Genomic DNA, 112017 nt, shown 5'->3' on the forward strand with positions numbered 1-112017 from the left:
CGCCCCGGCTGTGCGGGGCGACGGCGGTGGTCTGCATGGCCGCTAGATATCGAAAAAGACGGTTTCGTTCTCGCCCTGCAGATAAATGTCGAAACGATAGACCACTTCCGCACCGCGAACTTCGCGCTCAGCGATTAAGGTTTTGCGTCTCACCTCCCACTCGATGAGATTCAGCACCGGGTCGCTGGCGTTGGCCTCGTGCTCATCGGCGAAATACATCCGCGTATTGAGGCCAATATTGATCCCCCGGGCCACCACCCACAGATTGACGTGCGGCGCCATCAGACGGCCATCGCGGCCAACCACCGCGCCGGGCTTGATGGTTTCAAAGCGCCAGACGCCGGAGGTGAAGTCAGAGCAGGTGCGCCCCCAGCCGCGAAAGCCCGGGTCGACCGCCTTCTGCTGCTGACGATCGTCAGGATGGTTATAGCGTCCCGCGGCGTTGGCCTGCCAGATCTCCAGCAGCACATCGCGGACCGGGGTTCCGGAGCCGTCGATAACCCGGCCTTCAATGGTGATCCGTTCCCCGACGGTATCGGCGGTGGTGAGAACCGGACCAAAATTTTTCTCAAAAATATGGAAACCCGCGGCGTCCGGCGCCAGACCAATATGAACATAGGGTCCCGCGGTCTGCGAGGCGGTTTCAGGCAGATACTCTTTCATCGGGCGGCCCCCTGAGTGCGATTTTCAAACAGCGTGGCGCGATGGCCGCGCAGAACAAGGTCGAAGCGGTAGGCCAGACAATCCAGCGGCACGGCGGCGTGCATGTCCAGCTCGGCGATCAGGGTGCGCACGGCGTCGTCATTATTAATGGTTCTGACGATCGGGCACTGCTTGATCAGCGGGTCGCCTTCGAAATACATCTGGGTGATCAGGCGCTGGGCCCAGGCGTCGCCCGAGAGCGAGAAATGAATATGCGCCGGACGCCAGTCGCTGGCCTGGTTGCGCCAGGGGTAGGGGCCGGGCTTGATGGTGCGAAAACAGTAATAGCCGTTCTCGTCGGTCAGCACCCGGCCGCAGCCGCCGAAGTTCGGGTCAATCGGCGCCAGATACTGATCTTTTTTATGTCGATAGCGGCCGCCGGCATTGGCCTGCCAGACTTCCACCAGGGTGTTTTTCATCGGTCGGCCGAAGCCATCCCGCACGTAGCCGTGCACAATGATCCGCTCGCCAATCGGCAGGCCATCTTTGGCATAGTTAAGGATAAGGTCATTATCCAGCGGACCCAGGTCGTCGCGGCTAAACACCGGGCCGGTGATCTCCGACAGCGAGTTCTGCAGGGAGATCAGAGCGTTTTTCGGGGAGCGCAGGACGCTGGTTTTATAGCCCAGGGCGTAAGCGGGCGGGTGACTACTGTAATCGCGATGGATAACCTCGCGCGGGGACCATTTATCGTTCATCGGGTACTCCGTATAGAGGGTAGAGGGGCATGTTGTTGTAATGTCGCCAGAAACAGTGTGTGTAAATGTATTGTTAATTTAAAGTGAAATTACCGGGTGTTTTTCATAACCATCGGTTATGTTCTGCGCTATGCCCGTGACCGGAAGCAGGTTATCGCCATCACAGTTTGTAAATTCTTCCCCCCGCCGGGAGGCAGCTTTCCTACACTCCAGGAAGTATTCACTGGAGGTAACACATCATGGCGAACACCATCACGGCTGATGAGATTCGGGAGCACTTTTCGCAGGCCATGTCGGCCATGTACCAGCAGGAAGTTCCGCAGTACGGGACGCTGCTGGAGCTGGTGGCTGACGTCAACCTGGCGGTACTGGAAAATAATCCGAAGCTGCATGAACAACTGGCCAACGCCGACGAGCTGGCGCGTCTGAACGTTGAGCGCCACGGGGCGATCCGCGTGGGCACAGCGGAGGAACTGGCGACGCTGCGTCGCATGTTTGCCATTATGGGGATGTATCCCGTCAGCTATTACGATCTCTCGCAGGCCGGCGTGCCGGTTCACTCCACAGCGTTTCGTCCTGTCGACGATGCCGCGCTGGCGCGCAATCCGTTTCGGGTTTTTACCTCGCTGCTGCGTCTGGAGCTGATCGAAAACCGCGCTCTGCGCGAGCGGGCCGAGGCGATCCTCGCCCGGCGCAACATATTCACTCCCCGCTGCCTGGCGCTGATCGCCCGGCACGAGGCCGAAGGGGCCTTCACCCCAGCGGAAGCCCGCGAGTTTGTGCAGGAGGCGCTGGAGACCTTCCGCTGGCACCGGCATGCCACCGTCGATGAGGAGACCTACCACGCGCTGCATCGCGAGCATCGCCTGATTGCCGATGTGGTCTGCTTCCCGGGATGCCATATCAACCACCTCACGCCGCGGACGCTGGATATTGACCGCGCGCAGGCCCTGATGCCGGAGTGCGGTATTGAGCCAAAGGCCCTGATCGAAGGTCCGCCGCGCCGGGAGGTACCGATCCTCCTGCGGCAGACCAGCTTCAAGGCGCTTGAGGAGCCGGTGATGTTCGCCGGCGAACACCGCGGCACCCACAGCGCCCGCTTTGGCGAAATTGAGCAGCGCGGCGTGGCGCTGACGCCGAAAGGGCGCGCGCTGTACGACCGGCTGCTGCAGGCGGCAGGGACCGGCAAAGACAATCTCAGCCACCAGCTGCATCTGCAGGAGGTGTTCCGCGAATTTCCCGACAGCGAATTTCTGCTGCGTCAGCAGGGGCTGGCCTGGTTTCGCTACCGCCTGACGCCGGCTGGCGAGGCCCATCGCCAGGCGTTTCGCCCGGGCGACGATCCCCAGCCGCTGATCGAGCGCGGATGGGTGGTGGCCCAGCCCATCGTCTATGAGGATTTTTTACCGGTCAGCGCGGCGGGCATTTTTCAGTCCAATCTGGGTAACGAAACCCAGGCGCGCAGCCACGGGAATGCCAGCCGCGAAGCCTTTGAGGCGGCGCTGGGCTGCCCGGTGCAGGATGAGTTTGAACTGTACCGGCAGGCGGAGGAGCGCAGCAAACGACGTTGCGGTCTGCTGTAAAATCAGTACCCTGCTGGCATCAGCCTTACAGGGAGCAGGTTATGCAACATCCGTCGAAACCGTTGGCGAAAACCCGGCAGGGCACGCTGGCCGGGAGCGCAGAGCAGGGGATCCATATCTGGCGCGGCATTCCGTACGCCGCGCCGCCCGTGGGGCCGCTGCGCTGGCGCGCGCCGCAGCCTCCCGCCCGCTGGCATGGCGTGCGTCAGGCCGACGCCTTTTCCGCCGCCAGCTGGCAGGACATTGACTACTGCCGCGAACTTGGCGGCGGGGATCCCGGCCGCTTCAGCGAAGACTGTCTCTATCTCAACGTCTGGGCCCCCGCCAGCGCAGCGCAGCCGCTGCCGGTGATGGTCTGGCTGCACGGCGGCGGGTTTACCATCGGCGCCGGCAGCCTGCCGCCTTACGATGGCCTGGCGCTGGCCAGCCGCGACGTGGTGGTGGTGACGGTCAACTACCGACTGGGCCATCTTGGCTTTTTCGCCCATCCGGCACTGGAGGAAGAGGCGGGCGAGCGTCTGTATAACTTCGCGCTGCTCGACCAGATCGCCGCCCTGCAGTGGGTCCAGGAGAATATTCACGCCTTCGGCGGCGACGCCGCAAACGTTACGCTGTTTGGCGAATCCGCCGGGGCGCGCAGCGTGCTGTCGCTGATGGCCTCGCCGAAAGCGAAAGGGTTGTTCCATAAAGCGATTATTCAGAGCGGGTATACCTTACCCGACCTGCCGCGAGAAAAGGCGCTGGAGAAAGGCCGCCTGCTGGCGGAACGCTTCGCCTTGCCGCAGGCCAGCGCCGAACAACTGCGGGCGATCCCGGCGGAGGCCTTCTGGTCGCTAACCGCCCCGCTGAATATCGGGCCAGCGCCCATCGCCGGCGATGTGGTGCTTCCGCAGCCGATGCTGGAGACCTTTTTTGCCGGGCGCCAGCATCCGATGCCGGTGATGATCGGATCCAACAGCGATGAAGCCAGCGTGATGGCGGTGTTTGGCGTCGATATCGCCGGGCAGATCCAGAAGCTGCGCCGCGAGCGCCGTCTGGGGCTGGGACTGATCAAACTCCTCTATCCCGGCGTCAAGGGGGATGAAGCGCTGGGGCGGGAAGTCTGTCGGGATATGGCGTTTACCACCCTCGGCTATGTGGTGATGCAGGCCCAGCAGCGCGTGGGCCAGCCATGCTGGCGGTACTGGTTCGATTATGTGGCGGAAGCGGAGCATGATGTCTATCCGCACGGCGCCTGGCACGGCAACGAGGTGCCCTACGTGTTTGATAACCTGCGGCTCACCGACCCGGTGCGGCAATATGCCAGTAAAGCGGATCTGGCCTTCGCCGCTCAGGTCGCTGACTACTGGGCCCAGTTTGCCCGCGTCGCCAGCGGCGAGCAGGTGCTTGCCGGCGCGGTGCGTTGGCCGGCGTGCGTGCGCGGACGGGATCGTCTGCTGCGCATTGGCCTGCATAAGCGTGCCGGATTTAAAGTGGAGAATCGCTTTATGCGCGCCCGGCTGGCGCTGTTTCGCCGGGTGATGAAGCATCACGTGACCCTCGAATAAAGGGGATGGGTCGCGGCTCAGCGGGGCGCGGCCCTGCTGCAGGCCGCGGGCGGCTAAGAAACGCCCCGGCGACGATACAGGATGAGTGCTGTCCGCTTTGTTTGCAGGCGGGCCCTGGGCTGGATATAGCGCTCTCCCTCCGCCGGTGATGAAAAAACAGCCTGTTCTGGTAGACAGGGCTTTTTTACCGTTTTTCTGCGGGCAACAATTGGATTATTAATCGTTTTTGTCTAGAGTGGGCGGAAATTATCACGCAGCGTGATGACGCGTTGCGAATCAATTCACCCGTGCAGAAGGACGCTTTCTCAGGCATGAACCGCAGACGTTTTCTTAAATCTTCCATGGCTGTTGCCGCCGTATGCGGAACGTCAGGAGTCGCTTCCTTATTCAGTCAGGCCGCGTTTGCTGAAGACGCGGGCATTGCCGACGGGCAGACACGTCGTTTTGATTATGCCGTGCTGCAGGCGATGGCCCACGATCTGGCGCGCCAGCCGTGGGGCGGCGCCCCGCGCGATCTGCCGCCGACGCTGGCCAATCTCACCCCGCAGGCTTATAACAGCATCCAGTATGACGCCAACCACTCGCTGTGGAACAATATTGAAGAACGCAAACTGGATATCCAGTTTTTCCACGTCGGGATGGGGTTCCGTCGCCGCGTGCGCATGTTCTCTTTAGACGCCGCCACCCAGCAGGCGCGCGAGATCCACTTCCGGCCGGAGCTGTTCAAGTACAATGACGCCGGGGTGGATACCCGCCAGCTGGAAGGGCAGTCCGACCTCGGCTTCGCCGGGTTCCGGGTATTTAAAGCGCCTGAGCTGGCGCGCCGGGATATCGTGGCGTTTCTCGGCGCCAGCTATTTCCGCGCGGTAGACAGTACCTACCAGTACGGCCTCTCGGCCCGTGGGCTGGCGGTGGATACCTTTACCGATACCCCGGAAGAGTTCCCCGATTTCACCTCTTTCTGGTTCGAAACGGTCAAAGGGGACGCCACGGTATTCACCGTTTACGCTCTGCTGGACAGCCCGAGCATCACTGGCGCCTACAAGTTCACCATCCACTGCCAGGATACCCAGGTCATTATGGACGTGGAGAACCATCTCTACGCCCGCAAGGATATCAAACAGCTGGGTATCGCGCCGATGACCAGCATGTTCAGCTGCGGCAACAACGAGCGTCGGATGTGCGATACCATCCACCCGCAGATCCACGACTCCGATCGGCTGTCGATGTGGCTGGGCAACGGCGAATGGGTCTGCCGGCCGCTGAACAACCCGCAGAAGCTGCAGTTCAACGCCTTCCAGGACAAGAACCCGCGCGGTTTTGGTCTGCTGCAGCTGGACCGCGATTTCTCCCACTACCAGGACGTGATGGGTTGGTATAACAAGCGTCCCAGCCTGTGGGTGGAGCCGCGTAACCAGTGGGGCAAAGGGGCGGTCAGCCTGATGGAGATCCCGACCACCGGTGAAACGCTGGATAACATCGTCTGCTTCTGGCAGCCGGAAAAGGCGGTGAAGGCGGGCGACGAACTGGACTTCCGCTACCGCCTCTACTGGAGCGCGCAGCCGCCGGTGAGCACCCCGCTGGCGCGTGTGCTCGCCACCCGCACCGGGATGGGGGGCTTCCCGGAGGGATGGGCGCCGGGGGAACACTACCCGGACAAGTGGGCGCGTCGTTTTGCCATCGACTTTGTCGGCGGCGATCTGAAAGCGGCCGCGCCGCGCGGTATTGAACCGGTGATCACCCTCTCCAGCGGCGAAGCGAAGCAGATTGAGATCCTCTACGTCGAGCCGTTCGATGGCTACCGGATCCTGTTCGACTGGTATCCGACCTCCGACTCGACCGACCCGGTGGAGATGCGTCTGTTCCTGCGCTGTCAGGGCGAAGCCATCAGCGAAACCTGGCTCTATCAGTACTTCCCGCCGGCGCCGGATAAACGTAACTACGTCGACGACCGGATCATGAAATAACCCCGTCACAGCCGTGGCCCCCAGGCACCCCCTGCGGGCCCGTAGAGAGCCCCATGACCACAGACATTCCAGCAGTACCTGAGTCGATCCCGGTGACCGAGGGACTGACGCTTACCGCCATTGATGAGCGTTACGTCAGCGACCTGCACCAGCTGGTGGTGAAAAACCAGCGCTGGCTACAGCAGTCGCTTAGCTGGGCCGGAGAGGTGCGCAGCGAAGAGGAGACCCGCCGCCATGTGCAGGGTAACGTGATGCTGCACCAGCGGGATTACGCCAAAATGTTTTTGCTGTTTCTCGATAAGCGGCCGATTGGCGTTCTGTCGTTCAACCAGATCGAGCCGCAGAATAAGACGGCCTATATTGGCTATTGGATCGATGAAGATTGCCAGGGGCAAGGGTATCTGTCCCGTTCCCTGCAGGCCTTTATCCACTATTATGCCCGCAGCGGGCTGGTGCGCCGGTTTGTGATCAAATGTCGGGTGGCGAATACCCGCAGCAACCAGGTGGCGTTGCGTAACGGGTTTGTTCTGGAAGGCTGTCTCCGCCAGGCCGAGTATCTGAACGGCAGCTATGACGATCAGAATATCTACGCCCGCATTATTGACCGCGACGAGGCGCTACAGGGCGCCTAACAGCGGCGTTCGGGTGATCTGCTGCTGGCCGTCGAGGGTCTTCGGGCCGCGCAGGTGAATGGCTTCTCCTTCCCGCGCGGCGATCTGCACCTCGTCCCCAAGCGTGACCTGGTGCTCAACGATCACATCGCCGACGATGACAGCCCGACCCTGGATCAGCACGTCGTCGTCAAGCAGAATCGGTCCACCGCGCAGCTGCGCCTCGCCGCCCACCATCGCCCGGTGCTTTAGCAGACAGTTACCTTCAATCACCGCATTCTCCGCAACCTGGGAACTGTAGCGCACAGTGGGAATGGCATCCTCGCCGCGACCCGCGATCAGACGGGCATGCCCGTAAATCCGCGCGTTATCGCACACCCAAACGTCATTCTCCTCGTTTCCCTCAAGCCTGGCGTGGTCAAAGACTTCCGCCCGATGTTCGACAAAAGCGTGCTCGACGTAGGCCTCGCCATAGATCTGCGCCTGATGGAGAATGCGCGACGCGCTGACGGTGGCTCGCTGATAAATCTGCAGCACTTTGTCGCGGTCGGCGGTCAGCCCGCGGGCGGCAATCACCTGACAGTGGGGCAGAAGACGCGCCTCGTCGGCGAGGCGACAGTCACCGCGCACCGTACTCAGGCTAATCGTGACGTTGTCACCAATCTGCGCGTGATGGCTGATCTGCGAGGCGTGAATGGATGCCCGTCCGCTGATGATAGCCCCATGGCTGACCTCGCAGGGGCCATGGAGTCGGGCATCGTCGAGGATGCGCGCCCCGGCGAAGACTACGCTGTTGGCATCGTAGATCCAGCACTCTCCCAGCTGGCTGAGAGCGCTTTCCTCCTCCACCCAGCCGCCTTCGCTGCCCGCTTTGACGTCAGCGAAATCGATAAGCGCCACGATCTGGCGCAGGGTGACGCACTGTTTGCCATCCTCTCCCTGGTAACAATACTGCCGGGTCTGTTCGCTGAGACGGTATTTACGCATTCCCGATCCTCATTACTTATGGTTAACATAAACATAGCAAAGATCGCCGTAGCGCGTGGGATAAGGTTCCTTTAGAATGCAACTTCAAATTAAATTGATATCATCAATAAAATGAACAAAACGCATACGTCGCGGCAGGTGCTGAACCTGCCGGCGGGTTACTTTGGCATGGTGCTCGGCACCATCGGGATGGGCTTTGCCTGGCGTTACGCCAGCACCCTCTGGCCGGTCAGCCGCAGCATTGGTGATGGGCTGGTGACGCTGGCGATGGCGATGTGGGTCCTGCTCAGCATGGCGTTTATCAGCCGGGCGATCCGCTTTCCGGCGAGTGTGCTGCAGGAGATGCGACATCCGGTCAGCAGCAGCTTCGTCAGCCTGTTTCCCGCCACCACCTTGCTGGTATCGATTGGTCTGGTACCCTGGTGCCGGCCGCTGGCCATCGGGCTGTTTGTGCCGGGCGTGGCGCTGCAGCTCGCCTATGCCGCCTGGCAAAGCGGCGGCCTGTGGCGGGGAAACCATCCTCGCGAGGCCACTACGCCGGGGCTGTATCTGCCCACGGTGGCGAATAATTTTATCAGCGCGATGGCCTGCGGCGCGCTGGGGTTTACCGACGCCGGACTGGTGTTCCTTGGCGCCGGAGTCTTCTCCTGGCTGAGCCTTGAGCCGGCTATCCTCCATCGTCTGCGCAGCGCAGGCGAACTGCCGACCGCGCTGCGCACGTCGTTGGGGATCCAGCTGGCGCCTGCGCTGGTGGCCTGCAGCGCCTGGCTCAGCGTCAACGGCGGGGAGGCTGATACCTTTGCTAAGCTGCTGTTTGGCTACGGTCTGCTGCAGCTGCTGTTTATGCTGCGTCTGATGCCCTGGTATCTTCGCCAGCCGTTCAATGCTTCTTTCTGGAGCTTCTCGTTCGGTATTTCCGCACTGGCCACTACCGGCCTGCATCTGGGCCAGGCGAAGGCGGATGGCTTTTTTCATCATCTGGCGCTGCCGCTCTTTATTTTTAGCAATCTGGTCATCGGCCTGCTGCTGCTGCGCACAGGGCTGCTGCTGGTCAGCGGGAAACTGTTGCTACAGGTTGACCGGGAAACACTCCTGAATAAGAAGGAAGGATCATGACAACGCGTGACGCGGACTATTTTAGTGAAAAATATGGCCTGACCCGTACCCACTCCGAGGTGCTGCATGCCGCGACGATGGTGCCGCCGGGGCGGGCGCTGGATCTGGGCTGCGGCAACGGACGTAACAGCCTTTATCTGGCGGCGAACGGCTTCACGGTGACGGCGTGGGATAAAAATGCGATGAGCATCAATAATCTGGAGACTATTCGCGCCGCCGAAGGGCTGGATAATCTGCAGACCGCGGTGAAAGACCTCAACAGCCTGACCTTTGACGGCGAGTATGATCTGATCCTCTCCACCGTGGTGATGATGTTTCTTGAGGCCGGCGCTATCCCGGGTCTTATCGCCAATATGCAGCGTTGCACCGCCGCCGGGGGCTATAACCTGATTGTCGCGGCGATGGACACCGAGGACTATCCCTGCACCGTCGGCTTCCCGTTTGCTTTTAAACCCGATGAACTTCGGGAGTACTACCGGGGCTGGGAATTACTGAAATACAATGAGGACGTCGGTGAGCTGCATCGGACCGACGCCAGCGGCAACCGGATCAAACTGCGCTTCGCCACGCTGCTGGCGCGCAAGCCCGCATAATCCTCAGCGGCGCGTGAAATGGCTGAGATTGACCGCGCCGCCTTGCGCTAATACCCATCGGATAAAGCAGCGCGAAAAGCCTCGCTGAACAGAGGGTTAAAGGCGACCTGTTCACCTATTAAGTAATTATTTAATAACGTAATGTTGATCCCATCAATATTTGTATATCTTCCTTGACGAAGCCCTCATTTTGTCACAAAACTACTGGGTCTTATCTGCTATAACGTCTGCCGAAAAAACTGCATTTACAGGGATCTCTTTATGCGTACTCGCGTGTTATTTAAAGTCGCCGCTCTGGCGGGGATGTTAGCGTTGACGGGCTGTGCGTCCAAACTGGCGCAGCCGAATCAGTATTCGGGCTTTTTAAAAGATTATTCCAACCTGAAAGAAGCCACCACGGCCTCCGGCAAGTCGGAGCTGCGCTGGATCGACCCAAACTACAATCCGGCTAAGTACGATAATGTCGTCTACCATCCGGTAACGTACTATCCGGTACCGAAGCCGACGACCCAGGTCGGTGAAAAGGCGTTGCAGGATATTCTTAATTACACCAACAAACAGCTCAAACAGGCCATTTCCGAGCGTAAACCGCTGGCTACCACCGCCGGCAAGCGTAGCCTTATTTTCCGCGGGGCGATCACCGGGGTGGACTCCAGCAAAGAAGGGCTGCAGTTCTATGAAGTGGTTCCGGTCGCGATGATTGTTGCCGGTACTCAGGCCGCCACCGGCCATCGTACGATGGACACCGACCTCTATTTTGAAGCCGAACTGATTGACGCCAGCACCAACAAGCCGGTGATCAAAGTGGTTCGTAAAGGGGAAGGAAAAACCCTGGCCAATGAAAACACGCCGCTGACCATCGAAACCATGAAGCAGGTGATCGATGATATGGCGGTCGACGCCGTCAAATTCGACCCTTCCCAGCGGTAATCTCGCCAGCGCCGTCTGCCGACGGCGCTGTTTTATCTTCCGCCGTTTCAGGCCAGCTTTCGGCGCAGCAGCAGCTGTTCCGGTTTGGCAAACATCACCAGATTACCCAACAGGATCAGCGCCAGTCCGATAACGGCGTTGCTGTGCCATACATAGCCTTCATAGACGGTGGAGATGGACAGGGCGACCAGCGGAAACAGCAGCGTACTGTAGGCGGCTTTGCTGGCGCCGATGCGTCCCACAAGGGTGAAATAGGCGCCGAAGGCGACAACTGAGCCGAACAGTGCCAGGTAAAGCAGGGCGCCAAGATAGCTGACGGTCCACTCCGGCATAAAATTATCCCCGCGGAGGAGTGCGATGGCGCCCATCACCAGCGTGCCGTACAGCATCGCCCAGCTGTTGGTGGTCAGCGTCTCCAGCCCCCGCCGCTGGTGACGAATACTGAACATATTGCCCAGCGAAAAGCCGTAAGTGCCCAGCGCGCTCAGACCGATCCCCCACAGTAGCGAAGCGTTCAGCCCGTTGGCCAGCAGGTCATCCCAGAACAGGGTGACGATACCGGCCAGACCGAGCGCGGCGGCAGCCCAGAAGCGTCCCGGCGGCTGCTGACGGAAGAAAAGAAAGCTGTTGATGGCGTTAAACAGCACCGCCATGGAAAAGATCACCGATTCCAGACCGGTGTTGATCCAGGCGGCGGCGGTATAAAAGCACCAGAAATTGAAGCAGAAGACGCAGCAGCCCTGCAGCAGGCAGCAGAGATGGTCCTTCGCGCCCAGCGGCCGCAGACGTCGCGTGACGAGCAGAATCGCCAGCATCGTGACGCTGGCCACGGCGAAACGCCAGAAAATCGATACCGGCGCCGCCACCGGCCCCTGCTGTAAAAAAATCGCAATCCACGTCGTTCCCCAGATAACGACAACGAGTGCATAAAGTAATGCGTTCACCCTGATTCTCCTCTGCCTGTTGAAGGGAGGAGTATGCCGCCTGCCGCAACCTGCGGCTTTCACCCGCTTGTTGTCGGCTTGCAAATTCTTGCGCTTATTTGTCTTTCGCCGGCGGTGAGGACTGGAAACCGCGTCGCAGTCTCCCTAGACTAGAGTTTTTCCAGACAGGACAGATGCGTGAAGGCGATGGGTTACGGGACGTTTGAAACATTACGGCGACAGAACGCGGTGCTGAAGGGCACCGTGGAGCTGAATTCCGGTATTCAACTGGCCGCCTGGTATAACAACTGCGATACCGTAACGGTACGCAGCGATCATCATACCTTAAGCCTGTACGTCGCCGATGGTTATGAAAGCTATCAAAAGACGCCGCACGGCTGGAAGAATGGCGGCGGCCCGGATCGCTTTTGCCTGATGCCGAAAGGCGATGAAAGCGTCTGGGATATCCGCGGCGATCTGTCGTTTGTCCATCTCTATTGTACCGATGCGCATCTGCGCCGCGTCGGGGAGGAGGTGTGGGATCGCAGCCCGGCGAACTTCACCCTGCAGGAGAAAACCTTTGCCAGCGATGACAAAATCACCACCGTGTATCGTCAGTTTTTGCTGGCTAATGACTGGCGACAGCCGGCGAACCAGCTGACCCTTAGCGCCGCCAGCAGTTTATTGCTCACCCATCTGATCCAGCACTATTCCACCGTGCAGTGGCGCTTGCCCTCGGTCACCGGGGGACTGGCGCCGGGGGTGAAGCGTCACGTGCTGGCCTGGATCGACGCTCACCTCGATCAGCCATTGACCCTGGCCGACCTGGCGCAGCAGGCGGGATTGAGTGAATTTCATTTTGCCCGTATGTTCCGCCAGTCGCTGAATATGGCTCCGCATCAATATGTGATGCAGCAGCGAATGGCGAAGGCGCAAAACCTGATCTGCCACAGCGCGCTGCCGCTCACCGAGATCGCTCTGGCCTGCGGTTTCAGCTCCGCCAGCCATTTCAGCCATCGGGTCAAAGCCGCCACCGGCCTGACGCCGACCCAGCTACGGGCGGCGCAGCGCGGATAGCACGCCGTAGCTCACTCCGCCGAGCACCACGCCCCAGAATGCGGAGCCAATTCCCGCCAGCGTCACGCCGCTGGCGGTGATCAGAAAGGTCAGCACCGCCGCGTCGCGCTCACTGGCCTGATGTACCGCCTGAAACAGACTACCGCCGATGGTGCCGAGCAACGCCAGGCCGGCCAGCATCTGGATCCACGCTGGCGGCAGGGCCGACATCAGCGCGGTGATCGATCCCCCGAACAGACCGGCCAGCAGATAAAAACCGCCTGCGGCCATGGCCGCCAGCCAACGCTGCTGCGGATCCGGGTGCGCCTCCGGGCTCTGGCAGATGGCGGCGGTGATCGCCGCAATACAGATCGAGTAGACCCCAAACGGCGCGAGTAGCAGCGCCAGCCCCCCGCAGACAACGATCAGCGCGGAGACCGGTACGGCATAGCCTGATGCCTGCAGGGTAGCGAATCCGGGCGCGTTCTGTGAGGCCATGGTCACGAGGAAGAAGGGCAGGCCGACGCTGAGCAGCAGCGCCGGGGTAAACTGCGGGGCGATCCATTCCGGCGCCACAAACGCCAGCGGCACAGCGGCGCTGGCCACCTCCCCGGAGGCCGCGGCAATCAGCGCCCCGGCAACCAGCGCGGCGACCACGGCGAAGCGGGGCCACAGCGCCTTACACAGAAGCCAGGCGGCGAGCATGCCGCCGCACAGCAGCAGATGATCCTGGAAGCCGGCGAAGGCCTGCAAACCGAAACGCAGCAGAATGCCGGCCAGCATCGCGGCGGCCAGCGAATGGGGAATGATTTTCATCAGCCGGGCAAACAGGCCGGTGACGCCGCAGAGGACGATCAGCGCATTGGCGAAGATAAATACCCCCACCGCCTCAGGGAGGGTCACCCCCTGCAGGCCGCTGACCAGCAGGGCGGCGCCCGGCGTTGACCAGGCGGTGAGCACCGGCACTTTTCGCCAGCCGCTCAGCGCGAGGGTGCTGACGCCCATGGCGAGGCCCAGGGCCGTCATCCAGCCGGCGATCTGCCCGGGCGTGGCACCGGCGGCAGCGGCAGCCTGCCAGATGATGGCGGCAGAGCTGGCGTAGCCCACCAGCACGGCGACGAAGCCGGCGAACAGGGTGGGAAGCGGAACGGTAAACGAGCGCATAGTTTTCTCTTGTGCGTTATAACGTCCGATTACTCTATCATTGTGCGTTTTAGCGCACAAGGTTCCTGCGTGGTGAGGGCTGCGCACCGCGGCTCTTGTCGCAAACGGCCCGCGATGCCGCTAATCGCCCTGTTGAATCAGGCAAATGGAGGTATACTCTGGGCTGAAAAATCAGGAGGTAGGATGAATATTGCGCAACATCTGGCGGCCACCCTCAAAAATCTGCGTCAGCAGCGCGGCTGGAGCCTGTCGCGTCTGGCGGAAGAGACCGGGGTGTCGAAAGCCATGCTCGGGCAGATTGAGCGGAATGAATCGAGTCCGACGGTCGCGACACTGTGGAAGATTGCCACCGGGCTGAACGTGCCGTTTTCGGCGTTTATCGTTCCGGATGACGGCGCGGCGCCCTCCGCGTTTGACCCGCAGCAGCAGGCGATGGTGGTGACCCCGGTCTTCCCGTGGGACCCGGAGTTGCGCTTTGATCATTTCTCGATAACCCTTGCTCCCGGGGCGCTGAGCGAATCGACACCGCATGAGCAAGGGGTGATTGAGCATGTTGTCGTGATTAGCGGTACCCTGGATCTCTGCTTACAGGGGGAGTGGCACTCGCTGCAGGCGGGTGAGGGTCGGCGCTTCGCCGGCGATGCGGCGCATGCCTACCGGAACAGCGGCGCCCAGGCGGCTCATTTCCATTCGCTTATCCACTATCCAAAAGAAAAAACCGCGGGCGAACCCGCGGCCAGACAAGATGACTGATGATAACCACTCACAACGTGACGAGGAAAATCCGGAATACGTGATGACAGTACTCTGTACGGTGATTTGAGGGAAATATCTTTTCCTTCAATACTTTGCTGAAAACTGAAAATTCGTCGTCGCGCGACGGCGGAAAAGGTTTTCGTCTGCGCCCGGTTCTGACTACAATAGCCGCCATTTCGACCCCCTTATACTGGATAACAACACGCGTATGCGCCTGCACAATCATCGTCTTGAACTTCTTAGTCCTGCCCGCGACGCCGGTATCGCTCGCGAAGCGATCCTTCACGGCGCCGACGCCGTTTATATCGGTGGACCTGGCTTTGGCGCCCGCCACAACGCCAGCAACAGCCTGAGCGACATCGCCGGTCTGGTGCCTTTCGCCCATCGCTTTGGCGCCAAGGTCTTTGTGACGCTGAACACCATTCTGCATGACGATGAGCTGGAGCCGGCACAGCGGCTGATTACCGATCTCTACGACGCGGGCGTCGATGCGCTGATTGTCCAGGATATGGGGATCATGGAGCTGGACCTGCCGCCGATCGAGCTGCACGCCAGCACCCAGTGCGACATCCGCAGCGTGGAGAAAGCAAAGTTTCTCTCAGACGCCGGTTTCAGCCAGATCGTGCTGGCGCGCGAGCTGAACCTCAGTCAGATCAAAGCCATTTACGATAATACTGACGCCACCATCGAATTCTTTATCCATGGCGCGCTGTGCGTGGCCTATTCCGGCCAGTGCTACATTTCCCACGCCCAGACCGGACGCAGCGCCAACCGCGGCGACTGCTCGCAGGCCTGCCGCCTGCCGTATACCCTGAAGGACGATCAGGGGCGAGTGGTGGCCTATGAAAAACATCTCCTGTCGATGAAAGACAACGACCAGACCGCCAACCTGGCGGCGCTGATCGATGCCGGGGTGCGCTCCTTCAAAATCGAAGGCCGTTACAAAGACATGAGCTACGTGAAAAACATCACCGCTCACTACCGCCAGATGCTGGACGCCATTATTGAAGACCGCGGCGATCTCGCGCGCGCCTCGGCAGGGCGCACCGAGCATTTCTTTATCCCGTCCACCGATAAAACCTTCCACCGCGGCAGCACCGATTACTTCGTTAATGCCCGTAAAGGCGATATCGGCGCCTTTGATTCGCCAAAATTTATCGGACTGCCGGTGGGCGAAGTGCTGAAGGTGGGTAAAGACCATCTCGACGTCGAGGTCAGCGAACCGTTAACCAACGGCGATGGCCTTAACGTGATGATTAAGCGTGAAGTGGTGGGCTTCCGCGCCAATACCGTGGAAAAAACCGGCGAAAATCGCTATCGGGTGTGGCCGAACGAGATGCCTGCGGATTTGCACAAAGTGCGCCCGCATCAGGCGCTCAACCGCAACCTTGATCACAACTGGCAGCAGGCGCTGCTGAAGACCTCCAGCGAACGCCGCATCGCCGTAGACGTCACCCTAAGCGGCTGGCAGGAGCAGCTGGTTCTCACCATGACCTGTGAAGATGGCGTCAGCGTGACCCACACCCTTGACGGGGAGTTCGCCGAAGCTAACCAGGCGGAGAAAGCGCTGGCCAATCTGCGTGACGGTGTCACAAAACTGGGGCAAACCATTTACTATGCGCGCGAGGTGCAGGTCAATCTGCCGCCGCTGTTTGTGCCCAACAGCCTGCTCAACCAGCTGCGGCGTGAAACGGCCGAAATGCTGGATGACGCGCGGCTCAACGCCTGGCAGCGCGGCACCCGTAAGCCGGTCTCTGTGCCGCCGCCGGTCTACCCGGAGACCCATCTCTCCTTCCTCGCCAACGTCTATAACCACAAGGCGCGGGCGTTCTACCAGCGCTATGGCGTGCAGCTGATTGACGCCGCCTATGAAGCCCACGAAGAGAAGGGCGATGTGCCGGTGATGATCACTAAACATTGCCTGCGCTTTGCCTTCAATCTCTGTCCGAAACAGGCGAAAGGCTCCATCAAGAGCTGGAAAGCCACGCCGATGCAGCTGATCCATGGCGATGAAGTGCTGACCCTGAAGTTTGACTGCCGTCCGTGCGAAATGCACGTGGTCGGCAAGATCAAAAACCATATCCTCAAAATGCCGCACCCGGGTAGCATCGTGGCCTCCGTCAGCCCGGACGAGCTGATGAAGACCCTGCCGAAGCGCAAAGGGGCCTGATCCGCGGCGACGCTACTGGCTGTGTGATGCCCGCGGTTTGCGGGCGTCCTGCCAGCGGTGATGCTCGCGCAGGTCGGCGGCGTTCTCTTCGCACCGGCTGCGAAGCTCATCGCTATCCGCCTCGTGCAGCAGCTGCTGCTCGAGGCTCTGTACCGGAAAGTAATCGTGCCCCTGACGGTGGGCCAGCAGATGCCCGGAAAAAAGCGCGCACAGCAACAGCAGGGCGCTCATGCTTCTCCTCAACATACCTTTTCTCTGTGAATCCATGGCGTGGGCTTACTATGCCAGGCGCTGTGCAGGTTTTTTTCCCGGTTTATCAAAGAAGGGCAAGGGTTTGTCAATGTCTGCTGAAAGAGGGTGAAAAAAGCCTGGCGCAGAAGGCCAGGCGGGAGGGATTACGCTTTTGGCGGCAGTGGTTTCCCGCTGTGCTCACCGCCTTTTGGCGGCTGCTTACCACCATGCTGCGGTTGTTTGCTGTCTCGTTGCGACTGCTTGCCGTTGTGTTGCGCTTGCTTACCGTCGTGCTGGCCGTTTTTCGCCGCCGATTTACCCTGATGCTGCGTGCTTTTTTCTGGCGGCGGCGGGTTGTCGGCAGCGAAAGCCCATGACGATATTCCCAGCGTCATCGCGGCAGACAGTAAAGCTAACTTCTTCATAGCAATATCCTTTCTTCTGACGTGTCCGCGTATTTCAGCAGGTAAAAGTGAAGACAAGATGGAGAGCTCCGGATCCCGATTTCTCTGCATCCTGGTTCAAACTTTAAGACCTGCGGCGGTCATCAGCAGGCGAAACAGCAGGCTGATGGCGGCCAGCGTCAGCACGCTGCCTCCCCACAGCGCGATCAGCCACAGCAGACGTTTGGACCAGACGGTTTTCATCAATGATAACCCTCCCCTGGCTGGACTTTGCCGCGGAACACGTAATAGCTCCAGCAGGTATAGCCAAGAATAACCGGAATAATCAGCAGCGCGCCCACCAGCATAAAGCCCTGGCTTTGCGGCGGGGCGGCGGCCTGCCATAAGGTAATCGATGGCGGAATAATATGCGGCCAGATGCTGATCCCCAGGCCGCTAAAGCCGAGAAACACCAGGCCCAGCGTTAGGGTGAAAGGCGAGACATGGCGGTCGTGCAGAGGCAGTGTGCGCCACAGCCAGGCGCTAATCAGGAGCACCAGCAGCGGCACCGGCAGCAGGAAATAGAGATTCGGCAGGCTGAACCAGCGGGCGGCGATCGCCGGGTGCGCCAGCGGCGTCCACAGGCTGATGACGGCAAACACCGCCAGCAGGGCAACCAGCAACTGTCGCGACGCGCTGCGCATCCGCTGCTGCAGCGCGCCTTCGCTCTTCATCACCAGCCAGGTGGCGCCGAGCAGCGCATAGGCCACGCACAGTCCGAGTCCGCAAAACAGGCTGAACGGGGTCAGCCAGTCAAACATGCCGCCGCTGAAGGCGCGACCGCTGACGGTAAAACCGTCGATCACCGCTCCGACCACCACGCCCTGGCTGAAGGTCGCCAGCAGGGAACCGCCAAAGAAGGCGCGGTCCCAGAATGGCCGGTGCGACGGCGTGGCCTGGAAACGAAATTCAAAGGCCACGCCGCGAAAGATCAGGCCGATCAGCATCAGGGTCAGGGGGATCGACAGGGCGTCGATTATCACCGCGTAGGCGAGGGGAAAGGCGCCAAACAGACCGGCGCCGCCCAGCACCAGCCAGGTCTCATTGCCATCCCATACCGGGGCGACGCTGTTCACCATCACGTCGCGCTCTGTGCTGCCCCGGACCGTGCCGAACAGCATGCCAATGCCCAGATCAAAGCCGTCCATGACGATGTACATCAGCGTGGCAAAGACGATAATCACGAACCAGATCACCGATAATTCGATACCCATTAGCGGGACTCCTTCTGCAGATAACCTTCAGTAGCGGCGGACAGCGGGCGGGCTGGCGTACCGGTTGTCGCGGGTTGCACCTCCTGCGGCCCCTTGCGGATCAGGCGCAGCATGTAGCTGTAGCCGACCCCGAAGACGGCGCTGTAAACCACAATAAAGGTCAACAAACTGACCGACATATGCAGATCGCCGTGGGCGGAAACCGCCTCGGCGGTGCGCTGAACGCCATACACCACCCATGGCTGGCGGCCCACTTCGGTGGTCACCCAGCCGGCGAGAATCGCAATCAGTCCTGAGGGGCCCATCCACAGGGCAAAGCGCAGAAACGGCCGCGAGTGGTACAGCCGGTCGCCGCGGCGCAGCCACAGGGCCAGCGCCCCGAGCAGCAGCATCAGCATGCCGAGACCAGCCATCAGGCGAAATGACCAGAACACCACGGTGGAGTTTGGCCGATCCTCAGGGGCGAACTCCTTCAGCGCCGGCACCTGTTTATCCAGGCTGTGGGTGAGGATCAGACTGCCCAGCGCCGGGATCTCAAGCCCGTAGCGGGTGCGCTCCTGCTCCATATCTGGCCAGCCAAACAATAGTAACGGCGTCGGCTCGCCGGGCGGGTTTTCCCAGTGGCCCTCAATGGCGGCGATTTTTGCCGGCTGGTGTTTCAGGGTGTTCAGGCCATGCATATCGCCGATCAGCGCCTGGACCGGCGCGACCAGCAGCGTCATCCATAGCGCCATGGAGAACATCTTGCGGATCGCTGGCGACTGATTGCCGCGCAGCAGATGCCAGGCCGCCGAGGCGCCGACGAACAGCGCGCTGCTGAGAAATGCCGCCACCGTCATGTGCAGCAAGCGGTAGGGGAACGACGGGTTAAAGATCACCGCCAGCCAGTCGACGGGCACCACCTGGCCATCGACGATCTCAAACCCCTGCGGGGTCTGCATCCAGCTGTTGGAAGCGAGGATCCAGAAGGTTGAGATGATCGTCCCCAGCGCCACCATGCAGGTGGCGAAAAAGTGCAGCCCCGGCCCCACGCGGTTCCAGCCGAAGAGCATGACCCCGAGAAAACCGGCTTCCAGAAAGAACGCCGTCAGGACTTCATAGGTCAGCAGGGGGCCGGTGATGCTGCCCGCGAACTGCGAAAAACCGCTCCAGTTAGTGCCGAACTGATAGGCCATCACCAGCCCGGACACCACTCCCATACCGAAGTTGACAGCGAAGATCTTCGACCAGAAATGGTACAGCGAGCGCCAGGTGGGATTTTTGCTTTTCAGCCACAGGCCTTCGAGAACCGCCAGGTAGCTTGCCAGGCCAATGGTGATGGCGGGAAAGATAATATGAAACGAGACCGTAAAGGCGAATTGAATTCGCGCCAGATGGAATGCATCAAGACCGAACATGCAGGACTCCACAACAAAATTGATTCAGCGCAATTTTAGGCAGGGTGGCGGCAAGGGGGGCAGAGGCAGTCGGTTCATTTTTTATCATAACAGTTGGCGGCTGTTATGATCTTTTTGCCGGTCTCCGGGGACCGCCAACATGGAAATCCCCCAGGGGAACAGCGTCATTTTTAACGCTGAAAGCAAAGCCAGATTGTTGGCCAGGAAAATATTAATAATCTATTTCACTGTATTGTCGTAGTCTTACGGATCAGCTTAGACCTGTAGCTGCCCGGGAAAGCGCGGTCGTTTAATTTTTGTGAGCAATATCCTCTGATTACGACAGATATAGCATTTTATTATCTGTTCTTTATTAATGAATTTAACGTCTACACACGTTTGTTAGTATGAGAATCAGTAAAAAGGATGAGGCAGTTAATTATGAATTAAATAATTTTAAATTGTCGTGTTTAGCCGTGCTTTGTATTTTATTCTCAGGATATCAATAAAAGGGAATGGTCATGTCAGAAAAAGGATTACATAGCTTATGTATTACCATCGGTATCATGTTCATTTTTTGGTTATGCATCATATCGTTTTTTTGGACAATTTTCTCGTGAACCTTTCCTGCGGGCGTTCTGTGTGACCTGGTTGCGCTGTTTTACATAACAGTTACTTAAAAGTGTTAATTTATAACAACTGATATATGATAAAGGGAGGTTGCAGCAAGGAAAGAGTGACAATGAAAAAGTATCAACAGCTGGCGCAGCAGCTGACCGACCAGATCGCGCTTGGCGTCTGGTTGCCGGGCGATCGGCTCCCCTCGCTGCGCGAGCAGGTGGTCAGCAGCGGCATGAGCTTTATGACCGTCAGCCATGCCTATCAGCTACTGGAAAGCCAGGGGCGCATCGTCGCCCGACCGCAGTCGGGATATTACGTCGCTCCTCAGCCGGTGAAGCTTCGTCAGCCGGCGCCGCCTGCTCAGGTGACCCGCGATGAAGCGGTCGATATCAATACTTACATCTTTGAGGTGCTCCAGGCCAGCCGCCAGGCGTCAATGCTGCCCTTTGCCTCGGCCTTCCCGGACCCGCGTCTCTTCCCACTCCAGCAGCTTAACCGTTCGCTGGCGCAGGTGAGTAAAACCGCCACCGCCATGAGCGTGATTGAGAACCTGCCGCCGGGCAACGCGGAGCTACGGCACGCCATTGCCCGGCGCTATGCCCTGCAGGGGATGAACATCTCGCCCGACGAGATCGTCATTACCGCCGGAGCGCTGGAGGCGCTAAACCTCAGCCTGCAGGCGGTGACCGAGCCCGGCGACTGGGTGGTGGTGGAAAATCCCTGTTTCTACGGAGCCCTGCAGGCGCTGGAGAGGCTGCGTCTGAAGGCGCTGTCGGTGGCCACCGACGTCAAAGAGGGCATTGACCTGACGGCGCTGGAGGCGGCCCTGCAAAACTATCCGGTCAAGGCCTGCTGGCTGATGACCAACGGCCAGAACCCGCTCGGCTTCACCCTCAGCGCCGAAAAAAAAGCAGCGCTGGTGGCGCTGCTGGCGCGCTATGACGTGATGCTGATTGAAGATGATGTTTACAGCGAACTCTACTTTGGCCGCGAGAAGCCGTTGCCGGCGAAGTTCTGGGATCAACAGGATATGACGCTGCACTGCAGTTCGTTTTCAAAATGTCTGGTGCCCGGCTTTCGCATCGGCTGGGTGGCGGCCGGGAAACAGGCGCGGCGGATCCAGCAGCTGCAGCTGATGAGTACGCTCTCCACCAGCTCGCCGATGCAGTTAGCCCTGGTGGATTACCTGTCGACCAAACGCTATGACGCCCATCTGCGCCGTCTCCGTCGCCAGCTGGCGGAACGTAAACAGCTGGCCTGGCAGGCGCTGCTGCGCCATCTGCCGCCGGAGGTCACCATCCATCACAGCGACAGCGGCTATTTTCTGTGGATCGAACTACCGGAAGGGGCCGACGCCAGCGTGCTAAGCGCCAGGGCGCTGGCGTCGCACATCAGCATCGCCCCGGGAAAAATGTTCTCCACCACCGCCAGCTGGACCTCGTTTTTCCGCTTTAATACCGCCTGGGGCTGGGGAGAACGCGAAGAGCAGGGGGTGAAGCGCCTGGGCGAGCTAATTCGTGAGCAGCTTTCCTGATCGCTTTGACTATTTTTCGCCGCGATAAACAATCGCTAAAAATAAACGAAGATGGATTTTTATCGAGGCCGGTCATTATTTTACCGGCGCTCACCATAGGAAATACGCATACCCCTCCTTTTTCTCTAACTCGTTGTCTATAATCCATAAAGTCAGTCTTGTGTTGGCGATTTTTGCGTAATGCGTCCCGGGTCACAACCTGAATAAATTCCCCCGAGGGCGTTAATCCGCTGACTACCCTTATTTCAGGAGATATTTTTACGGCACGGCTGCCGCTAATTCCCTTGTGACAGGAGTAACACCTGATGAGCAAAAAATTGGCCCGTTGCAGCCTTTATGTGCTGGGGATGGCCTGCCTGACCGTCCAGGCGGCTGAGCCACTCACCTCGCTGGATAAACCGGAAGGGCGGCTGGATATTATTGCCTGGCCGGGGTATATCGAACGCGGTCAGACCGACAAGCAGTACGACTGGGTCAGCCAGTTTGAAAAGGAGACCGGCTGTCAGGTTAATGTGAAAACTGCCGCCACCTCTGACGAAATGGTTAGCCTGATGGCCAAGGGCGGCTACGATCTGGTGACTGCCTCGGGCGATGCTTCGCTGCGTCTGATCATGGGCAAACGCGTTCAACCGATTAACACAGCGCTGATTGCCGGGTGGCACACTCTCGACCCGCGCATTGCGCAAGGGGCATGGTTTAACGTCGGGGGCAAAGTTTACGGCACGCCGTATCAGTGGGGACCGAATCTGCTGATGTACAACACCCGCGTATTCCCGACGCCGCCGGACAGCTGGAGCGTGGTCTTCGTGAAGCAGGATCTTCCGGATGGCAAAACCAATCAGGGGCGGGTGCAGGCCTATGATGGCCCGATCTATATCGCCGACGCTGCGCTGTTTGTCAAAGCCACCCAACCGCAGCTGGGGATCGAAGATCCCTATCAACTGACCGAAACCCAGTACAACGCGGTGCTGAAGGTGCTGCGTGACCAGCAACCGCTGATCCACCGCTACTGGCATGACGCCACCGTGCAGATGAACGACTTCAAAAACGAAGGGGTGGCCGCCTCCAGCTCGTGGCCCTATCAGGCCAACGGCCTGAAGGCGGAAGGCCAGCCTGTCGCTACCGTATTTCCGAAGGAGGGGGTGACCGGCTGGGCGGATACCACCATGCTGCACAGCGAGGCGAAGCACCCGGTCTGCGCTTATAAATGGATGAACTGGTCGCTCACGCCGAAGGTGCAGGGCGATGTAGCGGCCTGGTTCGGCTCGCTGCCGGTGGTGCCTGGGGGCTGTAAAGCCAGCGCGCTGCTCGGAGAGAAGGGCTGTGAGACCAACGGCTATGACCAGTTTGCCCGCATCCACTTCTGGAAAACGCCGGTTGCCGAGGGGGGGAAATACGTTCCCTACAGCCGCTGGACGCAGGACTACATTGCGATAATGGGCGGCCGCTAAGGATCGGAGGCAAACAATGACGTACGCGGTCGAGTTTCAGAATGTATCGCGCCTGTATGGCGATGTGCGGGCGGTGGACGGGGTCAGCATTGGCATCCGCGACGGCGAGTTTTTCTCCATGCTGGGACCTTCGGGCTCGGGGAAAACTACCTGCCTGCGGCTGATTGCCGGTTTTGAGCAGCTCTCCGGCGGCACCATCCGGATCTTCGGTCAGCCGGCCAGCGAGCTGCCGCCCTGGCAGCGGGACGTCAATACCGTGTTCCAGGACTATGCGCTGTTTCCCCATATGTCGATCCTCGACAATGTCGCTTACGGCCTGATGGTCAAAGGCGTGGCGAAGAAAGCGCGCCATGCCCGCGCCCAGGAGGCGCTGGAGAAGGTGGCCCTCGGTTTTGCGCACCATCGCAAGCCCTCCCAGCTATCTGGCGGTCAGCGGCAGCGGGTCGCCATCGCCCGGGCGCTAGTGAACCAGCCGCGGGTGCTGCTGCTCGACGAGCCGCTGGGCGCCCTGGATTTGAAGCTGCGCGAGCAGATGCAGGTGGAGCTGAAAAAGCTGCAGCAGTCGCTGGGGATCACCTTCATCTTCGTTACCCACGACCAGAGCGAAGCGCTGTCGATGTCCGATCGCGTGGCGGTGTTTAACAACGGGCGCATTGAGCAGGTGGATGCCCCGCAGGATCTTTATCTGCATCCGAAGACCGCCTTTGTCGCCGGTTTTGTCGGCACCGCCAACGTCTTTGAGGCCGAGGCGGCCCGGCGGCTCTGCGGCCTGGCGGGCTGCTGGTCGCTGCGCCCGGAACATGTTCGCCTGCAGGGCGGCGGCGAAGTGCAGGTGCAGGGCGTGGTGCAGGCGGTACAGTATCAGGGAGCGGCAACGCGGATCGAGCTCCGGCTGGCGGATGGCGACAAGCTGCTGGTCAGTCAGGCCAATATCGACGGCGCGGCGGCGGCGAGCGTTCCGCGAACCGGGCAAACGGTGCAGGCGTCATGGTCGCGCGCGGCGATGACCCCGCTGGAAAGCGGAGGCTGAGATGACCATGGCGATTGTTACTGCGCAGGCCGGACGCGTATCGGGGATCTTCTGGCGCCGGCCGGCGCTGGGCCTGTTTTTGCTGCTGCTTGGGCCGTTGATGTGGTTTGGCATCGTCTATCTGGGATCGCTGCTGACCCTGTTGTGGCAGAGTATCTATACTTTTGACGACTTCACCATGTCGGTGACCAGCGACTTCACGCTGGCCAATCTGCAGGCGCTGTTCAACCCTGCCAACTACGACATTATCGTTCGCACCCTGGTCATGGCGCTGTGCGTGACGCTGGCCAGTGCTCTGCTGGCGCTGCCGATGGCCTGGTATATGGCGCGCTACACCAGCGGCAAAATGAAGGCCTTCTTTTATATCGCGGTCATGTTGCCGATGTGGGCCAGCTATATCGTCAAAGCCTACGCGTGGGTGCTGCTGTTAGCCAAAGATGGCGTGGCGCAGTGGTTTCTCGGCCATCTCGGGCTGGAAGGGGCGCTGAACGCTCTGCTGACCGTCCCGGCGGTGGGCGGCAACACCTTATCCACCTCCGGACTCGGACGCTTCCTGGTCTTCGTCTACATCTGGCTGCCTTTTATGATCCTGCCGGTGCAGGCGGCGCTGGAGCGTATCCCGGGCTCATTGCTGCAGGCCTCGGCCGATCTTGGCGCCGCCCCGCGGCAGACCTTCCGCTACGTGGTCCTGCCGCTGGCTATTCCCGGGATTGCCGCCGGGTCGATCTTCACCTTTTCGCTGACGCTGGGCGATTTTATCGTGCCGCAGCTGGTTGGCCCGCCGGGGTACTTTATCGGCAATATGGTTTACTCGCAGCAGGGGGCGATCGGCAATATGCCGATGGCGGCGGCGTTTACCCTCGTGCCGATCGTGCTGATTGCCCTTTATCTGGCGTTCGTGAAACGTCTGGGAGCCTTCGATGCACTCTGAACGCGCACCCTGGTATCTGAAACTGGCGACATGGGGCGGGGTGGTTTTTCTCCACTTTCCGCTGCTGATCATCGCCATCTATGCTTTTAATACGGAAGATGCCGCCTTCAGTTTTCCGCCGCAGGGGCTGACGCTGCGCTGGTTCAGCGAGGCGGCAGGGCGCAGCGATATTCTGGAGGCAGTGACGTTGTCACTTAAAATTGCCGCCCTGTCGACGGCCATTGCCTTAGTGCTTGGCACGCTTGCTGCAGGAGCCCTGTGGCGGAGCACCTTTTTTGGTAAGAACGCGGTGTCGCTACTGCTGCTGCTGCCCATCGCCCTGCCGGGGATTATTACCGGCCTGGCGCTCCTGACCGCCTTTAAAGCGGTCGGCCTTGAGCCTGGTCTGCTGACCATCGTGGTGGGGCACGCGACCTTCTGCGTGGTGGTGGTGTTTAACAACGTCATCGCCCGCTTCCGCCGGACCTCCTGGAGCCTGGTGGAGGCCTCGATGGATTTGGGGGCGACCGGCTGGCAGACCTTTCGCTACGTGGTGCTGCCCAATCTGGGATCGGCGCTGCTGGCGGGCGGGATGCTGGCATTCGCCCTGTCATTTGATGAAATCATCGTCACGACTTTTACCGCGGGGCATGAGCGAACTTTGCCGCTGTGGTTACTGAATCAGCTGGGGCGGCCGCGAGATGTGCCCGTCACCAACGTTGTCGCGCTGTTGGTGATGCTGGTAACAACGATACCAATCTTAGGGGCCTGGTGGCTCACCCGCGACGGCGATAACGTCGCCGGAAACGGGAAATAAAACCATGAAACAGGATAATGCTATGCAACACAACCTCTTGATAAACGGTAAGTTAGTGGCAGGTGAAGGCGAGAAGGTGCCGGTATACAACCCTGCGACCGGCGATGTGATCCTGGAGATTGCCGAAGCGACAGCGGCCCAGGTGGATGCCGCCGTTGAGGCGGCGGATCGGGCGTTCGACGCCTGGAGCCAGACGACGCCGAAAACGCGCGCGGAATGTCTGCTGAAGCTGGCGGATGCCATCGCGGCGCAGGCGGAGACCCTGGCGCAGCTGGAGTCGCTGAACTGCGGCAAGCCGCTGCACTGCGTGCTTAACGATGAGATGCCGGCCATTGCGGACGTTTTCCGCTTTTTCGCCGGCGCCGCCCGCTGCCTGCCGGGAATGGCGGCCGGAGAGTATCTGGAAGGGCATACCTCGATGATCCGTCGCGACCCGGTGGGCGTGGTGGCCTCCATCGCGCCGTGGAACTATCCCCTGATGATGGCGGCCTGGAAGCTGGGCCCGGCGCTGGCGGCCGGCAACTGCGTGGTGATAAAACCCTCCGAGATCACCCCGCTGACGGCGCTGAAACTGGCAGAGCTGGCAAAAGATATTTTCCCGGAAGGGGTGGTCAACGTACTGTTCGGCCGCGGCAAAACGGTGGGCGATCCGCTGACCGCCCACGCGAAGGTGCGAATGGTTTCCCTGACCGGGTCGATTGCCACCGGCGCGCATATCATCGGCCATACCGCCTCGTCGATTAAACGTACCCATATGGAGCTGGGCGGTAAGGCGCCGGTCATCGTCTTTGACGACGCGGATATCGATGCGGTGGTGGATGGCGTTCGGACCTTCGGGTTTTACAACGCCGGCCAGGACTGTACGGCCGCCTGCCGGATCTACGCCCAACAGGGTATTTATGAGCAGCTGGTGGAGAAGCTCGGGGCGGCGGTGGCCAGCCTGAAAATGGGGGCGCCGGAGGATGCCGCCACCGAGCTGGGACCGCTGAGCTCGCTGGCCCATCTTGAGCGCGTTAGCGCCGCGGTGGAAGCCGCCAAGGCGCTACCGCATATTAAAGTGGTGACCGGCGGCAATCGGGCGGACGGCGCCGGCTATTATTTCCAGCCGACGCTGCTCGCCGGCGCCCGGCAGGAAGACGCCATCGTGCAGCGCGAAGTGTTTGGCCCGGTGGTCAGCGTGACGCCTTTCAGCGATGAAGCGCAGGCCCTGAGCTGGGCCAATGACTCCCAGTATGGTCTGGCTTCTTCGGTGTGGACGAAAGATGTTGGCCGCGCCCACCGGCTCAGCGCCAGGCTGCAGTACGGCTGCACCTGGGTCAATACCCACTTTATGCTGGTGAGTGAAATGCCGCATGGCGGCCAGAAGCTGTCGGGCTATGGGAAAGACATGTCGATGTACGGCCTTGAGGATTACACCGTGGTCCGCCATGTGATGGTTAAACATGGCTAACGGATTGACCCATAAGCGGCAACGAATGATTACGCAATGGGTGTGTTAGTTCGCTAATAGTCACGATGGCAAAAATGGTTAAAACTCGCGGCGGGGAATGTGAGATTATTCTGATACCCCTTCAAGAGCTAAGCCATCGTGAGTGCCGGAGATAAGCGCCGGATGGGGTTCGCCAGTCACCCTGGGCGCGTCGCGCCCGGCGGGTGAGGCGGCAACGTCGCGGTTTGCGACCCAATACCGGCCCCTGCCTGATGGCAGGGGCTTTTTTTATGTCTGCACTAAGCCTGGAAGAGGAGTATGCCAGCGATGCTGGCGCAGGAAGGAAATCGCGTTAACCGCGTTCAGCGCTTGGTTTTTTTGCTCGGCAAGCTGGCGCTGCGACGGTCCCGTATATAGGAAATAATATTATACACCGCCGCGACCAGCAGGATCAGCGCGATGACCAGGGTGATGATTCCGGACATATCCACCTCGAAATATAAAAGCGCACAGCGCTAAAAACATTACCAATAGTTATGAATGTAAGTATTCTCTGAAGAGAAGGCAAATGATATTTGTTGTCATTTAGCGCTATTGGGGGCCCTCGCCAGCGAGGCCTGACATGAAAAGGTTAAGTTACAACGGCTTGTAGCCGCCTTTTATCTTATTAAGATCCAGCGCCTGCGCGGTATATCGCATTTTCGGCCAACGCGCGATAATCTTTTGGTTTGCGATTGGCGAAATATTATCTTTATCAGACGAATCAGATTGCGCTGAACAGAAACTATTTCACGACGATAAATAAGGCTTTTATATTTACGGTTAACGGGTAATATTTATTCGCAATATTTAATAACCGGCGCGTCAATCCGCCATACGCGCCAGCGCGGTGGCGCACGCTCCCGGGTTTGACTTTCCGCCGCCGCTCATGCGATCATTTCACGCATATTCGGTTTTAACGTTGATGTCGCTGTGAAAATTTTTGCTTTTATTCTGCTGGCTGTCGGCACCGTGGCGCTGAGCTATGGTAACGCGCCGGCAAAACGTATTCAGGGCTGTGAGAGCGCGGGAGTGGGGCAGGCCGTTTGCGCCGCCGCCGAATGGGATAGTGAGAAAGTGAATGTTTTGCCTCATTATAACCCTGCGCTAAACAAGGTTATTATCGCAGGCCACTCAGCCCGTATTGTTTATGACCCTAATATAGGCGCGAGCCTCCGCAGGTAAAAAAGCAGCCCAGAGGGCTGCTTTTTTAGGTTTCGTTGCTGAGTAAAATGATTAAAACCAGCCAAATCTCACCGACAGCAGGCTGATAAGCGCGAACGCGGCGCAGACATTAATCATAACGACGGTCTTGCTGGAGACATCCATAACGCCACCTTAATGAGTAAGTCCCTAAAGGTATAGTACGGCGGGCGCGGTTGCGCTATCGGATTAAGACGAATCGGGCTTTGTTCTGAATATTCAGCCCAATTCTGAATTTGTTATACAGGTATCTCTGAATCACGACGTCATGGCAGATAATTATCCCACCATGGAACGCTCCTCAGGGAAGGAAAACGAAGAATGACGTTATATCAAAAAATGTTGGTGTTTTACGCCATTATGGGCGTGATCTGCGCCGTAATTAGCTGGTTTTTAACCAAAGAGAGCCGGGTGATCCGCCTGCTGGCGGCCCTGTTGATCGGCGCCACCTGGCCGTTCAGCTTCCCGATGGCGCTCCTCGTCTCGCTGTTTTAACGCTCCGGCGGCGGACGACAGAAAAGGGTGGCGGTATGGATAAGATTACTGTATAAAAACACAGTAACTTTATCATGGAGGCAAACAGGTGAACGGTTTCTTTTCGTCCGTCGCAGGCGCCACATTGCGTTGGCTCGATCTTCCGGGAGAGGGGCTTCCGCTGGTGTTTATCCACGGCCTCGGCTGCGCGTCATCTTACGACTACCCCCGCGTCGCCAGCGCCCCCGCGCTCAACGGGCGGCGCAAATTACTTATCGATCTACCGGGCTTCGGCTACAGCGATAAACCGCATGACTTTAGTTACAACATACATGTACAAGCGCAAGCGGTGGAGCAAGTCCTCGACCACCTGCGCCTGCAGCGCTTCGCGCTGTACGGGCATAGCATGGGGGGAAGCATCGCCATCGAAGCGGCAGGGTTGCTGGCGGAGCGGGTGACGACGCTGCTGGTTTCTGAACCCAACCTGTTCGCCGGAGGCGGCGAGTACAGCAGGCGCATAGCGGCGCAGTCAGAGGCGGCCTTTATCGCCGAAGGTTACGCCAGGATGCTGGCGGAAGAGCGCTCGCCCTGGGCCGGCTGTTTGCAAAACAGCGCCCCCTGGGCCGTCTGGCGAGCCGCCAGCAGCCTGATACACGGCAGCGACACCCCCTGGTTTACTCAGCTCTGCCAGCTGCGCTGTCAGAAGATGCTGATCGTCGGCGAGCAGTCGCTCCCTTATGCGGATATCGAACGGGTAGAGGCGCAAGGGATCCCGGTCGGGATTGTGCCCCACGCGGGGCACTCGATGGCGTGGGAAAACCCGGAAGGGCTGGCGCAGCTTATCGCCAGCCACGGCTAAGGGGGGGACGGCGTCAGAATGGCAGTTCGCGAGGCTGGGTCTGGAGCGTTATCCAGCGCAGCTCGGTAAATTCCGCAATCCCGGCCCGACCGCCGAACCGGCCATAGCCGGAGGCTTTGCAGCCGCCAAACGGCATTTGCGCTTCATCATGAACAGTTGGACCATTGATATGGCAGATGCCGGTTTGCAGACGTTGCGCCAGGTTCCACGCTCTGGCGCTGTCGCGGCTGTAGACCGCAGCGGAAAGGCCATAGTCGCTGTCATTGGCTACCGCCAGCGCCTCTTCATCGTTATTAACGCGAATAATCGCTTTTACCGGGCCGAAGGACTCTTCGTTCCACAGCCGCATCTCGCGGGTGACGCCGTCCAGCAAGGTAGGCGCCATGTGGGTATCGCTGGCTTTGCCGCCGGTCAGCAGGCGGGCGCCTTTGGCTAAGGCATCGTCGATTAACGCGTTGCAGCGGGTGGCGGTGTTCATGTCGACCACCGGGCCGGTCAGGCTGGCGGGGAGAGAAGCGGCGCGCCTGGTCAGCAGAGGGATAAAGCGCTCCGCCACGGCGTTGTCGACAATAATGCGCTCGGTGGACATGCAGATCTGTCCGGCGTTGGCGAAGGCGCCAAAAATGGCGCCCGCCGCCGCCTGCTCAATGTCGGCATCGTCGAGGACCAGCAGCGGCGCTTTGCCACCGAGCTCCAGCACCGCCGGTTTCAGATACTGCCCGCAGGTGCGGGCGATAATCCGCCCCACCGGCGTGGAGCCGGTAAAGTTGACGCGCCGCACCGCCGGATGGGCGATCAGCGACTCCACCAGCGCCGGCGCGTCTTGAGGCGCGCAGGTAAGATAGTTCACCACGCCCGGCGGGAAGCCCGCCGCGTCGAGGGCGTCGATAATCAATCCTTGTGTAGCCGGAGAGAGCTCAGCGCCCTTGAGGATCACCGTGTTGCCGCAGGCCAGCGGCGTCGCCAGCGCCCGGGTGGCAAGGATCAGCGGCGCGTTCCACGGCGCCATGCCCAGCACCACGCCGGCACCCTGGCGGACCCCCATCGCCAGATTGCCCGGCACGTTGGATGGAATGATCTGCCCTTCGATCTGGGTGGTCAGCGCCGCCGCTTCGCGCAGGATATCGGCCGCCAGATGGACGTTAAATCCCGCCCAGTGGGCGGTGGCGCCGGTCTCCGCCGCCATGGCGGCGATAAATTTAGCTTCCCGCAGCAGCATATGTTCCGCCGCGTCGAGCAGTAAGCGTCGCCGTTCCGCCGGGGATGTATCGCGCCACTGCGGGAAGGCGCTGGCCGCGGCCTCGACGCAGCGTTTACCGTCGGCGAGGCTGGCGGCAGCGGCAACCGAGGCGATGTCGTCGTGGGCAGGGTGGCGCCGGGTAAAGGTCCGATGGTCTTCGGCATCGTGCCACTGGCCGGCAATGTACAGATTGCAGGTGATTGTCATGGAGGTAACCTCTTATTCTGCGGTTCCTCCAGTGTACCGGTCGCGGCTGGCGGCGGGCGTGAGCGGGGCGGTTATCGCACATTTTTTTGCCGGAATTGTGCGTAGCTCACAACATCCCAACCGTACCTGGCGTAAAAAGCAGCGCGACGCCGTTTAAACCAGCAAATTCAGCGCGATTGGCATAAGGTGATAGCCATTGATTATTTGCCGGGGGCCAGGGGCTGTGCTGTTATTACGGTTCTTATAATCAATAATCAGGACTTATAACCATGTCTACAGGGAAAACCACGCTGGCGCTGCTGCTGAGCGCGCTGCTGCCGGCCAGCGCCGCATGGGCCGCGGGCAATGACACGCTGGTCTATTGCTCAGAGGCCTCCCCGGAGTCCTTCAACCCGCAGATCGCCAGCTCCGGCCCGTCGTTCGTCGCCAGCTCGCAGGTGCTGTATAACCGCCTGGTCACCTTTGACCCGGTGAAGAACACGCCGATCCCGTCGCTGGCCACCGAGTGGCACGTCTCTGAAGATGGCAAAACCTGGACCTTCACGCTGCGTCAGGGAGTGAAGTTCAACAGCAATAAATTCTTCAAACCGACCCGCGATTTTAACGCCGACGACGTCCTGTTTTCGGTACTGCGCCAGATGGATCCTCAGCATCCTTATCACAAGGTGTCGCAGGGGAACTATGAGTACTTCCACGACGTGGGCCTCGATAAGCTGATTAAGTCGGTGAAAAAGGTCGATGACTATCACGTCCAGTTTGTGCTCAATCAGCCGAACGCGGCGTTTCTTGCCGACTGGGGAATGGACTTCGCCTCTATTCTGTCGGCGGAATATGGCGAGGCGATGCTGAAGAAAGGAACGCCAGAAAACGTCGATAACTGGCCTGTCGGCACCGGACCCTATGCTCTGCAGCAGTATAAAGTGGATTCGCAAATCCGCTATATCGCCAATCCCCACTACTGGGAAGGCGAGGTGCCGACGAAGCACCTGATCTTCTCCATCACGCCGAACGTCGAGACCCGGCTGGCTAAACTGCAGACTAACGAGTGCCAGATTATTCCGGCGCCTTCGCCGGTACAGTTCCCGGTGATCAAGGGCAATAACGATCTGACGCTGCACGCCGTCGAGGCGCTGAACGTCGGCTATCTGGCGTTCAACACCGAGAAGAAACCGTTTGATAATGTGCTGGTGCGCCAGGCGTTAAACTACGCCACCGACAAACAGGCCATCGTCAGGGCGGTGTTCCTCGATTCCGGTACGGTGGCGAAGTCGCCGATCCCATCCACCATGCTCGGGTATAAAAAAGACCTCCCGGACTACGACTACGATCCGCAGAAAGCGAAGGCGCTGCTCAAACAGGCGGGTCTGGAGCAAGGGGCGGAAGTGACCCTGTGGTCGATGCCGGTTCAGCGTCCCTACAACCCGAACTCAAAACGCATTGCTGAAATGATCCAAAACGACTGGGCGAAAGTCGGGGTGAAAGCGAAGATCGTCAGCTATGAGTGGGGCGAATACCTGGCCGGCATGCGTAAAGGCGAACACGACAGCGCCCTGTACGGCTGGATGTCAGACAATGGCGACCCGGACAACTTTGCCGGCACGCTGCTCAGCTGTGATAATATCCAGACCGGCTCTAATGCCGCCCGCTGGTGCGATAAGTCGTATGACGCGCTGGTGAAGAAAGCCCTGCTGGTGAGCGATCCGCAGGCGCGCGCCAAACTCTACGAACAGGCGCAAGAGATCTTTTACCAGCAGGCGCCGTGGATCACCCTGGCGACCGGCAAGACCTTCTATGCCACCCGCAGCAACGTCAGCGGCTACACTGTGAGCATGATGGGGAGCGATTTTTCCAAAGCGAAGCTGAATTAAGTGAAAGGAGAACAGAATGGCACATCTGGATGAGGTCATCGTTAAAGTCGATGACATCCTTGCCGAGGGCGTTATCGCGCATATGAATGAGCTGCTGATCGCCCTGAGCGATGACGCGCAGCTCAGTCGTGAGGAACGCTATACTCAGCAGCAGCGCCTGCGCACCGCCATCGCTCACCATGGGCGACAGCATCAGGAAGAGCAGGACGCGCGCCGCGAGCAGTTGACCAAAGGCGGCGCGATCCTCTGAACAGTCGCTCAGAACTGGCGTCTGGCCACCAGCCAGGCGCCCACCACCAGCATCACCGCGCCGCATAATGGCCCGATCAGCGCCCGCAGCGGTACGCCGTGGGCGCGAATTAAATCCATGATCAACCCGCCGACCAGCTGGCTGGCCACCAGTACCGCGATGGTGGTGGCTGCGCCCACGGTCTGATAGCCGCTGATGCTGGCGAAGACGAAAAAGGATCCCAGCATGCCGGGGATCAGCGTCCACCACTTCACGTTCAGGGCCAGCTCATGAAAGCCGGCGACACCCTGGCGCAGCAGCAACAAGGTCACGAAAATAACGATACCTACCAGCGAATTGAGCAGCATGGCGATGAGGATCGTCGACACCGACTGGGTGATGCGCACCATCAGGGTGTTCTGCACCACCAGGCCTACGCCGGCGGCCACCAGAAAGGCGAGGGTAAGCGACCCATTCATGCCTGGCCGTCCGGGTCCTGGCGCGCATCAAGCTGCAGCTGCATAAAGGTCAGATCCAGCCAGCGACCAAATTTGGTTCCCACCTGCGGCATCTGCCCGGTGGTGATAAAGCCCAGCGTTTCATGCAGGTGCAGCGAGGCGTGGTTCTGCGACTCGATCCCGGCGACCATCACATGTTTATTCAGCCGACGCGCTTCGGTGATCAAGGCGACCAGAAGTTTGCGGCCCAGGCCTTTCCCCTGGTGCTCGGGGTGAACGTACACCGAATGCTCCACGGTGTGGCGAAAGCCGTCAAACGCGCGCCAGTCGCCAAAGGAGGAATAACCGGTGATGACGCCGTTTTCCTCGCTCACCAGAACCGGAAAGCCTGCCAGCTGGCGGGCTTCAAACCATGCGATGCGGTTGTCGGTATCCACGGTTTTGTCATTCCAGATAGCGGCGGTATGCACGACGGCGTGGTTATAGATCTCGGCGATCGCCGCGCAATCGTCTTTAATGGCAGGGCGGATGGACATAGCAAACCTCAGTTTTTCGTACACTATAGTAGTACGATATTATTACAATAATGAACACCACGCTGTCATCCGTTTTCAGCAAATTTTTTCCTGATGGGCCAGGGGTTACGCGGCACGACGAGCGGTTGTGTAATGCCTGTGCGCACACTATAGTGTTACGTTATGAACACTATAGAAGACAACCTCAATCAGCGTATCAGCGCGCGCATCCGCATCGAGCGCGAATCCCGTGGCTGGTCGCTGAACGACCTGGCCGAACGGGCCGGCGCCTCGCGGGCGATGATCCATAAAATCGAGCGCGGCGAAAGCAGCCCGACGGCGTCGATGCTGGGCCGCCTTTCCGGCGCCTTCGGCATCAGTATGTCGACCCTGATCGCCAGGGCGGAAATGCAGGAAGGCAAGCTGCTGCGTTTTGCCAGCCAGCCGGTATGGCACGACCCGCAAAGCCACTATCTCCGCCGCCACGTTTCGCCGCGCAGCGATCTGCCCATTGACCTGGTGCAGATCGAGCTGCCGCCCGGCAGCGATGTGCCGATGCCGGCTTCGTCCTATGCGCTGGCCCGCCAGCTGATCTGGCTGCAGCGGGGCGAGCTGGTGTTCCTGGAAGGGAATACCCGCCACGAGATGCAGACCGGGGACTGTCTGGAGCTCGGCCCACCGAACGACTGCCGCTTTATCAATGAATCCGCAGAGACCTGCGTCTATCTGGTGGTGCGCCTTAATCAGTCGCCATCCGGCTCTTAATGATAAAGCGCATTGCGCATAAAGCAGCTAGCCTCAGTACTGTCTGCTAACAAGAGGAGTTTGCTATGTCAGAACAACCGCAACGCCATCGCCGCTGGGTACTGGCTTCCCGTCCCCATGGTGAACCGACGGCAGAGCATTTCCGCCTGGAAGAGCGTGAGGTGCCGACGCCGGGGCCGGGTCAGGTTCTGCTGCGTACCGTTTATTTATCGCTGGATCCCTATATGCGCGGGCGGATGAGCGACGCGCCGTCCTATTCACCGCCGGTGGCCATCGGCGCGGTGATGGTGGGCGGGACCGTGAGTCGCGTCGTGACCTCGCAGCATGATGATTTTCAACCCGGCGACTGGGTGCTGGGCTACAGCGGCTGGCAGGATTATGAGCTTTCCGACGGCAGCGGGCTGGTGAAGCTGGGGGACAACCCGCAGCACCCGTCCTGGTCGCTGGGGGTGCTGGGGATGCCGGGCTTCACCGCCTACATGGGATTACTGGACATTGGCCAGCCGAAGCCGGGTGACACGCTGGTGGTCGCTGCAGCCACCGGGCCGGTGGGCGCTACGGTCGGACAGATCGGCAAAATTAAGGGCTGCCGTACCGTCGGCGTCGCCGGCGGCGCGGAGAAATGTCGCTATGCGGTTGACACCTTAGGCTTTGATGTCTGCCTTGACCATCGCGCGGCGGACTTTGCCGAACAGCTGGCCCAGGCCTGCCCGCAGGGCATTGACGTCTACTACGAAAACGTCGGCGGCAAGGTTTTTGACGCGGTGCTGCCGCTGCTCAACACCGCGGCGCGGGTTCCGGTCTGCGGACTGGTGAGCGGCTATAACGCCACCGGTCTGCCGGACGGGCCGGACCGTCTGCCGCTGCTGATGGCGACCATCCTCAAGAAACGCATTCGGATGCAGGGCTTTATTATCGGCCAGGATTATGGGCATCGGATCGCGGAATTCCAGCAGCAGATGGGGCGCTGGGTGCAGGAGGGTAAAATTAAATATCGCGAACAGCTGATCGACGGTCTGGAGCAGGCGCCGCAGGCGCTGATCGGCCTGTTGAAAGGTGAAAACTTTGGTAAGGTGGTGATCCGCGTGTCGGCGGACGACTAATACGCCGGGTATAGCCTGAACGCGCCTCTCTCCCGGCCGGGAAGAGAGGCGCTGCATCAATATCAGGCGTAAAAGGCTAACCGCTGGGCGAGCAGATCGACAAAGGCTTCGCGGTCCACATCCAGCATCAGGGTGGTATTGGGCGGATTGCCGGTCAGATGGTAGTAATCGACCACCGTCATCCCCTGGGTATATTTGCCTTCCGTTTCCACGCCGACCCAGCGCTCGATAGTGGTAAAGAGCTCCGGCTTGAGGAGCCAGGCGATGGTGCAGGGGTCGTGGAGCGGCGCGCCGTCGAAGCCCCACTTTTCGTCCTTGTGGTAGGCCATAAAGAAGTCGAGCAGTTCGGCGACGATGGTTGATACCGGATTGCCAATCTGGCGGAATCGCTCAATATCCGCAGGAAGGATCTGCGCCCGGTGGGTGACATCCAGGCCTGCCATCACCACCGGGATCCCAGACTGAAAGACCATCTCCGCCGCCTGCGGATCGACGTAGATATTAAACTCCGCCGCCGGCTGCCAGTTGCCCAGCCCCATAGCGCCCCCCATGATCACGATGCGGGCGATCTTCGCGTGCAGCTCAGGATGGCTGGCGAGCAGCAACGCCACGTTCGTCTGCGGCCCGGTGGCTACCAGCGTCACCGGCTCCTGACTTTCGCGCAGCACCCTGGCCATCAGCTCGACGGCGGTGCAGTTTTGCGGCGCAAAGGCCGGCTCCGGCAAGTTCGGGCCATCCAGTCCGCTTTCCCCGTGCACGTTATCGGCAATGATCAGATCGCGCATTAACGGCTTCCACGCGCCGCCGGCGACCGGAATATCCGCGCGGTTCAGCAGGGTCAGCATACGCAGCACGTTGCGCAGAGTCTTCTCCGGGGTCTGGTTGCCTGCGGAGGCGGTGACGGCTTTCACCTCCAGCTCCGGCGAGGCGAGGGCGAGGACCAGGGCGATCGCGTCATCATGTCCCGGATCGCAATCAATCATTATCGGCAGTGCCATAGCAGCTCCTTGTTGGCGTTGTTCTGTGACCAGACTAACGCTGTGGCGCGAGGCAGACGAGAAAGTGTGCAGAATAGTGTGATGGCTAGCACGGTTGCAGGGGCAATCGCGCGGTGAGTCGCGGCGGTCCTGCATCATCATGCCTCGCCTTGCGATGGCGCAAGCTAGCGTCCGGCGCGGCGCGATAGAATAAAAATCGCTAATCCTTACGGATATTAATGGTTTGCTTTTCGGCGAGCGGATTCTTATCCTTAAGAAAACTCAAGAGGTTATGACGATGAAAGATGTAGTAGATAAATGCAGCACCAAAGGCTGCGCCATTGATGTCGGGACAATTATTGATAACGAGGACTGCGTCTACCGGGCTGAGAAGTTATTCCCGAGCCGCGAGGAAGCGGAGTCAACCGTAGCCGCCGTTCGCGAGCGTGCCGCCGCGGCGGCGCCGGCCAGTGAACCACCGCAGGTTGACTACACGCTCGCCGCCGCCGGCGACGAGGTGAAACTCGATCTGTCCATCGCCTTCTCCTGCCAGGCGGAAAAGATCATTTTCGAATTGTCCCTGAGAAACCTGCTTTAATCAGCGTCCCGGGCGCCAGCGCCTGAGGGTAACGCCTTCGCCCGCCGGTCCGCGGGCGAAGCCGGGCGTTACTCGAAGCGCCAGGCGAGGTTCAGCCCGATACCGTAGTTGCGTCCCGGCGCGGGCTCGTAGTAGCGTCCGTTGGACTCGTTAACGATGACGGACCCGACGTATTCGCGGTCGAACAGGTTGTCGACCCGGCCGAACAGATCCATATCCATCCTGCCATAGCTCCACTTATAGCCGGTCGTCAGGCCGACCACCGTCCAGGAAGGGGCTTTGGCGGTGTTTTCGTCATTCGCCATGATGTCGCTCATGTAGCGAATATCGCTCCCGGCGTACCAGCCCTGCTCCGGCTGATAGCCGAAGGAGGCGTAACCCATATTGCGCGCGATCCCCGGAATACGGTTGCCGTTGCAGCTGGCGTCGCCGCAGACGTTGGTGCGATAGGTCGCGTCAAGCCAGGTCCAGGCCGCCTTCAGGCGCCAGCTCTCGCCAAACTGCTGATCCAGTCCCAGCTCCATCCCCTGACGACGGGTCTTGCCGGCGTTTTTATAGCTGGTGCGTCCGCCGCTGCTGCTGTCGACCACGATCTCATTATCGGTATCGGTCTGGAACAGGGCGGCGGTGAGCAACCCATTGCCGATCCGCGTTTTGCTGCCGATCTCCACCGTGTCGTTGGTGGAGGGCTTCAGGCCGAAGTTGAGACCGCTCTGGTTATCGGCGCGGTATGACAGCTCGTTAATGGTCGGCGTCTCGAAGCCGCGGCCAGCGGAGAGGTAAACGTTCCAGGCGTCGGTCAGGGCATACTTCAGCGAGCCTGCGGGCAGCCATTTGTGATAGCTGGCATCGCCGCTGTCGTCGCCATTGCCTGGGGTGATGTAGTAATCATTCGAATCGAACCATACCGAGCTGTAGCGCACCCCGGCATCGAGCGAAAGTTTGTCGGTGAGCTGCCACTGGGTTTGCAGGTAAGGGTCGACGTTCCACATCAGGTTACGTTCGTTACGGCGTAGCGCGCCCTGTTCGCCATACTGCGGCGCGCCGTTGACCATCACAAAGTTTTCATAGCCCTTGCGGCGCTCGCTCATGTTCTCGTAGTCAAGACCGGCGGTCAGGGTGACCGGCACCAGCAGCTCGCCGCGATGGGTCAGCCGGGTATCGATCCCCTGGTAGTGGCGGGTGAGGTCGATCACCCCGCCGGCATGGCTCGGCTTCAGCTGCGGCGCGCGCGGGATCGACTGGTACTGGGTGGTTTCGCGTTCCCCGGCGTACATCATGACGCTGAGATCGTCCTGGTCGCTCAGCTGGCGCTCGTAGCGCAGGCCAGCCTGGGTCTGCCGGGTATCCTTGCGGGTATTATACTGGTCGCCGCGCGGCGACTGGCGCGGGTTATCGCGCCATTCATCGGCGGTTAAGCCGCCGGCGTCATTGGCTTTGATATCAACGCTGTTCAGCAGCAGCGTCAGCTTACTGACGTCGTTGATGCGCACCCCCAGCCGGGCGTTGGCCAGATTTTTGCGCGCGCCGCTGTGATCGCGATAGCCATGGGTGGTGAAGCGGTTAGTCGACACCGTGTAATCCACATCGCCTGCGTGGCTGCCGTCGCCAACGGCGCCGGTGGCTTTCATCCCATAGTGCCAGGTGCCGAAGCTGCCATAGTAACTGCTGGCTTCCACGGTGGGCGGCTGGGTGCCGGTCTGGCTGGTGACATTGATCACCCCGCCGGACGAGTTACCGTAGAGGGCAGAGAAGGGGCCGCGCAGCACCTCCAGGGTGTCGACGCTACCGATATCGATATTGGAGGTCTGCCCCTGGCCGTCGGGCATGGTCGCCGGGATGCCGTCCACATAGATGCGCAGCCCGCGCACGCCGTAGGTAGAGCGGGAGCCAAAGCCGCGAATCGACAGCTGCAGATCCTGGGCATAGTTTTGTCGGTTCTGCACCTGCAGGCCCGGCACGGCGCCCAGCGATTCAGAGAGGTTGACGCGCGGCGCGGCCTGGCGCATCTCATCGCCATTGACCACGCTGACGGCGGCGGGGGTATCCAGTTCAGAAACAGTGGTTGGCGCAGCGGTCACCACCATGGTTTGTTCATCGGCGGCCTGGGCGGCGGCGATGAGCGGCAGCAGCAGGGCCGGCAGGGCCGCGTGTCGCACGGATAGGATTTTCATCGATAGTACTCGGGAGACGAACCAAATGGAACATATGTATATATGTTACCCCGTTTGTAAAATATTTGAAAATTATTAACTGCCGTTGGTTAACGGATAGTGCTCCAGGCTGACGAATTTACCGGGCAACAACAATTAGCGCTCCACTTTGAGATGATTAATGATTACTATTCGCATTCAAAATAAGGCAGAGCCATGACTTTGCCGCCGGAAGCGATGTCGGGTCAGCACATACAGGTTCATCAAAGGGAGTCGTCATGTCATTACGTCAGTTTGCCGCGCCGCGTCTGCGCCATTCACTGTTATTCACTTCTCTGCTGCTGGCAGGCAGCTTTAGCGCCCACGCCGCGGAAGAGATGCTGCGCAAGGCCGTCGGGAAAGGGGCCTACGAAATGGCCTACAGCCAGCAGGAGAACGCGCTGTGGGTCGCCACTTCGCAAAGTCGTTCGCTGGACAAAGGGGGGATTGTTTATCGTCTTGACCCCACCACCCTCGACGTGACGCAGATTATTCACAACGATCTGAAGCCGTTTGGCGCCGCTATCAACCATGCCACCGGTACGCTGTGGTTTGGTAATACCGTCGACAGCACCGTCACCGCCATTGACGCCAAAACCGGCGCAGTGAAGGGGCGACTGGTGCTGGACGAGCGTCAGCGCAGTGAAACCGTGCGCCCGCTGCAGCCGCGCGAGCTGGCGGTCAATGAGCAGACCAACACTATCTACATTACCGGTCTGGGCAAAGAGAGCGTGATTTGGGTGGTGGATGGCGCTACCCTGAAGCTGAAAACGACGATTACCGGCACCGGGGCGATGGCCACCGGCCTGGCGATTGATCCGCAGGCGAAACGCCTTTATACCACCAATGCCGACGGCGAACTGCTGACCATCGACAGCGAGAGCAACACCATTGTGTCGCGCAAAAAATTGCTGGATGACGGCAAGGCGCATTTCTACCTCAACCTCAGCCTCGATACCGCTGGTCACCGCGCCTTTATTACCGACAGCAAGCAGCCGGAAGTGCTGGTGGTCGATACCCGCGACGGCAAAGTGCTGGAGAAAATCACCGCGCCGGAATCGCTGGCGGTGCTGTTTAACCCCACCCGCAACGAAGCCTATGTGACGCACCGTAAGGCGGGGGAAGTGAGCGTTATCGACGGCAAGAGCTATAAGGTGGTGAAGACCTTTAAAACGCCGACCCATCCCAACAGCCTGGCGCTCTCTGATGACGGCAAAACGCTGTACGTCAGCGTGAAACAAGCATCCAGCCGTGAGAAAGAGGCCACGGCGCCGGACGACGTGATCCGCATCGCCCTGTAAGGTCCCGGGCGCGACGACCATCGCTACCGGTGGTTGCGCCCGGCATCTCACCCTCTGTTACAAACGCGTATTGGCCTGATAAACCTGAAGGTTATACACTTATCGCTTTCCCGCCTCGCGCGGGCAGTGGTAATCAGTGGAGATAAAATGAAAAAACCATTCATGGTGATTTGCGCCGGCGCGATGCTGGCGCTGCTGGCAGGCTGTTCGTCCAACTACGTTATGACCACCAAAAGCGGTCAGACGATCGTCACCCACGGCAAGCCGCAGCTGGATAAAGAAACGGGGATGACCAGCTATATCGATGAGTCTGGTAATAAGCGGGAAATTAACAGCAGCGACGTGTCGCAGCTGGTTGAGGATAACTAAGTCCTGACCTCCCGGTTTGCCCGCGATGGACAAACCGGGAGTCCTGCCATTTACTGCTTGAGCGTCGGCGCTGTGCTGTGAATCGCATGCACGCGTTTACGCACGCCAAACCAGCCCGCCACCAGCAGCACCGCCAGCAACGGGATGGAGCCAATGGTATAGGTGCCGTTCGGATAATCGAAGGCCATCAGCACCAGTACGCTAAACAGGAACAGCAGCGTCAGCCAGGAGGTGAACGGCGCCCCTGGCATTCTGAAGCTCACCTGAGCCGCTTTTCCTTCCTTAATCGCTTTGCGCAGACGCATCTGACACACCACGATGAAGCCCCAGGACGCAATGATCCCCAGCGAAGCGATGTTGAGGACGATCTCAAACACCTGCGACGGCACCAGATAGTTGAGGAACACCCCGACCACGTACACCGCCAGCGTCGCCAGGATCCCGGCGTAAGGGACGTGGTGACGGCTCATCTTCGACATGAACTTCGGCGCGGAGCCCCCCATCGACATAGAGCGCAGAATACGCCCGGTGCTGTAGAGGCCAGAGTTGAGGCTGGAGAGGGCGGCGGTTAACACCACGATGTTCATCACGCTGCCGATATACGGTACGCCCAGTTTTGAGAAGAAGGTAACGAACGGGCTCTGTCCCGCCTGGTAGGCGTTCCACGGCAGCAGCAGTACCAGCAGCACCACCGATCCGACGTAGAACAGGCCGATACGCCAGATCACGCTGTTGATGGCCTTCGGCACCATCGTCTCCGGATCCTTACACTCACCGGCCGCGGTGCCCACCAGTTCAATGGAGGCGAAGGCGAAGACCACGCCCTGCACCAGCACCAGCGCCGGCAGAAGGCCGTGCGGGAAGAAGCCGCCGTTATCGGTGATCAGGTGGAAGCCGGTGGCATTACCGTCCAGCGGCTTACCGGAGCCGAGGAAAATGGTGCCAACCACGAGAAACGCGACGATCGCCAGCACTTTGACCAGCGCGAACCAGAACTCCATCTCGGCGAACCACTTCACGCCGATCATGTTCATGGTGCCGACGATGGCCAGCGCGCCGAGGGCGAAGACCCACTGCGGCACATCGCCAAACGCGCCCCAGTAGTGCATATACAGCGCCACGGCGGTGATATCGACGATCCCGGTCATGGCCCAGTTAACGAAGTACATCCAGCCGGCCACGTAGGCGGCCTTTTCGCCGAGGAATTCCCTGGCATAGGAGACGAAGCTGCCGCTCGAGGGGCGGTGGAGAACCAGTTCGCCGAGGGCGCGAAGAATAAAGAAAGAGAAGATGCCGCAGACCAGATAGACCAGTGCGAGCGCTGGCCCTGCCATTTGTAAACGTGCCCCGGCGCCGAGGAACAAACCGGTACCGATGGCGCCGCCGATGGCGATCATCTGTACCTGACGGTTGCCCATCGCTTTGTGATAACCCGCTTCATGTGAGTTGAGCCAGTGGCGTTTTGCAGCATGGTGCTCCGCTGCAGTGTCGTGTTTCGTATTCATTGATGTATCAGTTTCCTGTCAATGCCCATGTTTGCAGCCGGCGTGGAGGACGGCTGGCACATTATGCTGGCTTTCTCATCATTCTGACGTAGGAGATAAGCTCAGACATGGCGCTGAATCCTACACGTAACCTAATAGTTACGCACCTAAAACATTTACCGATAGCATTTGACAGATTTATCAATGAGATCAGCGTCGCAGAGTTTCCCGCAACAGAATGAAAGCGCTGGTATGCTGGCGTTGACTGGGGTAAGCGCGAGGTTGTCAGGGGACGGCGGGGGGGCAGTTCGCTGCTTTTGCATCCGTTATCCACGGGCGATGGCCACCTGCTCGCCGGGTCGCAGCCCGGCGTTTAACCGGTCATCCACGACCATTTTTTAGCCATTATCATCAGTGATTTTGATGTTAATATCCGGTTATTCCAGCATAAATGGCTTCAGCGTTGGTCACGGCGCCGCGCAGGCGGAGGAAGCGTGATGCCTGCAGGGGAGCAGAATGAACAGAGCAGTTAACTCTTATTGTTTAATTCATTCTGCCGGGGCAGGTATTGTAAGATGGAAAAACATACCCGTAGCGCCAGGCGACCTACACAATGACCCCCTTGCACTTTCATAAATATCACGGACTGGGTAATGATTACCTGGTATGCCATCGCGCCGTTGCCGACCAGCTGAGCAACGAGCATATTCGAATTCTGTGCCATCGCCACTATGGCGTCGGTTCTGATGGTCTCCTGATCGACAGCGGCGATCGAACCCACCCCACGCTGCGTATTATCAATCCGGACGGCTCCGAGGCGGAGAAAAGCGGGAATGGGCTACGGATCTATGCGCGCTATCTGTTTGATATCGGTCGTGTCGGGCATGAGCCCTTTTTAGTGCACACGGCGGGCGGAGACGTCTATTGCACCGTGGAGCGTGATTTTCATCAGATTAGCGTCGACATGGGGCGGGCGAATTTCAATCCGGCGGCGTTACCCGCCCTGGTGAATTTGCCCGAGGCGGTGAATTATCCCTTGCCGCTGGCGGATGAAACCCTGTCCGTCGTACTGGTATCTATGGGCAATCCCCACTGCGTTGTTCTCGTGGATAAGCTCGACCTGGAACAGGTTCATCGCTTAGGGCCGCAAATTGAACATCATCCTTTGTTCCCCAAACGCTGCAATGTGCAGTTCGTGGAGGTTGTCGATCGCCATACGCTGAAGATTGGTATCTGGGAGCGGGGCGCCGGGTTTACGATGGCCTCCGGGAGCAGCAGCTGCGCGGCGGCCAGCGCCATGCGCCGGTTAGCGAAGGTGGACGATCGGGTGGAGGTCAACATGCCAGGCGGCCAGCTGCGCATCACCTTCGGCGCGGATTTTCAGGTACTTATGCGAGGCCCGGTGCATAAGATCGCCAGCCTGACGCTGGATAAAGACTGCTTTGTCGGCGGCGGCGCTATCTCCACTGGCGCGGCATGACAGGTGGGGCGATCAGCCGGAAATTTTTTGCCTTTTGCTTGCTGTCGTAAGCGGCTGTACATACTGCCTTTTCCCATCCGGGCAAAGGCGACAAACAACGGAAATGGCTACCAGGGAGAAACAGAGATGAACATCAACGTGGTCGGCACCAGCGGCTCAGGCAAATCCACCCTGGCTCGTCGCCTGGCGCACAGGCTGGGGCTGCCGTGCATCGAACTGGATCGCCTGTACTGGCGGCCGAACTGGCAGGGTGCGCCGGATGAGGCGTTTTTCGCCGCCATTGCCGCCGCGACGGCCACCCCGGGCTGGGTATTGGATGGCAACTACAATCGCAGCCGCGGGGTCAAATGGCGCGAGGTGGATCTGGTGATCTGGCTGGATTATGGCCTCTGGCGCACGCTGCGCCAGGCGGTGTGGCGGGCCGCGAGCCGGGCGTGGCGCCGTCAGGAGCTGTGGCCGGGCACCGGCAACCGCGAGAGTTTCCGCCGTTCGTTCTGCAGCCGGGAATCCATCATCCTCTGGACGCTGAAAACCTGGCGGCAGAATCGCCGACGCTATCTGGCCGATATGCAGGATCCGCAATATCGTCATATTCGCTTCGTCCGGCTGCGCAGTCCGCGGCAGGCCGAGGCGCTGCTCCGCGAGCTGGAAGCGCAGCGGTCAGGCGGGCATATCTAATTTTCAGCAGTACACATGTGAATTAATTGTTTCTCAATAGTTAGCAGAGATTTTAATAATGCAGGCACGTACTTTCATATGAGCCTGCGAAATGTCTTATCGAATCAGTATCCTGGATAAAAGTCCGCTTGCCGCCGGGGAAACCGCCGCGCAGGCGCTGGCGCGTACATTAACGCTGGCGCAACACGCCGAAGCCTGGGGCTATCACCGCTTCTGGGTCGCCGAACATCACAATACCGATCAGCTGGCGAGCCCCTCGCCGGAGCTGGTTATCGCCTGGCTGCTGGGCCACACCCGGCGGATCCGCCTCGGGTCCGGCGGCGTCATGCTCCAGCACTATAGCCCCTATAAGGTTGCGGAAAACTTCAACCTGCTGGCCGCCCTCGCGCCGGGCCGCATCGATCTCGGGGTCGGCAAGGCGCCTGGTGGCCTGCCGCTCTCCACCCGCGCGCTGCAGCAGGGCCTGCATCAGGAAGAGAAAGGCGCCTTTGCCGACCAGCTGGCGCAGCTGGATAACTGGCTGTCGCTGACTGAGCCCGGAGGGGAAGAGAGTCTGCGCGCCACGCCGATCCCGCCGCGCCGGGCAGACGGTTTTCTGCTCGGCGCCAGCCTGGAGAGTGCTGAACTGGCGGCCCGCCTTGACTGGAACTTTGTCTTTGCCGCCCATCTCAATGGCGACAGCGCGCTGCGCCGCACGGTGCTCAACCGCTGGCGCGAGCTGAGCCCGCGCGAGGCGATTGTCGCCGTGCAGGTGGTGGTCGCCGACGATCCCGCTACCGCCGCCGCGCTGGCGCAGCAGGTGGAGGTCTGGGGCGTTGAGCTGGAGAACGGCCAGCGGGTGACCGTCGGCAGTGAGGCGCAGGCCGTTGCTTTTGCCCGCCAGGCCGGCAGCCGTCCCACCCGTATCGCCCGCCGCGAATCTTCGCTGATATCGGGTACCCCCGAAGAGGTGAAAGCCCGGCTGGACGCGCTGCAGGCGGAAGATCAGCTGGATGAACTCATCATTGATACCCCCATTAGCGACGGGCCTGCGCGCCTGCGCTCCCTGCGCCTGCTGGCGCAGGCTCACTACGGCAAGGCGGTGCTGAATGTCCTTTGAACAACAACTGATTAGCTGGCGGCGCGAGCTGCACCAGAACCCGGAGCTCTCCCTGCAGGAGGTGGCCACCACTGCGCGGATCCGCGACTGGCTGCAAAGCGGCGGGTTGACCCTGCTGCCTTACGATCTGAAAACCGGGCTGGTGGCCGAAGTCGGCAGCGGCGACAAGGTGATAGCCCTGCGGGCGGATATCGACGCGTTGCCCATCGAGGAGGCGACCGGTCTGCCTTACCGCTCGCAGAATCAAGGGGTGATGCATGCCTGCGGGCACGATATTCACACCAGCGTAATGCTGGGAGCGGCGCTGCTGCTGAAGGATCGGGAAGCGGAACTCCCGGGGCGGGTGCGGATCCTGTTCCAGCCGGCGGAGGAAAATTTTGGCGGGGCGAAAACCCTGATCCGCGCCGGGGCGCTGGAGGAGGTGTCGGCGATCTTTGGCATGCACAATGAGCCCGGCCTGCCGGTGGGTGAATTTGCCACCCGCGGCGGCGCGTTCTACGCCAACGTCGACCGCTTCGTCTTCAAAGTGACCGGAAAGGGCGCGCATGCCGCCCGCCCCCACGAAGGCAAGGATGCGATCCTGCTGGCCAGCCAGCTGGTGACGGTGCTGCAGAGCGTGGCCAGCCGGGAAGTGAACACCCTCGACTCGGTGGTGCTCAGCGTGACGCGGATCCAGGGAGGCAATACCTGGAACGTGCTGCCGGAGAGCGTCGAGCTGGAGGGGACGCTGCGCACCCACAGCAGTGAAGTGCAGCAGCGGGTCAAGGCCCGGGTCAGCGAGATTGCGGCCGGTTTCGCCAGCGCCTTTGGCGCGCAGATTGACGTCTTCTGGTATGCCGGCCCGACGGCGCTGGTCAATGACGCCCGCTGGGCCGACTTCGCCAGCGAGGTAGCGGCCCAGGCCGGGTACCGCACCCACCACGCCGATCTGCATCTCGGTGGTGAAGATTTTGCGGTCTATCTTCAGCATATTCCCGGGGCGTTCGTCAGTATCGGCAGCGCCAGCGAATATGGTCTGCACCATCCGGCATTTAATCCGGACGAACGGCTTATTGCACCCGCAGCGCACTATTTCGCCCGTCTGGCGGAGCAGGCATTACAACACATTTAATGGATGACAGGGGAAGGGGTAGCTATGTCTGAAAATCGACAATTGCGTCTGGGGACGATATTACATGGCGCATCGGGAAATATGTCCGCCTGGCGTCATCCGGCGGCGCAAGCGGACGCCAGTATTAATTTTGATTTTGTTACAGAGACGGCGTTAAAAGCGGAAGCGGGAAAACTGGATTTTATTTTTGTCGCCGACGGTTTATATATTAATGAAAAATCGATTCCCCATTTTTTAAATCGCTTCGAACCTTTAACGGTGCTTTCCGCGCTGGCCGCGGTCACCCGGCGGCTGGGGCTGGTGGGGACCTTATCCACTTCGTACAGCGAGCCGTTTACTACCGCCCGCCAGTTCGCCAGCCTCGACCATTTAAGCCAGGGGCGGGCGGGCTGGAACGTGGTCACTTCGCCGCTGGAAGGATCAGCGAAAAACTTCTCCCGGGCCCAGCATCCGGATCATGCGCTGCGCTATCGCATTGCCGATGAATATCTGCAGGTGGTGAAAGGCTTGTGGGATTCGTGGGAAGAAGATGCCTTTGTGCGTAATAAAGCGACCGGTCAGTTCTTTGACAAAAATAAGCTGCATACGCTCGATCATCACGGCGATTTCTTTAAAGTGGCCGGGCCGCTGAATATTTCCCGCACGCCGCAGGGACGACCGATTATTTTCCAGGCTGGCGCGTCGGACGACGGCAAAAAATTAGCCGCACGCCACGCCGATGCCATTTTTACCCATCAGGAATCGCTGGCCGAGGCGCAGGCATTTTATCAGGACGTGAAAAGCCAGCTGACGGCCTGGCAGCGCACTCCGGATCAGCTGCATATTTTCCAGGGCGTCAGCGTCATTGTCGGCGATGACGCCGAAGACGCGGAGCGCCAGTACCAGACCACCGCGGCGCTGGTCTCCATCGAGGATGCGCTGAACTATCTGGGGCGGTATTTCGAACACCATGATTTTTCGCAATATCCGCTTGATGAACCGTTCCCGGATATTGGCGACCTCGGGCAAAACAGCTTCCGCAGTACCACCGACGAGATTAAACGTCACGCCCGCGAGCGCGGATTAACCCTGCGCCAGGTGGCCCTGGAGGCAGCGAGCCCGCGTCCGCGCTTTACCGGCACCGCCAGCGATGTCGCCGACGGGCTGCAACTGTGGTTCGAACAGCGCGCGGCGGACGGCTTCATTATTCAGGGCGGCACGCCGGAAACCTTTCCGCGCTTTGTGGATGAGGTGGTGCCTCTGTTACAGGCGCGCGGCCTGTTCCGTCGCGACTATCCGGGCACCACCCTGCGGGAAAGTCTGGGACTGGCGCTACCCGCTAATCAATTCCAAAAATAAGAAAAGAGAATCACGCTATGCAGAAAACAACACTCTTGCTGGCCGTCGCGTTGGCATTTAGCGCCTCGTCGTGGGCACAGGACGTCAAGATCAATGGCACCGGGGTAAGCCTTGAGGCCAACAAAACGCCCATTCACACAGCGAAAAACCCGCAGGCCATTGCCCTGTTGCCGAAAGATCTGCATCTGGCGGTGCCGGGGAAATTCACCGTCGCGGTGGCAGCCCTGAACTCACCGCCGCTGACGGTCTTCGCCGCTGACAACAAAACCCTGCTCGGCAGCGAGACGGATATCGCCCGGCTGGTGGCGGAGAGTCTCGGGCTGGAGGTGAACGTGGTTCCTACTTCATGGGAAGACTGGCCGCTGGGCGTCACCTCCGGCAAATATGATGCCGCGATCAGCAATATTACCGTCACCAAAGCGCGGAAAGAGAAGTTCGATTTCGCCACCTACCGTAAAGATTCGCTGGGCTTCTACGTCAAAAGCAGCAGTCCGCTGAACAAAATTGACAAGGCGGAGGACATTGCCGGGCTGAAGATTATCGTCGGCTCCGGTACCAACCAGGAGGCGATCCTGCTGGCGTGGAACGCGGAGAACGTCAAAAAAGGGCTGAAGCCGTTTACCCCGGTCTACACCAAGGATGATGCAGCCCAGACTCTGGCGCTGCAGACCGGACGAGCCGATGCCTTTTTCGGCCCCAATGTGATTGGCGCGTGGAAGGCGGCGCTGACCGGCAAAACCAAACTGGTGGGCAGCGTTGACGGCGGCTGGCCGAAAGCGGCGCATATCGCGGTGACGCTGAAAAAAGACAGCGGGCTGGTGAATGCCGTCCAGGCGGCGCTGAACGGCGCTATCGCCAGCGGGGACTACGCCAAAGTGCTTAACCGCTGGGGAGAGGGGGTGGAAAGCATTCCGCAATCGGAGATCAACCCGCCCGGACTGGGCGACTGACAGGAGGCGCGATGAGCGAAGCATTCCGCGATATTTCTCCGGACGCACCGGAGCTGCAGCCGATTATTAGCGGGCTGTTTGCCGAATACGCCGCCCGCTACGGTGACTATTTTTCCCGCGATGCGGAAGTGGAGTTGAGCGAGTGGTATTTGCCGCCGCAGGGGCTGTTTATCGTCCTTGAGCGTGAGGGCGAAATTATCGCCACCGGCGCTTATAAGCCGAAGGATCGCCACACCGCAGAGATCAAACGTATCTGGACGCACCGCCGTCTGCGCCAGCAGGGGCTGGCGGCGAAAGTGGTTCAGGAGCTGGAGCGGCGGGCGGTGCTGGCCGGGTACAGCCATATCTACCTGACCACCGGCTTTCGTCAGCCGGAGGCGGTCAAGCTCTATCTCAGCCAGGGGTATGAGGCGCAGTTCGACCTCGCGCGAGACCCCGAAGAGTACAGTCAGCCGCCCTACGATGGCCGACTGCGGTTCACTAAAGCGCTGGCGGTGAGCGCCTTCAGCCACAGCGCCTGAGGAGGCATGATGCATTCATCTGAAACGATCAAAGTGGTGCCGGCGCGCTATCCGCTGCGGGTAGTCGGGGCCCTGGTGGCCCTGCTGGTGCTGGCGGTAGTGATCCAGTCGGTGGCCTTTAACCCGCGCTGGGAGTGGGGCGTCTTCGCCCGCTGGTTCTTCGACCCGGTGATCCTCGAAGGGCTGGGGCAAACCCTGCTTCTGACCTTGCTCGGCACGGTACTGAGCGTGATCTTCGGCGGCCTGCTGGCGCTGGCCCGCTTGTCCTCTTCATGGCTGCTCAGCAGCCTCGCCTGGGGCTATATCTGGCTGTTTCGCTCGCTGCCGCTGATTGTCGTGCTGATCATTCTCTACAACTTCTCCTATCTCTACGACACCCTGTCGCTGGGGATCCCGTTTACCGACGTCACCTGGGCCAGCTACCAGACGATAAACGTGCTGGGGCAATTCTCCACGGCGGTGGTGGGCCTGACCCTGGTGCAGAGCGCCTATACCGCGGAGATTATTCGCGGCGGGTTCCTCGGCGTTGACCACGGGCAGTATGAAGCCGCCGCCGCGCTGGGGCTACCCGCCTGGCGACGCACGCTGCGCATTATTCTGCCGCAGGCGCTGCGCACCATCCTGCCATCCGGCTTCAATGAGATCATCAGTCTGGCGAAAGGAACGGCGATGGTGTACGTCCTGGCGATGCCGGAGCTGTTCTACACCATCCAGATGATCTACAACCGTACCCAGGAGGTGATCCCGCTGTTGATGGTCGGCGCCGCCTGGTATCTGGTGATCACCAGCGTCCTCTCCGCCATTCAGTACCTGGTGGAACGTGGCCTGGCGCGCAGTGAGCGCCGCTCGGCGGTGAACAGCGCCCGCGGCAGCCGTCTGAATCAACCCGCACGTCAACCACAGCCCCAGGAGGCCGTCCATGCCCAGCTCTCGTAATGGCCATATCTCTATCACCGGGGTCAGCAAATACTATGGCCGCCACAAGGCGCTGGACGATGTGTCGCTGGAGATACCTCCGGGCACGGTGACGGTGATCCTCGGCCCTTCCGGTTCGGGCAAGTCCACGCTGTTGCGCACCATTAATCACCTTGAGCGCGTCGATGAGGGGTTTATTCAGATTGATGGCGACTACATTGGCTATCGCCGCAAAGGCGACAAGCTGTATGAGATGAAAGAGAAGGAGATCCTCCGCCAGCGGATCAACGTCGGCTACGTGTTCCAGAACTTTAACCTGTTTCCGCACCTGACGGTGCTGGAGAACCTGATAGAGGCGCCGATCGCCCACAGGCAGGTCACGCGCAAAGAAGCCATTGCCCGTGCCTGGGAGCTGCTGGACGTCGTCGGACTGCGCAATAAAGCCGACGCCTGGTCGCGACATCTCTCCGGCGGCCAGCAGCAGCGTATCGCCATAGCCCGGGCGCTGGCGCTGGACCCGCGGGTGATCCTGTTTGATGAGCCCACCTCGGCGCTGGATCCGGAGCTGGTGGGCGAGGTGCTGGATGTGATCAAGAAGCTGGCGCGCTCTGGCACCACGCTGGTGGTGGTCACCCACGAGGTTGGCTTTGCCCGCGAGGTGGCCGACCAGGTGGTGTTTATGGTCGACGGCAGGATCGTCGAGCAGGGCAGCAGCGACGAGGTGCTCAACCACCCGCAGCATCCGCGTACCCGGCAGTTTTTATCCAGGGTGCTGCCGTCATGAACAGAGCGATAGCGACCCTTGTATTCAGCGCCCTGGCGCTGGACGCTCACGCGGCGCTGGATCTGCGCGCCAATGAGCAGCCATTGCCGGTCACCCGCGACCCGCAGGCGATAGCGAAAATTCCGCCGGGCTACCGTTTCGTGGAGCCGGGGACGCTGACGGTGGCAATCTCAGCGCTCAATTCGCCACCGCTGGCGCTGCTGGCCAGCGACAACCGCACGCGGATCGGCAGCGACCCGGATATAGCCCGCCTGCTGGCAGGGAGCCTTGGCCTGAAGCTCAGGCTGGTGCCCACCGCGTGGGAGGACTGGCCGCTGGGCATCGCCGCCGGCCGCTATGACGTGGCGCTGATTAATATTGCGGTAACCGAGAAGCGCAAAGAGAAGTTCGATTTCGCCACCTATCGGGTGGACTCTCTGGCCTTCTCGGTGAAATCCACCAGCGACATCGCCGCGGTGCATGGACCTGCGGACCTTGCCGGGCGCAAAGTGATCGTTGGGTCCGGCACCAATCAGGAGCGGATCCTGCTGGGCTGGAATGAGGACAACCGGGCCGCCGGGCGGCCGCCGGCCCAGCCGGTCTACCTGACCGATGATGCCTCCGGCAACCTCTATATCCAGTCCGGGCGGGCGGATATTTTTTTCGGTCCGCAGTCGGTGGCCGCCTATAAAGCGGCCCTTAACGGCCAGACCCGGGTGGTAGGCCTGGGGCCGAAAAAAGCGTGGGTGGCGACGACCACTAAAAAAGGCAACGGTCTGGTCTTTGCCCTGCAGGCCGCCCTCGACGGGGCGATCGCCCGCGGTGAATATCAACAGGTGCTGGCGCGCTGGGGAGAGCAGGGCGAAGCGGTGGCGCAGTCGGTAGTCAACCCGCCGGGGATCACCTACTAACCGCCAGGGCCAGGGTATGCCGGGTAGGTGTGCGGCAATTTTCTGCCTACACTTAGGCTTTACCCTGGAGGCAGACCATGATTACCGTATATGGCGTGCCGGGATGGGGCTCGACGATTAGCGAGCTGATGCTCTCCCTGGCCGATATTCCCTACGAGGTGGTTGACGTCGAGGGCTTTGACCAGCCCGGCCCGGCGCGCGAGCGCCTGCGGCAGATTAACCCGCTGTGCCAGGTGCCCACCCTGACGCTGGCCGACGGCAGCATCATGACCGAAACCGCCGCCATCGCGCTGATGATCCTCGACCAGCGCCCCGATCTGGCCCCCGCGCCGGGGACGCCGCAGCGTCAGCAGTTTCAGCGTCTGCTGATCTGGCTGGTGGCGAATGTCTATCCCACCTTTACCTATGCCGACTACCCGGAACGCTGGGCGCCCGCCGCGGCGGAGCAGCTGGTGGAGAATTGTCGCCAGTACCGGAACAACCTCTATCTCTGGTTCGAACAGCAGCTGGTCGCCGGGCCATGGGCGCTGGGCGCGTCGGTTACCCTCCTGGACTGCTATATCGCGGCGATGTATAGCTGGGGGCCCAGGCAGGCGTGGTTTAACGCCCACACGCCCAAATTTGCCGCCGTCGCCCTGGCGGTCTATCAGCGACCGGAGCTGGCCGCGGCGCTACGACGTAACAAGCTGATTTAACGCACGCGATGTCAACCGCAACCGCCATTCTGTGGTAGCGTTATGGCCTTCACAACAAGGAGTCTTTGCTATGCCGCATGTTGATATTAAATGCTTTCCCCGTGAACTGACTGACGAACAAAAAACCGCGCTGGCCGCCGACATTACCGAGGTGCTGATCCGCCATCTGAACAGTAAAGAGGGCGCGGTCAGCGTCGCGCTCACTCAGGTTGAGCCGGACGCGTGGCAGGCGGTGTGGGACAGCGAGATCGCCCCGCAGATGGCGCAGTTGATTAAGAAGCCGGGTTATAGCATGTAACCCGGCGCCCCGGAGGCGATGCTGCGCATCTGTCCAACGGACAAGGTGCTTTGCGCCGCCTCCGGCAGGGGCTTCTCCGGCTACGCACTGAGAGAAACATCATGTTCATCTATCCTAAGCGCCAGAGAGCCAACTGAGGTGTATATGAAAGACGAATTGTTTGCCGATCTGCTGGCGAGTGCAGAAGAAATGGTCAGGATCGAGAAAGGTCAACAAATGCCGAAGGAGCAGCACGTTCATAGCTTCAGCGAAATTGACGTGAAAGCGATACGTGAAGCCACAGGTTTAAAACAGCAGGACTTTGCAGCGGCCGTTGGCGTTAAGTAACAGCGTGTATTTAAATCAACCCGTCCAGGCGTTTGCCCCGGACGGGCTACTTTATTAAAACCAAATCTCTGTCTGCACGCCAAAGTTCCAGTTTCCTCCGGCGGTAAAGCCTTTACTGCCGAAATCATCGTTGATCGCATAGCGATCCAGGTCTTTATCCCAGTTCATCCACGTGACAAAGAAACGGATCTCCGGCCTCGCTTTGATATCAAACACATCGCCCACTTTGAACGTCGGGGCGAAGGTCAGCTTGTAAAAATCGCCGCTCACCGCCTGGTATTGATACACGTTGTCATTATAGCGATAGGTTCGGCCGTTGGGATTCAGGTCCATATATTGCCAGGACGCTTCGTATAGCAGGGCGAAGTTGCGGGTGATCCCTTGGGAAACCCGCAGGTTAAAGGTTGCCCAATCGTAGCGGTCGCCATCGCGGTAGCGATCTTCGCTATGCTGGGCGATAACCGATGGTGCAAGCTGCCAGTTTTTCCCCAACGGCAAAATGCCGTAGGACGCAAAACGCAGGGACTTAGCGTTCTCGGTAAGATCGCCATCGCTACCGGGCTGGCGCGCCTCGGCGCCCAGCCCGCCGCCGTACTGCAGGGCGCTCTCAGATACGCCCGGCGCGAGGCCATAGAATTGCTGTTTGTCGTGATATGCCAGCATCGCGTAGTAGCCGTTTTTCGCCGTATTATCGCTGCGCAGAGCGTAACTGCCGGTGGTCGAGGTATTATCTTTCAGATCATCATTGCCCTGGGCGGTCATCGCCGTGGTCATCAGCTGCCAGTTGTTCCAGAAGTGGTTGGCGGTGAACATCAGGTTCTGTATATCGTTATCCTGGTAGTTATCGCTACCCAGATCGCCGAAGTTACGCGCATAGACCGAGTAATCGCCGCGCAGCGTATCCCCCCACTTCACGTCATTGATCCCGCCGCCGGTACCGCCGAGGAACATAATATCGCTATCGGTAAAGTGGATATCGAAATTATCGCGGTCGAAACGCTTGCCCGCCCAGATGGACGCGCTCCTGAACGGCCCGGAAAAATCGGCAAAATTGCCCATCTCGACGTACAGCTGACGCACGTTCAGGTGGTGGCTGTCGTTATCCTGTACCCATGGATCCGGGTTGGTTGCCCCGTCGGCAAGCATGGTTTTAAAGTGCGCCCATGACCCGTCGCTGAAGGTCATTTTTTTGCCGAAGCTGAGCTCCACGTAGTTATCTTTCTCGTTGCCGAGACGGCCAACGTGGGCATCGCCGTTGAGCGAACTGGCCGGGGAGATACCCGGCCCGCCGCGCGCGCCTTTACCATGACTGTCAACCAGCATCCCGGAGCGCGCGTAGGCGTTGAACTCGAAGCCATCGCTGAGGCTGCTTTTCGCCAGCTGTTTGTCAGCAGCCTGCTGCTTTTGCTCGGTCGCTGCGGTGCGCTGACTGAGGGTCTGCACCTGCTTTTCCGCTGCCGCCGCGCGTTGTTCCGCGGCGCTGGTGCGCAGCTCCGCCTGCTGCGCCCGACGTTTGGCCTCTCCGGCCTCCTGCTCCGCATGATTAAGCCGGGCCTCCAGCTGCGCTAGCCGTTGTTCGACGGTGAGCGGGGCCGCACTCGCGCCGTAAGCCGAAAAAAGGGCGCAGCAAACCGCTGCGCTAATCAAAGAGATACGCATATCAATCCTTATTTTTTCAGAGGTATGTAGGGGGTGCTGCGCCTTACAGGGCGTGGTTTTCTCCAGCAACGGACGATGGGTTCGACGGCGCACGGCGTCCAGCGTCAAGGTCGGCGCGGATCTGCTCGTACTGATCGTCGAGTCGGTAGAAGCGACCAATCCACAGCATTGAGGCGACAATCAGCAGCGCCGGGATATAGAGGTAGCAGGCTTTTATCGCCAGCATCGCGCCGTCGCTTTGCGTCTGATTAGCGATATAACCGCCGGATGAGAGCAGGACCCCGGTAATGGCTCCCGCGCCCGCCATAGCCACCTTGCCAAGAAAGCCGTTGATGGAGGTTAAAATGCCGGCGGTATTGATGCCGGTTTTCCATACTCCGTAATCCACCGGATCGGCTTGCATAGAGAAGTAAATTGCCGTGCGCTGTCCGGCGCCAAGCGAGAGTACGACCGCTCCGGCAACCAGACCCCAGCTGTTAACGCCTGCCGCCATCATCATGACCATGCCGACCAGGTTGATCGCGCTGGCGACCAGGTAGACGTGGCGCTTTTTCATCCGGCTGGCGAGCAGCGGAACGGTGAGGGTACCCAGCAGAGGAACGAAGGTGGAGATCCCGGCGACGATCGCCGTGAGATCGTTATTACCGACGTAATAATGGAAGAAGTAGACCAGCGCCCCGGTCTGGAAGAAAAACGCGCCCCACATCAGGAAAATATTGATGGCGAAGACGAACCATGGTTGGTTGGCGCGCAGGCTGACCCAGGCGCGTTTTAAGGTCATGCGCTCCTGAGTAATGCTGATATTTTCCTTAACGTTCCGGAAGCTCACCAGCAGAAAAAAGGTGGCAATAACGCCGAAAACCACCGCAGTATAGAAGAAGCCGTGCTCCTGATTGCCTTTCCCCAGCGCGCCAACCAGCGGCAGCGTGGCGACCGCGACAATAGTCGCGCCGAGCGAGCCGAGCAGAATACGTACCGCCGACAGCGTCGTGCGCTCCCGCGAGTCGTTCGTCAGAAACGGCAGCATGGCGCAGAATGGAATATTAACGAGGGTATAGAGAAACGACAGGCACAGATAGGTGACAAAAGCGTAGATCAGCTTACCGGTGGTGCCGAAATCAGGCACGTAAAAGGCCAGAATACACAGCAGTCCGAAGGGGATCGCGCCAATCAGCAGATACGGACGGCAGCGCCCCCAGCGGGTGGCGGTATTGTCGATAACCAGCCCCATTAGCACGTCGGCAACGCCGTCCACCAGGCGCGTCACGAGGAACATCAGGCCTACGTAATAAGCGGGCAGGCCCATCACGTCGGTGTAAAAGAACATCAGATAAAGAGAGATCATCTGCCACACAAGGTTGCAGGAGAGGTCGGCGATGCCATAGCCAAGGCGCTGCCGCCAAAGGGTAAAGGTTGTTTCTGCCATAAAAGTAAACTCGCTTATCGTTGTTGTTAAAGTCCGTACTGGCGAATAAACCAGGCCGGGGTGCAGCTCCACGCATGGCAATAACTGTTTATCAGCTTGCTGCCATAAGGGGAAAAATCAGGATGCGCCGGGTCGAAGATTTCCCAGAAGGTATCGGCGCCGTAGTCGACCATTGCTCCCCAGTAGGCTTTGATCTGCGCAATAGCGTCGTCGCGCAGCCCGCACTGCAGAAGAGCGGCAATATAGTGGTGACGCAGGTATGGCGTGTTCATGGCGATCGCGGGGGGATTTTGCTCCAGATTATGCATGATCTCCCGGCGCTGCTGAGGAGTACCGACTTCCGCCAGTACCAGCCAGATTTGCGATGCCCATGAGACCTGCCGCTGCCCGCCGCTGATGTAGAAGCCTTGCTGCTCGTCCCATAAGACATCGAGGGCCGCAGCTTTAAGCTGCTGTAAACGCTGGCGATAGCGGACGGCCAGCTCAGGTTCGAAACGCTCCGCCAGCCAGACGGCGCGTTGCAGGCAGTAAATCAGCACGCCCTGCGCTGCAGCCTGTTTATTCAGCGATGCCTGCCAGTCGATAAACACCCACCAGTCGTCGCTATCGCGCACAACCCCGGAGGCGTCGCAGCGTTTTAACGCCAGTTCAATCTGACGACGGGCCGTGGGCCACAGCTCGCGGGCCGTAGCAATATCCTCCGCGCTTTGCAGATAGTTGTAGAGAACGTCAACAAAAAACAGAGAATAATCAAAAAGAAAGGTATCGTCAGCAATGACATCCGGCTGCACGAACACGTTGGCCGATACCATACCGTCCTCACGAGTATGCCCGGCGAAAAGGTACAGGCAGCGGCGTACTAAATCGTGACGGGCGAAGGTCACATCGTTCACCAGCGCCTGCAAACGTAAATCGCCGAGCCACAGGCGGCGGTCGCGTTTGGGGCCATCCTCAAACACCTCCTGCATGCAGTTTTGCAGAGTCAGAACGGCAACGCTGTCGATGGCCTTGAGCTGCGGGTCGGCGGTTGTCGCTGCCGGGCATGCGCCGCTGGCGGAGGTAACGGCATTCACCTGAATCTGGTTGAACTGCAGACGAAACTTGCGCGACACGGCTTTGACCTCCACCTTCAGATAGCGGAAGCAGTAGCGGCGCGGCAGATCAACTTCGGCCGGCAGGACATCAAGCCACAGATCCTGCTGCTGCAGCCAGCTGCTGCTTAGCCAGCCCTGGTAATCGCTGAACGGCTCACACACTTCGCTCAGCGTTTCGCCGAAGGTGAACTGCAGATGGGCCGGAGCGTCCGGTGGGCTCCCGACGCTCTGACAGAGAAAATGCAGGTAGCCAACAAAGTGGCTGCCAAAATCAATAATGACGCTATCGCCGCTGCTCAGCTCGCGCTGGTAAAACGCGGCCGGGGAACTTACCGGTTCGGCGCGCCAGCCAAACAGCGCCGTGGCGTCGGCGTGGGCTTCCACCACGGCGATCGGCGGGTACGCCTGGCGGCGTAGCGCGGGCCGGAGCGTCTCGGCGGTGCGTAGAAAATCCGGGTGGCGGGTCATCGAGACCTGAGAATTATGCTGAATTGCCTGTGACATACTGCGTCCTCTGTATTTATTTGTCCGCAGCATAAGATGCCGGCCCCGGGGGCAACCACTCTGGCAATGCCAATGCATTTGCCAGATTGGCACTGATAATGAGATGGGCGGGTTGCCGATCACAATTCCAAAAATCTTGCTCGTGGCGGTCGGGAAAATGCATTATCTTGCCTCTGCGCCGTATGCCGTTTTGGACTTTATAGATGATGATGTTGACCGTTGAGTATTATTTCACCCATCCGCAGGATAAGCTGGGCATGTACGCCAGCGATCCGGAAGATAATAGCCATGAACATAGTCATGAATTTGCTGAGCTGGTGATCGTTGAGGAAGGGCACGGTTTACATGTTATTAATGGCAGACCACTATATATTCAACAGGGCGACGTTTTTTACGTTCAGCCGGGTGACGTTCATTATTATGATGAGCTAGGGACGCTTAAGTTAATTAATGTGCTGATTAACCCGTTGGTAGGGTTTCATTATTTACAGCCTCTCGATACTTTATTACAGACTTTCTCTGCGCAGAATGCGTCCTGCTACGGTTGGCTGGCGCCGGACACCCGCCATATCTGCAAGGAACTGGTGGATAAGATATTTTCTGCCGAGCTGCGGCAGGGGCAAAATATTGCCCTGCGCGAAGCCGCGTTTTTCCAGCTGGTGACGACGATTCTGCATGCCGAAACCGAAGCCGAATATAGCACCACTAAATATAAGCTGCATAAATTGCTGACCTGGCTACAGGAGCACTGTTTTGAAGATCATAACTGGCAGCAGCTGGCGGAGAAATTCCATCTGACCACGCGTACCGCTTTTCGCCATATTAAAGAGGCGACGGGATTGACGCCGGATAATTATTTAAAGCGTCTACGATTAGTTTCGGCGCGCGTCAAATTACGCGAGACCGATATGACGATTACCGAAGTGGCTTATCTATGCGGCTTTGCCAACAGTAATCACTTTACCACTTTATATAAAAAGGTTTTTGGCCTGACTCCCAGCGAAGACCGGCGGCGTTTGCTGCGCTAGTACACCTCCCGGAGGCGATGCTGCGCATCTGTTTGGGCTACGCGTTCTCAGCGGTCTGCGGCCCGGTAGCCCGGGCAGGCGCTGCGCGCCGCCCCCGGGAGAGACGCGCAGGGTGGTGAAGAATTGCCCCGGAGGCGAGGAGAGCTACTCTTCCGGAGTATTGGCCCGCACGTGGCGGCCGCTGGCGACAAAATTGCCGGTCCCCAGATGATGCAGGGTATTGATCTTATCGTCATCGAACTGCCAGCGTCCGGTAACAAACGCGCGCTCATCGGCGGCGGCGGAAACCACTTCGCCAAACAGCGTATCGTACTGCTCCTGGGCCGCCGTCGCCGGCAGCAGGCGGCACTCCATCCATGCCAGACACTTCTCCTCGATCAGCGGCAGCCCCAGTTCCGGGCCGCTCACCACCGGAATTCCGTAAGCATTGAATTTGTCTTCATCGCGGCCGCTGACGCTGCCGACCGCGTAGGTCCAGCTGGCGGCGGCCACGCCGGGAACCACGATGCCGAAGGTGCCGTTGCGCTCGATGATTTCCCGCGTCCAGGTGCTTTTATCCACCACGATAGCCACCCGCGGCGGGGCGAATTCCACCGGCATCGACCAGGCGGCGGCCATGACGTTGCGCCGGTCGGACGCCGCGTCGTAGCTGGTGATCAAAATGGTCGGGCCGTGGTTGAGCAGGCGGCTGGCATACTGCAGTTCCACGTGGCGAAAGCGGCTCATAGGCGTTCCTTGAGTAATGGGTCGGTTGGCAGGTAACACGTTAAGCCGCAATGAAAATGTAATCAATACGTCATCTCGTCTGACTATAGTCGCCAGCACAAAGTCCCAAAGAGGATCACAATATGTTGGCTCCCCTGATGTTATCCCAGGTGAGCGCGCCCCGTCGGATGTCGACCGCCGGGCAGGGGTTGCTTTCCCGCAAGGGAGGGCGACAATGCGCGCGCTGACCCCTATCACTCTGCAGGCGGTCTCATTCGCCTTCGCAGAGCCCCCCATTCTCGATGACTTCTCGCTGCATATCGAACCCGGCAGCATTGTGGCGCTGCTGGGCCCGTCCGGCTGCGGCAAAAGCACCTTGCTGCGCCTTCTGGCCGGGCTGAGCGTGCCGGCCAGCGGTGAAATTCGCTTTGGCGATCGGCTGGTCGCCCGCGCAGGATGGGGATTGCCCCCGGAACAGCGCGATATCGGCATGGTTTTCCAGGATTACGCCCTCTGGCCGCATATGAGCGTGGCGCAGAACGTCGCCTTTCCGCTGCGCATGCGCGGCGTTGCCCGCGCCGAACGCGACCTCCGGGTGAGCGAGGCGCTGGCGCGGGTGGGCCTCGACGGCTTTGCGGAACGTAAACCTTCAGGCCTTTCCGGCGGCCAGCAGCAGCGGGTGGCGCTGGCGCGGGCGATCGTCGCCGCGCCGCGGGTGCTGCTGTTTGATGAGCCGCTCTCCAACCTGGACAGCGAACTGCGCGAATCGCTGTGTGGCGAAATGAGCCGCCTGCTGCGACAGCTCGGCACCACCGCCGTGTATGTCACCCACGACCGCCGTGAAGCCGACCTGTTAGCCGATCGGATCGTCCATTTATCCGCGGGCCGCGTGGCCGCTGTCCGCGCCGTTACGCCAACCTCAGGGGAAGTTGCATGAACACCGTTATGACCGTTAAGAAAGGAGTGGTACTCGCGATGGCTCTCTCCGCCATGATGCTCTCCAGCGCCCATGCGCTGACCGTTTACACCGCCGGCCCCGGCTCGCTGGCGAAAAGCCTGGCCAGTGGTTTTGAACAACAGACCGGGGTGAAGGTGACCGTTTTTCAGGCTACCACCGGCAAAGTGATGGCCCGTCTGGAGGCCGAGCAGGCCAACCCGCAGGCGGATGTGCTGATCTCCGCTTCATGGGATACCGCGGAGGATCTGCACAACCGGGGCTGGTTGCTGCCTTTTCACAGCGCCAACGCCGACAAGGTACCGGCTAATCTGAAATCGGCGGACTATATCGCCCAGGGAGTCTCGGCGCTTGGCATCGTCTGGAACAGCAAAAGCGGCACTCCGGAGCCGAAAGAGTGGCGCGACCTCACCCAGCCGGCGTTTAAAGACAAGGTGACCACGCCCGACCCGTCGCTCTCCGGCGCGTCGCTGGATCTGTTGATTGGCCTGCAAAACAGCATGGGCGACCAGGCCTGGCAGCTGTTTGACGATCTGAAAAAGAACGGCATGGTGGTCAGCGGCCCCAACGCCCAGGCGGTGACGCCGGTGATGCAGGGGGCGAAAGCGGCGGTGTTCGGCGCGGTGGATTATGTATCCTACGGCAATATTCAGCAGGGCGAGTCGCTGAAGGTGATTTTCCCGGCCAGCGGGACGGTGATCGCCCCGCGCCCGATGATGATCCTCAAAACCAGCCAGCATGCCGATGAGGCCAAAGCCTTTATCGATTACGTGCTGTCGCCGGAAGGTCAGGCGCGGGTCGCCGACGCCTGGCTGATGCCCGCTCGCCGCGATGTGGCCGCCAAACGCCCGCTGCTGGACGCGCTGAAGGTCTTGCCCACCAGCGGCGAGGGGAGTAGCGAGCGTAGCGCCGTCCTCAGCCGCTTCAGTCAGCTGTATGCCCACTAATTGACACGGTTCTCCGGCGCTGGCCGCCGGAGAACGCTTCGTTTCAGGAACCGCTGTGAAACAAAAATTCCTTTCCGGCGTGACGCTTGCCGCCCTGACGCTGCTGGTCGCGTTACCGCTGTTGTTTATTCTGCTGCAGGCGATTTTCCCCCATTTTAGCGCCGGTTCGCTCCATGACGCCTTTGGCGGCGTCTGGCCGCTGCTGGCCGACCCCCAGCTGCCGTCGATGCTCGGCGGTACGCTGTGGATTGCCGGCGGCGTGGCGCTGGCCAGCGTGATGATCGGCCTGCCGCTCGGTATTCTGCGCGGTATGTTTTCGTTGCCGCTGCCCCGGCTGTGGGACCTGCTGTTTTTGATCCCCTTTCTGACGCCGCCCTATATCTCGGCGCTCTCGTGGATGCTGGCTCTGCAAAGCCAGGGCTATCTGCAGCAGCTGACCGGCTGGCAGCTAAACGATCTGCTGTTCAGCCGCAGCGGGATCGTGCTGGTGATGACCTTTAATATTTTTCCGGTGGTTTACTTTGCCATCTCCCGCAGCCTGCTGGCGAGCGGGCAACGGCTGGCGATGGTCGCCCGGGTCCATGGCGCCAGCGCCTGGCGCGCCTTCTGGCACGTGACGCTGCCGATGCTCTCCCCGGCGCTGGCGGCGGGGATGCTGCTGGCGTTTACTCTCGCCATCGAGGAGTTTGGCGTCCCGGCGGCGCTGGGCAGTCGGGCGGGAGTAGTGATGCTGACGGTGGGCATTGAGAAAAAGCTGGCCGACTGGCCGGTGGATCTCACCGGCGCTGCGCTGCTGTCGCTGCTGCTGATGGCGGTGGCGTTGTTCGCCTGGTGGCTGCAAACGCGGCTGGTGGGGGAGAAGGAGGTCACCAGCGTCACCGGTAAACCGGGAGAAAACCGCGGAGCGTCGCTGGGCTGGATGACGCTGCCTGCGCTGCTGGTGATGGCGGCCGTCGGCGGCCTGGCGGTCGGGGTCCCCGCCGTCTCGATGATGCTCACCAGCCTGATGGGCACCCTCTCGGGCGGGGTGAGCCTGGAGAATGTCACGCTGCGTCACTTCGCGGCGCTGTTCGACCAGCAGGGCGATGCCCTGTCGGCCCTCGGCGTCAGCCTGTCGCTGGCGTTAGGTTCGGCGCTGATCGTCGGCGCGCTGGGGCTGCTGGCCGCCTGGCTGGTAATGGTGCAGAAGATCAAAGGGCGCGGGGTGGTGGATGCGCTGTCGCTGATGCCGGCGGCGCTGCCCGGCGTGGTGGTGGGGGTGGGATTGATCCTGCTGTGGAATCAGCCCTTCTGGCCGCGCTCGCCCTACAACACGCTGTGGATGCTGCTGCTCTCCTATTGCTGCCTGCTGCTGCCCTGGCCAGTGCGCTATGTCGGCAGCGCGCTGCGCCAGCTGGGCCCGAACCTTGAGCCCGCCGCCCGGGTGCACGGCGCGTCGCCGCTGCGGGCGCTGCGGTTGATTGTCCTGCCGCTGGTCTTTCCGGCGCTGCTGGCGGCGATGCTGATGGTGTTTGCGGTGGCGTCCCGGGAGCTGGTGACCTCGCTGCTGCTGTCCCCCGCCGGCACGCAGACCGTGGCGGTGTTTATCTGGCGCCAGTTTGAACAAGGATCCGTTGGTCAGGGCATGGCGATGGCCAGCCTGACGCTGTTGACCGGTCTGGTCCTGATGCTGACGGCGCTGGCGCTGATGCAGCGCAGCACGCGCGGTTAACGGCAAGCGCACAAAAAAGAGGGTCGGCGCGGAAAAATAGGCTATAAATGTCGGACACCTACAGCTGGAGACCCTGATGAGTCCCTTTTTACGCGCCTATTTTTCCCGTCTGGGCTGGACGGGCGAGCCTGATGTTTCCATTGATACCTTGCGCCAACTGCATCTGCAGCATAACAGCGCCATCCCCTTTGAAAACCTCGACGTCCTGCTGCCGCGCGAGATCCATCTTGACGACCTGGCGCTGGAAGAGAAGCTGATCGCCGGCCGCCGCGGGGGGTATTGTTTTGAACAAAATGGCCTGCTGGAGCGCGCGCTGCGCGAAATAGGCTTTAACGTTCGCAGCCTGCTTGGCCGGGTGGTGCTGGCCAATCCGCCGCAGATGCCGCCGCGCACTCACCGTTTATTGCTGGTGGAAGTGGCGGGCGAGCGCTGGGTAGCCGACGTTGGCTTCGGCGGCCAGACGCTGACCGCGCCGATCAAGCTGCTGGCCGATATCCCGCAGCAGACGCCGCACGGCAGCTATCGTCTGGTGCATGAAGGGGATGAGTGGACGCTGCAGTTCAACCATCACGAACACTGGCAGTCGATGTACCATTTCGATTTAGGCCGCCAGTATGCGTCTGATTATGTGATGGGTAACTTCTGGTCGGCGCACTGGCCGCAGTCACACTTCCGTCACCACCTGCTGATGTGCCGTCATCTGCCTGACGGCGGCAAAATGACCCTCACCAATTTCCACTTTACCCACTGGGAGAATAACCACGTGGTGGAGAAGGTCGATTTTGCCGATGTCTCCGCGCTGTACGAAGGGCTGCAGACCCGCTTCGGCCTCGGCGTGGACGATCCTAAACATGGCTTCAGCGAAGCGGCGCTGGCGGCGGTAATGGCGGCGTTCGATACCCATCCGGAAGCCGGGAAGTAAATCTCCTCATGCCCGGCGGCGCTGCGCTTGCGCGGGCCTACGGAGTATGAGCCTGTGAGAGCGCCCTTTAGGCCGGATAAGGCGACAGCCGCCACCCGGCGAAATTACAGGTACCGCGCCTGATATCTTGCCCGGCGGCGCTGCGCTTGCGCGGGCCTACGGGGTATGAGCTCTGTGAGAGGGCCCTGTAGGCCGGGTAAGGCGACAGCCGCCGCCCGGCATAACGGCTGGAGCCGGGTCGATAACTACCCGGACTCGCGCGAAGGCCGCGTCCGGGCTACCGGTTAGGATGAATGATAACAGCCGCCAGCGCTCAGCGTCGGGAGCGCACCACCTGGTAGCGGCGGGTGAAATACTCCACCGGCGCGCTCCAGACGTGAACCAGACGGGTGAACGGGAAGATCAGGAAGATGGTCATCCCCAGCACCAGGTGGACGCGGTAAATCCAGGCCACGCCGTCCAGATGCGCCGAGGCGCCGCCGTGGAAGGTGACCACCGCCTGCGCCCAGTCCACCAGCTTGAGCATTTCGCTGCCGTCCGGATGCTGGGCGGAGAAGGGGATCGTCGTCAGCCCCAGCGCGCACTGAATCAGCAAAATGCACAGGATCAGAATATCTGCCGTGGTGGAGGTGGCGCGAATGCGCGGGTTGGTCAGGCGGCGCGCCAGCAGACCGATGCCGCCCACCAGGGTGAGCACCCCGCACACGCCGCCGAGGATCATTGCCATCAGCTGCTTCTGCGACATCGGCAGGAACCACGAGTAGACCCAGTGCGGGGTCAGCATGCCAAAGAGATGGCCGAAAAAAATGCCGAGAATGCCGATATGAAACAAGTTCGACCATAGCACCATCCCGCGTTTATCCAGCATCTGGCTGGATGACGCGCGCCAGGTATACTGCCCATAGTCGTAGCGTAGCCAGCTGCCGAGCAGAAACACGGCGCCGCAAAGGTAAGGGTAGATATCGTAAAAGAAGACGTTCAGATACTGGATCATTTCGGGCCTCCGGCGCGGATGTCGACGTACAGCGGCGCCACATCCTGGCTAAAGCGTCGTTGATAAGCTTGCATAGGCGAGCTGTCGCAAGCGGTCGCATTATCTTCAATAAACTTCACCTGCTCTTCTTCCCACACTTCGTCCAGCGCCTGACAGGTATCGTCGCGCTTTTCTCCAGCTACCTGTTTGGTGACACTGTCACTGGTGAGCGGGCTTTTTGCCAGTTCCAGCAGGGCGTCAAACAGTTGATAATACGAGCATTCTCGTTGCTTCAGGCGGCCGCCGATCAGCGCCAGAATCGGCGCGATATTCTGCAGCCCTTCGCGGGCGTCGGCGAGGGGTAAAATACTGAGATACTCCAGATACAGCGGCAGATAGTCGGGCAGTTCACGGCAATCGATCAGCAGACCTGCCTGCTGATACTGATTCATCAGGTCCACCATCGCCTGGCCACGGTCGCGGGACTCAGCATGCACATGTTCAAACAGCAGCAGCGAGGTGGCGCGCCCTCGCTCGAACACCTCGCACCAGTCGGCCTGGCGATCCAACAGCGGCGCCGCCAGCAGCTCCCCGACAAAGGGCGTCAGGGAAGGGATATCGGCGCTGACCAGCGCCAGGGCTTCGTCGCGGTTCTCCCACAGCACCTCGTCGGGATACTCCAGCAGCAGACCGAGCACTTTCAGGATCCGCATCACTCTCCCTCCCCATGCTTACGCACGCCGCTGACGTCGATGGCGTCAATCCGCCGGCTGTTAAACAGGTTGAATTTCGTATCTGACCCGTGGCAGCCGTCGCCGAAGGTAAAGCCGCAGCCGTTGCGTTCCGGGAAGGCATCCTCCGCCAGTTCGCGATGGCTGGTGGGGATCACGAAGCGGTCTTCGTAGTTGGCGATCGCCAGATAGCGATACATCTCTTCGACCTGCTCAACGCTGAGTCCCACCTCTTCAATTGCCCGGGTATCGGTCACGCCCTCAACGGTTTGCGAGCGCTTGTAGTGGCGCATCGCCATCATTCGTTTCAGCGCGCGCAATACCGGCCCGGTATCCCCGGCGCTCAACAGGTTCGCCAGGTACTGGACCGGAATGCGCAGGCTCTCAACCGCCGGCAGGATGGCGCCGTTGTTCGGCAGGCCGCCGGCGTCGGCAACCGACTGGATCGGCGACAGGGGCGGCACATACCAGACCATCGGCAGGGTGCGATACTCCGGATGCAGCGGCAGGGCCAGTTTCCAGTCCATCGCCAGCTTATAGACCGGCGATTTCTGCGCCGCCTCAATGACATTGTGGGGGATGCCTTGTTTTAACGCTTCCTCGATGACCGCCGGATCGTTTGGATTAAGGAACACCTCGCACTGGCGCTCATAGAGGTCGGTTTCATGCTCGGCGCTGGCAGCCTCTTCGATACGGTCGGCGTCATACAGCAAGACGCCGAGATAGCGGATGCGCCCGACGCAGGTTTCGGAGCACACCGTTGGCTGCCCGGACTCAATGCGCGGATAGCAGAAGATGCATTTTTCCGACTTACCGCTCTTCCAGTTAAAGTAGATTTTTTTATATGGACAGCCGCTGATGCACATCCGCCAGCCGCGGCATTTGTCCTGGTCTATCAGCACGATGCCATCTTCCTCACGCTTGTAGATGGCGCCGCTCGGGCAGGTGGCCACGCAGCTCGGGTTGAGGCAGTGCTCGCACAGGCGCGGGAGGTACATCATAAAGGTGTTTTCGAACTGGCCGTACATCTCTTTCTGCATGGCTTCGAAGTTACGGTCGCGGGCGCGTTTCTCGAACTCACCGCCGAGCAGTTCCTCCCAGTTCGGGCCCCAGTCAATTTTATCCATCCGCTCGCCGCTGATCAGCGAGCGTGGGCGGGCGGTAGGCAGATATTTTCCCTCCGGCGCGTTGTGCAGATGCTGGTAATCGTAGGTGAAAGGTTCGTAGTAATCGTCAATCGCCGGCAGCACCGGGTTGGCGAATATCTTCGACAGCACGCTAACCCGATTGCCGAGGCGGGGCGTCAGTTTACCGCTGATGCCGCGGATCCAGCCGCCTTGCCACTGCTCCTGGTCTTCCCAGTTTTTTGGGTAGCCAATGCCCGGTTTGGTTTCCACATTATTGAACCACGCGTACTCCATGCCCTCCCGGCTGCTCCAGACGTTTTTACAGGTGACCGAGCAGGTGTGACAGCCGATGCATTTGTCCAGATTCAGCACCATTCCAACCTGAGAACGGATTTTCATTTTTTCGCCTCCTGTACCTGATCGCGGCCTTCGTCATCCAGCCAGGCAATATTTTTCATTTTGCGGATCATGATGAACTCGTCGCGGTTGGAGCCGACGGTGCCGTAGTAGTTAAAGCCATAGGCCAGCTGGGCGTAGCCGCCGATCATGTGCGTCGGCTTCGGGCAAACGCGGGTGACGGAGTTATGAATGCCGCCGCGGCGGCCGGTCACTTCCGAACCCGGGATATTCATAATCCGCTCCTGAGCGTGATACATCATGGTCATCCCCGGCGGCACGCGCTGGCTCACCACCGCCCGGGCGGTGAGGGCGCCGTTGGCGTTGAACGCTTCAATCCAGTCGTTATCTTCAATGCCCAGCTCTCTGGCGTCAGTTTCACTGAGCCAGACGATCGGCCCGCCGCGCGACAGCGTCAGCATCAGCAGGTTTTCGCTGTATGTGGAGTGGATCCCCCATTTCTGGTGCGGGGTCAGGAAGTTCAGCGCTTTCTCCGGAAAACCGTTCGGCGGCACGGCCTTCATCTGGCTGACGCTGCGGGTATCAATGGGCGGGCGATAAGCCACCAGGCTTTCGCCAAAAGCCCGCATCCACGGATGGTCCTGATACAGCTGTTGCCGCCCGGAGAGGGTGCGCCACGGGATCAGTTCGTGCACGTTGGTATAACCGGCGTTGTAGGAGACGTGCTCGCTTTCCAGTCCGGACCACGTTGGGCTGGAGATGATCTTGCGCGGCTGCGCCTGAATATCGCGGAAGCGGATCTTCTCATCCTCTTTATTCAGCGCCAGATGAGTGTGGTCGCGACCGGTAAATTCTCCCAGCGCCTGCCAGGCTTTCACCGCCACCTGGCCGTTGGTTTCCGGCGCGAGGCTGAGAATAACTTCGGAGGCGTCAATGGCGCTGTCGATCCGCGGCCGGCCTTTGGCCGGACCGTCCTGCTTGAGGTAGTTAAGCTTGCCGAGGAAATCGACTTCGCTTTGCGTATTCCACGAGATGCCTTTCCCGCCATTGCCAAGCTTATCGAGCAGCGGCCCGAGAGAGGTGAAGCGTTCCCAGGTGGCGGGATAGTCGCGCTCCACCAGGGCAATCGACGGAGCGGTTTTCCCGGGGATCAGATCGCATTCGCCCTTGCGCCAGTCAAGCACCTCGAACGGCTGCGCCAGCTCAGCCGGAGAGTCATGCTGCAGCGGGACCAGCACCACGTCGGTCTCTTTCCCGAGATGGCCGACGCAGACCTGCGAGAAGGATTTGGCGATATCTTTGTAAATCTCCCAGTCGCTCTTTGCCTCCCACGCCGGGTCGACGGCGGCGGAAAGCGGGTGGATAAACGGATGCATATCCGAGGTGTTCATATCGTCTTTTTCGTACCAGGTGGCGGTCGGTAGAACAATATCGGAAAAGAGACAGGTACTGGACATGCGGAAATCCAGCGTCACCAGCAGGTCGAGTTTGCCCTCGATAGCCGCCGTCTGCCACTCGACCTCCTCAGGTTTCACCTCATCGCTGGCGCCCAGTTCATCCCCCTGAATACCGCTGTCGGTCCCGAGCAGGTATTTCAACATGTACTCATGCCCCTTACCGGACGATCCCAGCAGGTTAGAGCGCCAGATAAACAGGTTCCGCGGATGGTTTTTGCCGCTGTCCGGCTGCTCGGCGGCAAAGCGGATCTCGCCGGATTTTAGCGACCGCACCGTGAACTCCGAGGGCGATAGCCCGGCGGCCTCGGCCTGCTGCTTGATGGTCAGCGGGTTGACGTTGAGCTGTGGTGCAGAAGGCAACCAGCCCATCCGTTCCGCGCGGACGTTGAAGTCGATAAGGCTGCCGCTAAATTTGCTGGCGTCGGCCAGCGGCGACAACAGCTCCTGCGCGGTCAGTTTTTCATAGCGCCACTGGCTGGCGTGATTGTAGAAATAGGAGGTGCTGTTCATTTGCCGCGGCGGGCGGTTCCAGTCCAGCGCGAACGCCAGCGGCAGCCAGCCAGTCTGTGGGCGCAGCTTCTCCTGACCAACATAGTGCGACCAACCGCCGCCGCTCTGGCCGACGCAGCCGCAGAACACCAGCAGGTTAATCATCCCCCGGTAGTTCATATCCATGTGGTACCAGTGGTTTACCCCGGCGCCGAGGATAATCATCGAACGGCCATGGGTTTTATGCGCCGTATCGGCGAACTCGCGGGCGATTTGTTCGATATGCTGGCGCGGCACGCCGGTGATCTGCTCCGCCCACGCCGGGGTATAGGCTTTAACCTCGGCGAAATCTTTCGCCGCATTGACATCATCAAGCCCTCGGTCCAGGCCGTAGTTAGCCAGAATCAGGTCATATACGCTGACCACCAGGCCGCTTTCGCCACTGGCCAGCGTCAGCTGTTTCACCGGGAGCGGATGAAGGGTTACCGGTGCCTGCGGCACGCTGCGGAAATGCGGGTTTTCATTGCCGCCGAAGTAGGGGAAGGCGACTGACGCCACGCTGTCGCGAATATCCAGCAGAGACAGCGTGAGCTCCACCGTTTTGCCGTCAGCCAGCGGTTCGAGATTCCATTTCCCTTTTTCGCCCCAGCGAAAGCCGATGGAACCGTTTGGCGCCACCAGTTCGCCGTCGGCGGTGCAGGCGACGGTTTTCCATTCCGGGTTATTCGTTTCGCCCAGTCCATCCAGCAGGTCGGAGGCGCGCAGCATGCGGCCTGGCACATAGCTGCCATCGTCGCGCGGCTCAAGCATCACCAGCATCGGCATGTCGGTATAGGTGCGGCAGTAGTTAAGAAAGTAATCGCTCGGGTTATCAAGGTGGAAGGCTTTGAGGATGACGTGGCCCATGGCCATCGCCAGCGCGCTGTCGGTACCTTGCTTCGGCGCCAGCCAGTGGTCGCACAGTTTGGCCACTTCCGAATAGTCCGGGGTGATGGCGATGGTTTTGGTGCCTTTGTAGCGTACTTCGGTGAAGAAGTGGGCATCCGGGGTCCGGGTCTGCGGCACGTTGGAGCCCCAGGCGATAATGTAGCTGGCGTTGTACCAGTCGGCGGATTCCGGCACGTCGGTCTGCTCGCCCCAGGTCATTGGCGAGGCCGGGGGCAGATCGCAGTACCAGTCGTAGAAGCTGAGGCAGGTGCCGCCGATAAGGGATAAATAGCGGGTACCCGCCGCGTAGGAGACCATCGACATCGCCGGGATCGGCGAGAACCCGGCGACACGGTCCGGGCCGTAGTGTTTGATGGTCCAGACGTTGGCGGCGGCGATGAGCTGATTCAGCTCTTTCCAGCTGGAGCGGACAAAGCCGCCTTTGCCGCGCGCCGCTTTATAGCTGGTGGTTTTGGCCGGATCCTGCATGATGCTATCCCAGGCCTGCACCGGGTCGGGAAACTGCGCCAGTGCTTCGCGCCACAACGCAATCAGCCGTTTACGCGCCAGCGGGTACTTCAGACGGTTGGCGCTATAGAGATACCAGGAGTAGCTGGCGCCTCGCGGGCAGCCGCGTGGTTCATGGTTCGGCAGATCCGGGCGGGTACGCGGATAATCGGTCTGCTGGGTTTCCCAGGTCACCAGACCGTTTTTGACATAAATTTTCCAGCTGCAGGAGCCGGTGCAATTCACGCCGTGGGTGGAGCGGACAATTTTGTCGAACTGCCAGCGTTGACGGTAGCTGTCTTCCCAGTCACGGTTGTTGTTGTAGACCTGACCGTGGCCGTTGGCAAAGGTTTCGCCTTTCTGCTTAAAGTAGCGAAAGCGATCCAGTAGTTTACTCATGACATTTCTCCTGCTCCGATAAAGTCCGGCATCGTGCCACCCGGCCGGATGAGCGAACGAACGCGTACGTCGGATAAGGCGGAAGCCGCCATCCGGCAGATAAATCGTTATGGTTAAGCGGGTTTACGTCGGCCGTAGACCAGCCAGGTCACCAATACGCAAACCACGTAAAAAACGAAGAAGACCTTCATCGCCCCGACCGGCGAACCGGTCATCGCCAGCGAGGTGCCGAAGGCTTTCGGGATAAAGAAGCCGCCGATGGCGCCAATTGCCGAGATAAAGCCCAGCGCGGCAGCGGTATCGGTTACGGCTTCATGCTGCGCTTCTTCTTCGCTGCCGCCGCGCTGCCTCACGCTCTCGATGGTGAGCTGACGGAAGATGACGGCGATCATCTGGAAGGTGGAGCCGCTGCCGAGCCCGGCGGTTAAGAACAGCCCCATAAACACCACGTAGAAGGCGAGGAAACTACCGGATCCGCTGCCCGGCAGGGTGAGGAACAGCAGACCGGTAAAGAGCGCCATCAGCACGAAATTGACCAGCGTCACCCGCACACCGCCCAGACGGTCGGAGATGATCCCGCCGAACGAGCGCGCCAGCGCGCCAATAAACGGTCCAAAGAAAGCCAGCTTGAGAATGTCGACCGCAGGAAACTGGGTTTTCGCCAGCATGGCGAAGCCGGCGGAGAAGCCGATAAATGAGCCGAAAGTCGCCAGATAGAGCAGGCTCAACAGCCACATATGCGGGCGCTTGAGTACGGGAAGCTGATCGCGAATCGAGGCCTTCGAACTGGCGATATCATTCATACCGAACCAAGCGGCAGCGGTGGCAAGCAGCAGGAGGGGTACCCAGACGAGCGCCGCATTACTCAGGGCCATGGTCGAGCCATCGGGCTGGGTGACGCCATGGACGCCGAGGAAGGTGAAGATCGGCAGGAAGATCACCGCCGGGGCGACCATCTGCATCACGCTGACCCCGAGATTGCCCAGGCCGCCGTTGACCCCCAGCGCGCTGCCCTGTTTGGCTTTGGGAAAAAAGAAACTGATATTTCCCATACTGGAAGCAAAATTAGCCCCGGCAAAACCGCACAGCAGCGCAATAACAATAAATACCCAGAATGGAGTAACGCTATTCTGGATCGCCACGCCTAACCAAATACAAGGCACAATTAGGATCACTGTACTTAATACGGTCCAGTAGCGCCCGCCGAAGAGGGGTACCATAAAGGAGTAGGGGACCCGTAATATCGCGCCGGAAAGTGAAGGAAGTGCGGTTAATAAAAAAAGCTGGTCGGTAGTGAAATGAAAACCGACCTTATTAAGGTTGACCGCCACGGCGCTGAATAACATCCATACGCAGAAGGCAAGTAGTAAGCAGGTGACTGATATCCAGAGGTTTCTTCTCGCAATGGCCTGACCCTTGTTTTCCCAGAAGGCCTTATTTTCTGGCCGCCAGTTTTTCAAAAGGTAATGATTATCTTTCTCATTTTGTACCGACATATTGCCCTCTAATTGCCCGGAATGGAGTAAATAAATAAGGTCAACAGCTGAATACAAGGTGACGGTGAATAACCCTTAATTGGCGTTATCTAAAAAGCGTAGATAAAAAAAACGTGCTGTCGGAGAGCACGTGGAGAGCGTAGCGGGATTAATTGTTACTAAATGTAAAATTTAACTAAAATAACTCCAGCGTAATCATCTTATTGACGTAACGGCTAAACGCCGTCTCGTCCAGGGTTTGGGTGCCGAGGGCGTAAATCCCGTCGAGGCCGCACACCAGGGCGATAAAACGCCAGGCGATATCCACCGGCGGCTCGCTCGAGTGAAACTCTCCGCAGGCGAGACCCTGTTCCACGATCGCCACGGTCTCGGCATGCCACATGGTCATGGTCAGCAGGTAGGCCGCTTTGATGTCCGGGTCGCTGTCGGCCAGCACCTGGCCTTCCCGCCACAGGCGGATATAGGGTTCCAGCCGGCCATCCTCGCTGCCGATCATCGAGAATAACCGCTCGCGCCAGCTGGCATCCTCCGCCACCAGCGGCATGTCGAGCATCTCGCGGATAAGACGGATGAACACCTGGGACTTCAGCTCGCCAATGGAGGCGAAGTGGTGGTGCAGTTGTCCGGCGGCCACCTGCGCTTCGCGGGCGATCTGCCGGACGGTCATGGCGCTGAAGCCGCCGCGCAGCGCCAGACGCATGGCGGCCTGCATAATTCCTTCCCGTCGCTCATCCCGCTGTAAATAGTGCATAGAACCCCGCTGATATCTGGCTTTGGCCGAGTGTAACAAAAAGTTGGACATGTGTTCAACAATCCGGCAGGATCGCCATCCTGGACATGTGTCCAAGTTCTAACATTGAGGTACACGCTATGTCACGGCAATGGATGACGCTGATGGCGATTTTGCTGGTTTATATTCCGGTGGCGATTGACGCCACGGTGTTGCATGTGGCCGCGCCGACCCTCAGCGTCGCGCTGGGCAGCAGCGGTAATGAGCTGTTGTGGATCATTGATATCTATTCATTGGTGATGGCCGGGATGGTGCTGCCGATGGGCGCCCTTGGCGATAAAATCGGCTTTAAACGTCTGCTGCTGCTCGGCAGCGCTATTTTTGGCGTCGCCTCGCTGTGCGCCGCGCTGTCGCCGACCGCCCTGACGCTGATTGCCTCCCGCGCCCTGCTGGCGGTGGGGGCGGCGATGATCGTTCCGGCGACGCTTGCCGGGATCCGCAGCACCTTCGCCGAGGCCAGCCAGCGCAATATGGCGCTGGGGCTGTGGGCGGCGGTGGGCTCCGGCGGCGCGGCCTTTGGCCCGCTGGTGGGCGGCATGCTGCTGGAGCATTTCTACTGGGGATCGGTGTTCCTGATCAACGTGCCGATTGTGCTGGTGGTTATCGCCATTAACGCGAAAGTGGTGCCGCGCCAGCCCGCGCGCCGCGACCAGCCGCTGAACCTGCTGCAGGCGCTCATTTTGATTGCGGCGATCCTGATGCTGGTGTTTAGCGCCAAATCGGCCCTCAAGGGCCAGCTGGCGCTGTGGCTCACCGCGCTGGTGGCGATCGGCGGGGCGGCGATGCTGACCTGGTTTATCCGCAAACAGCTGTCGGCGGCCCGGCCGATGGTGGATATGCGCCTGTTCACCCATCGTATAATTTTAAGCGGGGTGATGATGGCGATGACGGCCCTGATTACCCTGGTGGGTTTTGAGCTGCTGATGGCGCAGGAGCTGCAGTTTGTGCATCAGAAAACGCCGTTCGAGGCGGGGATGTTTATGCTGCCGGTGATGGTGGCCAGCGGCTTTAGCGGGCCGATTGCCGGGATGCTGGTGTCGAAGCTCGGACTGCGCGAGGTGGCTACCGGCGGGATGTTGCTGAGCGCCTTCAGCTTTCTGGGCCTGGCGCTGACCGATTTCAGCACTCAACACTGGCTGGCCTGGGGGCTGATGACGCTGCTGGGCTTTAGCGTCGCCAGCGCGCTGCTGGCCTCCAGCTCCGCCATTATGGCGGCGGCGCCGAAGGAGAAAGCGGCGGCGGCCGGGGCGATCGAAACCATGGCCTATGAGCTGGGCGCCGGCCTCGGCATTGCGCTGTTCGGCCTGATCCTCACCCGCAGCTACAGCGCCACCATTGTGCTACCGTCCGGGCTGAATGAGACGATGGCGCAGCAGGCTTCGTCATCGATCGGCGAGGCGGTCAGCCTGACCCAGGCGCTGCCCGCCGGGGTGGCGGAGGCGCTAATGGCGGCGGCCAAGGCGGCCTTTACCCAGGCGCACAGCCTGGTGCTGGCGACAGCGGGGGTCATGCTGCTGCTGCTGGCCGCCGGGATCTGGCGCAGCCTCGCCACGGCGACGAAGCCGCCGTCGGCGCTATAGCTGTAGCGACAGGTCCATCGCCGCGCGGCGTAGCGGGGCGAGGGCCTTCTCTTTTAACGCCGCGGCGCTGACCGTCGCGGCCGGCACCCCGACATTCAGCGCGGCCACCACCTGGCCATGACGCGACAGCACCGGCACCGCCAGCGAGCACAGGCCCACCTCTATCTGGCGGTCGGCGAGGGCATAGCCCTGCATGCGCACCCGATCAATCTCCGCGCGTAGCCCGGCCATATCGCACAGGGTGTGTGGGGTGTAGCGAATGAGCACGGCGCGTGACAGTGTCACCTCCAGCTGCTCCTCCGGCAGCGCGCTTAGCAATACCCGACCCATCGACGTCGCCCACGCCGGCAGACGGCTGCCGCGTCCGAGATCGACGCTCAGTAAATTATTCACCGCGGCGCGGGCGATATAGAGCACGTTATCCCCATCGAGCGTCGCCGCCGAACAGGATTCGCCGAGGGCTTTGCCGAGGCTATCCAGCGCCGTTTGCGCCACTTTCGCCAGCGGGGTGCCGGCGAGATAGGCATGGCCCACCGCCAGCACCCGGGGCAACAGCTCATAATGGCGGCCATCCGGGCTATGGACCATGCCCAGCGCGGCGAGGGTATACAGGCAGCGGCGTACCGCCGCGCGGGAAATTTGCGTTTTCTGGCTTAACTGGGAAATGGTCAGCCGCTGACGCTGCGGGGTAAAGGCGTTAAGCACCTCCAGCCCGCGAGCCAGAGACAGCATAAAGTTGGGATCGTGCTCGGCCTGCCTGGCGCTTAGGGTGGTGGGGGTATGGTCACGCATGGATTCCCTCTCCGTTGCATTGCAAAGCTCACGGGGCATCACTATACCGTGCGCAAACCGCACCGTCCTGAATTGTGCCGGTTTTACCACCGCGATCACATTATTAACCGCCTTTTAACAAACGTGCCGATAATCGCACAACATTTCGATTATCGCCGTTGACCACCCGCCAGACCGAACCCTATTGTCAATGGCACAGCCCTCCCCGTTATGGAAGTGGGTACAAAAAGTTATACATCTCATCAGGAAGCGAAAATGACTGCCACCGTAGAAGGTATTGAGAGCTGGATTGTGGATGTCCCAACCATCCGGCCACATAAATTGTCGATGACCACCATGGGATGTCAGACGCTGGTGATCGTGCGCCTTACTCGCTCCGACGGCATCTGCGGCATTGGCGAGGCCACCACCATCGGCGGCTTGAGCTATGGCGTCGAGAGCCCGGAGGCTATCTCGTCGGCGATAACGCATTACCTGACGCCGCTGCTGCTGGGGCAACCGGCCGATAACCTGAATGCGCTGACCGCCCGCATGAACAGCGCCATTAAAGGCAACACCTTTGCGAAGTCCGCCATTGAAACCGCGCTGTTGGATGCGCAGGGCAAAGCGCTGGGCCTGCCGGTGTCGGCGCTGCTCGGCGGCGCGCTGCAAACGTCCTTGCCGGTGCTGTGGACGTTAGCCAGCGGCGATACCGCAAAAGATATTGCCGAAGGGGAAAAATTGTTAGCAGAGGGCCGCCATCGGGCATTCAAGCTGAAAATTGGCGCCCGCGAATTAGCTACCGACCTGCGCCATACCCGCGCCATTGTGGAAGCGTTAGGGGATCGCGCCAGCATCCGCGTCGACGTCAACCAGGCCTGGGACGCGGCGACCGGCGCGAAAGGCTGCCGCGAGCTGGCGGCGATGGGCGTCGACCTCATCGAACAGCCGGTCAGCGCCCACGACAACGCGGCGCTGGTGCGGTTGAGCCAGCATATTGAAACCGCGATCCTCGCCGACGAAGCGGTAGCCACCGCTTACGATGGCTATCAACTGGCGCAGCAGGGCTTTACCGGCGCTTACGCGCTGAAAATAGCCAAGGCCGGCGGACCGAATAGCGTACTGGCGCTGGCCCGCGTCGCCCAGGCGGCGGGGATTGGCCTGTATGGCGGCACCATGCTGGAGGGGACCGTGGGGACTGTCGCCTCGCTGCATGCCTGGTCGACGCTGCCGCTGCAGTGGGGCACCGAGATGTTCGGCCCGCTGTTGCTGAAAGACGATATCGTCCGCGTACCGCTCTCCTTTGCCGACGGCGAGGTGGTGCTCCCGCAAACCCCGGGTCTTGGCGTCGAGCTGGATGAAGACAAACTGCGTTTTTACACCCGCCAGGCGTAGCGGGTAACAGGAGAAACACATGCTATTTAAAGTGGAGATGACCGTGAATATTCCGCTTGGTTTTCCCGTCGCCGAAGCGGAGGAAATAAAGCAACGCGAAAAAGCCTATTCACAACAATTACAGCGGGAAGGCAAGTGGCGACATATCTGGCGCGTCGCCGGTCTATACGCCAATGTCAGTATTTTCGATGTCAACGATGCCGAAGAGTTACATCAAATATTAATGGGATTACCGCTGTATCCTTTTATGGATATTCGCGTCGAGGCGCTGTGCCGTCATCCCTCGTCTGTTCGTGACGACGATAGCTAATAATAATAACACCTGACCTCATGCCGGGGTGACCCGGAAAATACCCTACAACGATAAGAGAGAATAATGATGAGTAATGCTTTCGTACAACAAGAAGCCGTGCAGAAATTATTACGTGAAGGCGCGGGTTTACATGTCCCTGGCGGTAACGAACGTTTTAAAGCCATTATTCACCGTCTGCTGGAGAATATCTGTACGCTGATCGACGACTATAACGTCACCGAAGAAGAGTTCTGGCATGCGGTGAACTATCTGCATGCGCTGGGCGGCCGTCAGGAGGCGGCGCTGCTGGCGGCGGGACTGGGTCTGGAGCATTTCCTCGACCTGCGTCAGGACGCCATTGACGCGGCGGCGCGCCGGGAAACCGGCACCCCGCGCACCATCGAAGGGCCGCTGTATGTGGCTAATGCGCCGCTGGCCGACGGCCACGCCCGGATGGATGATGGCGCCGACGCCGGGGAAGTGATGTGGCTGCATGGCCAGGTCAACGATACCGAGGGCCGGCCGGTGGCCAACGCCATTGTCGATATCTGGCACGCCAATACCCTCGGCAATTACTCCTTCTTCGACCCGAGCCAGAGCGAATACAACCTGCGCCGGCGGATCCGCACCGGCGCCGATGGCCGCTACAGCGTGCGCAGCATCCTGCCATCCGGCTACGGCTGTCCGCCGGATGGCCCGACGCAGAAGCTGCTGGATCGGTTAGGCCGCCATGGCAACCGTCCGGCGCACATTCACTTCTTCGTCTCCGCGCCGGGGCATAAACATCTCACCAGCCAGATCAACCTCAGCGGCGATAAATACCTGTGGGATGATTTTGCCTTTGCCACCCGCGACGGCCTGATTGCCGACCCGATCAAAGTGACGGACCGCGAGACTATCGCGCAGCGCGACCTTGAGGGAGAGCACACTGAGGTCTGTTTTGATTTCACCCTGTGTAAAGCGCTCAGCGCCGACGAAGAGCAGCGCGGCGCCCGCCTGCGCGCCAAAGCGTAATCTGCTGTAACGGCCCCGGGCACGCGGTTGCCCGGGCCAGACATTGCACCTGAAAGCAAACCATTCACCCGGTTTCTTTCATCCTGAATATTGCAGGAGGGACTGACACATGCAAAAGACGCTATCAGCGCTTAAAGACAAAATTAACAACGCCTTAATTGTCGATCGTGAAAACCATATTTACCGCTGCCACCGTTCGATATTTACCGACCCGCAGCTGTTTGAATTTGAAATGAAGCATATCTTTGAAGGTAATTGGGCGTTTCTCGCCCATGAAAGCCAAATAGCCGAACCGGGGGATTATTATACCCTGACGCTGGGGCGTCAGCCGGTCATTATTACCCGCGATAAAAAGAACGAGCTGCATGCGTTAATTAACAGCTGCGCCCATCGCGGCGCGATGTTATGTCGACGGAAAACCGGGAATAAAAACTCATTTACCTGTCCGTTTCACGGCTGGACCTTCAGCAATAATGGCAAACTATTAAAAGCCAAAGATGAAAGTACCGGCGGCTATCCTGACACTTTTAAACAGGAAGGATCGCACGACCTGCAAAAGCTGCCGCGTTTTCAGTCCTATCGCGGTTTCTTATTCGGTAGCCTCAATGCCGACGTGCAGCCGCTGGAAGCCTATCTCGGGGAAACCTGCAAAATCATCGATCTGATCGTCGACCAGGCGCCGGAGGGGCTGGAGGTGCTCAAGGGATCGTCGAGCTATGTGTACGAGGGCAACTGGAAGCTGGGCGCAGAGAACGGCGCTGATGGCTACCACGTGAGCGTGGTGCACTGGAACTATGCCTCCACCATGTCGCGGCGCAATTATGAAGCGGAAGGCACCCATGCGGTGGACGCCAACGGCTGGTCAAAAAGCCTCGGCGGCGGCTACGGATTTGATAACGGCCATATGCTGCTGTGGACCCGGGCGCTGAACCCGGAGGTGCGCCCGGTGTATGCCCACCGCGAGCGCCTGCAGGCGGAATTCGGCGAACTCCGCGCCGACCAGATGGTCAACGAAACCCGCAACCTGTGCCTGTACCCCAACGTCTATCTGATGGATCAATTCTCCACCCAGATCCGCGTCATTCGTCCGCTGGCGGTGGACAAAACCGAAGTCACTATCTGGTGCTTTGCGCCGAAGGGGGAATCCGACCAGGCGCGGGCCCTGCGCATCCGCCAGTACGAGGATTTCTTTAACGTCAGCGGGATGGGCACCCCGGACGACCTCGAAGAGTTCAGCGCCTGTCAGCGCGGCTATCTCGGCGAAAACCTGGCGTGGAGCGATCTCAGCCGCGGCGCGCTGCGCTGGGTCGACGGTCCGGATGAGCATGCGCAGCACGCCGGATTTCATCCGCGCTTAAGCGGCGTGAAATCAGAGGACGAGGCGCTGTATATCGCCCATCACCATCACTGGCAGACGCTGATGCTGGCGGCGATTGAACAAGAGCAGCAGCGCTATGACCAGTCGATCACCCAGCGCGTGGAGGTGGTCTGATGCTGAACCTCGAACAGGTACGCCAGTTTCTCTACTACGAAGCCCGTCTGCTGGATGATCGTCAGTGGGATGAATGGCTCAGCTGCTACAGCCCGCAGGTCGTCTACTGGATGCCCGCGTGGGGCGACGATGACCAGCTGACGCGCGATCCGCAAAAAGAGATTTCGCTGATCTACTATCCCAACCGCGAAGGGCTGGAGGATCGCGTCTACCGCATTAAAACCGAGCGCTCAGGGGCCAGCACGCCGGAGCCGCGAACCACCCATATCATCAGCAACGTCGAGCTGCTGGGGGAGAACGATGAAGGGCTGGAGGTGCGTTACAGCTGGGTGACCTGGAGCCACCGCTATCAGCACACCGACGCCTTTTTCGGCGCCACCTGCTGCACGCTGACCGAGCAGGACGGCAGGCCGCAGATCGTGCGCAAAACCGTGCGCCTGAATAACGATTATATCCGTCAGGTGATCGACGTTTACCACATTTAAGAGGCGCTTATGACCTTCACTATTGCTCTTAATTTTGAAGACGGTATTACCCGCTTTATTCAATGCCATGCCGGAGAGAAAGTCCTGGATGCCGCCTATCGGCAGAAGGTGAATTTGCCGATGGACTGCTCGGACGGCGTGTGCGGCACCTGCAAATGCCACTGCGCCAGCGGTGAATACGATCTGGGGGAGGATTATCTCGACGAGGCGTTAAGCGACGACGAAGCGCAGGCCCGCCAGGTGCTGACCTGCCAGATGGTCCCGACCAGCGACTGTGTGATCGACGTGCCGGTGGCCGCCGCCCAGTGCAAAACCGCCCTGACCAACACCGGGGCGCAGGTACGACAGGTGAATTGTCTGTCCGATACCGCCATCGAACTGGTGGTCGCGCTGGATGAGCCGCTGGCTTTTCTGCCGGGACAGTACATTAACATTCAGGTACCGGGCACGCCTCATGTGCGCGCCTACTCATTTAGCTCGCTGCCGGGTTCTCTCGAAGGGCGTTTTCTGATCCGTAACGTGCCTGGCGGCATGATGAGCCAGTGGTTAACCCAGCAGGCGCGGCCCGGCGATCGCCTGACCCTCAGCGGCCCCATGGGCAGCTTCTATTTGCGCAGCGGCGAACGCCCGCTGCTCATGCTGGCGGGCGGCACCGGGCTGGCGCCGCTGCTCTCCATGTTACATACCCTGCAAACACAGGGCAGTCAGCGCCCGGTAACGCTACTGTACGGCGTGACCCGCGATTGCGATCTGGTGAAAACCGGCGCGCTGGATGCGTTTAACCAACAACTGACGGGATATCGCTGGCTGCCGGTGGTGGCGGATGAAAACAGTACCTGCCCGCAGCGCGGCTTTGTGACCGACCATCTGGATGACGCCATGCTGAATAACGGCGACGTCGATATCTATCTTTGTGGGCCGCCGCCGATGGTGAACGCGGTCGCCACGGCGCTGCGCGACAGAGGAATTTCCCCGGCAGGGTTCTGGTATGAGAAATTTATCGCCAGCCAGAGCGCGGCGGCATAAGGAGGCATGATGCGTTTTACCGATAAAGTCGTCGCTATTACCGGCGCGGCGCAGGGCATTGGTCGCCAGACCGCGGAGCAGGCGGCAACTGAAGGCGCCGCCCTGTTGCTGATTGACCGCTCGCCTTACGTGCACGAACTGGCTGCCGTTTTAGCCCAGGCCGGAAGTCAGGTACTGGCGCTGGAGGCTGACCTTGAGCAGTGGCAGAGTACTGAACAGGCGTTTGCCGCCGGGGTCGCTCATTTTGGCCGCCTCGACGTGCTCATCAACAACGTCGGCGGCACCATCTGGGCGCGACCTTTCGCCGAGTATCAGCCAGAACAAATTGAGAAAGAGATCCGCCGCTCGCTGTTTCCTACCCTGTGGGGCTGCCGCGCGGCGCTGCCCTGGATGCTCAAGCAGGGCAAAGGCAGCATCGTCAACATCTCATCGGTGGCGACGGCGGGGGTCAACCGGGTGCCTTACTCGGCGGCGAAAGGCGGCGTCAATGCGCTGACCCGGTCGATCGCCATGGAGTACAGCGGCAGCGGCATCCGCATCAATGCCGTCTCGCCGGGCGGGACGGAGGCGCCGCCGCGCCTGACGCCGCGTAACGACGAGCAGCCCGGTGAGCAGGAGAAGGCGTGGTATCAGCAGGTGGTCGATCAGACGGTGGCCAGCAGCCTGATGCACCGCTACGGCACGCTGGCGGAACAGGCGAATGCGATCCTGTTCCTCGCCAGCGATGAGGCCAGCTATATCACCGGCGTGACCCTCCCGGTGGCGGGCGGCGATCTCGGCTAACGGCGGGTCGCGTACCAGCAGAGCAGGGAGCCGAGACACACCATCCCGGCCCCCTGCCAGAAGGGCCACGATAGCGCGGCGCTAAGCAGGATCGCCGCCAGCGCGGAGGAGAGCACCGGCGTGAAGTAGGAGGCCGCCGCCAGCAGGCTGACGTTGCCGTGGAGGATCCCCACGTTCCACGCGGCGTAGGCCAGACCGAGCGCCACCGCTACCGTCAGCAGCTTGATGCTGACCGGCCAGCTGAAGACCATCGGCGGCTGCGGCGTGGCGAGAAACTTCAGCCACAGCGTCAGCGCGGTTAACAGGACGAACAGGGTAATGGCATTTTTGCCGCGGGCATATTTGGCCGTCACCGTGCAGTAGGCCGCCCAGATAAAGGCGCCGATAAAGGCCAGCAGATAGCTGAGCGGACTGGAGATGACGTTGCTGATAATCTCGTCCAGCTGCAGGCCGTGCTCACCCCCCAACACCCAGCCGACGCCAAGCAGGGCGAGAAGCAAACCGGGGATCACCAGCCAGCTGCTTTTCTGACCATTAAACAGGATGGCGAACAGGATGGTCAGGCTGGGCCACAGGTAATTGACCATCCCCACTTCAATGGCCTGCTGACGGCTGGCGGCATAGCCCAGGGATAGCGCGAGGCAGATTTCATAGCTGACGAACAGCGCGCTGCCGGCCAGCAGATAGCGGCGCGGGATCTGGCGCAGGTTAGGGAAACCGACGGTAAAAATCAGCAGCAGGCCGCTGAGGCTGTAAATCATCGCCGCGCCGCCGACCGGTCCCAGTCCTTCGCTGACGCCGCGAATCAATCCGACCATGGTGCTCCATAAAATAATGGCGGCGAAGCCGATGGTCGTGGCTCTCTTTTTCTCCATGCTTATCCTGAGGGTTACGCAAATGCAGCCGGCATATATATCATCTTTTTACCGCCGCGGGGCGAAATTTTCCGCCATGGGTAACCCCTAGGGATTAGTGAAAACCGCCGCGGCTGGCGATTAAGGGGGCGTTGGTTTTGCTCCTTGATTTGACGCAAATTTTCCCGGGATTTTGCTGTTAGTTTCCTCCGCGCGATGAATCAACATCCTGCATGGAGGAATGCAATGGACGTCAGCCGCAGAAAGTTCTTTAAGATCTGCGCAGGCGGTATGGCCGGAACCACAGCTGCCGCCCTGGGCTTTGCCCCCAAAATGGCGCTGGCTCAGGCACGCAACTACAAATTGCTGCGTGCGAAAGAGATCCGCAACACCTGCACTTACTGCTCCGTTGGCTGCGGGCTATTAATGTATAGCCTCGGCGACGGCGCGAAAAACGCCAAAGAAGCGATTTACCATATTGAAGGGGATCCGGACCATCCGGTGAGCCGCGGCGCGTTATGTCCGAAAGGCGCCGGCCTGCTGGACTATGTCCACAGCGACAACCGCCTGCGCTACCCGGAATACCGCGCGCCGGGATCTGATAAATGGCAGCGACTCTCCTGGGATGAAGCCTTCAGCCGCATCGCCCGGCTGATGAAAGCCGACCGCGACGCCAACTTTATGGAAAAGAACGAACAGGGCGTGACGGTTAACCGCTGGCTTTCCACCGGCATGCTGTGCGCTTCGGCAGCAAGTAATGAAACCGGCATGCTGACGCAAAAATTTGTGCGTTCGCTCGGCATGCTGGCGGTAGACAACCAGGCACGCGTCTGACACGGACCAACGGTAGCAAGTCTTGCTCCAACATTTGGTCGCGGTGCGATGACCAACCACTGGGTGGATATCAAAAACGCGAACGTCGTGGTGGTGATGGGCGGCAACGCCGCGGAAGCCCACCCGGTGGGATTCCGCTGGGCGATGGAAGCGAAAAACAACAACGACGCCACGCTTATCGTTGTCGACCCGCGCTTTACGCGTACGGCGTCGGTGGCGGATATCTATGCGCCGATTCGCTCCGGTACCGACATTACCTTCCTGTCGGGGGTCCTGCTGTACCTGATCGAACATAACAAAATCAATGCCGAGTACGTGAAGCACTACACCAACGCCAGCCTGCTGGTGCGGGATGATTTTGCCTTCGAAGAGGGGCTGTTCAGCGGCTATGATGCGGACAAACGCCAGTATGATAAATCGTCCTGGAACTACCAGTTCGATGAAAACGGCTACGCCAAACGCGATGAGACGCTCAGCCATCCGCGCTGCGTGTGGAACCTGCTGAAGCAGCACGTTTCCCGTTACACGCCGGAGGTGGTCGAAAACATCTGCGGTACGCCGAAAGCGGACTTCCTCAGGGTGTGCGACGTGCTGGCCTCAACCAGCGCCGCCGATCGCACCACCACTTTCCTGTATGCCCTGGGCTGGACGCAGCACACCGTCGGCGCGCAAAACATTCGCACCATGGCGATGATCCAGCTGCTGCTCGGCAATATGGGCATGGCCGGCGGCGGCGTGAATGCCCTGCGCGGTCACTCTAACATTCAGGGACTGACCGACCTTGGCCTGCTGTCCACCAGCCTGCCGGGCTACCTGACGCTGCCTTCTGATAAGCAGCCGGATCTGCAGACGTATCTGGCGGCCAACACGCCAAAAGCGACCCTGCCGGACCAGGTGAACTACTGGAGCAACTACCCGAAATTCTTTGTCAGCCTGATGAAGTCCTTCTACGGCGAGGCGGCGCAAAAAGAGAACGACTGGGGCTTTGAGTGGTTACCGAAGTGGGACCAGGCTTACGACGTGATCAAGTACTTCAACATGATGGATAACGGCAACGTCACCGGCTATATCTGCCAGGGCTTTAACCCGGTGGCGTCGTTCCCGGATAAAAACAAGGTGGTTCGCAGCCTGAGCAAGCTGAAGTACATGGTGGTTATCGACCCGCTGGTGACTGAAACCTCGACCTTCTGGCAAAACCACGGTGAGTCGAACGATGTCGACCCGGCAGCCATTCAGACCGAAGTCTTCCGCCTGCCGTCCACCTGCTTTGCCGAAGAGGACGGTTCGATCGCTAACTCTGGCCGCTGGCTGCAGTGGCACTGGAAAGGTCAGGATGCCCCAGGTGAAGCACGTAACGACGGCGAGATCCTGGCCGGGATTTACCATCGTCTGCGCGAACTGTACCGCACCGAAGGCGGTAAAGGCGCTGAGCCGCTGCTGAAGATGGGCTGGCACTACAAGCAGCCGGACCATCCGGAATCGGAAGAAGTTGCCAAAGAAAACAACGGCTACGCGCTGGCGGACCTGTATGACGCCAGCGGTGCTCTGGTGGCGAAGAAAGGCCAATTACTGAACAGCTTTGCGCTGTTGCGCGATGACGGCACCACCGCGTCGTCTTGCTGGATCTACAGCGGCAGCTGGACGGAGCAGGGCAACCAGATGGCGAACCGCGATAACGCCGACCCGTCGGGTCTGGGCAATACGCTGGGCTGGGCCTGGGCGTGGCCGCTCAATCGCCGGGTGCTCTATAACCGCGCGTCAGCCGACATCAACGGCAAGCCGTGGGATGCGAAGCGGATGCTGATCCAGTGGAACGGCAGCAAGTGGGTCGGGAATGATATTCCGGACTTCAATACCGCGCCGCCGGGGAGCAACACCGGGCCGTTTATCATGCAGCAGGAGGGGCTGGGTCGTCTGTTCGCACTGGATAAGCTGGCGGAAGGGCCGTTCCCGGAACACTACGAGCCGATGGAAACCCCGCTTGGCACTAACCCGCTGCACCCGAAGGTGGTCTCCAGCCCGGTGGTGCGTGTGTATGAAGAGGACGCCATTCGCTTAGGTAAGAAGGATAAGTTCCCGTACGTCGGGACCACCTATCGTCTGACCGAACACTTCCATACCTGGACCAAGCATGCGCTGCTCAATTCCATCGCGCAGCCGGAACAGTTTGTCGAAATCAGCGAAGGGCTGGCAAAAGCGAAAGGCATCGCCAACGGCGACCGGGTAAAAGTCAGCAGCCAGCGCGGCTTTATTCGCGCGGTGGCGGTGGTGACGCGCCGTTTGCAAACCCTCAACGTCAACGGCCAGCAGGTGGAGACCGTCGGGATCCCGCTGCACTGGGGTTTTGAAGGCGTGGCTCGCAAAGGCTATATCGCCAACACCCTGACGCCGAACGTCGGCGATTCCAACTCGCAAACGCCGGAGTACAAGGCGTTTCTGGTCAACATCGAGAAAGCGTAAGGAGCGATTCAATGGCGATGGAAACACAAGACATTATTAAACGCTCCGCGACCAACCCGATCACGCCCGCGCCGCGCGCGCGGGATCATAAGGCGGAAGTCGCCAAGCTTATCGATGTCTCCTCCTGCGTGGGCTGTAAAGCCTGCCAGGTGGCCTGCTCCGAGTGGAACGACATCCGCGATGAGGTGGGGCACTGCGTCGGGGTGTACGACAACCCGGCGGATCTCAGCGCGAAATCCTGGACGGTGATGCGCTTTAGCGAGACCGAACAGAACGGCAAACTGGAGTGGCTTATCCGTAAGGATGGCTGTATGCACTGCGAAGAGCCGGGCTGCCTGAAGGCCTGCCCGTCCGCCGGGGCGATTATTCAGTACGCCAACGGCATCGTCGATTTCCAGCAGGAAAACTGCATCGGCTGCGGCTACTGCATTGCCGGGTGTCCGTTTAACGTCCCGCGTCTCAATAAAGAGGATAACCGGGTCTATAAATGCACCCTGTGCGTGGACCGGGTCAGCGTCGGTCAGGAACCGGCGTGCGTGAAAACCTGTCCGACCGGCGCGATCCACTTCGGTACGAAGAAAGAGATGCTGGAGGTGGCCGAGGAGCGGGTGGCTAAGCTGAAAAAACGCGGCTATGCCAGGGCCGGGATTTACAACCCGCAGGGCGTCGGCGGCACCCATGTGATGTACGTCCTGCATCATGCCGACCAGCCCGAGCTTTATCACAAGCTGCCTGCTGCGCCGAAGATTGATACCTCGGTGGAGCTGTGGAAAGGGATCCTGAAGCCGCTGTCGGCGGCGGGCTTTATCGCTACCTTTGCCGGGCTTATCTATCACTACATCGGTATCGGGCCAAATAAGGAAGTTGACGACGACGAGGAGGAGCATGATGAGTGAATCGAAGATGATAGTGCGCACGACCTTTATCGATCGCGCCTGTCACTGGACGGTGGTGATCGCTTTCTTCCTCGTGGCGCTATCGGGTATTTCGTTTTTCTTCCCGACCCTGCAGTGGCTGACGGAAACCTTCGGTACCCCGCAGATGGGGCGTATTCTGCACCCCTTCTTCGGGGTGCTGATTTTTATCGCCCTGATGTTTATGTTCGTGCGTTTTGTCCATCACAACATCCCAGATAAACAGGATATCCCCTGGCTGAAAGGCATTGTGGAGGTGCTGAAAGGCAACGAGCATAAAGTGGCGCGGGTCGGTAAATATAACGCCGGGCAAAAGATGATGTTCTGGACCATCATGAGCATGATTTTTGTGCTGCTGGTGACCGGCGTGATTATCTGGCGTCCCTGGTTTGCCCACTATTTCCCGATTCAGGTGATTCGCTACAGCCTGTTAATTCACGCGACGTCGGCCATTATTCTGATCCACGCGATCCTTATCCATATGTATATGGCGTTCTGGGTGAAGGGGTCGATTAAGGGGATGATTGAAGGCAAGGTCAGCCGCCGTTGGGCGAAGAAACATCACCCGCGCTGGTATCGCGATGTCGAACGTCTGGAGGCGATCAAAGAGAGTCGCGAAGGGATGAAATAAGCCGTCTGGCCAGGAGGCCCGCTCCAGTTTTGCTGGAGCGGGTTTATGTGTTAGTGATTAATGCGTCCATCGCTGATATCACGGTCGTTCTTTCTTTAGCCAAATTGCAGATAAAATATTTTTTATCCAGCCTTTGCTTTGCCACGCTGGTGATTGCCGGCGTGTTGATGAACAGTTTCTCAAACTCCATATTAATAACCGGGGCGGCAGCATGATAATGGCCGGTCAAATGAGAATGATAGCTCAGCGGCACAATTAAACGTGTACCAAGGTCATTAAAATAATCATGTTGGATTACCATTAAATAAGGTTGAAACGCATTGGTTCTCGATGATGGGTTACGAAAGATATCAAATTGTGCCGCCATTAAATCCCTCCGAAAAAAGGATCCTCTGACAACAACCCTGCACGGGCAGTGAACTCATTCAGTGCCTTAATGAATTCCTGGTCTTTTCGGCGTTTGTCCGCATCGACGATGGTAAGTGCCTGGTTTTGCGGGTTAACCGTTGTTGTACGATCGCGAGTCTGTGACTTGTTAACGGCATTCTGTTTCATTATCTGCTCCTTGTTGTTGGCGAGCTGATTATCACGCGGTGTGCGATGAAAAGAAATACCTGGTTCGGATTTGTTTTTTATTTTGCGAAGCAACTTCCAGAGGAAAGCAACCGCATGAAATATTCATGGTTATGGTAATAAACCCGGCGCTGGCGTTAACCAGCGCGGCGGGAAATAATCAGAACTTCTCCGGAATAAAGCGGAAGGGGAAATTGGTCTGTTTCATTTTGCCCATTTTGCGCTTCGGCAGCGTGACATGCTCCACTGGCAAGGCTTCGTAGGGGATCTGTGACAGCAGGTGGGTGATGATATTCAGACGCACCCGCTTTTTATCTTCGGAGCGGGCGACGAACCACGGCGCCCAGGCGGTGTCGGTGGCGGCGAACATGGCGTCGCGGGCAGCGGTATATTCATCCCAGCGGTTGAAAGACTTGATGTCCATCGGCGAGAGCTTCCAGATCTTGCGCCCGTCGTCGATGCGATCCCGCAGGCGCCGCTCCTGCTCCTGCGGAGAGACCTCCAGCCAGTACTTGAGCAGGATAATGCCCGACTCGACCATGCCGCGCTCCACCATCGGCGCGCCGTCGAGGAACTTCTGCACCTCCTCCGGGGTACAAAAGCCCATCACCCGTTCGACGCCGGCGCGGTTGTACCAGCTGCGATCGAAAATCACGATTTCGCCAGCCGCCGGGAGGTGCTTGATATAGCGCTGAAAATAGAGCTGACTTTTCTCGCGTTCGGTGGGCGAGGGTAAGGCGACGACCCGGAAGATCCGCGGACTGACGCGCTCGGTGATCGCCTTAATCGTGCCGCCTTTGCCGGCGCCGTCCCGGCCTTCAAAGACGATGCATACCTTCAGCCCTTTATGCACCACCCAGCGCTGCAGTTTTACCAGCTCAACGTGGAGCTTGCGCAGCGCCTTCTCGTACGCTTTATTGTCGAGCGGGGCGATCTTCACCGCCACGTCGACAGGATGACCGCTTTTCTTATTACCCATCGCCATGCTCCGTGTTGCCGAGGTATCCCTTTGAAGTGTAATCCTTCACTGGCGTGGCGGTGGAAAATATTCGCGCCCGGGACGGGCTAGCTGACGTTCCCCGCGGCAATGACTTCCAGCCCCACCCGCTGCCCCCATGACAGCTCCAGGGTGTTACCGTCCGGGTCGGCAAAGAAAGCGAAATAGCCCACAGGATCGCCCAGCTGCTCCGGTTCCCGGCGCAGAACGCCTTCCCGCCGCGCCTGGGCGACCTTCTCATCGATCTCCGCCTGGGTGGCGCAGGCGACGCCGAGATGGCCGAACGGACCCAGCGGCGTGTCGGCAGGGTCATCACTTTGCACCAGCACCAGGGCGAAAGGTCGGGTGCGATCGCTGAGCCACGCCACTTTACGCGCCGAGGGGAGGTTGGGTTCGCGCTGGTGAATAACGGTCATCGCCGTGTAGCGGGTATAAAAATCGATGCTGCTGGCCAGACAGCGGACGGTAAAGGCGACATGGGTAAAGCCAACATCAACATTTTGCATGGATGATTCTCCCGAGGTGAACGATGTCTCGACTTTACAACCTCAAGTTAACTTGAGATCAATCCACAATGTGTCCCTGCGTGCCCACCAATTTTTACAGGGAATTATCCACCGCCAGGCGCCTCTGCCGCCAGCAGGACCGCCATGGTGGCGCTGGCGAGCGCATGAACGAATCAGGCCGTTGTATGGAGGATACTGCCGTCGGGCGTTTTTAGCTGGTGTGGCGAGGCGGGATGGTCAATAATGCCGGCCGTCTCTCAATACCCCTATAAGATGTATGAAAAAAACGATTTTTTCACTGGCGCTGGGCACTTTCGGACTCGGCATGGCGGAATTTGGCATTATGGGCGTGCTGCCGGACATGGCGCGCGATGTCGGGATTTCAATCCCCGCCGCCGGCAATATGATTGCCTGGTATGCCTTCGGCGTGGTGATCGGCGCGCCGATCATGGCGTTGCTCTCCAGTCGGTTTTCGTTGAAATCGGTGATGCTGTTTCTCGCCGCCCTGTGCATTCTCGGCAATACCCTGTTTACCTTCTCCAGCAGCTACGCCATGCTGGCGCTTGGCCGGCTGGTTTCCGGGTTTCCCCACGGGGCTTTCTTCGGCGTGGGGGCGATCATCCTGTCGAAAATCGCGCCGCCGGGGAGGGTGACCGCCGCGGTGGCGGGGATGATCGGCGGCATGACGGTGGCTAACCTGGTGGGCGTTCCCGGGGGCACCTGGCTTGGGCATCATTTTAGCTGGCGCTATACCTTCGCGCTCATCGCGGTGTTTAACGTCGCGGTGTTTATGGCCATCTTCTGCTGGGTCCCTACGCTGTATGATCGGGCCACCACCCGGCTGCGCGAGCAGTTCCGTTTCCTCGCTTCCCCGGCGCCGTGGCTGATTTTTGCCGCCACCATGTTCGGCAACGCCGGGGTGTTCGCGTGGTTCAGCTATATCAAGCCCTTTATGCTCAACGTTTCCGGCTTTGCCGAAAGCCGGATGATGCTGATTATGATGCTGGCGGGGCTGGGGATGGTGGTCGGCAACCTGTTCAGCGGCAAAATTTCCGGGCGCTACAGTCCGCTGCGCATCGCGGCCATCACCGACGGGGCGATCGCTGTGACGCTGCTGCTGATCTTTGCCTTCGGGGAGCATAAAATCGCTTCGCTGACGCTGGCGTTTTTCTGCTGTGCCGGGCTGTTTGCCCTGTCGGCGCCGCTGCAGATCCTGTTGCTGCAGAACGCCAAAGGCGGCGAGATGCTGGGGGCGGCAGGGGGGCAGATCGCCTTTAACCTCGGGAGCGCCATCGGCGCCTTCTGCGGCGGAATGATGATTGCCCAGGGCTTCGGCTGGAACAGCGTGGCGCTCCCCGCCGCCACGCTGTCGTTTCTGGCGATGAGCGCCTTGCTCATCTACGGCCGCCATCAGCGCCGACAGGCTTGCTAACGACGCTTACTCACGCCAGGGCTCGCCGAGCGTCAGCATCAGCCGGTTGGCCCAGGCGAAAAAGGCCGCTGACTGCAGCAGATCCAGCTGGGCCAGAGTATCTAAGCCCTGTTCATCAAGCGCTGCCAGATGGCTGGCATTCAGCGCGGGCGGCGTCACCGATAGCGCGGCGGCGGCGTCGATTTCCGCCTGCCAGCGCGGCGACTGCCCACCGCGCAGATCCTCTCCCGGCGTCACCGCCAGCAGCGTGTCGACGGCGGTCTCGTCCTTCGCCAGCTGCGCCGCTTTGCGGGCATGCACCGAGGCGCAGTAAATACAGCCGTTGATTTTACTGGCCACCGTGGCGGCCAGTTCACGTTCGGCGCGCGGCAATCCCCCCGGGGTATAGAAAATGCCTTTATCGGTCAGCGTCCGCTGCTCCAGCACCGGCTGGTTGCGCGCCAGCAGGCGGAAGTAGGGCGAATCGCTATGGCCATATTTGGCCAGAATCGCCTGTTCTTCAGCGCTAAATTCCGCCAGCGCTTTATCCGCCAGCCAGGGTTCCCAGTGCAGCTCCTCGCGGGTGAAGCGCACCGGGGCCGCTTTGCCGCTCTGCGCGTGCGGGGTGGTGTGCCAGTACCCGGCCACCACCGGCGTATCGGCGCTGACGATGGGCTGGTGGTTGAGCGCCCGCAGACCCAGCAGCAGGCGGCTCTGGAAGCTGACAAAGGCCACCAGCTGCGCCAGGGTGACGATGCCCCGCAGGCTCCAGCCCGCGTTTGTCAGAGCCTGCAGCGCGCCGGGTGTCGCTTCGACGGGGGTGAAGGTCAGCAGGCGGGCAAAGGCCAGCGCCGGAACCAGACGATCCGTGGTCGGATCGGCCAGGCCGAAGCCGGCATAGTGCGCCGCCAGCGCGTCCGCCTGATGGAGCTTCGCCACCTTTGCCGCCACCGCGAAGCGTTCATCGAGGGGAAAGTCGGCGTCCTGCTGGCTGAACAGCACTTCATAACTTCCCTGCGCATGTCGGGTAGCGGCATCGCGGACTGCGCGCGCCTGGTCGAGCGGGGAACCGGCGGCGATCTCCGCCAGTTCGGCCAGAATATCCTGACTCAGCGTCATGGTGACTCCTTATCTGATGTGGGGGGCAATATGCTGAGCGATCAGCTCAATGGAACGCAGCGTATCCCGGTGCGAAGGCTCCACCGAGTGCACCTGGAACGAAACATCGGTGGCGCGGGCCAGCACGCTGTCCTGCGCCAGGGAGGCAACAACATGCTCAGGATCGCCCACGTGGGCATCCAGCTGTTGCAGATAGTCAGTGACACTGTCACCTTCTATCAGATGACCCGCAGCCCGGTGCTGTGCCGCCTGCTTGCGCAGGCCGGGTTCGGCGACCTGCAGGGCGTGGGCGTGACTGTCGGCAACGAAGGCGGTGCGCGAAGCGAGGATCCGCGGCGCAACGCCGTCCGGCAGCGCCGCCAGATAGGCGTCGACGATCGGGTTCTGAATGACGTCCAGCGGCAGGCGTGGCTCACCGGGCGGCCGGGGCTGCGTGCGCGACAGCATCAGCCCGTGCCCCGCCTGACCGGCGCGGATGGCGCCTTCCACCGAGAAGGTGGCGATCCAGATGCGCGCCGCCAGCTGCGGCGCGGGCGGGTAGAGACGGTTGTCCGGGTGGCTGAGGGTGTCGCCGCGCCAGGCGCTGTGGATCAGGTGCAGATGGTCGGCAAACACCGCCCCGCGCTGCTCGCTGCTCAGGCCGAAGGGCAGAAACGACGTTGGCGTGCCGCCGGAACCAAATCCCACCTCCAGACGCCCGTCGGTGAGTAAATCCAGCACCGCCGCGTCTTCGGCGACGCGCAGCGGATTCTCCATGGGCAACGTGATAATCGCTGTGCCGAGGCGAATGCGGTCAGTCTGCGCCGCCACGTGGGCGAGGAACACCAGCGGGGAAGGCAGGCCGCCTTCCTGTTCATGAAAATGGTGCTGGGCAATCCATGCGCTGTCGAAGCCGACGCGCTCCGCGTGGCGGATCTGTTCGGCCGCCAGCCGGTAGCGCGTTTGTGCGGAGCCCTGATCGAGCAGACGGGTAAAAAAGCCGAGGCGTTTAGGCATTATGCGTTCTCCATGTGGGCCTGAGCCAGGCGTGGGGAAACCTGGGGAATGGCGGCGATCAGTTCGCGGGTGTAGGCCTGCTGCGGGGCGGCGAACAGGCGCCCAACGTCGCCATGCTCCACCACCTGGCCGGCGTACAGCACCGTGACGCTGTCGGCAATCCGCCTCACCGTCGCCAGATCGTGGGTAATGAACAGGTAGCTCAGACCAAGCTGCTGCTGTAGCTGCTGCAGCAGGGCGAGGATCTGCGCCTGAACGGTGACATCGAGCGCCGAAGTCGCTTCGTCAAGAACCAGTATCGCCGGCTCGAGGATCAGTGCCCGGGCAATCGCCACCCGCTGCCGCTGGCCGCCGGAAAGCTCCCGCGGCGTCCGCGACAGTAGCTCCGGGGCCAGCGCCACCCGGGCGGCGACGCTCTCCACACGCTGGCGACGCGTCGCCGCGCTGAGGCGCTCAAAGTTTTTTAACGGCTCTTCGATAATCGCAAACAGCGTCTGGCGCGGGTCGAGCGAAGCGAAGGGGTTCTGGTAGACGAACTGGATTTTGCGCCGCAGCTGACGCTGCGCCTCGCGGCTGAGATGCCCGGCGTCAATACCGTCGATGGTCACCTGTCCGGCGTCGGCGCGCTCGAAGCCCAGCAGGATCCGCGCCAGGGTGGTTTTCCCGGAGCCGGATTCGCCCACCAGCGCATGGGTGCTGCCGCGTCTGACCTCAAAGCTGACGCTGTCGAGCGCCTGCAGGGGCTGTTTGCCCAGCGAGAAGCGTTTGCTGATCCCTTCGACGCGAATGGCCGGCGTGGCCAGCGGACGGTGACGATCCGCCGTCAGCCTCAGCGGCGCGTCCTGCAGATCGTGGAGCAACTGGCGGGTGTAAGGGTGCTGAGGACGCCGGATAATCGCCTCGGTGGCGCCCTGTTCCTGAATCTCGCCCTGGCGAAACACCATGATCCGGTCGGCGCGTTCGGCGGCCAGCGCCAGATCGTGAGTGACAAACAGCACGGCGGTTCCCGACTCGCGCCGCAGGATGTCGAGCAGATCGAGAATGCGCTTTTGCACCGTAACGTCGAGGGCGCTGGTGGGCTCGTCGGCAATAATCAGATCCGGCTGCAGGGCGATGGCGATGGCGATCAGCACCCGCTGTTTCATCCCGCCCGACAGCTGATGCGGGTACTGGTCAAAACGCTGTTCCGGGTGGTTGAGCCCGACTTTAGCGAGCAGGTTGAGAACCTGCTGCCGGCGTTCGGCGGCGGAAAGGGACTGATGCAGCCGCAGGATCTCTTCCACTTGCTGACCAATGGTTTTTACCGGATTAAGCGAATTGCCGGGGTCCTGCGGCACCAGACTGATGCTCACCCCGCGCAGGCGGTTCAGGCGTTTTGCCGACCAGTCGCTGATCACTTCGCCATTGAGGATAATCCGCCCGGCGTCGCGGCGGGCGTTATCCGCCAGCAGGCCGATAATGGCCTGCGCGGTCGTGGTTTTCCCCGAGCCGGATTCACCGACGAAGGCCAGCATTTCGCCGCGCTGAATGGAAAAACTGACGTTATGCACCACTTCGCGCCATTCGCCCCGCGACCGGTAGCTGATGCGCAGATCTTCAACAGAGAGAACGTTCATGGGCGTACTCCACTCCACTGGCGGCTAAGACGATTGGCGGCCAGGACCACCGCGACCACGGCGAGGCCGGGGAAGGTGGTCAGCCACCAGGCGGTCGACAGGTAATTACGACCTTCGGCGATCAGTAATCCCCACTCCGGGACCGGCGGCGGGGTGCCGTAGCCAAGGAAGCTGAGGGTGGCCAGCGCCAGCATCGCCTGACCAAACTGCAGCGTGGCGAAGGCGAGTACCGCGGTGAGCGAGTTGGGCAGGATATGACGCCAGAAGATGGCGAGAAAGGTGCCGCCGCTGCCCCGGGCCGCCTCGACGTAATCACTGTGGCGCACGCGCACCACCTCCGCCCGCGCCAGGCGCGCGAAGCTGGCGATGGCCGCCACGCCGACCGCCACCGCCGCATTCACCGTGCCAAAACCCAGCAGAATGATTACCGTCAGCTGCAGCAGCAGGGAAGGGATAGCCAGCAGGACATCCACCAGGCGCATGATGGTTGATTCCACGCGGCCGGCCAGCGCCCCGGCGAGGGTGCCAAGGGCGGTGCCCACCACCAGACCGATGGCGACGGCGATCAGCGCCGCCGACAGAGAATGTACCGCGCCGTAAACCACCCGCGTCCACAGGTCGCGGCCCAGCTGGTCGGTACCCAGCCAGTAGTGCGCCTGCGGCGCCAGGCGCTGAGCGCCGGGGATCCCTTCCAGCGGGTTAGCGGAGGTAAACCACTGTGGGGCAAGGGCCATTAACAGGGCGGTGATCATTACCGCCCACGCCAGCCACAGGCCTGGCTGCAGACGCACTTTGCGCCACTCCGGGCGGCGGCGAACCGCGATGGCATAGTCGACCAGGCTCATTTCGCACCTCCGGTCTGTAATTGGAGTCGGGGATCCAGCCGCGGCATGACCAGGTCGACCAGCAGGTTGATCAGGACGAAACCGAGAGCCGAAATCATCACCACCGCCTGCAGTACGGCGATATCCTGGTTATTCACCGCCTGCTGGGTCAGCTGGCCGAGGCCGCTGCGGCCGAAGACGGTCTCGGTGATCAGCGCCCCGGCAATCAGCTCGCCCAGCAGCAGCCCGGCTATATTCAGCGCCGGCAGCAGGGCGTTACCCATCACATGGCGCCAGAGGACGCCGGTCTCGCTCATTCCCTTGGCGCGGGCGACCGCGACGAAGGGCTGAACCGCCACCTGATCCATGCTGCGCATCAGGATCTGCGCCAGCGGGGCGGAGATGGGCAGCGCGACGGCGATAACCGGTAAAATCAGCCCCTCCAGCGGACCGGGGTTGATCACCGGGATCCAGCGCAGCTGAAACGAAAAGAGTTGGATCAGGGCGATACCCAGCCAGAAGGTGGGCAACGAGATAAACAGCACCGGCAGCGACTGCAGGAGGTTGCTGAGCCAGCGCAACCCCGGCAGATGTGAGGCGAAAGCGAGGGCAAACGCCAGGATCACGGCCAGCAGGAACGCCGGCAGGGCGAGGCTTAAGGTATCCGGCAGGTTGCTGGCAATCAGGCTACTGACCGCCAGACCCGCCTGCAGGGAATAGCCAAAGTCGCCGTGCAGCATCGCCAGCAGCGTGTGCAGGTACTGGCGCCACAGCGGGCTGTCGGCGCCGTAGGCCAGCCGCATGTCGGCGATTTGCGCCGGGCTCAGACCGAGGTCCGGGTTCTGAAACTTGATCAGCACCGCATCCCCCGGCAGCACCTGCAGCAGGAAAAAGGTGAGGGTAAACGCCGCCCACAGGACCAGCAGCCCCTGGCCGAACCGTCGCAGAAGATAAGCGCTCATATCCGGCCTCTTAGTGTTTATCCAGCCAGGCGCCGTAGAACGACGGACGCCCGACGGCTTCGAAGCTGACGCCTTTCACCCACGGCGCGCCGGCGAACACCTGCGGCTCTTCGAAAATGGGGATCACATAGGCGTTATCGATCAGATAGCGCTGGGCATCGCCGGTTAACTGCAGGCGCTGCTGCGGCTCCACCGCCGCGGAGATGCCGGTCAGCAGGTCGTTCAGCTTATCATCGCGAAAGTGCTGCACTTTATCGCTGGAGCCGCCTTTCTGCAGCAGCGCGTCACGGTTGTTAGGAAAGAACATGCTTTTTACTACATCCGGATCGGCGCGGCCCACTTCCGAGACGGTGAGCGGGGTTTTCTGCGGGTCGAGGTTGTCGAGCGTCCGGCTGCCGGCGTCCCCGGCTTTGACCGTTAACGCTACCCCCACCTGGCGCCATTGCTGGGCGATCAGCTGCAGCACTTCTTTATTCTGCGGCTGCGGGAGCGACTCATAGACCGTCAGCGCCAGCCGCTGCCCGTCTTTGCTGCGAATGCCTTCGGCGGCGGGTTTCCAGCCGGCCTCATCCAGCAACTGCCGGGCTTTGGCCTGGTCGAAGGTGAGCTTATCGCTCAGATTGACATAGCCGGCGGCGGAGCTGGCTAGCACGGAGGTGGCTTGCGGGTAGTTAGCGGAGAACAGCGTCTCCACCACCTGCCGGGCGTTGGTGGCATGGAGCAGGGCCTGGCGCACCCGCAGGTCGGCGACCAGTGGGTTATCCGGGCGGAAGCTGAGGCTGTCGTTGACCCCGCGGGTAGGCGCGGCGTAGACCGTAAATCCCTGATCGGTCGCCTGCTTTTCATCGTAGGCCTGCACCTGGCGAATAAAGCCCGCCTGGCCCGCCAGCAGCGCGCCGATGCGCACGCTGTCTTCCGGGGTGACAATATAGGTGATGCCGTCGAGGTTAGCGGGGCCCTGCTGGGCGATGTTTTTCGGCCCCCACTGATAATCCTTGCGCGCCACCAGCGTCAGCTCGCGGCCCGGTTTTTCATCCTGCACCACGAAGGGACCGGAGCCGATGATGTGCCGGGCATCGCCCAGCTCCTCGAAATTGCGCTGCAGGGTGCTGAGGGAGACCAGGCCGGAGCCGATGGTGGCGGTCCCCTGCAGGAAGCCCGGCGACGGCTTGTTGAAGTAGAATTTCACCGTCAGCGGGTCGATCACTTCGCTGCGCTGGTAGTTATTGATTACCTCCGAGACGGGCAGGCGATGGGCTTTATCCCCCAGCCCATAGGTGTCGAAGTTTTTGGCGACCGCGGCGGCGTCCAGCGGCGTGCCATCCGAGAAGGTGACCCCTTTTCGCAGGTGGAAAGTGTACTCGGTTTTATCGGCATTGCTGGTCCAGCTTTCGGCGATCCACGGCTCAATCTCCAGCGTTTTCGGGTTCTGCCAGGTCAGCTTGTCGGTGATCTGATTGAGTATGCCGCCATTGGGATAAAAGCCGCCGGCGGGTGGATAGAGATTGGTGTGCGGTTGCTGCTCCAGATAAATCAAGGTACCGCCTTTAACCGGCGTGTCGGCGGCCCAGACGGAAAAGGCGCCGGAGAGAAACAGCGCGGCCAGCGCGGGCAGGCGAAAATGACGATGCATGGTGAATTCCTTTGTTATCTATTGTGTTGCCATCATCGGGCGCGGCTAAAAACAAAGGAACCAAGGAATTGCGCTAAGCATTTGCGGAAATTGCATTTACTTTACGCGGCGGGAAGCGAGGGGAAGCGCGAAAGGAGAAGCGCCTCGCCCGGGCGGGAGAGGCGCTGGCGATTAGCTACGCAGATCGATAACCATACGGCCGCGGATCTGACCTTGTTCCATCTCTTTGAAGATGGCATTGATATCTTCCAGCGGACGCAGGGTGACTTTCGGCACCACTTTGCCTTCGGCGGCGAACTGGAACGCTTCCACCAGATCCTGACGAGTGCCGACCAGCGAGCCGACCACCTCGATACCGTCGAGTACCAGACGTGGAATATCGAGGCTCATCGCCTCTGGCGGCAGGCCTACCGCCACCACGCGGCCGCCGGCGCGAACGGCATCCACCGCCGAGTTAAAGGCCGCTTTGGCCACCGCGGTCACCACCGCAGCGTGGGCGCCGCCGGTTTTTTCCTGAATCACTTTCGCCGCATCTTCATTGCGCGAGTTGATGGTCAGATCAGCGCCCATCGACGCCGCCAGCTCCAGCTGGCCGTCGTTGACGTCGATAGCGATCACTTTGGCGTTAAAGACATTCTTGGCATACTGCAGCGCCAGGTTGCCCAGCCCGCCGAGGCCGTAGATAGCGATCCACTGGCCCGGCTTGATGTGGGAGACCTTAACGGCTTTGTAGGTGGTGACCCCAGCGCAGGTAATGCTGCTGGCGGCGGCGGAGTCGAGGCCGTCCGGGACTTTAACCGCGTAGTTGGCGGTGACGATGCACTCTTCCGCCATGCCGCCGTCGACGGTATAGCCAGCGTTTTTCACCGAGCGGCACAGCGTCTCGTTGCCGCTGTTACAGTAATCGCAGTGGCCACAGCCTTCGAAGAACCACGCCACGCTGGCGCGATCGCCCGGCTTCAGGGAGGTGACGCCAGGGCCGACTTTTTGTACTACCCCGATCCCTTCATGACCGAGAATAACGCCGGTTTTATCGCCAAAATCGCCGTTTTTCACGTGCAGGTCAGTATGACACACGCCGCAGCATTCCATTTTCAACAGCGCTTCGCCGTATTCCAGCGGGCGCAGCGTTTTTTCCGTAACGTTAACCTGATGGTCGTGAGTAACAACAGCTGCCTTCATGCCTGTCTCCTTGAGAGCGGATTGATTAATTTTATTAATGCAATATTACCCAATAAGGATTAGACGCTATGGAGAAAAAAACAAGGCGCTTTAGTACAGGATGTGGTTTTTTGCTACAGCCGTAGCACAAAATTCAGACAATACCTCTAATTTTGGTAGGTAATAATAGTGTCACGGAATGGTCATGTTTTCTTCATCACCCAACTCTATTGTTTTGCGCATCAATTTCTTATAACAACAGAGTGATACAACAATGCATCTGGTCAAAACGCTCCTCACCGCCGGTCTGCTTTTTTCCGCCGCCGCGCAGGCTCACAATGTGCTGGAATTCCCACAGCCGGAAAACAATCCGGAAGAGTTTTACGCAGTCACCGAGATCCCGGCAGGCGGGATCATTAAGTATGAAACCGACGCTAAAACGGGGTTTATCGTCGCCGACCGCTTTCAGTCGATGCCGGTGGCTTACCCGGCGAACTACGGTTCATTAACCCAGTCGCTGGCCGGGGATGGCGACCCGCTGGACGTGGTGTTTTACACCCGCTCGCCGATGGCCCCGGGCACGCTGATTAAGCTGCGGCCGATCGGCGTCCTTAAGATGATAGACGGCGGTGAGAAAGACGACAAAATCATCGCCGTCCCGGCCAGTAAAATTGATCCGACCTATGACGACATTCAGACCATCACCGATCTGCCGAAAATCGAGCAGCAGCGGCTGGAGGCCTTCTTCCGGGTCTACAAAGAACTACCAGAGGGGCGGAAAAAGGTCGAGCTGGCCGGTTTTAATGATGCCGCCGCCGCGAAGCAGGAGATCAAATCGGCCTGGGAGGCCTGGAAGGCGAAGAACCCGCAATAATACTTATCGCGGGCGCAGTCCGGCGCCCGCGGCACGCCATCATCCGATACGCTACCTTGCCATGCTGGATAGTTTATCCTCTTGACGCGGCCTGAAGTAAATGGTTGTATTATACAACTATCTACTTCACTGGACGCCTCACGATGTCTGACACGCCTTTAATCCAACAAATTCGTACTGCCTCGCGGTTAATGGTGCGCGAGCTGGGTTTTATGAACACCACGCTGGCCGCCACCCACTATTCACCCTCGGCGGTGCATACCCTGCTGGAGGTGTCGGTCAGGGGGACGATAACCGCCGCGCAGCTGGTCACATTGCTCGGGCTGGAAAAATCGAGCGTCAGCCGGATGGTCGCCCGTCTGCTGGCCGCCGGAGAGCTGGAGGAGCGCCCCTGCGCGGAGGACGCGCGGTCTAAATCGCTGGCGCTGACCGCGAAAGGGCACGACACGGTGGCAACGATTAACGCCTACGGTACCCGCCGGGTGGTGGAGGCGTTAGCGCATCTCGATGAGACGCAGCAGCGGACCGTCGCCAGCGGACTGGCGGCCTATGCTCAGGCGCTGGCGCAGTGTCGGGATGCTGCGCTTGCGGAAACGACGCCGCAAATTTCGCTGGTGACCGGCTATCAGCCGGGGGCGATCGGCCGGATAGCCCAGATGCACGGGGAGTATTACGGCCGGCACCATGATTTCGGGGCTTTTTTTGAAGGCAAGGTTGCCGGCGGCGTCGCGGAATTCGCCACCCGGCTCTCCTCGCCGGTCAACCAGATCTGGCTGGCGATGCGCGAGGGGAAGATTGTCGGTTCGGTGGCGATCGATGGCGAGGATCTCGGCCAGCAGCAGGCGCATCTGCGATGGTTCATTCTCGATGACAGCTGCCGGGGAACCGGCATTGGCAGGCGGCTGCTCAGTGAGGCGATGGCTTTCTGCGACAGTCGTCAGTTCAGCGCCGTTCAGCTGTGGACGTTTAAAGGTCTGGACGCGGCCCGCAAACTGTATGAGTCCTTTGGCTTCACGTTAACCCGCGAATGGCAGGGGGACCAGTGGGGAAAGATGATGACCGAGCAGCAGTTTACCCGGCCAGGAAACGCCGGTTAAGGGCGTGGTGCCTTAGCCGGCGGGGAGCGCGAAGATTACGCCAGCTGGTTAAGCAGCCGGGCGATCTCCTCTCGCCACTGGGTCTGCAGCGAGGGCTTTTGATGTTTCGGCTTACGGGCCATATCGTCCGCCAGCCATTGCTCCAGGGCTATCAGGCGCGTCAGCAGCGCCTCTTCATCATCAGCCGCGAGTGACGGCTCCTGGGATGAGGAGGCCGCCGTCAGGGTGGGGGTCTGCGCCTGCAGACGGGCATAGACCTCCTCCAGACTGTGCCACTCCGTTAACCCGGCGCTGTCGATCAGCCAGAAGCGGTTACAGCTTTCGCTAATAAGCTGGCGGTCATGACTGACCAGCAGCACGCCGCCGGGATAGTCGCGGAGCGTCTGCGCCAGCGCCGCTTTGCCCTCCATATCCAGATGGTTGGTGGGTTCATCCAGCAGCAGCAGGCTGTAGCGCGCCAGCGACAGGCCGACGAACAGCAGCCGCGACCGCTCGCCGCCGCTGAGGGTGCAGACCTTCTGTCCATGCCTCGCCCAGCCAAACCCGGCGGCGATCAGCGCCCGTTTACGGGTGTCCGCCGACGGGGCGAACGGCATCAGGGCGTCGAGCAGGCTGGCCTCGTCCGGCAACTGCGCCAGGGTCTGGTCGTAGTACCCGGGGTGAAGCCGGGGGTGCAGACGCAGCCCCGGAAGCGGCGATGCGTCGTTCATCTGCTGCCACAGCAGGCGCAGCAAGGACGATTTACCGCCGCCGTTGCGGCCCATGATGGCCACGCGATCGCCGCTGCGCAGTCGCGCCACGCCGGTGGTGAACAGGGCCGGCAGTCCCGGCGCGGGAGCCACCGGCAGCCTGTCCATCTCCAGCAGGCGGTCCGCCGGCAGGGCGTCCCCCTGCAACACCAGGTGCCACGGCGGGCCGATGCTGAGCTCGGTCTGCTCGTCTTTCAGGCGGGCGACCTGCTTCTCCATCTGTTTGGCTTTGCGGGCGAGATCTTCGTTGTCATACACCCGCCCCCAGGTGGCCAGCCGCCGGGCGCTGGCGCTGACCCGGTCGATCTCTTTTTGCTCCGCCTTATGACGTAACGCGGCGCTCTCATCCTGCTCCTGCAGTGCCTGACGGGCAGCGCTGCAGGGCAAGGCGAAGCTGTGCAGCGTCTGGTCGCGGAGGATCCAGCTGGCATTAGTTACAGCATCCAGTAAAGCGTTGTCGTGTGACACCAGCACGAAGCTCCCCTGCCAGTTCTGCAAGAAGCTTTCCAGCCACAGCAGGGTGGGCAGATCGAGATGGTTGCCGGGCTCATCCAGCAGCAGCAGGTCAGGCTGGCGGATCAGCGCCCGGGCCAGCAGCAGGCGTGTATGCTGTCCGCCGCTCAGGGTGCTGGTTTGCTGCTCCATCACCGCCGGCGTGAAGCCCATCTGCGCCAGCAGGCGTTCGGCCAGCCAGCGCTGTGCTTCCCGCGCGTCGGCGGGTAACAGGTCCAGCACCGCCTGCAGCAGCGACTGCGAACGCAGCGCCTCCGGCAGATGCTGTTCAACGCGGGCCATCAGACACTGACCGGCGAGTGAGACGCTGCCCGAGGTGGGCGCGAGGGTGCCGTCCAGCACCTGCAGCAGGGTGCTTTTGCCGCAACCGTTATGGCCGATGAGACCGATACGGTCGCCTTTCTTCAGGGTGAAGGAGAGGGTATTAAACAGCGGCCCAAAGGCACTCTCCACGTGGAGCGCATGGGCAGTTAGTAATGTACTCATAGTCAACTTACTCAAGAGTTACAGGCATGCGAATGCCTCGTCAAAACTCGCTGACGATAACCCGGTAAGCCGGAGAGAAGGGATTCTGTGAAGGGTCTTCGCTCAAGCCAAAGTTATCGCAGCACGATACCGATAACGCTTGAGCTGGCGCCATTGCCTAAGGCATGTGAAACAATAAACATTTCACAATACAGCATGGGGGGGCCTCCTTTTATATTCAGTAAGTGAATGGGTGATGGCAGTGTAGTGGGGAAAGGAAAAGCGCGCCAGTGACAAAACTGGCAGGGTGTGGAGAAGCGTCGGATATCGATTGTCCCGCCACGCGCGACTGCAGTTTCTGCCTGCGGATTGTCTGCTAGGGGGCAGAGGCCATGATTTTGCGTGGCACAAGGCGCGCGGCAAATGCTATCTGGTTTCTATTTTTACGATAAATGAATATGGGCGAAAAAGGCGTTTCAGTGGCGGGAAATATTATCCGGACGCTATTAATAACCGGGCCGATCGTGCGGCCCGGTGAGCGCGATTAAATTGAGGTGCGGCGGTAATTACGATATTCCGGCAGCCAGAAATTATCGCTGATGGACTGCAGCAGCGCTTCCGCGGACGTTTTCACCGCCACGCCCTGCTCCTGAGCCACCTTACCGACCGCGAAGGCAATCGCCCGCGAGACGGTCTGGATATCCTTCAACTCCGGCAGAACCGGACCTTCGCCGTTGTTCACCAGCGGCGAGTGTTTCGCCAGGGTTTCGCTGGCGGCCATCAGCATCTCGTCGGTGACCCGCGACGCGCCGGAGGCGATCACCCCCAGACCAATGCCCGGGAAGATATAGGAGTTGTTGCACTGGGCGATGGGATACTGTTTGCCTTTCACGGTGACCGGGGCAAACGGACTGCCGGTGGCGACCAGCGCCTCGCCGTCGGTCCAGCTCAGGATATTCTGCGGCGTGGCTTCCACCCGTGACGTTGGGTTGGAGAGCGGCATCACGATCGGCCGCGGGCAATGCTTGTGCATCTCGCGGATAATCTCTTCCGTGAACAGCCCCGGCTGACCCGAAACGCCGATCAGGATGTTCGGTTTCACGTTGCGCACCACGTCCAGCAGGGACAGGACATCGTTAGTGGTATCCCAGCCCTGCAGATGTTCACGCTTCTGCACCAGCTTGTTCTGGAACGGCAGCAGATTAGGCATGCCGTCGGTTAACAGGCCGAAGCGGTCAACCATAAATACGCGCTGGCGGGCCTCTTCTTCACTGAGTCCTTCGCGGACGATCTGGGCGATAATTTGCTCGGCGATGCCGCAGCCGGCGGAGCCCGCCCCGAGGAAGACGATTTTCTGTTCGCTCAGCTGGCTGCCGGCGCCGCGGCTGGCGGCGATCAGCGTCCCGACGGTGACCGCCGCGGTGCCCTGAATATCGTCGTTAAAGGAGCAGATCTCATTGCGGTAGCGGTTGAGCAGCGGCATGGCGTTCTTCTGCGCAAAGTCTTCAAACTGCAGCAGCACGTCCGGCCAGCGGGCTTTAATCGCCTGGATCACGTCGTCAACGAACTGATAGTACTCGTCGTCGGTAATACGCGGATGACGCCAGCCCATATACAGCGGATCGTCCAGCAGCTGCTGGTTGTTTGTCCCTACGTCCAGCACGATGGGCAGGGTGTAAGCCGGGCTGATGCCGCCGCAGGTGGTGTACAGCGACAGTTTACCGATCGGGATCCCCATCCCGCCGATCCCCTGGTCGCCGAGGCCGAGGATACGCTCGCCATCGGTCACCACAATCACTTTGACATTATGGTTCGGGACGTTTTGCAGAATGTCGTCAAGGTTATGGCGATTCTGGTAGGAGATAAAGACGCCGCGGGCGCGACGGTAAATCTCGGAGAAACGTTCGCAGGCGGCGCCCACCGTCGGGGTATAGATAACCGGCATCATCTCTTCGAGATGGTTGCCAATCAGGCGATAGAAAAGGGTCTCGTTGGTGTCCTGGATATTACGCAGGTAAATGTGTTTGTCGATTTCTGTTTTGAATCCCTGATACTGGATCCAGGCGCGTTCCGCTTGCTCTTCGATGGTTTCAACCACTTCCGGCAGCAGGCCAAGCAGGTTGAAACTGCTGCGCTCTTCCATACTGAAGGCGCTGCCCTTGTTGAGCAGAGGGAATTCAAGCAGAACGGGGCCCGCGTAGGGGATGTACAGGGAACGGTTTTTCTTATGGGTAAATTGCATCGCACTAACTCCTTGATCGTGTCCACAGTCCCGGCGCGGCGATAAGCGAAGGGCGGGTGGAAAAGCAGCGGGCAGAGTATAGAGCAGAAGGTCTTCAAGCGGGTAAACAAGCCGTCAATTGCCATAAAAAAACACCATCCTGGCAACAGGACGGTGTTGTTTATCATCACTCAGGCTGAAAATTAACCACCGCGGCGTTTGCGGCCGGTAGCATGGATATGGTTGAGGGTGGTTTCTTCATCGCCTTCCAGCACCACTTTTTTCTGCTGGGAAAGCTTGTAGTTCAGACCGAGAAGATGACGTGCCTGATGGTTCGATTTCATTCTGACTCCTTTATCCTGTTCTGGTTTCAAGGGCAAACCCGGTGATGACCGGATGAAATGTAACCCAAAGTTGGCCGCACGTTTTTTATGCGGCCTCAGGTAGGGTGGTCCATTTTCAGGGCAATAGCAACCTTAGCGCGCCAGATTAAGAACAGTCTCCCTCGCGCAGCGCCGGCATTACCACTTCATCTCGCCGGTGTTAACTTTGGCGCTAAGCTCCAGCGAGCTGGTTTCCGCCAGCCCCGGCCACTGCGTCTCCATGGCCTTGATCACCCCGGCGGAATCCTTATGTGTCTTCAGCGCCTGCTCAAACTGCTGGAGGTAGGTTTTTGTAAAGCGCACCGCGCGGTCACCCTCCGGCGGCGTGCCGAGGTAATGCCCCGGGATCACCTGCTGCGGGTGCAGGGCAATCATCTGCTCCAGCGTAGTGCGCCACTGCTGGCGACTGGCCGGCGTCTGGGTGTCGGCGGTCCAGAGATGCATGCCCCACGCCACGCCGGTGCCGCCGAGGATCGTTTTGTTCGCCCGGATCCAAACGAACGCCGCGTAGTCATGCGGCTGCATAATCGTCACTGTTTCGCCATCGATGGTAAAGCTGTTGGCTTTCAGCGCCTGCGGGACGTATACCTGCGTCGGCGCGCCGTCTTTCATCTGCGGGCCCCAGTACGCCAGCTTTGCCGCTTTGGTGGCTTCAATATGTTTAACCACTTCCGGCGTGGCGACCACTTCCGCCTGCGGGAAGGCTTTCACCAGCGGCTCAAGGCCAAAGTAGAAGTCAGGATCGCCGGAGGTGATCACAATCCGCGACAGCGGTTTGCCGTTTTTCTTGATCATGTCCACCAGCTTTTCGCCGTCTTTGACGCTGAACTGGGCGTCAAACAGCACCGCTTCATGCGGGCCGGAAACGAGGGTGGAGTTGACGGCAAAAATACCTTTCTCCTGAGGGTTGTAAGTCTGCAGCGTCAGCGGCGCCGCGAAGACCGCGCCGCTGAACAGGGCGGTGGCAATAGCAAGGGCAGATAATTTCATCATTTATTCTCAGTCACAGGGGAATGCGTAGCATTGTACGGATTTCGCTATTTGATAGAATTCCTGAAATAAGAGATGCTGAGTTTCATAAATCGTGCAGATGAAGGGGGCGTGATGGACAGGGTGATTGCGGCGCAGGTATATCTGCGGATTTGCGAACTGGGAAGCCTCAGCGCCGCGGCGCGCGCGCTGGGGATGTCGCGCCCGATGGTCAGCCGCTATCTGGAACAGATGGAGAGCTGGGCCGGCGCCCGGCTGATCCATCGCTCAACCCGGCGGCTGACGCTGACCCCGGCGGGGGAGACGGTGTTGCTCAAGACCCGCGGGTTGACGCGGATCGCCGATGAAATCGCCGGCGAGCGCCAGCGGGCCGACCCCAGCGGCACGCTGCGGGTGGCGTGCGCGCATTTTACCGCGATGCAGCTGATCTCTCCGCTGCTGCCGGACTTTCTCGCTCGCTATCCGCTGTTGCGCCTGGAGCTGGATATCAATAACCATCCGGTCAGTCTGATCGGCGAGCGCATCGACGTGGCCATTCGCATTACCGATAATCCGGAGGCCGGGGCTATCGCTCGCCGTCTCGGCGTGTGCCGGTCGCTACTCTGCGCTGCGCCGCGCTGGCTCCGCCAGCATGGTCCACTGACGACGCTTGACGATCTGCAACAGCATAACTGCCTGTTATACAGCCATTTTGCCGGCCAGCGCTGGCAGTTCAGCGATGCGCAGGGGCAGGAGGCGTCGGTGTCGGTGAACGGTAATCTGAGCGCGGGGATCTCTTCCTTGCTGCTGGAGGCGGCGGTCGCCGGGTGCGGCATCGCGATGCTCCCCGAACTGGAGGCGCGGGGCGCGATTGCCAGCGGCGCGCTGGAGGTGGTGCTGCCTGACTGGACGCCGAAGGCGCTGAGCGTTTACGGCATCTATCTTTCCCGCGACTATCAGCCCGATGGGCTGCCGCTGTTTCTGGATGCGCTGCAGCGACGTCTGGGGGAAACGCTCGCCGATGCCTGAGCAGCGGCGTCGCCTTCAGCGGCAATACCGGCGGGCGGCGGCCCTGCCGGTGAGCTGACGATAAGACTTACTCGTTGCCCCACTGATTGAGGAAGTTAGCGATATCGTCAATACGGCGCTCGTCAATGGCCGCCTTGCGGGCCATCTCCTGCTGTGCTTCTTCGTCGATCTCTTCGTTATTGGTTAACCGCGCAATCAGCAGCTGAAAATAGCGCGCCAGCGCATCGCGTTCCTCATCCTTAACCGGGGCAGCCGCTTCGGTCTCGTATTCGTCCACGATGTCATAAAATTTCAGGGGGATGTCATTACTCATCTGTCGTCCTCAGGATTGGCGTCAGGGCCGGGGTTAGCGCACAGCGGCGGGCGAGTATCATAGCATGCGGCCGGTAGGCTGCAGGAGAGGAAAAATCGCCGCGCCGGCGAGGCGAGAGGGCAGATACCAATCCCCGGGGGCGGAGGGTAAAACCGGCGCGCGATGTCGCACGCCGGTCTGCCGGGAGGCTTAGACTACCCCGTCCCCACCGTCAGAGCACCAAACCTGGCCGGAGGTATAAGAGCAGGCATCGGATGCCAGGGTGACGTACAGCGGGGCGATCTCGACCGGCTGTCCCGGACGCCCCATCGGCGTGTCCTTCCCGAACTGTTTCACTTTCTCGTCCGGCTGACCGCCGCTGGACTGCAGTACCGTCCAGTAAGGGCCTGGCGCCACGGCGTTAACGCGAATGCCGCGTTTTGCCACCTGTTTGGCCAGCGATTTAGTGAAGATCGCCAGGCAGGCTTTGGTCTGGGCGTAATCGAGCAGGATCGGACTGGGTTTATAGGCCTGCACCGAGGTGGTGTTGATGATCGCGCTCCCGGCCTGGAGATGGGGCAGCGCGGCGCGGGTGATCCAGAACGGCGCGTAGACATTGGTTTTAAAGGTGGCGTCAAAGTCTTCGGTGGTGAGCTCCTCGAGAGTCTCACAATATTGCTGACGCCCGGCGTTATTGACCAGGATGCTCAGGCCACCCAGCTGTTCCACCGCATCGGCCACCAGCGACTGACAAAAGGACTCGGAGCGAATATCCCCCGGCAGGGCCACCGCGGTGCGGCCTTCGGCTTTGATCAGGGCGATGACTTCATCGGCATCCTCTTGCTCTTCCGGCAGATAGCTTATGGCGACATCGGCCCCTTCACGGGCAAAGGCGATCGCCACCGCGCGGCCAATGCCGGAGTCACCGCCGGTAATGAGCGCTTTCTTACCGGCCAGCCGCCCGGTGCCGGTGTAGCTGGTTTCCCCATGGTCCGGTGACGGCTCCATTTCCGCATCCAGACCCGGCGGGTTTTGTTCTTGCTCCGGGAACTCCGGACGTGGAGCCGTCTCTTCTGGCAACATGGAGGTGGGTAATTTCTTCATTGGCGGTTTTTCATCTTGCATAGTCATCTCCTTCAGACAGAACGGGCCAGCTGTAAGGATAGGTCAGGTTCCCCCATCGCCAGACCCCGGGTGATTCGCCCAGGGCCAGTGAATGCCCGGGAAAAGAGGTACTGTTATTCCTTAACCGACTGATCCCCGGCATATTTAAGTGAATAGCGCTGCGTTAATATCGCTGGGGTGAAATTAGGATTATTCCATCAATATTTAACGTGGCTGGGCTATTTTTCTCCTTGGGGAAAATTTTTTAAAGACGGAGAGGAAGACGCGTCGTGAAAAAGGGAATATTAAGTTAACCCGCTACGCATGGCTAATAACGCCATGCCTCTTAGGTGGTATTTTTTGTAAGGGTGGCTGTCCGGGGGTGGAAGAAATATTTATTCATCACTTTATTTTCATTTGTTTACAAACGAGGATCGCTGTCCGCAGAATAGACCATAATGGGCATATAATCCAAAGCGAAGAAGGGGTTGCAGAAAGATTAATTTTTAGTGCCGCTTCGCTGTGGTTAATTTATTTATTGGTAACGCTGATTAATGGCCGGAATTAATTTGACTCCTGCGGGTATTCCTCTAGTGTTAGATATCGAGGGCGATGATTTGTAACAGGGTCATTTTCCATTTACCAACCGATATTGATCAAACCAAAGGTGAACATTATGGCAGAGCATAGAGGCGGTTCAGGTAATTTTGCAGAAGATCGTGAAAAAGCATCCGAAGCCGGGCGTAAAGGTGGACAGCACAGCGGCGGGAACTTTAAAAATGATCCTGAGCGTGCATCCGAAGCCGGTAAAAAGGGTGGTAAGAACAGTCATGGCGGCGGCCGTAAAGCCGGCGACAGCTAGCGACTGATGACCCATGACGCCGTTTCGACGGCGTCGGGACAGAAACCTGTGGGCCTGGCGGTCCGCAGGTTTCTGTTTATTTGCGAACGCTTTCACTTAC

At 60.1% G+C, this 112017-nt stretch carries 106 protein-coding genes and 3 pseudogenes; 60 read left to right on the forward strand and 49 right to left on the reverse strand.

What is annotated here, in order from left to right:
- Nucleotides 1-42: 42 nt before the first annotated feature.
- Together pcaG and pcaH are read right to left on the reverse strand one after the other, a co-directional pair.
- Entirely contained in the window at nt 43-663 is a 621-nt protein-coding gene (gene pcaG, locus ABLV52_RS06130; protein WP_023289913.1) for a protocatechuate 3,4-dioxygenase subunit alpha, read from the reverse strand.
- The gene (pcaH, locus tag ABLV52_RS06135) at nt 660-1400 is read right to left on the reverse strand and encodes a protocatechuate 3,4-dioxygenase subunit beta (protein ID WP_348890165.1); all 741 of its coding nucleotides are present in this window, start codon (nt 1398-1400) and stop codon (nt 660-662) included. Before pcaH ends, pcaG begins: the two co-directional genes overlap by 4 nt.
- A gap of 239 nt (nt 1401-1639) precedes the next feature.
- Between pcaH and ABLV52_RS06140 the strand changes: the two genes are divergently transcribed.
- From ABLV52_RS06140 to rimL, 4 genes are all read left to right on the forward strand, one after another.
- On the forward strand, nt 1640-2983 hold the full coding sequence (locus ABLV52_RS06140) for a VOC family protein (RefSeq protein ID WP_023289911.1): 1344 nt from the start codon (nt 1640-1642) through the stop codon (nt 2981-2983).
- Nucleotides 2984-3024: 41 nt separating this feature from the next.
- The gene (locus ABLV52_RS06145; RefSeq protein ID WP_044523531.1) at nt 3025-4530 is read left to right on the forward strand and encodes a carboxylesterase/lipase family protein; all 1506 of its coding nucleotides are present in this window, start codon (nt 3025-3027) and stop codon (nt 4528-4530) included.
- Between the two features lie 311 nt (nt 4531-4841).
- On the forward strand, nt 4842-6497 hold the full coding sequence (locus ABLV52_RS06150) for a glucan biosynthesis protein (RefSeq protein ID WP_032453098.1): 1656 nt from the start codon (nt 4842-4844) through the stop codon (nt 6495-6497).
- 53 nt (nt 6498-6550) lie between these two features.
- Nucleotides 6551-7129 carry a 50S ribosomal protein L7/L12-serine acetyltransferase gene (gene rimL, locus ABLV52_RS06155; RefSeq protein ID WP_032453097.1) on the forward strand — a complete coding sequence of 193 codons (579 nt, stop codon included), beginning with the start codon at nt 6551-6553 and terminating at the stop codon, nt 7127-7129.
- Here rimL and ydcK read toward each other — a convergent pair.
- Nucleotides 7115-8095, reverse strand: a complete 981-nt coding sequence (gene ydcK, locus ABLV52_RS06160) for a YdcK family protein (protein WP_348890166.1) — start codon at nt 8093-8095, stop codon at nt 7115-7117. The genes rimL and ydcK overlap by 15 nt on opposite strands.
- A 111-nt stretch (nt 8096-8206) precedes the next feature.
- On the opposite strand from ydcK, the gene tehA reads away from it, so the two are divergent.
- The 3 genes from tehA (at nt 8207) to ABLV52_RS06175 (ending at nt 10734) form a co-directional block, all read left to right on the forward strand.
- Entirely contained in the window at nt 8207-9211 is a 1005-nt protein-coding gene (gene tehA, locus ABLV52_RS06165) for a dicarboxylate transporter/tellurite-resistance protein TehA (protein WP_048297635.1), read from the forward strand.
- Complete coding sequence (gene tehB / locus ABLV52_RS06170; protein WP_044523527.1) at nt 9208-9804, forward strand: tellurite resistance methyltransferase TehB; 597 nt, start codon at nt 9208-9210, stop codon at nt 9802-9804. Before tehA ends, tehB begins: the two co-directional genes overlap by 4 nt.
- 261 nt (nt 9805-10065) lie before the next feature.
- Nucleotides 10066-10734 carry a DUF3313 domain-containing protein gene (locus ABLV52_RS06175; RefSeq protein ID WP_348890167.1) on the forward strand — a complete coding sequence of 223 codons (669 nt, stop codon included), beginning with the start codon at nt 10066-10068 and terminating at the stop codon, nt 10732-10734.
- A gap of 47 nt (nt 10735-10781) precedes the next feature.
- Here ABLV52_RS06175 and ABLV52_RS06180 read toward each other — a convergent pair whose 3' ends face one another.
- Nucleotides 10782-11678, reverse strand: a complete 897-nt coding sequence (locus ABLV52_RS06180) for a DMT family transporter (RefSeq protein WP_023289904.1) — start codon at nt 11676-11678, stop codon at nt 10782-10784.
- Nucleotides 11679-11864: 186 nt separating this feature from the next.
- Between ABLV52_RS06180 and ABLV52_RS06185 the strand changes: the two genes are divergently transcribed.
- On the forward strand, nt 11865-12734 hold the full coding sequence (locus tag ABLV52_RS06185; RefSeq protein WP_064154536.1) for an AraC family transcriptional regulator: 870 nt from the start codon (nt 11865-11867) through the stop codon (nt 12732-12734).
- On the opposite strand, the gene ABLV52_RS06190 is transcribed toward ABLV52_RS06185, so the two are convergent.
- Nucleotides 12711-13877 carry a benzoate/H(+) symporter BenE family transporter gene (locus tag ABLV52_RS06190; RefSeq protein WP_032453093.1) on the reverse strand — a complete coding sequence of 389 codons (1167 nt, stop codon included), beginning with the start codon at nt 13875-13877 and terminating at the stop codon, nt 12711-12713. The genes ABLV52_RS06185 and ABLV52_RS06190 overlap by 24 nt on opposite strands.
- 183 nt (nt 13878-14060) lie before the next feature.
- Between ABLV52_RS06190 and ABLV52_RS06195 the strand changes: the two genes are divergently transcribed.
- Nucleotides 14061-14630: an XRE family transcriptional regulator gene (locus ABLV52_RS06195; protein WP_023289901.1), complete on the forward strand. Its 570-nt coding sequence runs from the start codon at nt 14061-14063 to the stop codon at nt 14628-14630.
- 10 nt (nt 14631-14640) lie between these two features.
- Here ABLV52_RS06195 and ABLV52_RS06200 read toward each other — a convergent pair whose 3' ends face one another.
- Complete coding sequence (locus tag ABLV52_RS06200; protein WP_032429169.1) at nt 14641-14808, reverse strand: hypothetical protein; 168 nt, start codon at nt 14806-14808, stop codon at nt 14641-14643.
- 33 nt (nt 14809-14841) lie between these two features.
- Here ABLV52_RS06200 and ABLV52_RS06205 point away from each other — a divergent pair, with 33 nt between their 5' ends.
- Nucleotides 14842-16803, forward strand: a complete 1962-nt coding sequence (locus ABLV52_RS06205; RefSeq protein WP_032453092.1) for a U32 family peptidase — start codon at nt 14842-14844, stop codon at nt 16801-16803.
- A gap of 12 nt (nt 16804-16815) precedes the next feature.
- Here ABLV52_RS06205 and ABLV52_RS06210 read toward each other — a convergent pair whose 3' ends face one another.
- The 5 genes from ABLV52_RS06210 to ABLV52_RS06230 all read right to left on the reverse strand — a co-directional run bounded on the left by ABLV52_RS06210 (nt 16816) and on the right by ABLV52_RS06230 (nt 20088).
- On the reverse strand, nt 16816-17049 hold the full coding sequence (locus ABLV52_RS06210) for a DUF2554 family protein (RefSeq protein ID WP_032428865.1): 234 nt from the start codon (nt 17047-17049) through the stop codon (nt 16816-16818).
- A gap of 149 nt (nt 17050-17198) precedes the next feature.
- On the reverse strand, nt 17199-17459 hold the full coding sequence (locus ABLV52_RS06215) for a hypothetical protein (RefSeq protein WP_348890168.1): 261 nt from the start codon (nt 17457-17459) through the stop codon (nt 17199-17201).
- Between the two features lie 96 nt (nt 17460-17555).
- Nucleotides 17556-17681 carry a DUF2474 domain-containing protein gene (locus ABLV52_RS06220; protein ID WP_004202785.1) on the reverse strand — a complete coding sequence of 42 codons (126 nt, stop codon included), beginning with the start codon at nt 17679-17681 and terminating at the stop codon, nt 17556-17558.
- Nucleotides 17681-18691 carry a cytochrome d ubiquinol oxidase subunit II gene (cydB, locus tag ABLV52_RS06225; RefSeq protein WP_023289897.1) on the reverse strand — a complete coding sequence of 337 codons (1011 nt, stop codon included), beginning with the start codon at nt 18689-18691 and terminating at the stop codon, nt 17681-17683. The genes ABLV52_RS06220 and cydB overlap by 1 nt, the downstream gene beginning before the upstream one ends.
- On the reverse strand, nt 18691-20088 hold the full coding sequence (locus ABLV52_RS06230) for a cytochrome ubiquinol oxidase subunit I (RefSeq protein ID WP_004202782.1): 1398 nt from the start codon (nt 20086-20088) through the stop codon (nt 18691-18693). Before ABLV52_RS06230 ends, cydB begins: the two co-directional genes overlap by 1 nt.
- A 721-nt stretch (nt 20089-20809) precedes the next feature.
- Between ABLV52_RS06230 and ABLV52_RS06235 the strand changes: the two genes are divergently transcribed.
- From ABLV52_RS06235 to patD, 6 genes are all read left to right on the forward strand, one after another.
- Complete coding sequence (locus ABLV52_RS06235) at nt 20810-22222, forward strand: PLP-dependent aminotransferase family protein (protein WP_348890169.1); 1413 nt, start codon at nt 20810-20812, stop codon at nt 22220-22222.
- A 305-nt stretch (nt 22223-22527) separates the two neighbouring features.
- Nucleotides 22528-23673, forward strand: coding sequence for a putative ABC transporter substrate-binding protein YdcS (ydcS, locus tag ABLV52_RS06240; protein WP_135718717.1), 1146 nt, complete (start codon nt 22528-22530; stop codon nt 23671-23673).
- 16 nt (nt 23674-23689) lie between these two features.
- Nucleotides 23690-24703 (forward strand): ABC transporter ATP-binding protein, encoded by a 1014-nt coding sequence (locus ABLV52_RS06245; protein WP_004202778.1) that lies wholly within the window; start codon nt 23690-23692, stop codon nt 24701-24703.
- Nucleotide 24704: 1 nt separating this feature from the next.
- Nucleotides 24705-25634 (forward strand): ABC transporter permease, encoded by a 930-nt coding sequence (locus ABLV52_RS06250; protein WP_348890170.1) that lies wholly within the window; start codon nt 24705-24707, stop codon nt 25632-25634.
- On the forward strand, nt 25624-26430 hold the full coding sequence (locus ABLV52_RS06255) for an ABC transporter permease (protein WP_017900483.1): 807 nt from the start codon (nt 25624-25626) through the stop codon (nt 26428-26430). Before ABLV52_RS06250 ends, ABLV52_RS06255 begins: the two co-directional genes overlap by 11 nt.
- Before the next feature lie 22 nt (nt 26431-26452).
- Complete coding sequence (patD, locus tag ABLV52_RS06260) at nt 26453-27880, forward strand: aminobutyraldehyde dehydrogenase (RefSeq protein WP_049013245.1); 1428 nt, start codon at nt 26453-26455, stop codon at nt 27878-27880.
- Nucleotides 27881-28221: 341 nt separating this feature from the next.
- On the opposite strand, the gene ABLV52_RS06265 is transcribed toward patD, so the two are convergent.
- Entirely contained in the window at nt 28222-28344 is a 123-nt protein-coding gene (locus ABLV52_RS06265; protein ID WP_004898558.1) for a small membrane protein, read from the reverse strand.
- A 487-nt stretch (nt 28345-28831) separates the two neighbouring features.
- Between ABLV52_RS06265 and ABLV52_RS06270 the strand changes: the two genes are divergently transcribed.
- On the forward strand, nt 28832-29083 hold the full coding sequence (locus ABLV52_RS06270) for a hypothetical protein (protein ID WP_348890171.1): 252 nt from the start codon (nt 28832-28834) through the stop codon (nt 29081-29083).
- Nucleotides 29084-29134: 51 nt separating this feature from the next.
- Here the strand turns inward: ABLV52_RS06270 and yncL are convergent, their stop codons facing one another.
- Complete coding sequence (gene yncL, locus ABLV52_RS06275) at nt 29135-29227, reverse strand: stress response membrane protein YncL (RefSeq protein WP_002906891.1); 93 nt, start codon at nt 29225-29227, stop codon at nt 29135-29137.
- A gap of 195 nt (nt 29228-29422) precedes the next feature.
- On the opposite strand from yncL, the gene ABLV52_RS06280 reads away from it, so the two are divergent.
- Together ABLV52_RS06280 and ABLV52_RS06285 are read left to right on the forward strand one after the other, a co-directional pair.
- On the forward strand, nt 29423-29596 hold the full coding sequence (locus ABLV52_RS06280; protein ID WP_008804686.1) for a GhoT/OrtT family toxin: 174 nt from the start codon (nt 29423-29425) through the stop codon (nt 29594-29596).
- Between the two features lie 88 nt (nt 29597-29684).
- Nucleotides 29685-30434, forward strand: a complete 750-nt coding sequence (locus tag ABLV52_RS06285) for an alpha/beta fold hydrolase (RefSeq protein ID WP_348890172.1) — start codon at nt 29685-29687, stop codon at nt 30432-30434.
- Nucleotides 30435-30447: 13 nt separating this feature from the next.
- On the opposite strand, the gene ABLV52_RS06290 is transcribed toward ABLV52_RS06285, so the two are convergent.
- Nucleotides 30448-31881 (reverse strand): aldehyde dehydrogenase, encoded by a 1434-nt coding sequence (locus tag ABLV52_RS06290; RefSeq protein WP_348890173.1) that lies wholly within the window; start codon nt 31879-31881, stop codon nt 30448-30450.
- Nucleotides 31882-32150: 269 nt separating this feature from the next.
- On the opposite strand from ABLV52_RS06290, the gene ABLV52_RS06295 reads away from it, so the two are divergent.
- A complete protein-coding gene (locus tag ABLV52_RS06295) occupies nt 32151-33749 on the forward strand; it encodes an ABC transporter substrate-binding protein (protein WP_023289890.1) in 1599 nt (532 codons plus the stop codon).
- 16 nt (nt 33750-33765) lie between these two features.
- Entirely contained in the window at nt 33766-33999 is a 234-nt protein-coding gene (locus ABLV52_RS06300; RefSeq protein ID WP_023289889.1) for a YdcY family protein, read from the forward strand.
- Between the two features lie 8 nt (nt 34000-34007).
- On the opposite strand, the gene ABLV52_RS06305 is transcribed toward ABLV52_RS06300, so the two are convergent.
- Together ABLV52_RS06305 and ABLV52_RS06310 are read right to left on the reverse strand one after the other, a co-directional pair.
- Nucleotides 34008-34457 carry a DMT family transporter gene (locus ABLV52_RS06305; RefSeq protein WP_023289888.1) on the reverse strand — a complete coding sequence of 150 codons (450 nt, stop codon included), beginning with the start codon at nt 34455-34457 and terminating at the stop codon, nt 34008-34010.
- Nucleotides 34454-34972: an N-acetyltransferase family protein gene (locus tag ABLV52_RS06310; RefSeq protein WP_348890174.1), complete on the reverse strand. Its 519-nt coding sequence runs from the start codon at nt 34970-34972 to the stop codon at nt 34454-34456. Before ABLV52_RS06310 ends, ABLV52_RS06305 begins: the two co-directional genes overlap by 4 nt.
- Before the next feature lie 162 nt (nt 34973-35134).
- On the opposite strand from ABLV52_RS06310, the gene ABLV52_RS06315 reads away from it, so the two are divergent.
- A complete protein-coding gene (locus ABLV52_RS06315) occupies nt 35135-35716 on the forward strand; it encodes an XRE family transcriptional regulator (RefSeq protein ID WP_023289886.1) in 582 nt (193 codons plus the stop codon).
- A 65-nt stretch (nt 35717-35781) separates the two neighbouring features.
- Nucleotides 35782-36819 carry an NADP-dependent oxidoreductase gene (locus ABLV52_RS06320; RefSeq protein ID WP_044523497.1) on the forward strand — a complete coding sequence of 346 codons (1038 nt, stop codon included), beginning with the start codon at nt 35782-35784 and terminating at the stop codon, nt 36817-36819.
- Between the two features lie 62 nt (nt 36820-36881).
- Here the strand turns inward: ABLV52_RS06320 and rihA are convergent, their stop codons facing one another.
- Nucleotides 36882-37817 (reverse strand): pyrimidine-specific ribonucleoside hydrolase RihA, encoded by a 936-nt coding sequence (rihA, locus tag ABLV52_RS06325; RefSeq protein ID WP_023289884.1) that lies wholly within the window; start codon nt 37815-37817, stop codon nt 36882-36884.
- A 277-nt stretch (nt 37818-38094) separates the two neighbouring features.
- Between rihA and ABLV52_RS06330 the strand changes: the two genes are divergently transcribed.
- Nucleotides 38095-38394 carry a DUF406 domain-containing protein gene (locus ABLV52_RS06330; RefSeq protein ID WP_020481014.1) on the forward strand — a complete coding sequence of 100 codons (300 nt, stop codon included), beginning with the start codon at nt 38095-38097 and terminating at the stop codon, nt 38392-38394.
- A 68-nt stretch (nt 38395-38462) separates the two neighbouring features.
- On the opposite strand, the gene pqqU is transcribed toward ABLV52_RS06330, so the two are convergent.
- Complete coding sequence (gene pqqU, locus ABLV52_RS06335; protein WP_023289883.1) at nt 38463-40568, reverse strand: TonB-dependent receptor PqqU; 2106 nt, start codon at nt 40566-40568, stop codon at nt 38463-38465.
- A 257-nt stretch (nt 40569-40825) separates the two neighbouring features.
- Here pqqU and ABLV52_RS06340 point away from each other — a divergent pair, with 257 nt between their 5' ends.
- Both ABLV52_RS06340 and ABLV52_RS06345 read left to right on the forward strand, forming a co-directional pair.
- On the forward strand, nt 40826-41887 hold the full coding sequence (locus ABLV52_RS06340) for a YncE family protein (RefSeq protein WP_032453078.1): 1062 nt from the start codon (nt 40826-40828) through the stop codon (nt 41885-41887).
- Between the two features lie 147 nt (nt 41888-42034).
- Entirely contained in the window at nt 42035-42256 is a 222-nt protein-coding gene (locus ABLV52_RS06345) for a YgdI/YgdR family lipoprotein (protein ID WP_002906779.1), read from the forward strand.
- Nucleotides 42257-42306: 50 nt separating this feature from the next.
- On the opposite strand, the gene ansP is transcribed toward ABLV52_RS06345, so the two are convergent.
- Nucleotides 42307-43761: an L-asparagine permease gene (gene ansP / locus ABLV52_RS06350; protein ID WP_023289881.1), complete on the reverse strand. Its 1455-nt coding sequence runs from the start codon at nt 43759-43761 to the stop codon at nt 42307-42309.
- A 380-nt stretch (nt 43762-44141) separates the two neighbouring features.
- Nucleotides 44142-44237 (reverse strand): annotated as a pseudogene (locus tag ABLV52_RS06355) (LysR family transcriptional regulator); the annotation flags it as partial.
- A gap of 116 nt (nt 44238-44353) precedes the next feature.
- Here ABLV52_RS06355 and dapF point away from each other — a divergent pair.
- From dapF to ABLV52_RS06415, 12 genes and pseudogenes are all read left to right on the forward strand, one after another.
- Nucleotides 44354-45220, forward strand: coding sequence for a diaminopimelate epimerase (dapF, locus tag ABLV52_RS06360; RefSeq protein ID WP_348890175.1), 867 nt, complete (start codon nt 44354-44356; stop codon nt 45218-45220).
- A gap of 126 nt (nt 45221-45346) precedes the next feature.
- Entirely contained in the window at nt 45347-45898 is a 552-nt protein-coding gene (locus ABLV52_RS06365; protein WP_044523492.1) for a (d)CMP kinase, read from the forward strand.
- A 91-nt stretch (nt 45899-45989) separates the two neighbouring features.
- Nucleotides 45990-46997, forward strand: a complete 1008-nt coding sequence (locus ABLV52_RS06370) for an MsnO8 family LLM class oxidoreductase (protein ID WP_348890176.1) — start codon at nt 45990-45992, stop codon at nt 46995-46997.
- On the forward strand, nt 46987-48108 hold the full coding sequence (locus tag ABLV52_RS06375; RefSeq protein ID WP_048297620.1) for a M20 peptidase aminoacylase family protein: 1122 nt from the start codon (nt 46987-46989) through the stop codon (nt 48106-48108). The genes ABLV52_RS06370 and ABLV52_RS06375 overlap by 11 nt, the downstream gene beginning before the upstream one ends.
- Before the next feature lie 24 nt (nt 48109-48132).
- Nucleotides 48133-50396 (forward strand): annotated as a pseudogene (locus ABLV52_RS06380) (NtaA/DmoA family FMN-dependent monooxygenase).
- A gap of 11 nt (nt 50397-50407) precedes the next feature.
- A complete protein-coding gene (locus ABLV52_RS06385) occupies nt 50408-50917 on the forward strand; it encodes a GNAT family N-acetyltransferase (protein WP_004202731.1) in 510 nt (169 codons plus the stop codon).
- Between the two features lie 9 nt (nt 50918-50926).
- Nucleotides 50927-51853 carry an amino acid ABC transporter permease gene (locus tag ABLV52_RS06390; RefSeq protein WP_087827038.1) on the forward strand — a complete coding sequence of 309 codons (927 nt, stop codon included), beginning with the start codon at nt 50927-50929 and terminating at the stop codon, nt 51851-51853.
- Nucleotides 51837-52616 (forward strand): amino acid ABC transporter ATP-binding protein, encoded by a 780-nt coding sequence (locus ABLV52_RS06395; protein ID WP_032453069.1) that lies wholly within the window; start codon nt 51837-51839, stop codon nt 52614-52616. Before ABLV52_RS06390 ends, ABLV52_RS06395 begins: the two co-directional genes overlap by 17 nt.
- 38 nt (nt 52617-52654) lie before the next feature.
- On the forward strand, nt 52655-53506 hold the full coding sequence (locus tag ABLV52_RS06400; protein ID WP_072198978.1) for a transporter substrate-binding domain-containing protein: 852 nt from the start codon (nt 52655-52657) through the stop codon (nt 53504-53506).
- A 77-nt stretch (nt 53507-53583) separates the two neighbouring features.
- A complete protein-coding gene (locus ABLV52_RS06405; RefSeq protein ID WP_087776974.1) occupies nt 53584-54201 on the forward strand; it encodes a glutathione S-transferase family protein in 618 nt (205 codons plus the stop codon).
- 70 nt (nt 54202-54271) lie between these two features.
- A complete protein-coding gene (pptA, locus tag ABLV52_RS06410; protein ID WP_004891592.1) occupies nt 54272-54499 on the forward strand; it encodes a tautomerase PptA in 228 nt (75 codons plus the stop codon).
- Between the two features lie 144 nt (nt 54500-54643).
- Nucleotides 54644-54820 (forward strand): annotated as a pseudogene (locus tag ABLV52_RS06415) (transcriptional regulator); the annotation flags it as partial.
- Between the two features lie 60 nt (nt 54821-54880).
- Here ABLV52_RS06415 and ABLV52_RS06420 read toward each other — a convergent pair.
- From ABLV52_RS06420 to ABLV52_RS06430, 3 genes are read right to left on the reverse strand one after another with little or no spacing between them, the layout of a single operon-like run.
- Complete coding sequence (locus ABLV52_RS06420) at nt 54881-56485, reverse strand: carbohydrate porin (RefSeq protein WP_117133729.1); 1605 nt, start codon at nt 56483-56485, stop codon at nt 54881-54883.
- A 43-nt stretch (nt 56486-56528) separates the two neighbouring features.
- Nucleotides 56529-57911: a glycoside-pentoside-hexuronide (GPH):cation symporter gene (locus ABLV52_RS06425; RefSeq protein WP_348890177.1), complete on the reverse strand. Its 1383-nt coding sequence runs from the start codon at nt 57909-57911 to the stop codon at nt 56529-56531.
- 26 nt (nt 57912-57937) lie between these two features.
- On the reverse strand, nt 57938-59509 hold the full coding sequence (locus tag ABLV52_RS06430; protein ID WP_348890178.1) for a sugar hydrolase: 1572 nt from the start codon (nt 59507-59509) through the stop codon (nt 57938-57940).
- 203 nt (nt 59510-59712) lie between these two features.
- On the opposite strand from ABLV52_RS06430, the gene ABLV52_RS06435 reads away from it, so the two are divergent.
- Nucleotides 59713-60537: a helix-turn-helix domain-containing protein gene (locus tag ABLV52_RS06435; protein ID WP_004101892.1), complete on the forward strand. Its 825-nt coding sequence runs from the start codon at nt 59713-59715 to the stop codon at nt 60535-60537.
- Between the two features lie 144 nt (nt 60538-60681).
- On the opposite strand, the gene ABLV52_RS06440 is transcribed toward ABLV52_RS06435, so the two are convergent.
- Nucleotides 60682-61263, reverse strand: a complete 582-nt coding sequence (locus ABLV52_RS06440; protein WP_048297612.1) for a flavin reductase family protein — start codon at nt 61261-61263, stop codon at nt 60682-60684.
- A 214-nt stretch (nt 61264-61477) separates the two neighbouring features.
- Here ABLV52_RS06440 and ABLV52_RS06445 point away from each other — a divergent pair, with 214 nt between their 5' ends.
- From ABLV52_RS06445 to nhoA, 4 genes are all read left to right on the forward strand, one after another.
- Nucleotides 61478-62179, forward strand: a complete 702-nt coding sequence (locus tag ABLV52_RS06445; protein WP_348890179.1) for an ABC transporter ATP-binding protein — start codon at nt 61478-61480, stop codon at nt 62177-62179.
- Nucleotides 62176-63144: an ABC transporter substrate-binding protein gene (locus ABLV52_RS06450; protein WP_044523475.1), complete on the forward strand. Its 969-nt coding sequence runs from the start codon at nt 62176-62178 to the stop codon at nt 63142-63144. The genes ABLV52_RS06445 and ABLV52_RS06450 overlap by 4 nt, the downstream gene beginning before the upstream one ends.
- Before the next feature lie 55 nt (nt 63145-63199).
- Nucleotides 63200-64855 carry an iron ABC transporter permease gene (locus tag ABLV52_RS06455; RefSeq protein ID WP_348890180.1) on the forward strand — a complete coding sequence of 552 codons (1656 nt, stop codon included), beginning with the start codon at nt 63200-63202 and terminating at the stop codon, nt 64853-64855.
- Between the two features lie 76 nt (nt 64856-64931).
- Entirely contained in the window at nt 64932-65777 is an 846-nt protein-coding gene (nhoA, locus tag ABLV52_RS06460; protein ID WP_017900510.1) for an N-hydroxyarylamine O-acetyltransferase, read from the forward strand.
- 313 nt (nt 65778-66090) lie between these two features.
- Here nhoA and narI read toward each other — a convergent pair whose 3' ends face one another.
- The 6 genes from narI to ABLV52_RS06490 form a co-directional block, all read right to left on the reverse strand.
- On the reverse strand, nt 66091-66771 hold the full coding sequence (gene narI / locus ABLV52_RS06465) for a respiratory nitrate reductase subunit gamma (protein ID WP_023289864.1): 681 nt from the start codon (nt 66769-66771) through the stop codon (nt 66091-66093).
- Entirely contained in the window at nt 66768-67463 is a 696-nt protein-coding gene (gene narW, locus ABLV52_RS06470) for a nitrate reductase molybdenum cofactor assembly chaperone (RefSeq protein WP_032453024.1), read from the reverse strand. The genes narI and narW overlap by 4 nt, the downstream gene beginning before the upstream one ends.
- Nucleotides 67463-69007, reverse strand: coding sequence for a nitrate reductase subunit beta (gene narH / locus ABLV52_RS06475; RefSeq protein ID WP_023289862.1), 1545 nt, complete (start codon nt 69005-69007; stop codon nt 67463-67465). The genes narW and narH overlap by 1 nt, the downstream gene beginning before the upstream one ends.
- Nucleotides 69004-72744, reverse strand: coding sequence for a nitrate reductase subunit alpha (locus ABLV52_RS06480; RefSeq protein ID WP_044523471.1), 3741 nt, complete (start codon nt 72742-72744; stop codon nt 69004-69006). The genes narH and ABLV52_RS06480 overlap by 4 nt, the downstream gene beginning before the upstream one ends.
- A gap of 113 nt (nt 72745-72857) precedes the next feature.
- Nucleotides 72858-74240: a NarK family nitrate/nitrite MFS transporter gene (locus ABLV52_RS06485; RefSeq protein WP_348890181.1), complete on the reverse strand. Its 1383-nt coding sequence runs from the start codon at nt 74238-74240 to the stop codon at nt 72858-72860.
- A 175-nt stretch (nt 74241-74415) separates the two neighbouring features.
- Complete coding sequence (locus tag ABLV52_RS06490) at nt 74416-74991, reverse strand: TetR family transcriptional regulator (RefSeq protein ID WP_032429166.1); 576 nt, start codon at nt 74989-74991, stop codon at nt 74416-74418.
- 119 nt (nt 74992-75110) lie between these two features.
- On the opposite strand from ABLV52_RS06490, the gene kmrA reads away from it, so the two are divergent.
- Complete coding sequence (gene kmrA, locus ABLV52_RS06495; RefSeq protein WP_044523470.1) at nt 75111-76610, forward strand: efflux MFS transporter KmrA; 1500 nt, start codon at nt 75111-75113, stop codon at nt 76608-76610.
- On the opposite strand, the gene ABLV52_RS06500 is transcribed toward kmrA, so the two are convergent.
- Entirely contained in the window at nt 76605-77441 is an 837-nt protein-coding gene (locus tag ABLV52_RS06500; RefSeq protein WP_072198970.1) for an IclR family transcriptional regulator C-terminal domain-containing protein, read from the reverse strand. The two genes, kmrA and ABLV52_RS06500, sit on opposite strands and share 6 nt — an antisense overlap.
- A gap of 171 nt (nt 77442-77612) precedes the next feature.
- On the opposite strand from ABLV52_RS06500, the gene ABLV52_RS06505 reads away from it, so the two are divergent.
- From ABLV52_RS06505 to ABLV52_RS06535, 7 genes are all read left to right on the forward strand, one after another.
- The gene (locus tag ABLV52_RS06505; RefSeq protein ID WP_074423623.1) at nt 77613-78776 is read left to right on the forward strand and encodes a muconate cycloisomerase family protein; all 1164 of its coding nucleotides are present in this window, start codon (nt 77613-77615) and stop codon (nt 78774-78776) included.
- Nucleotides 78777-78795: 19 nt separating this feature from the next.
- Nucleotides 78796-79086 (forward strand): muconolactone Delta-isomerase, encoded by a 291-nt coding sequence (gene catC / locus ABLV52_RS06510; RefSeq protein ID WP_023289855.1) that lies wholly within the window; start codon nt 78796-78798, stop codon nt 79084-79086.
- A gap of 69 nt (nt 79087-79155) precedes the next feature.
- Nucleotides 79156-80082 (forward strand): catechol 1,2-dioxygenase, encoded by a 927-nt coding sequence (gene catA / locus ABLV52_RS06515; protein WP_048298680.1) that lies wholly within the window; start codon nt 79156-79158, stop codon nt 80080-80082.
- 109 nt (nt 80083-80191) lie between these two features.
- Nucleotides 80192-81574, forward strand: coding sequence for a Rieske 2Fe-2S domain-containing protein (locus ABLV52_RS06520; protein ID WP_101978307.1), 1383 nt, complete (start codon nt 80192-80194; stop codon nt 81572-81574).
- Nucleotides 81574-82059, forward strand: a complete 486-nt coding sequence (gene benB, locus ABLV52_RS06525; RefSeq protein WP_023289852.1) for a benzoate 1,2-dioxygenase small subunit — start codon at nt 81574-81576, stop codon at nt 82057-82059. The genes ABLV52_RS06520 and benB overlap by 1 nt, the downstream gene beginning before the upstream one ends.
- A gap of 9 nt (nt 82060-82068) precedes the next feature.
- The gene (gene benC, locus ABLV52_RS06530) at nt 82069-83085 is read left to right on the forward strand and encodes a benzoate 1,2-dioxygenase electron transfer component BenC (RefSeq protein ID WP_348890182.1); all 1017 of its coding nucleotides are present in this window, start codon (nt 82069-82071) and stop codon (nt 83083-83085) included.
- Nucleotides 83086-83094: 9 nt separating this feature from the next.
- Nucleotides 83095-83868: a 1,6-dihydroxycyclohexa-2,4-diene-1-carboxylate dehydrogenase gene (locus tag ABLV52_RS06535; RefSeq protein ID WP_348890201.1), complete on the forward strand. Its 774-nt coding sequence runs from the start codon at nt 83095-83097 to the stop codon at nt 83866-83868.
- On the opposite strand, the gene yddG is transcribed toward ABLV52_RS06535, so the two are convergent.
- Nucleotides 83865-84743 carry an aromatic amino acid DMT transporter YddG gene (yddG, locus tag ABLV52_RS06540; RefSeq protein ID WP_032453011.1) on the reverse strand — a complete coding sequence of 293 codons (879 nt, stop codon included), beginning with the start codon at nt 84741-84743 and terminating at the stop codon, nt 83865-83867. The genes ABLV52_RS06535 and yddG overlap by 4 nt on opposite strands.
- 225 nt (nt 84744-84968) lie before the next feature.
- On the opposite strand from yddG, the gene fdnG reads away from it, so the two are divergent.
- From fdnG to fdnI, 3 genes are read left to right on the forward strand one after another with little or no spacing between them, the layout of a single operon-like run.
- Nucleotides 84969-88016, forward strand: coding sequence for a formate dehydrogenase-N subunit alpha (gene fdnG / locus ABLV52_RS06545; protein WP_348890183.1), 3048 nt, complete (start codon nt 84969-84971; stop codon nt 88014-88016).
- Nucleotides 88017-88027: 11 nt separating this feature from the next.
- Complete coding sequence (fdxH, locus tag ABLV52_RS06550; protein WP_032453008.1) at nt 88028-88912, forward strand: formate dehydrogenase subunit beta; 885 nt, start codon at nt 88028-88030, stop codon at nt 88910-88912.
- Complete coding sequence (fdnI, locus tag ABLV52_RS06555; RefSeq protein WP_348890202.1) at nt 88905-89561, forward strand: formate dehydrogenase-N subunit gamma; 657 nt, start codon at nt 88905-88907, stop codon at nt 89559-89561. The genes fdxH and fdnI overlap by 8 nt, the downstream gene beginning before the upstream one ends.
- Before the next feature lie 43 nt (nt 89562-89604).
- On the opposite strand, the gene ABLV52_RS06560 is transcribed toward fdnI, so the two are convergent.
- From ABLV52_RS06560 to ABLV52_RS06575, 4 genes are all read right to left on the reverse strand, one after another.
- A complete protein-coding gene (locus ABLV52_RS06560) occupies nt 89605-89928 on the reverse strand; it encodes a CcdB family protein (protein ID WP_023289845.1) in 324 nt (107 codons plus the stop codon).
- A complete protein-coding gene (locus tag ABLV52_RS06565; RefSeq protein WP_044523461.1) occupies nt 89928-90116 on the reverse strand; it encodes a hypothetical protein in 189 nt (62 codons plus the stop codon). Before ABLV52_RS06565 ends, ABLV52_RS06560 begins: the two co-directional genes overlap by 1 nt.
- Nucleotides 90117-90294: 178 nt before the next feature.
- Complete coding sequence (ppk2, locus tag ABLV52_RS06570; protein WP_348890184.1) at nt 90295-91113, reverse strand: polyphosphate kinase 2; 819 nt, start codon at nt 91111-91113, stop codon at nt 90295-90297.
- Nucleotides 91114-91199: 86 nt separating this feature from the next.
- Nucleotides 91200-91637, reverse strand: a complete 438-nt coding sequence (locus ABLV52_RS06575) for a VOC family protein (RefSeq protein ID WP_023289842.1) — start codon at nt 91635-91637, stop codon at nt 91200-91202.
- A 277-nt stretch (nt 91638-91914) separates the two neighbouring features.
- Between ABLV52_RS06575 and araJ the strand changes: the two genes are divergently transcribed.
- Nucleotides 91915-93069 (forward strand): MFS transporter AraJ, encoded by a 1155-nt coding sequence (gene araJ, locus ABLV52_RS06580; RefSeq protein ID WP_023289841.1) that lies wholly within the window; start codon nt 91915-91917, stop codon nt 93067-93069.
- 6 nt (nt 93070-93075) lie between these two features.
- Here araJ and ABLV52_RS06585 read toward each other — a convergent pair whose 3' ends face one another.
- The 7 genes from ABLV52_RS06585 to adhP all read right to left on the reverse strand — a co-directional run bounded on the left by ABLV52_RS06585 (nt 93076) and on the right by adhP (nt 101380).
- Nucleotides 93076-94167, reverse strand: a complete 1092-nt coding sequence (locus ABLV52_RS06585; RefSeq protein ID WP_348890185.1) for an alkylhydroperoxidase domain protein — start codon at nt 94165-94167, stop codon at nt 93076-93078.
- Between the two features lie 9 nt (nt 94168-94176).
- A complete protein-coding gene (locus tag ABLV52_RS06590) occupies nt 94177-95163 on the reverse strand; it encodes a putative FMN-dependent luciferase-like monooxygenase (RefSeq protein ID WP_348890186.1) in 987 nt (328 codons plus the stop codon).
- On the reverse strand, nt 95163-96779 hold the full coding sequence (locus tag ABLV52_RS06595) for an ABC transporter ATP-binding protein (protein WP_348890187.1): 1617 nt from the start codon (nt 96777-96779) through the stop codon (nt 95163-95165). Before ABLV52_RS06595 ends, ABLV52_RS06590 begins: the two co-directional genes overlap by 1 nt.
- The gene (locus ABLV52_RS06600; RefSeq protein ID WP_023289837.1) at nt 96776-97624 is read right to left on the reverse strand and encodes an ABC transporter permease; all 849 of its coding nucleotides are present in this window, start codon (nt 97622-97624) and stop codon (nt 96776-96778) included. The genes ABLV52_RS06595 and ABLV52_RS06600 overlap by 4 nt, the downstream gene beginning before the upstream one ends.
- On the reverse strand, nt 97621-98565 hold the full coding sequence (locus ABLV52_RS06605) for an ABC transporter permease (RefSeq protein WP_348890188.1): 945 nt from the start codon (nt 98563-98565) through the stop codon (nt 97621-97623). The genes ABLV52_RS06600 and ABLV52_RS06605 overlap by 4 nt, the downstream gene beginning before the upstream one ends.
- A gap of 10 nt (nt 98566-98575) precedes the next feature.
- Nucleotides 98576-100198 carry a TIGR04028 family ABC transporter substrate-binding protein gene (locus ABLV52_RS06610; protein WP_348890189.1) on the reverse strand — a complete coding sequence of 541 codons (1623 nt, stop codon included), beginning with the start codon at nt 100196-100198 and terminating at the stop codon, nt 98576-98578.
- A gap of 171 nt (nt 100199-100369) precedes the next feature.
- Entirely contained in the window at nt 100370-101380 is a 1011-nt protein-coding gene (gene adhP, locus ABLV52_RS06615) for an alcohol dehydrogenase AdhP (protein WP_002906221.1), read from the reverse strand.
- Nucleotides 101381-101633: 253 nt separating this feature from the next.
- Here adhP and ABLV52_RS06620 point away from each other — a divergent pair, with 253 nt between their 5' ends.
- Together ABLV52_RS06620 and ABLV52_RS06625 are read left to right on the forward strand one after the other, a co-directional pair.
- Nucleotides 101634-102233, forward strand: coding sequence for an inorganic diphosphatase (locus ABLV52_RS06620; RefSeq protein ID WP_348890190.1), 600 nt, complete (start codon nt 101634-101636; stop codon nt 102231-102233).
- Nucleotides 102234-102376: 143 nt separating this feature from the next.
- On the forward strand, nt 102377-103330 hold the full coding sequence (locus ABLV52_RS06625) for a helix-turn-helix domain-containing GNAT family N-acetyltransferase (protein WP_348890191.1): 954 nt from the start codon (nt 102377-102379) through the stop codon (nt 103328-103330).
- A gap of 35 nt (nt 103331-103365) precedes the next feature.
- Here ABLV52_RS06625 and ABLV52_RS06630 read toward each other — a convergent pair whose 3' ends face one another.
- Together ABLV52_RS06630 and ABLV52_RS06635 are read right to left on the reverse strand one after the other, a co-directional pair.
- A complete protein-coding gene (locus tag ABLV52_RS06630) occupies nt 103366-105078 on the reverse strand; it encodes an ABC-F family ATP-binding cassette domain-containing protein (RefSeq protein ID WP_348890192.1) in 1713 nt (570 codons plus the stop codon).
- A gap of 523 nt (nt 105079-105601) precedes the next feature.
- A complete protein-coding gene (locus ABLV52_RS06635; protein ID WP_004202648.1) occupies nt 105602-107299 on the reverse strand; it encodes an NAD-dependent malic enzyme in 1698 nt (565 codons plus the stop codon).
- Nucleotides 107300-107377: 78 nt separating this feature from the next.
- Here ABLV52_RS06635 and ABLV52_RS06640 point away from each other — a divergent pair, with 78 nt between their 5' ends.
- Nucleotides 107378-107485, forward strand: a complete 108-nt coding sequence (locus tag ABLV52_RS06640; protein ID WP_032425875.1) for a hypothetical protein — start codon at nt 107378-107380, stop codon at nt 107483-107485.
- On the opposite strand, the gene sra is transcribed toward ABLV52_RS06640, so the two are convergent.
- Both sra and ABLV52_RS06650 read right to left on the reverse strand, forming a co-directional pair.
- On the reverse strand, nt 107482-107622 hold the full coding sequence (sra, locus tag ABLV52_RS06645) for a stationary-phase-induced ribosome-associated protein (RefSeq protein WP_012541615.1): 141 nt from the start codon (nt 107620-107622) through the stop codon (nt 107482-107484). The two genes, ABLV52_RS06640 and sra, sit on opposite strands and share 4 nt — an antisense overlap.
- Before the next feature lie 177 nt (nt 107623-107799).
- A complete protein-coding gene (locus ABLV52_RS06650) occupies nt 107800-108651 on the reverse strand; it encodes a Vmh family MBL fold metallo-hydrolase (protein ID WP_032452993.1) in 852 nt (283 codons plus the stop codon).
- A gap of 114 nt (nt 108652-108765) precedes the next feature.
- Here ABLV52_RS06650 and ABLV52_RS06655 point away from each other — a divergent pair, with 114 nt between their 5' ends.
- Nucleotides 108766-109659, forward strand: a complete 894-nt coding sequence (locus ABLV52_RS06655; RefSeq protein WP_132133579.1) for a LysR family transcriptional regulator — start codon at nt 108766-108768, stop codon at nt 109657-109659.
- Nucleotides 109660-109726: 67 nt separating this feature from the next.
- Here the strand turns inward: ABLV52_RS06655 and ABLV52_RS06660 are convergent, their stop codons facing one another.
- Together ABLV52_RS06660 and ABLV52_RS06665 are read right to left on the reverse strand one after the other, a co-directional pair.
- On the reverse strand, nt 109727-109972 hold the full coding sequence (locus ABLV52_RS06660; protein ID WP_348890193.1) for a YmjA family protein: 246 nt from the start codon (nt 109970-109972) through the stop codon (nt 109727-109729).
- A gap of 189 nt (nt 109973-110161) precedes the next feature.
- Nucleotides 110162-111076 carry an SDR family oxidoreductase gene (locus ABLV52_RS06665; protein WP_023289828.1) on the reverse strand — a complete coding sequence of 305 codons (915 nt, stop codon included), beginning with the start codon at nt 111074-111076 and terminating at the stop codon, nt 110162-110164.
- Between the two features lie 655 nt (nt 111077-111731).
- Between ABLV52_RS06665 and ABLV52_RS06670 the strand changes: the two genes are divergently transcribed.
- Nucleotides 111732-111917: a general stress protein gene (locus ABLV52_RS06670; protein ID WP_008804757.1), complete on the forward strand. Its 186-nt coding sequence runs from the start codon at nt 111732-111734 to the stop codon at nt 111915-111917.
- The last annotated feature ends 100 nt before the right edge of the window (nt 111918-112017 follow it).

Source organism: Klebsiella sp. GB_Kp056 (assembly GCF_040064755.1).
Classification (GTDB): domain Bacteria; phylum Pseudomonadota; class Gammaproteobacteria; order Enterobacterales; family Enterobacteriaceae; genus Klebsiella; species Klebsiella quasipneumoniae.

Coding starts and splice junctions, on each gene's coding strand:
- pcaG (WP_023289913.1), bottom strand. CDS start 663: ATGAAAGAGTATCTGCCTGAAACCGCCTCGCAGACCGCGGGACCCTAT.
- pcaH (WP_348890165.1), bottom strand. CDS start 1,400: ATGAACGATAAATGGTCCCCGCGCGAGGTTATCCATCGCGATTACAGT.
- ABLV52_RS06140 (WP_023289911.1), top strand. CDS start 1,640: ATGGCGAACACCATCACGGCTGATGAGATTCGGGAGCACTTTTCGCAG.
- ABLV52_RS06145 (WP_044523531.1), top strand. CDS start 3,025: ATGCAACATCCGTCGAAACCGTTGGCGAAAACCCGGCAGGGCACGCTG.
- ABLV52_RS06150 (WP_032453098.1), top strand. CDS start 4,842: ATGAACCGCAGACGTTTTCTTAAATCTTCCATGGCTGTTGCCGCCGTA.
- rimL (WP_032453097.1), top strand. CDS start 6,551: ATGACCACAGACATTCCAGCAGTACCTGAGTCGATCCCGGTGACCGAG.
- ydcK (WP_348890166.1), bottom strand. CDS start 8,095: ATGCGTAAATACCGTCTCAGCGAACAGACCCGGCAGTATTGTTACCAG.
- tehA (WP_048297635.1), top strand. CDS start 8,207: ATGAACAAAACGCATACGTCGCGGCAGGTGCTGAACCTGCCGGCGGGT.
- tehB (WP_044523527.1), top strand. CDS start 9,208: ATGACAACGCGTGACGCGGACTATTTTAGTGAAAAATATGGCCTGACC.
- ABLV52_RS06175 (WP_348890167.1), top strand. CDS start 10,066: ATGCGTACTCGCGTGTTATTTAAAGTCGCCGCTCTGGCGGGGATGTTA.
- ABLV52_RS06185 (WP_064154536.1), top strand. CDS start 11,865: ATGGGTTACGGGACGTTTGAAACATTACGGCGACAGAACGCGGTGCTG.
- ABLV52_RS06190 (WP_032453093.1), bottom strand. CDS start 13,877: ATGCGCTCGTTTACCGTTCCGCTTCCCACCCTGTTCGCCGGCTTCGTC.
- ABLV52_RS06195 (WP_023289901.1), top strand. CDS start 14,061: ATGAATATTGCGCAACATCTGGCGGCCACCCTCAAAAATCTGCGTCAG.
- ABLV52_RS06200 (WP_032429169.1), bottom strand. CDS start 14,808: ATGGCGGCTATTGTAGTCAGAACCGGGCGCAGACGAAAACCTTTTCCG.
- ABLV52_RS06205 (WP_032453092.1), top strand. CDS start 14,842: ATGCGCCTGCACAATCATCGTCTTGAACTTCTTAGTCCTGCCCGCGAC.
- ABLV52_RS06210 (WP_032428865.1), bottom strand. CDS start 17,049: ATGTTGAGGAGAAGCATGAGCGCCCTGCTGTTGCTGTGCGCGCTTTTT.
- ABLV52_RS06215 (WP_348890168.1), bottom strand. CDS start 17,459: ATGAAGAAGTTAGCTTTACTGTCTGCCGCGATGACGCTGGGAATATCG.
- ABLV52_RS06220 (WP_004202785.1), bottom strand. CDS start 17,681: ATGAAAACCGTCTGGTCCAAACGTCTGCTGTGGCTGATCGCGCTGTGG.
- cydB (WP_023289897.1), bottom strand. CDS start 18,691: ATGGGTATCGAATTATCGGTGATCTGGTTCGTGATTATCGTCTTTGCC.
- ABLV52_RS06230 (WP_004202782.1), bottom strand. CDS start 20,088: ATGTTCGGTCTTGATGCATTCCATCTGGCGCGAATTCAATTCGCCTTT.
- ABLV52_RS06235 (WP_348890169.1), top strand. CDS start 20,810: ATGAAAAAGTATCAACAGCTGGCGCAGCAGCTGACCGACCAGATCGCG.
- ydcS (WP_135718717.1), top strand. CDS start 22,528: ATGAGCAAAAAATTGGCCCGTTGCAGCCTTTATGTGCTGGGGATGGCC.
- ABLV52_RS06245 (WP_004202778.1), top strand. CDS start 23,690: ATGACGTACGCGGTCGAGTTTCAGAATGTATCGCGCCTGTATGGCGAT.
- ABLV52_RS06250 (WP_348890170.1), top strand. CDS start 24,705: ATGACCATGGCGATTGTTACTGCGCAGGCCGGACGCGTATCGGGGATC.
- ABLV52_RS06255 (WP_017900483.1), top strand. CDS start 25,624: ATGCACTCTGAACGCGCACCCTGGTATCTGAAACTGGCGACATGGGGC.
- patD (WP_049013245.1), top strand. CDS start 26,453: ATGCAACACAACCTCTTGATAAACGGTAAGTTAGTGGCAGGTGAAGGC.
- ABLV52_RS06265 (WP_004898558.1), bottom strand. CDS start 28,344: ATGTCCGGAATCATCACCCTGGTCATCGCGCTGATCCTGCTGGTCGCG.
- yncL (WP_002906891.1), bottom strand. CDS start 29,227: ATGGATGTCTCCAGCAAGACCGTCGTTATGATTAATGTCTGCGCCGCG.
- ABLV52_RS06280 (WP_008804686.1), top strand. CDS start 29,423: ATGACGTTATATCAAAAAATGTTGGTGTTTTACGCCATTATGGGCGTG.
- ABLV52_RS06290 (WP_348890173.1), bottom strand. CDS start 31,881: ATGACAATCACCTGCAATCTGTACATTGCCGGCCAGTGGCACGATGCC.
- ABLV52_RS06295 (WP_023289890.1), top strand. CDS start 32,151: ATGTCTACAGGGAAAACCACGCTGGCGCTGCTGCTGAGCGCGCTGCTG.
- ABLV52_RS06300 (WP_023289889.1), top strand. CDS start 33,766: ATGGCACATCTGGATGAGGTCATCGTTAAAGTCGATGACATCCTTGCC.
- ABLV52_RS06305 (WP_023289888.1), bottom strand. CDS start 34,457: ATGAATGGGTCGCTTACCCTCGCCTTTCTGGTGGCCGCCGGCGTAGGC.
- ABLV52_RS06310 (WP_348890174.1), bottom strand. CDS start 34,972: ATGTCCATCCGCCCTGCCATTAAAGACGATTGCGCGGCGATCGCCGAG.
- ABLV52_RS06315 (WP_023289886.1), top strand. CDS start 35,135: ATGAACACTATAGAAGACAACCTCAATCAGCGTATCAGCGCGCGCATC.
- ABLV52_RS06320 (WP_044523497.1), top strand. CDS start 35,782: ATGTCAGAACAACCGCAACGCCATCGCCGCTGGGTACTGGCTTCCCGT.
- rihA (WP_023289884.1), bottom strand. CDS start 37,817: ATGGCACTGCCGATAATGATTGATTGCGATCCGGGACATGATGACGCG.
- ABLV52_RS06330 (WP_020481014.1), top strand. CDS start 38,095: ATGAAAGATGTAGTAGATAAATGCAGCACCAAAGGCTGCGCCATTGAT.
- pqqU (WP_023289883.1), bottom strand. CDS start 40,568: ATGAAAATCCTATCCGTGCGACACGCGGCCCTGCCGGCCCTGCTGCTG.
- ABLV52_RS06340 (WP_032453078.1), top strand. CDS start 40,826: ATGTCATTACGTCAGTTTGCCGCGCCGCGTCTGCGCCATTCACTGTTA.
- ABLV52_RS06345 (WP_002906779.1), top strand. CDS start 42,035: ATGAAAAAACCATTCATGGTGATTTGCGCCGGCGCGATGCTGGCGCTG.
- ansP (WP_023289881.1), bottom strand. CDS start 43,761: ATGAATACGAAACACGACACTGCAGCGGAGCACCATGCTGCAAAACGC.
- dapF (WP_348890175.1), top strand. CDS start 44,354: ATGACCCCCTTGCACTTTCATAAATATCACGGACTGGGTAATGATTAC.
- ABLV52_RS06365 (WP_044523492.1), top strand. CDS start 45,347: ATGAACATCAACGTGGTCGGCACCAGCGGCTCAGGCAAATCCACCCTG.
- ABLV52_RS06370 (WP_348890176.1), top strand. CDS start 45,990: ATGTCTTATCGAATCAGTATCCTGGATAAAAGTCCGCTTGCCGCCGGG.
- ABLV52_RS06375 (WP_048297620.1), top strand. CDS start 46,987: ATGTCCTTTGAACAACAACTGATTAGCTGGCGGCGCGAGCTGCACCAG.
- ABLV52_RS06385 (WP_004202731.1), top strand. CDS start 50,408: ATGAGCGAAGCATTCCGCGATATTTCTCCGGACGCACCGGAGCTGCAG.
- ABLV52_RS06390 (WP_087827038.1), top strand. CDS start 50,927: ATGCATTCATCTGAAACGATCAAAGTGGTGCCGGCGCGCTATCCGCTG.
- ABLV52_RS06395 (WP_032453069.1), top strand. CDS start 51,837: ATGCCCAGCTCTCGTAATGGCCATATCTCTATCACCGGGGTCAGCAAA.
- ABLV52_RS06405 (WP_087776974.1), top strand. CDS start 53,584: ATGATTACCGTATATGGCGTGCCGGGATGGGGCTCGACGATTAGCGAG.
- pptA (WP_004891592.1), top strand. CDS start 54,272: ATGCCGCATGTTGATATTAAATGCTTTCCCCGTGAACTGACTGACGAA.
- ABLV52_RS06420 (WP_117133729.1), bottom strand. CDS start 56,485: ATGCGTATCTCTTTGATTAGCGCAGCGGTTTGCTGCGCCCTTTTTTCG.
- ABLV52_RS06425 (WP_348890177.1), bottom strand. CDS start 57,911: ATGGCAGAAACAACCTTTACCCTTTGGCGGCAGCGCCTTGGCTATGGC.
- ABLV52_RS06430 (WP_348890178.1), bottom strand. CDS start 59,509: ATGTCACAGGCAATTCAGCATAATTCTCAGGTCTCGATGACCCGCCAC.
- ABLV52_RS06435 (WP_004101892.1), top strand. CDS start 59,713: ATGATGATGTTGACCGTTGAGTATTATTTCACCCATCCGCAGGATAAG.
- ABLV52_RS06440 (WP_048297612.1), bottom strand. CDS start 61,263: ATGAGCCGCTTTCGCCACGTGGAACTGCAGTATGCCAGCCGCCTGCTC.
- ABLV52_RS06445 (WP_348890179.1), top strand. CDS start 61,478: ATGCGCGCGCTGACCCCTATCACTCTGCAGGCGGTCTCATTCGCCTTC.
- ABLV52_RS06450 (WP_044523475.1), top strand. CDS start 62,176: ATGAACACCGTTATGACCGTTAAGAAAGGAGTGGTACTCGCGATGGCT.
- nhoA (WP_017900510.1), top strand. CDS start 64,932: ATGAGTCCCTTTTTACGCGCCTATTTTTCCCGTCTGGGCTGGACGGGC.
- narI (WP_023289864.1), bottom strand. CDS start 66,771: ATGATCCAGTATCTGAACGTCTTCTTTTACGATATCTACCCTTACCTT.
- narW (WP_032453024.1), bottom strand. CDS start 67,463: ATGCGGATCCTGAAAGTGCTCGGTCTGCTGCTGGAGTATCCCGACGAG.
- narH (WP_023289862.1), bottom strand. CDS start 69,007: ATGAAAATCCGTTCTCAGGTTGGAATGGTGCTGAATCTGGACAAATGC.
- ABLV52_RS06480 (WP_044523471.1), bottom strand. CDS start 72,744: ATGAGTAAACTACTGGATCGCTTTCGCTACTTTAAGCAGAAAGGCGAA.
- ABLV52_RS06485 (WP_348890181.1), bottom strand. CDS start 74,240: ATGTCGGTACAAAATGAGAAAGATAATCATTACCTTTTGAAAAACTGG.
- ABLV52_RS06490 (WP_032429166.1), bottom strand. CDS start 74,991: ATGCACTATTTACAGCGGGATGAGCGACGGGAAGGAATTATGCAGGCC.
- kmrA (WP_044523470.1), top strand. CDS start 75,111: ATGTCACGGCAATGGATGACGCTGATGGCGATTTTGCTGGTTTATATT.
- ABLV52_RS06500 (WP_072198970.1), bottom strand. CDS start 77,441: ATGCCCCGTGAGCTTTGCAATGCAACGGAGAGGGAATCCATGCGTGAC.
- ABLV52_RS06505 (WP_074423623.1), top strand. CDS start 77,613: ATGGAAGTGGGTACAAAAAGTTATACATCTCATCAGGAAGCGAAAATG.
- catC (WP_023289855.1), top strand. CDS start 78,796: ATGCTATTTAAAGTGGAGATGACCGTGAATATTCCGCTTGGTTTTCCC.
- catA (WP_048298680.1), top strand. CDS start 79,156: ATGAGTAATGCTTTCGTACAACAAGAAGCCGTGCAGAAATTATTACGT.
- ABLV52_RS06520 (WP_101978307.1), top strand. CDS start 80,192: ATGCAAAAGACGCTATCAGCGCTTAAAGACAAAATTAACAACGCCTTA.
- benB (WP_023289852.1), top strand. CDS start 81,574: ATGCTGAACCTCGAACAGGTACGCCAGTTTCTCTACTACGAAGCCCGT.
- benC (WP_348890182.1), top strand. CDS start 82,069: ATGACCTTCACTATTGCTCTTAATTTTGAAGACGGTATTACCCGCTTT.
- ABLV52_RS06535 (WP_348890201.1), top strand. CDS start 83,095: ATGCGTTTTACCGATAAAGTCGTCGCTATTACCGGCGCGGCGCAGGGC.
- yddG (WP_032453011.1), bottom strand. CDS start 84,743: ATGGAGAAAAAGAGAGCCACGACCATCGGCTTCGCCGCCATTATTTTA.
- fdxH (WP_032453008.1), top strand. CDS start 88,028: ATGGCGATGGAAACACAAGACATTATTAAACGCTCCGCGACCAACCCG.
- fdnI (WP_348890202.1), top strand. CDS start 88,905: ATGAGTGAATCGAAGATGATAGTGCGCACGACCTTTATCGATCGCGCC.
- ABLV52_RS06560 (WP_023289845.1), bottom strand. CDS start 89,928: ATGGCGGCACAATTTGATATCTTTCGTAACCCATCATCGAGAACCAAT.
- ABLV52_RS06565 (WP_044523461.1), bottom strand. CDS start 90,116: ATGAAACAGAATGCCGTTAACAAGTCACAGACTCGCGATCGTACAACA.
- ppk2 (WP_348890184.1), bottom strand. CDS start 91,113: ATGGGTAATAAGAAAAGCGGTCATCCTGTCGACGTGGCGGTGAAGATC.
- ABLV52_RS06575 (WP_023289842.1), bottom strand. CDS start 91,637: ATGCAAAATGTTGATGTTGGCTTTACCCATGTCGCCTTTACCGTCCGC.
- araJ (WP_023289841.1), top strand. CDS start 91,915: ATGAAAAAAACGATTTTTTCACTGGCGCTGGGCACTTTCGGACTCGGC.
- ABLV52_RS06585 (WP_348890185.1), bottom strand. CDS start 94,167: ATGACGCTGAGTCAGGATATTCTGGCCGAACTGGCGGAGATCGCCGCC.
- ABLV52_RS06590 (WP_348890186.1), bottom strand. CDS start 95,163: ATGCCTAAACGCCTCGGCTTTTTTACCCGTCTGCTCGATCAGGGCTCC.
- ABLV52_RS06595 (WP_348890187.1), bottom strand. CDS start 96,779: ATGAACGTTCTCTCTGTTGAAGATCTGCGCATCAGCTACCGGTCGCGG.
- ABLV52_RS06600 (WP_023289837.1), bottom strand. CDS start 97,624: ATGAGCCTGGTCGACTATGCCATCGCGGTTCGCCGCCGCCCGGAGTGG.
- ABLV52_RS06605 (WP_348890188.1), bottom strand. CDS start 98,565: ATGAGCGCTTATCTTCTGCGACGGTTCGGCCAGGGGCTGCTGGTCCTG.
- ABLV52_RS06610 (WP_348890189.1), bottom strand. CDS start 100,198: ATGCATCGTCATTTTCGCCTGCCCGCGCTGGCCGCGCTGTTTCTCTCC.
- adhP (WP_002906221.1), bottom strand. CDS start 101,380: ATGAAGGCAGCTGTTGTTACTCACGACCATCAGGTTAACGTTACGGAA.
- ABLV52_RS06620 (WP_348890190.1), top strand. CDS start 101,634: ATGCATCTGGTCAAAACGCTCCTCACCGCCGGTCTGCTTTTTTCCGCC.
- ABLV52_RS06625 (WP_348890191.1), top strand. CDS start 102,377: ATGTCTGACACGCCTTTAATCCAACAAATTCGTACTGCCTCGCGGTTA.
- ABLV52_RS06630 (WP_348890192.1), bottom strand. CDS start 105,078: ATGAGTACATTACTAACTGCCCATGCGCTCCACGTGGAGAGTGCCTTT.
- ABLV52_RS06635 (WP_004202648.1), bottom strand. CDS start 107,299: ATGCAATTTACCCATAAGAAAAACCGTTCCCTGTACATCCCCTACGCG.
- sra (WP_012541615.1), bottom strand. CDS start 107,622: ATGAAATCGAACCATCAGGCACGTCATCTTCTCGGTCTGAACTACAAG.
- ABLV52_RS06650 (WP_032452993.1), bottom strand. CDS start 108,651: ATGAAATTATCTGCCCTTGCTATTGCCACCGCCCTGTTCAGCGGCGCG.
- ABLV52_RS06655 (WP_132133579.1), top strand. CDS start 108,766: ATGGACAGGGTGATTGCGGCGCAGGTATATCTGCGGATTTGCGAACTG.
- ABLV52_RS06660 (WP_348890193.1), bottom strand. CDS start 109,972: ATGAGTAATGACATCCCCCTGAAATTTTATGACATCGTGGACGAATAC.
- ABLV52_RS06665 (WP_023289828.1), bottom strand. CDS start 111,076: ATGCAAGATGAAAAACCGCCAATGAAGAAATTACCCACCTCCATGTTG.
- ABLV52_RS06670 (WP_008804757.1), top strand. CDS start 111,732: ATGGCAGAGCATAGAGGCGGTTCAGGTAATTTTGCAGAAGATCGTGAA.